Raw genomic sequence first — 115343 nt, 5'->3', positions numbered from 1 at the left:
ACCACTACAAATGTAGGTATCGTCGACATTCATCACCATATCCTGATACTTTGGCATTCCCGAGATGGTCGATATCAGAAGATTAGGATTGGAACTACTCACTGCTGTGCCGTTGCCCATTTTAAAATCCAGCCATTCGCCGTCACGAGCTTCCAGCACATTTCCTCGTACATCGTAGCCATTACGACCTTTGCCGGGCGGCATTCGTTTAAGTACTTCTGCATTAACTTTAACGCATATCACTTCACCCAAATTACGCATATCAACGCGGCTACCATCGCTGACTTGTGGCCGAAGTACTCTTTCAAGCGCATTGGGAACTAAAGGAACAAAGCGGGAGTTTCGCCCGTTGCGGGGCGGTAGTCCTTTGGCAATTTCACCTTCTACCATTTCTCCGGGTTCAGCGTCTTTCGCTTTAATTAACAGGTTTTCAATCCGCTTCAGCCCGATCCCCCGTTTGATTTTATTCTCAAGCGCCATGTTTCGGATATTAGTCGCGGAGGGTAATAGACCGCCATACGGGGCAGTTAGTATGAGCCTCACACTCAGGGCATCTTCGGCTATTTTAAATTCCACTTCAGCATTGCGACGTTCACCAATTCTTTCTTTGACAGGTGTGTTATCTTTGATTTTGAAGTGATGATTGGCTTTGTCACACGCTGATTTGAGCGAACCTTGCGAGATATACAGCTTCTCAAATTCGCCAGATAGCAACTCAGCATGAATTGCCTTAACGTCGACTTCCTTTTCAAATGCAGCAGGTTCGAGCGTTATATCAACGTAATTACGAGAATCATCAAAAGAAATGGTTACGCCTATCATCACTACTTCCATATCGGCTTATTAGTATTGGTATATACAGGTATCGGCAAGCTACCGAGGCACCTTTAACGCTTACTCTATAGTGTTTTCAATTCTAAGGTCAAAGGTTTTCAGCGTATTGATAAAGTGCTCTGAGAATCCCTTGTTTTTTTACATCGCCGTTATAGCGCTGGGCTAACTGTTCAATGGTGAGTAAATAGGTCTCCAATGTGACGCTAGCGGGTGAGGTGTTATCGGTCAATCTTGCCTTCCGATGAGCCTGCCACCGTCGCGTTTCATCGACCGTCAGCGTTTGCGGGTAGTTTCTTGCGCGATATCGAAATAGCATAGTACGCAGCTGAATGTTTTGCGTGCGTTCACCCAGCGTATCCAACATTTCGGGCGCGGATTGCAGTACGTCGTCACACCAGCGGCGGTCTTCGTTGTTTATAAACCCACCGCTATATAGCGCATGATCAGCGTCATACTGAGTATTGTCGTTTTCCTGCTGATAAACCGCTACTGCTTTATCTACAATATCAGGTACTGCTGCCAGAACTTTGAAGTTCGCCAGACACGTCTCTCTATCCATTCCCAGCCGTTGTGCGTTTTCTGGCGTCATGGCTTTGGCTGTGGTGATAAATGGGGAACGATTGATGTGAATAAGTTTTAAGCCGGGACGGCTGACATCTCCTAAATCTTCCTGGGAAGAATAAAGCCGCTCCCGGATCTCCTCAACAGGCTCATTCACAAGGACGTCAGGGGATTTGGCTAAATCAATAACGATAACTGCATTTGGGTTGTGTGGGTGCATGGCCACTGGCATCACCCAGGTACAACAACCTTGAGCTGCTGGCAAACGCGATGAAATGTGCAGCAACACCGAGGGCTTAGATAAATCGAATTTATCCAGTACGTTGTGCTTGCTGCGTAGCGAATACATATAATCATAAAGTTTGGGCTGGCAGGTTTTTATCAGTTTGGCCAAAGCAATGGTTGCATAGACATCTGATAACGCGTCGTGAGCACGGCCATGGTCAAGATTGTTAGCTTTGCTCAGTTCTTCAAGCTTAAAGGTTGGTGAACCGTCTTCCCGTAGCGGCCATTCAATCCCTTCTGGACGTAACGCGTAACACGCGCGAACCAAATCAATAATGTCCCAGCGACTATTCCCGTTGCGCCACTCGCGCCCATATGGATCATAGAAATTTCGATAAAACAGATAGCGGCTGACTTCATCGTCAAAGCGTATACTGTTGTATCCGGCTACGCAGGTGTTGGGCAAACTCATCGCCTCGTGAATCTGACGAGCGAATTCTGCTTCTATCATGCCGTCGCGCAGCGTAAGTTGAGGAGTGATGCCGGTAACCAGACAAGCTTCAGGTTGAGGAAGATAATCGTTCGCAATCTGGTTCATGATGTTGATAGGCTTGCCTACTGGATTTAAATCCGTATCGGTGCGAACGGCAGCAAACTGACAGGGCAGATCTTTTTGTGGACTGACGCCGAAGGTTTCATAATCGTGCCACAACATAGTGGGCTCAGTATTGCTCATGCCTGCTGCTAACTCCTGGATACATGAAATAAAAGGCAGTTTAACGCAATACTTGTCGTATGTAACAGGCCCTAACAACAATCGCGCGCCATACACGGTAAAAACTGCATTTTCTTGGCTTTTTCTGTAAGGTAAAGCGGTGATCTCAAACATGATTAGAAGAAGGATAAAGCAGGTGAGAAGGTATTTGATAACAAGTTTGTTGGCTATAACTATGACACTTGGCGGGGTCGCTAATGCCAAAGACAGTGCGCCCGTCGCTATTGCCATTCATGGCGGAGCTGGCACCATATTAAAAGAAAATTTCACCCCGGAATTGGAAGCGCAATATGCCGCCACCTTAAAAAAAGCGGTGGAGCACGGTTATGCGCTGCTACAAAGGGGGGAGCCTGGTGAAAAGGCGGTGGTAGAAACCATTCAGATATTGGAAAACTCACCGTTGTTTAATGCCGGAATCGGCGCCGTATACACCTATGATGAAGAACATGAGCTGGATGCTTCGATAATGCACGGCGGTACCCTCAACGCCGGGGCTGTAGCCGGTGTAAAAACGATTCGTAGCCCTATAGCGGCGGCGCTGGCAGTGATGCAAGTCTCCCCGCACGTCATGTTGGCAGGTGCGGGTGCCGAAGCGTTTGCCCAGGAGCAGGGCATGTCACCGGTTGATAATCATATATTTGATACACAAAAGCGCCTTAAATCGCTCAGGCAAGCGAAAGCACGAATGGAGAAAGCAGGCATAACCCATGGCGGGCAGCGAAGTAATGAACGGTTTGGGACAGTGGGGGCCGTGGTGCTGGATAAGCACGGAAATATAGTCGCTGGCACATCGACCGGGGGAATGACCGCTAAACGTTACGGGCGGATAGGCGATGCACCGATAATCGGAGCTGGCACTTTTGCCGATAACGCCAGTTGCGCCGTTTCTGCTACCGGTCATGGCGAGTATTTTATCCGCTACCACGTGGCCGCAGATATATGCGCTCGGGTTAAGTATCAGCACGATAGTCTGGAACAGGCTGCCGACGACGTGATTAACAATGTATTAGTAAAAGCGGGTGGAGACGGCGGCGTAATCGCCATAGACGCACAGGGCAATATTGCCATGCCATTTAATTCAAAAGGTATGTATCGAGCAAAAATAGATACAAATGGAAAATTGGCCGTAGGTATATTTCGGGAATGGCTTCCTACTTCTCTTTAAACAACCTTTTATATATCGAAAAGATAGCTGAAACACACTTCTCCTACTACGCTTTACGTATACGCCACGCGGTTTAGCTGGCGTACCGCGTAGTGGTTGTACCCCTAAATAAAAATAGCGTGTTGTGAGGTTAGTAACATTCACAAGGCCATACTGAGGGAGACAAAATGATATCGTTGGAAGTGTGTGATTATATGAACGTGCATCCAGTAAAACTTTTAGAGACAATGGCTGTGGCGGAAGCCGTAGAATGTTTGTTACGAACGAAGCAGACAGGGGGGCCGGTAGTGGATGCGAAAGGGCGGGTCGTAGGCTTTTTATCCGAGCAGGATTGTTTGCAAAGAATGATTGAGTCAAGCTACTATCGGGAGCACGTATGTCGGGTTCATGAAATTATGAATGCCCCGGCGTTAACAGTTAAGCCTTATACGTCAGTGCTGGAGCTGGCCCAAATGCTGCTAAAAGAAAGGCCGCGAGTTTATCCGGTGATTGATGATGAAGGCAGTTTGGTGGGAACCATTAACCGTGCAGCGGTATTACGCGCGATTGATGAGCAACTGCAATCAGGCTACCGCAAAATCGCCATGTAGTTTTGGAATTTAATAAGAAACATATTGCCGCGAGCAGGTGGATTGCTCGCGGCAGTATTGATATTAATCACACCTTGATGCGTGATCATATTAAGGTGAATTAGTATAAAACTTACCGTAACTGGCGAATAGCAGAAGCGAGTTTTTTTCCATCAACCAGTTTAAAGTTCTGCTTATCCGTTGGCATAATATTATGGCCATCCTGCACCACCAAAAGACCATCAGGAAAGCGATCCCCAAGTGGCAAATGCGAGGCATCTAAACCATCTGTTTCTGAAACGCCATCAATTCTCCCCTTAAGATCAGCAACAATGTTAAAGGTACCTAGCAGCGGGTACGGAGCAGTAGTTTCATATACAGCATAACGGTTGTTTCCCTGGCTCGATACAATCAGGTACTGCTTATCATCAACGGTAAATAGCGCCATACCTTCAATATCAGCGTGTACTTTTTCGTTAACGCTGGCAATCATAGTATTTGCGCTGGCTAACTTACTGATATCTCTCAACCATACCCCTTTTTCTTCCTCACCAAAGTAAAGCGTTGCGGTATTGTCATCCGCTACACATCCTTCAGGTTGACTGGCAATGGCAAATTGTTCCACGCGTTTTCCTCGCACTGCATCGCCATCTGCTTGAAGACGATAACGTTCGAAGCGTCCGTCAGTGCCATTGACAAAAATATCGATATCATTACCAAGACGAGCCATACACAAACCGTAGACATCTGCCAGATCTGTGGGAATGGCTCCAATTTTGCGCACGTTGAGTGAATCTCGATTTACTGCAAACACATCTATATTGTTAGTTGAGCGATTACTTGCAGCGGCGATATCCACGGTTTCTCCCAGCCAATTCCAGTTGTAGCGTAAATCCACGTTATTAACTCGTCCCACGGGAAGATGCTGACGTAAGGTGCCGTCGAGGTTGTAAATATTTAAACCGCTTTTTTTGTCTGTCCCCATAATTAAGCTGGCAGCGCTGTTTTGTGTGTTAACCCAAATTGCAGGGTCGTCTGCAGCATCACCAAAACGCGCTACTGGCATGGTTTCGATATCAGCAGTAAGACTAAGGTCAGGTGCTACAGCAGTTGGGGCTGCTTGGGCTGCGTAGGCGGGAGCAGCAAAATAGTACAAGCGGTCAGAGTTATCGTCATATAACCCAGCAATAAACTGATTTCCCTCCAGGGAAACGTGAATACTTTCCGGTTTTACGTCTGGCGATAGAGTCTCAGATGAGAGGTTGCCATTGTGATATAGCCAATAGCCGGACATATCGGGAGAGGTAATCAATGCCGTGCCGTCAGGTCGTGCAGATACTCCTTCGGCGCCCATGCCATCTGGCAGCGCAACTAACTGGCGGCCATCCCCTGCTTCTGGTGTCGTGTCATATAACCACACTCCCGCGTGTTCGTCAGCGAGATAAAGCGTGTTTGTGTTATCGGCTACGCTGCAGGCTTTAATGCCAGGGCCGGAATAGAAAATTCTCAAATTGTGCAGTGCTGGCTGCCCAATTTGGGTAAAAGCGTAATGGGTAATCATTCCTCGCGTATCTGCGGTAAACATACCTAAATTGTCTTGCGATTGCTGCAGACAAACCGCTTCAATATCTGATTCGTCAGCCGGCAACGCGAGTAGAGACGTAAACTGCTTGTTTTGCCACTGATAACGAATTAACCGGGTTTCGTTGCTGTTGTTATCTAACGCAACAATTAGCATCGTGTCGTCGTTTAGCACACGCATATCGCTTTGAGAATAATGTCCAGCGAGAGAAGCAACGGGGTTATGCTGATCATCCAGTATGATTAAGCCGCGCTGCTCGCTGGTGATCAGAAAGTAGCGACTACCTTCGTGTGTTATCGGCCGCAACCCTTTACCGGAAACGGGTATGGACTGGAGCGTTAATGCAGTTTCCTCAGCAGTACTGTCAACGGTTTGCTGACAGCCAGCGAGTTCTGAGCTGGTAAGTAGCGCTAGTAGAGATAGGGCGGATATTTTCTTCACGTATCATCCTTTGCTGCGGTACGGATAGGTACCGCAGTCGGTTAATCTAAATTGGCCAAAGCGTTCGGGAATTAAAGCGATTAGCGGATTTGCCAGGTAAAACCTAACTGAAACGTTCTGCCATATTCTTCATACTGCGCGTTGCGATCGCGCTGGTCGAAGTAATGGTAAAATGGCTCGTCGTTTAAGTTAATGGCGTTAAAGTAAATCTGCATATCCTCGTTGATAAAGTATTTCGCCATAAAATCAACTTGCTGGTGGTCGTCTTCGATGCGGATCATGTCACCATCCAGCTCTTCCAGATTTTCGCTTTTATATGACATGGTCAGGCGCAGACTCCAATCGTTAGCTTCATATCCCACGGTGAGGTTGCCAACGCGATCCGATTGATTCGGCAAACTCATGTCTATCTCTTCACCGTCAAACAGGGTGGTGGCATCAGACGTTGAAAACGTACTGTTAGCCGAAACTAAAAAACCGTTGTTGAAGGCTTTGACCCAGGAAAGCTCGATGCCGCTTAAGTCTGCTGAGCTACCATTAATGGCCTGAACAACCTCATCGTAGCCCACCCATTCTTCACTACCGGCAACGTCAGCATAAACAATGAAATTATCGATTTTTTTGTAGAACAGTCCTGCTGAAAGCACTCCGATATCCCCAGGATAATATTCCACCGAAAGGTCGAAATTATCCGCTTCGTAGGGATTAAGCAGCGGGTTACCCACAGTCGCTTCCCGCTCGGTAACAAATCCGCCTTCTTCTTCCTGCGTGGTGGTTTCAATAATCTGGTAGGCCGCAACATCTTCGAAGCTGGGGCGGGAAAGGGTTTGTGTAAAGGCGGCGCGAATAATAACGTCTTCGCTAATTGAATAGCGCAGATTCACACTCGGTAACAGATAATCGTAATCCCGCGCGCTTTCCCATGGCGTGTTCACAACTTGTTCTATATCAGCTTGCTCGTCTGCCACCAGTTCTACACGCATTCCACGGGTACTAAAATCCGTTATTTCGTACCGTAAGCCTGCCACAATGTGTAATTTACCGATGTCGACGCTGGTCATCGCATAGGCGGCAAAAATGTCTTCTTCATTAACGTAAGAAGCACCTTTAGATTCCAGTTCTGAATCCAATGCAACCAGTTCAAGCTCACTGCGGCTTTCGTTGAAGTTTTCGCGTAACAATTGGCGGTTCAGACCGGGCCCGAACTCGCCCAGGCCCCAGTCAGGTGCGCTGGTGCCAAAGGTGGCTGAATCGATTCCCGCAACATCGCCGTCATAAATAAAAATTTGGCTATTCCGGTCTTTCTCACGGCTGCGGTACTTGGTTCCAAACTTAATCTCACCTTTGTAACGGCCGTAGTCTACGGCACGTTTAATATCAATCTTAACGCTGGTTTCAACGTCTTTAGTGTAATTATCTTCAAAGCTGATTTCGTCTAAATCGTACGTAGACAGATCCATGGCATCGTTGTTTTGCACAACCTGCGGGATGGAAGTCGCCAGATCAGCGTCAATGCTCGCATTCTCGGTGATGAACGTGTAATACAGGGCATCGGGTTCATCCTCGTCAGATTTTGCGTACCCCAGCTGCCAGGCCAGATCCCAAACATCTAACTGATGTTCGCCCCCCGCAGTGACAGTAAAAATAGACTGGGTTTCGTATCGATCTTTGCTTTCACGAGCAATTTCCGAATCTTCTTCATCGAAGGTAAAGATGTTCCCTTGGCGGTATTCATCATCAGAAAATTCACTGTAAAGGGTGCGAATAAAATATTGGTTGTTGAAATCTGGACGATAATCCAGGTTTACTGCACCGCCAAGCCGTTCGCGATTAATTGTATAAAACCTTTGCTCCAGCTCATCATCGCCATTACTCTCAATATTATCGGAACCAAACTCGCGATCAAACCAGGAGAGCGCCGCCGCAATACCTACCTGCTGGCTGAATTTATGCGTCATACTGCCAGATAACTTTGGGCTGGTTTTATCGCGAAGCGTATTTTGGCTGCCTTGAATGGTAAGACTGGCTGTGTCTTCTTTGTGATCAAAGGCGCTGACACTTTTTACCGCGATGGTTCCCCCAATAGCATCGGCATCCATATCCGATGTAACCGACTTTGAAACTTCCAGGGTCTGGATAAGCTCGGAAGGAATTACGTCCAAGGCGACTGAGCGAACGCCGGACTCCGGTGAAGGAATGTTAAGGCCGTTTATGGTGACGTTGTTAAGGTTAGGATCAATGCCGCGAATTCCCACAAAGCGGCCTTCGCCCTGATCCCGTTCGATAGAGAGACCAGGAAGTCGCTGTAACGATTCCGCTGCATTTTGATCGGGAAACTGGCCGATGGCATCGGCAGACACCACCGAAGAAATGTTATCAGCTACCCGCTGCTGATTGATGGCGCTAGCCTGCCCACTGCGTTGCCCCCGCACCAATATATCGGCAATGGCGTTGTTGCCACTACTTAAGGTAATCGTAAGGGTGTTAATTTCTCCCTCTTCAACCGTTACAACCTGCGTGAATGGTTGGGCGCCGAGATAACTGGCTTGCAGCGTATAGTTACCAGCCGGCAGGGCGGCAAAATGAAATGAGCCATCCCGACGGGATTCTGTGGACAGGTTCAGTTCTTTGATTGTAACTCGTGCGCCCGCAAAAACCCGGCTGTTATCTGCATTGGACAGTTGGCCGACAATCATACCGTTATCGGCTGCTGATACAGGTGTAACTAACGTAAGACTACAGGCGAGTAAGGTGGCTTTCGCCAGCGGCGTTAATCGGTATTTCATTGGCATTCCTAGTTGAAGTTTGTGCGATGAGAAATAGCTGGGGCCGAAGCTAAAGCGCTTTTGTGACAATACGGTGACTAAAAAATGACATTGATAGTCATAAAGCGTTGTTTATTAAAGGTTTGTCTCGCCATTGAAGAATGCTGAGCTAATTTAACCCTTCAACAGTACCTTGAATCCAAAGAAGTTTTTGTTACGGTTTTCTACATTTACATAAAGAGGATCACGTTTCTGTCATAATCCTGAGCCAAAATGACCCTGTCAAAATTAATGGGCTCTGCGTTATAGATGGTCATAAAAGTAGAATTATGTTTTTAGCTTACCGCGTATCAAGACTTATATGGCTTAGCCTTGGTTCACTCGCTGTTGCAGTGGGGCTGAGCTTGCTTCAGGGCGAGGCAAAACCCACAGCTATTATTTCCTGGCTCGACGTGACGGGCGAGGGAAGCGTGGCGGTATTTTCTTTACTTTGGATTACAGCCTTACTCGCCAGTCGGCCGCCGGGCAGGGTGACCACGTTGATGTTGATTGGCCTTAACTGCTTTTTGTTTTCCGCGACACTGGATTTACTGGATGAGTTTTATCAATATCCAATTTCCGCAGACTGGTTAGGCATGGTCGAATCCATTCCTGCGGCGTTCGGTATGGTGGTAATGTCGGTCGCGCTGTATCTGTGGCATCAGGAGCAACTTGCGTTGGGTCGTCAGTTGCAGCGGCGGGAAATGTCGGTTCGTCAGCACGATCTTATCGATCCCATTACTCAGCTTTATCGCGCCGAATACTGGCGCGAGCAAGCCAAAAGCTGCCAGGTATCCGGTATTGATGCGTTCGTCGCGGTTGTCGATATCAACCACTTCTCGCAGTTTAATCAGCGCTACGGCCATCATGAAGGTGACAGGTTCCTGCGGGAGATCGCCCAGCTTTTAATTATGCACGTTCGAGCGGTTGATTTAGTGTGTCGTTATGCAGGCGATCGCTTTGTTCTGTTGCTTCCGCAAATATCCTTACCGGAGGCCAACGAGCTGTGCTTTCAGCTTCGGCTGTCTATTCATCACATTGCATTTCGTACCGGCAGGCAGACCACGGCAATCTTTCAAAGCGCTCGCAGCGTAACTGCACTGTTATCCGCAGACACCTGTCTGGATTCATTACTACAACGGTTGAATCGTCAACTTGATGAAGCGCAGCGGGATGTTGCGTAAAGCGATAGCTTCGCCGACGATTATTAACGCCACTGATAAGGTCGTTCCGGCTACGCCTATTGTTAAAGCGATTATTGATGTTGCGCGCGCCCGCGGTGCACATTTGGAAAAGCTGCTGCGGGGAACGGGACTGTTTTTAGAAGATATTTCAGAACATGCAGGAATAAGCCCCACCCAACTGTCCCGGTTAATGATAAATGCACAGAACATGACAACCGGCCACGATTGCGCCTTCCAGGCCGGAAGCAGTCTTGCCAGTAGCCATTACCAAGGGCTTTTTGTGGGTATCAGCACATGCAGGCATCTTATGGATGTGCTGCGATTGGCAGGTATTTATCGCTGGTCCCTAAGCCCGTTTATCTCAGCAACACGATATGAAAGCGCTACGCAGTATTATTTTGTGCTGCAAGACAGTATGGGCGCCTCAAAGCATTGGCGCTTTGCAGTGGAAATGTTCTGCGCCGCACTGGTGGCCATGAGCAAACATTGGCACGGACAGCGACTGCCTTTTCACTTTGATTTTCCCTTCTCCCGACCGCGTTACATTCAGGAATTCGAAACGCATTTAGGCTATCGATTGAGTTTTGACCAACCTATGCTGGTAGTGCGACTGGATAAAGTTGCTGCTTATAGCCCGTTTAAATCGGTGCAACCTCACATGCGCCGAACGTTACTCGCGAAGTATCGGGAACAGCGCTCAGGGGGAATGACTCTGCCAGACAGTGTCCGCTTTTTAGTCAAAAAATATCCTGCTATAAGTTTAGATGATGTCGCCCGCAGGCTTTCACTGAGTCCAGCAACGGTGAAGCGGCGACTGCGTGAATATGAAGTAACTTTTCGCCAACTGGTGGACGCCAGCAAGCGTGAGCAAGCCATTTATTTGCTGTCGGTACAAAAGCTAAGTAACGAACAAAGCGCGCTGAAAATGGCCATTTCGGACCTCACAAACTTTCGCCGTGCAGTAAAACGATGGACCGGATTTACACCCAGCGAGTTGAGGAATCCTTGACCAACCGGGAAAAGACTTAAAATTATGAATTCCTTGCAGGCTTCCGCCACAGCTAATATTTACTGCTTTTCCCAAGCCTTCACTGCGGTTACTACACTCCTTCTACCGCTAACCACAAAACGTCGCTAAACAACGCTGTAATAGTGCAGATTATCCGCTGATAATATGGGAAAATATTGGGGTCGACAGACTTGAGATGACGCCAGAAGACCTTATTTAACCCAATTCGGGATGAGACATGCCGTTTAAATACACAATATGATTTTAAATCAATTGAGTTATTGAGCGGCGCGGCTTAACCCGTAGGGAGTATTTTCCCTAATTCTGATTATTTCGCTTTCGCGGATATATCTTTTTGGTCTACTGTCGCAGGCCGCCTCTGAAAGTAAAAGGACAGTATTTTGCAGCAACCCGCTTCCTCAACATCCTCTCTTACATCGCTTTTCGCTAGCTTGGAAACCTGCATGCTGGCGGACAGATTTCGCCTAAAGCGACGGCTTCAGAACGTCAGCAACGATATTAAGAAAAACGATAAGCATGTACAAAAGAAGATCGCTGCCGTTACCGCCGATATTGAGACTTCGGCCAATCGATGCGCATTAAGGCTGCAAAACTTGCCTGCGGTTGAATATCCGCCGCTACCGGTAAGTGAGAAAAAGGAAGATATTAAAGCTGCTATCGCCAATCATCAGGTTGTCATTGTGGCTGGGGAAACGGGGTCGGGTAAAACGACCCAGTTACCTAAAATTTGTCTGGAATTAGGGCGGGGTGTCAGTGGCCTTATTGCTCATACGCAACCCCGTCGATTGGCAGCGCGAAGCGTTGCTAATCGTATTGCTGAAGAATTAAAAACGCCACTAGGGGATAAAGTCGGTTTCAAAATTCGCTTTTCTGATCAGGTTAGTGAAAACACTTACGTTAAACTGATGACTGATGGGATGTTGCTGGCGGAAATGCAACAGGACCGCTTTTTGAATCAATACGACACCATCATTATTGATGAAGCGCATGAACGTAGTTTAAATATCGACTTTCTTTTGGGCTATCTCAAGCAGTTACTGCACAAACGGCCGGAACTCAAGCTTATCATTACGTCGGCCACTATTGACCCTGAGCGTTTTTCTGCACATTTCAATAATGCGCCAATAGTTGAGGTAAGTGGCAGAACCTTTCCGGTGGAGGTACGGTACCGCGGTCCAGAAGAATCTTCAGACGATACTGACCAGACCGACGCCATTGTGGCGGCTGTGGATGAATTAAAAAGGGAAGCGCCCGGTGATATTCTGATATTTTTAAGCGGCGAAAGAGAAATTCGCGATACTCAGGATGCGCTGGAAAAGCAAAAGTACCGTCACACCGAAATTGTTCCGCTTTACGCGCGGCTTTCTGCCGCTGAGCAAAATCGTATTTTTCAGTCCCATTCCGGGCAGCGTATTGTCCTGGCCACTAACGTAGCGGAAACATCACTGACGGTGCCGGGCATTAAATATGTAATTGATCCCGGGACGGCTCGTATTTCCCGCTACAGTGCGCGCAGCAAAGTTCAACGCTTACCTATAGAAGCGATTTCCCAGGCATCGGCCAATCAACGGGCAGGGCGCTGCGGCCGGGTTTCTGAAGGGATCTGCATTCGGCTTTATAGTGAAGATGACTATTTAGGCCGTCCTGAATTCACTGACCCGGAAATTGTGCGTACCAATCTGGCCTCGGTCATTCTTCAAATGTTGGCGTTGGGCCTGGGTGATATCGGTGCTTTTCCTTTTGTACAGCCACCTGATAGCCGCAATATTAATGACGGTTTTCGTTTGCTTGAAGAAATTCAGGCTATCGAGCGAAAAAACGGTCAACCCTGGTTAACGCAGATGGGCCGTCAAATTGCCAAACTACCTATCGATCCCCGGTATGCCCGCATGGTGGTTGAGGCAGACTCTACCAATGCGTTAATGGAAGTGATGGTAATAGCAGCAGGTTTGTCTATTCAGGACCCTAGAGAACGCCCGCAGGATAAGCGTCAGCAAGCGGATGAAAAACACAACGAGTTTAAAGACAACGAGTCGGACTTCATAAGTCTGTTGAATTTATGGAAAGGGTTTAGGGAGCAACAGGCTGCACTTACCAATAACCAGTTGCGTAAATGGTGCAAATCGCAGTTCGTTAACTATCTTCGAATGCGAGAATGGCAGGATATCGTCAGTCAGCTGCGTAAATCAGTGGCAGAACTTGGGATGGGAGTCAGCAAGCAGGAAGCGGATTATCAGGCTGTTCATCAGGCAATCTGCTCTGGCTTACTTTCTCATATCGGTTTTAAAGACAAGGATCGGGAGTACCTTGGTGCCAGAAATTCTCGCTTTATGATCTTTCCCGGCTCTGGATTGGCAAAAAAGCAGCCGAAGTGGGTGATGTCGGCTGAGTTGGTGGAAACCTCCAAATTGTTTGCTCGTATGAATGCGAAGATTGATCCTGTATGGGTAGAAGCGCTGGCAAAACATGTCAGCCAGTCCAGCTACTCTGAACCTCACTGGTCGAAGAAGCGCGGCGCTGTGGTGGCCTTTGAAAAGGTCACGCTGTTCGGTCTTCCTATTGTGGCAAAGCGGGCGGTGACATATAGCAAAATTGATCCAGCGACCTGCCACGATTTATTTATCCGTGAAGCCCTGGTCAATGGCGATACGCGAATGCAATTTGATTTTCTGTTGAACAATCAGGCATTGCTGGAGCAAGCGGATGATTTGGAAAAGAAAACGCGCCGGCGAGATTTAGTGGTGGAAGAGCAGACGCTGGTTGATTTTTATGCTGAAAAAATTCCCGTTGATGTTAATAGCGAGGCGGCATTTAGAAAGTGGTTTAAGCGACAATCTGATCCGGCAACGTTGCAGTTTACAGAAGAAGATGTGTATCGGCAGCAGCCAACAGCAGTAGAAAATGCATTTCCCGACAAGTGGAAGCAAGGCAATATTACGTTGCCGCTAACCTATCATTTTTTACCGAATGCGCCTGATGATGGTGTCACCGTAAATATTCCGTTGCCATTACTCAACCAGGTTGAGGATGTCGGGTTCGATTGGCAAGTGCCGGGCCTGCGTCATGAACGTATTGTAGCGCTGATCAAAAGCCTTCCTAAGCGTCTGCGTCGCAATTTTGTGCCCGCGCCAAACTTCGCTGATGCAGTGTTGGCAGATATTGCTCCTTACGATAAAAATAATCGACCAATAAGTTTACTGGACGCGGTGAGTAATAAGCTGCGCAAAATGACTGGTGTTACCGTAGACGCCGAAGAGTGGAATTTGTCGCAACTGGATACGCATCTGATCATGCACTTCGCGGTCGTCAATGATAAAAAAGACACTATTGCCCGTGGAGATGATTTACACGCATTAAAACGTGAGTGTCAGGGGCAGGTTCAAAGCACATTTGAAGAAGCGGCCACGCCGGAACTGGAACGTAAAAATATTGAAAACTGGGATTTCGAGCAGTTGCCTGACACATTCGTGCAGAAGATGGGCGGCTTTGAAATTCAGGCTTTCCCGGCGCTGGTAAGCAAAGGGAACACGGTTGACATTGAACTGGTTGAAGATGCAGACAAAGCCGCGCGCCTGCACCGTCACGGCGTGAATATTTTGATTAAAAACGCCATGCCATCGCCGCTAAACTATTTACAGTCGAAGCTCCCGAACAAAGCGAAACTGGGATTATATTTTAATCCTTTTGGCCAAATAAAACCCTTAGTTGATGATTGCATACTGGCAGGCATTGATGCGCTGGCTGCAAAATTTAAAAGAGAGCACAACACCGACATTCGGGATGAGGCCACGTTTAAACGTTGTGTAGATGTTGTGCGCGCCGACATAAATGACACGGTTCTTAATATTGCCAGACAAGTCGAAAGCGGCTTAACGTTGGCTCATCAATGCCAGAAGCAAATGAAGGGTAACGTGCCTTTAACCATGGTGAGTGCTCTGGGTGATATCAAACAGCATTTACAGTCACTGGTCTACCCCGGCTTCGTATCAGAAATTGGTTACGATAAGCTGGATGATTGGAATCGCTATATTAAAGCGCTGGCAAAACGTTTGGAAAAATTGCCGATCGATCCCAACAAAGATCGCCTCCAACAGCTTTCTTTGGAAAAAGTTATTGCTGAATACGAGAAAACCGTGAAAAAGTACCCGGAGGGGAAAGCTCCTCAAGAGCTGTTGGATACCCGCTGGATGATTGAGGAACTGCGGGTTTCGCTTTTTGCTCAACAACTTGGGACCGCGTATCCGGTATCGGCAAAACGTATTCTGAATCACCTGGAAGCTTTTTGACGGGACACGCCCCGACAGTGACTGTCAGTGCTTAGTTACAAGCCACTGAAATAAGTTTTTTCATGTTATGAACCTTTCGTCTGTTTAGAGGGAATACATATTGACAAGCTCAACATGGCACCCTATAACCAAGGTATCGAGTTGAGATTCTTGATGATGCATTGATGAGTAGGAGAAGTAACAGATGTTGGGATACGACGATAAGCGCAACTTTTTCCGGATGATGGTAAATTCACCATGCCAGATAGAAATCAATGATGAGGAATCGAGCCGTACCTTGCATTCAGTGTGTAAAGACATTAGTGCGACGGGCATGTCTCTTGAAGTTGAAGAGCCTTCAATTGAACTGGGAACTCAGGTAAAAGTCTCAATCGATTCCAACAGTTCTCAGATCCCGTCTCTTTCCGCTCTTGCAACGGTGGTAAGGTGTGAACCAGAGTCGGACAGTAGTTGTATCATAGGCGTGGAAATCTCTGAAATGAACTGATGCACGTCTATGAAGAACGGCGATTTGGTCCCGTCGATAGTTTGATGAGTTTTATTGATGAGCTTCATCAATATAAAACGTTAGGCTATATCAAAGTTATTGATAATAATTCTCATTACTGATTTGTCTTTCTTGGATGTTCGTAATGAAAAAACAATTTCTTTCGCTGTTATGCATTTCACTGTGGCCTTTACCGTTGCCTACCTACTCACGGGTAGTTTTGTCGTGGGAGGCGCAGTAGCTCTGGTCGAACCTGCAATTAACACCGTGGTGTTTTATTTTCACGAAAGATTCTGGAGCCGGCTCAGCGATACTCCTGAAACGGCTACCGAGGCTAAAAATCCGCTTTCAGCAATTTGTTCTCACTAGTTTATTTTCACTTACGAAGTGTCTCTAACTCGATGTGATTATACAGAACGTTGCAAGTTCAGATCACTCTGAAACTTCACACACCAATCCTTTTAAATAATATCCTTCAGGATAAGTGCTAAGTACCGGATGATCCGTGGACTGTGATAATCGCTCAATAATTTTGACGGTGCGGCCCGCATCTAATGCTGCATCTGCAACAATTTTCTGAAACAGGTCAGCAGGCATAAGTCCAGAACAGCTAAAAGTAAGTAGCAAGCCGCCAGGTTTCACCGCGTGCATGCCGTACATATTAATATCTTTGTAGCCTCTAGCTGCTCGGGTAAGCGAGGCTTTGCTGTCGACAAACTTGGGCGGATCCAGAATGACCATATCAAACTGCTTTTGTTCTTGATGATAACGGCGTAATACCTCAAATACATCGCCGTTGACCATTGTACATCGTGCTGGATCCAGAGAATTTAGCGCCAGGTGTCTCGCCGCGAGATCTAAGGCGGGTTGAGAGACATCCACATTGGTTACATGACTCGCGCCACCTTGCAATGCATAGCAGGCAAAGGTGCCGGTATAACTAAAGCAGTTTAGCACCGTCGCATCTTTGGCCAGTCGGCCCGCCGCCGCACGATTATCCCGTTGATCTAGATAGAAGCCCGTCTTGTGTCCGGTCTCAATGTTTACCAGAATTTTTACATCGTTTTCGAGAATTTCGACTTCTTTTTGAGGATCGCCGTGAAGAACCTGTACTACCGGCTCCAAGCCCTCTTTTGCGCGCACATCAACATCACTTCGTTCGAAAATAGCCATAGCGGGAAGAACTTTCTTTAATCCCCAGACAATTTTATCCCGCTGACGGTCGGCACCTGCACTGAGAAGCTGTACCACGGCTACATCATTGTAAATATCTATGGTGACGCCGGGCAACCCGTCGGATTCAGAGGCAATGAGACGATAGGCATTGGTCGCTGAATTAATCACCCGGCGGCGAAGCCTCATTGCCTGTTCCAAACGACGAACAAAAAACCCGTTATCAATGTTTTCAGCTTGGTTGAAGGTCCATATTCGTACCCGAATCTGGGATTCCGGAGAATACGCGCCGCGCCCCAACCATTGGCCGGTGCTACTCAACACATCTACGGTATCGCCACTGCGGCAACGCCCTTCAACAGTGGCTACAGCGCTGGCGAATACCCAAGGATGTTGTCGAAGTAAGGATTTTTCCCGTTGTGGTTGTAAAGTAACGGTAGCGGACATAATTTCAGTTTCTGGTGAGATACGGGGGGCAAAGTATACCGGCATTCATCTACTTTCGCGACTCTCGCGTACAGAAACGCTCAAGAAGCACTTTTCAAAAACAAGCAGGTGAATATATGCGCTATATCGATTTCCAATCAGGCAAAGGACCAGAAGGGTTGCGGATTGCACAACGAGAAGAATTAGCGGTTCCCTCAGACAAAGTAAAAGTCGACGTGAAAGCGTTCGGGGTAAATAGAGCAGACACCTTGCAGCGTCAGGGCAAATATCCGGCTCCTCCAGGTGAAAGTGAAATTCTGGGGCTGGAAATTGCGGGTGAAGTCAGTGTCGTCGGCGATAACGTGACGCAATGGAAGGCGGGTGACAGAGTATGCGGTTTGGTGGCTGGGGGCGGATATGCGCAGGAAGCGGTGGTTAACCCGCACCATTTAATTAAAATACCCGATTCTATGCCCACAGAACATGCTGCTGGTATGGCAGAAGTGTTTCTTACCGCGTATCAGAGTTTATGCCAGATAGCCGATATTCAAAAAGGGCAGCGGGCGTTAATTCATGCCGGAGCAAGCGGAGTGGGTTTGGCAGCGTTGCAGCTTTGCCGTTTCCTTGGAGTGGAAACGGCTACCACAGCATCGAGCTCTAAAAAGCTGGCTGTTTGTCAAGAAATGGGGGCAGCGTTAACCATTAATTATCGTGAAGAAGACTTTGCAAAAGTGTTGACAAGGGAATGGCCTGAGGGCGTGAATATGGTATTGGACTTTGTGGGCGGTGATTATCTTAACCGTAATCTGAAGGTGCTGTGTCCCGACGGCGTTGTGGTGTATCTGGCGATGCTGGCCGGTCGCTATGCAGATAAACTGGATATGGCGTTAATGTTAGGAAAACGGGCGCGTGTTCAGGGCTCAACGCTCAGAAGCCGCAGTGATGACTACAAGTCAGCACTCATTGAGTCTTTTGTCAAGGATTGCCTGCCCGGTTTTGATGAAGGGCATTTAAAGGTAAATATCGATGCCGTGCTGCCTGCAGATGAAATTCAGCAGGCACATACGCGCATCGAGAAGAATGAGACTCAGGGAAAAATTGTAGTGAAATGGTAGCAATGCGCAAAAATGGTCAGGAAAATGTCTTTTCGCTCTTTATACTGATTGCAAATGGAAAGCTTTTGACAAGTTAGGAAAATGGAAAAGACATTTCAAGATCAGAGATTAGCGCGTGTTGCAGAATACTTGCAGGCGCACTGTGAAGAAAAACCTGATTTACATCACATTGCCAGCCTGGCTGGCGTATCGCCGTTTTATTTACACCGGCAGTTTTCAAAAAAGTTTGGGGTATCGCTTCAGGCGTTAATGAAGCAGGTTCGGCTGAAACGTGCAGCGTGGCAACTGGCGTACCGAACTCACAAGAAAATAATCGATGTTGCTATTGAAGCCGGGTTTGAAAGTACTGAAAGTTTCAGTCGAGCCTTTCGCCAACACTGCGGCCTAACACCAACAGCATTTCGCCAATCCCCGGATTTTGCTCTGTGGGAGCTGACAGAGCTTGCCATCAGAACATTTTGCACTAGCGCGGCAGAAGCCTCTTCGCAAACGTCCGGGGGGTGGGAAGAAGAAAGGTTTGCTGAAACCAAGGTTGCTTTGCTGACCCATCAAGGAGTTCATCCTCCACTTTCTCACAGCATCAGTCAATTTATTAAGTGGCGAAAACGAGAGAGTCTGCCGCCGGGGCGTAGCCGAACTTTCAATATTTTCTTTGATGACCCAACAACAACAGCAGAGACTGAAGTGCGCTTTGGCATTGCCGCCAGCGGTGTTAAATCCGTTGCCAGCAATGCAGAGGGAGTAACGTTAAGTCGAATTCCGGCGCTAACCTGTTTGGTACTGGTTGTCACCGGCGAAGATAGTATGGTTCAACAAAAAATGACTGAGGGAATCGCGGAACATGCTAAGCAACTTGATTTTGCCTGTCATCCACCTTTTCTGGAGCGCTTGACGTTCTATCCTGATGTTCCTGCCAGTCAGGCTACAAACAAGCTTTTTCTACCCATAGGGCGTTGAAGAAGCGGCTTTGCCCAACTAAGGATTGAAGCCGCTGTCTTGCTGCGTGGGACTATTAGCCGCTTCCCGAGCCAATTCGTCACAACGATCATTTTCGGGATGACCAGAATGCCCTTTGACCCAGTGCCAGGTAACACTGTGGTTTTTCACTGCCTCATCTAGACGCTTCCATAAATCCGCATTTTTCACCGGTTTTCTGTCTGATGTACGCCAGCCATTTTTGCGCCAGTTATGGATCCACTGGTTAATACCGTTTTTTACATACTGACTGTCGGTGGTGATATCCACAGTGCAGCTTTCAGTGAGGCTGTTCAGCGCTTCGATAGGTGCCAGTAATTCCATGCGATTGTTGGTCGTCAGCGTAAAGCCGCCCTTAAGCTCCTTACGATGATTGTTGTAAATTAAAATAGCACCGTAGCCTCCCGGCCCGGGATTGCCTAAACAAGAACCATCGGTAAATACCGTTATCGATTTTTTTGCCACAACGTCTCCTTTTTTACATTCTGCCATGGTCAGGGCCTGGCGGCTTGGTATACTACCAAAAAATTGGTGAGGAATTTTTTAATAATCATGCGTCAAATTGTATTGGATACTGAAACAACAGGTATTGATCCACGGGAAGGCCATAGAATTATTGAGATTGGTTGCGTTGAGGTGGTAAACCGTCGATTAACTGGTAATCATTTTCACGTTTATATCAACCCCGAAAGAGAAATTGAACAAGAAGCCATTGAAATCCACGGGATCACTAACGAGTTTTTGGTCGACAAGCCAAAATTTAAAGATGTGGCCTTGGATTTCGTTAATTTTATTAAAGGCGCGCAGCTTGTAATTCATAATGCTCCCTTTGATGTGGGCTTTATGGATCATGAGTTCGCGTTGGAGCCTGCCACCGCGAAGGTAAAAACCAAGGATATCTGTACCGTGCGGGACAGTCTCGTCATGGCCAGGCAGATGTTTCCGGGACAGAAAAATAACTTGGATGCGTTGTGTAAGCGTTTTGGCGTAGATAATAGTCACCGCGAACTTCACGGCGCATTGCTGGATGCTGAAATTCTGGCTGATGTTTATCTGATGATGACCGGTGGCCAGACTATGTTAAATCTCGCTGGCAAGAGCGCAAATGATAATGAAGGCGGCGGCGATGTTATACGGCGGGTTCAGCGCGGTGGAAATAAATTAAAGGTTATTCACGCTAGCGCCGATGAATTGAAACAACATGAAGCGCGTCTTGATATCGTGCAAAAAAGTGGTGGTCAATGTCTGTGGCGAGAATTTCAGAGCGAAGTGTAGCTGGATTGCCGTTTCGGCAGTTATTTTTTGGGGTGATTGCACTTGGATTATGGCTGTCAGTGCATAATGCCATTGCGCAGGGTAGCGCAACCCCTACCTCAACAAGTAGTGAATCTGCACAAGTTCCTTCCTCGCCGATTAAGGAGCTAGGGGACAGCTATCACAATTCTATTAAGTTGCTGCAAAATCGTTTTCGTGTCGATCATAATGTTGACGAACTGACGTTAATATTCTTCCGCAAATACGGTTCCGCTCCTGTTGTTCTTGTTCGTCCGGATGGTTCTAAAATATTTCAAAGCCAGGTAGATGGCGAGAATGTCCAGTGGTATGACGATGCCACTTACGACATGATCCGCATAAAAAATCCGGTACCCGGTCCGTGGCAGGCGGTGGGGCAAGTGTTGCCAGGCAGCCGGGCGATGGTGCTTTCTGATGTTCAGCTTCATGCTGAACCCTTACCCAAGACGTTATTTTCAGGCGAAATTCTTAAACAAACCGCTTATTTGACGAACGGCGATAAGCCAATTGAATACGAGCAGTTCCGCGATGTTGTAGATTTGTCTATTGAGTTTGTCAGCACTAATAATCCAGATTTTGATAATTTTGGGGCAGGAGACGCCTTAATTGCTACTTTTGAAGACAATGGGCGCGGCATGGATGAAGTGCCTATGGATGGAACTTTTACCGGGCAGTTTAATTTGGCTGTGACTGCCGGCGAATGGAAGCCGATTTTTCGCGTTACGACGCCAATGTTTACTCGCGAGCAGGTAGATCCCTTGCTGCGGCTTTATCCAAATCCTGTTCTATTAAGCGTAACCATGGATGACGGCGTAGAAGGGTATCATACGCTGTATATAGATGTGGAACGTGATCTGGTAGACATTAATTCATTATTAGTTGACGGAAAAGTGCGATATCCCAATGGAGACGTGGATAATTTTTCTCTTACTGAGCCTGGCGATGAACCCAGAGAGCATAAAATGGTGGCTCTTGAGGAAGGTATGTTTCGCGTAAAACTTACTGCCTACGGGACAACGACAGACGGGCGGGATTTTATTCTCGATGTGCCTGAATATACTTTTTTAGGTAAATCGGCCACACCGCCTGCTATTGAACAGAAAGAAGAAGTGACATCACCAGCAAACACCCAGGCACCAGCGTCTACCTCTACAAGTACCGATGTTGCCGCGACAGTAAAGCCAGAAGAAACTTCATCCGTTGATGGAGCAATGAGTACCCAAACGCTGATTATTTTATTAGCGGCAGTAAATGGTAGTATCTTACTTGTAGGCGGTATTGGTATCGCTATTGTGTTGTGGAAGCGGAAAAAGGTCGCTCAACCGCCGCAGGCTGATTCTCCGTCAGTTACTTTGACCGAGAAAGGTGAAAGCAATAAACGGTTGATTGCGAGGTTTACCAGTTTGTTTTCCCGAAAAAAGACAGCGCCACCAGAAGAAAAATGAGTAAGGTTTTCTCGTCCTGCGGCGTAGGCTGAGCGATAATGCAGCATAGTGGTGATTATTCACGCAAACAAACTGGTTCTGGTGAGTTTATGGAAAAAAACCATTGACTCTCATATTATGAGACCGTATTATCTGCGCCGCAGTGAGGGCAGGGCAATTTAAGAATTGTTTTTAACTCGCTGAAAGTATTGAAAATTGTGGAGCGGTAGTTCAGTTGGTTAGAATACCGGCCTGTCACGCCGGGGGTCGCGGGTTCGAGTCCCGTCCGCTCCGCCAATTTCAATACGCGACTAGAAGGTTTTGGAGCGGTAGTTCAGTTGGTTAGAATACCGGCCTGTCACGCCGGGGGTCGCGGGTTCGAGTCCCGTCCGCTCCGCCATTTAGTCTAGCAATTCCCCATTTTTCGGAGCGGTAGTTCAGTTGGTTAGAATACCGGCCTGTCACGCCGGGGGTCGCGGGTTCGAGTCCCGTCCGCTCCGCCAATTGCTAGTTTCATCTTTTAAAATAATCTCTCTTTCAGTTGGCCTTCGTAGGTTAACGCGATACCATATCGCCCCAATAATTATCCCAAAAATAAAGAATTCAGGCATGGAAGATGTGCTCGTATGTCGTGACGTCAGCAAGACATATCACGATGGCGAAACCGATACAGTTGTTCTCAATAATGTTTCTTTCACCGTTAATGCCTCAGAACATATTGCCATCTTAGGCAGCTCGGGGTCGGGCAAAAGTACCTTGTTGCATATCCTTGGTGGTTTAGATAATCCAACCGGCGGTGAGGTGCTTTTTAAAGGGCAATCTATCTTCACGCTTAAAGCGACAGAACTTGCCGCAGTGCGTAACCAGCACATTGGTTTCATCTATCAGTTTCATCACCTATTGGCTGAATTCACTGCGCTTGAAAACGTCGCTATGCCGTTACTTATCGGCGGACAGAAACCTGCACTGGCGACATCTCAGGCGAAGGATATTTTGGAAAAGGTTGGGCTGTCACATCGCATGACTCACAAGCCTGCTGCTTTATCAGGTGGCGAACGCCAACGGGTGGCCATTGCGCGAGCACTGGTGACGAAACCCTCGCTGGTATTGGCTGATGAACCTACCGGTAATCTTGACCATCGCACCGGGGTTCAGGTTTATGCTTTATTAAAATCCTTAAGTGAAGAATTGGGCACTAGTTTTATTGTGGTTACCCATGATAATGACCTGGCGGCTCAGATGAACCGAACACTTACGATACAGGATGGGGTGTTGACGCCAGATCTTCCCAAGGAAGCACACCAGTGAGCTTAGCCTGGCAGCTGGCCACACGTTTTCGTCGTGCCAAACAAAAAAACCGCTTTATTTCCTTTATTTCATTTTCGTCCACTTTAGGCATAGGGTTAGGGTGCTTTGTACTCATCACGTTGCTAAGTATTATGAACGGTTTTGAAAGAGAACTCACTCATCGTATTCTAGCTGTAATTCCTCATGGCGAACTATATTCAGTAAATAATGAAGGCATTGAAAACTGGCAGGACGTACGAAGCCAATTCCTGTTGGACCCGCGCGTAAAAGGTGTAGAGCCTTATACCAAGATCACCGGCATGTTGCAGTTTAAAGGCAATCTTAAAGCTGTAGAGCTTACAGGGATGGATGTGTCATTGGCGGCATCTGATCGTTGGCGCGATCAGGTTAGCGGCGCAGATTGGCAGCGTTTCGCTCGACAGCCCAACAGTGTGCTGATTGGCAAGGGAATAATGCAGAAACTCCATTTATCGGTAGGGGATAAAGTGCAGGTACTTGTTCCCACGCTGTCTGCTGATATGGCATTTAAAGCGCCTCATACCATGCAGTTGACGGTTGCGGGTAGCTTAAATATCGGTGGAGAACTGGATAATTACCTGGGCATTATGCATTTAGCCAAAGCGTCGGCAGAAGCGGGCATTAATTCTGGCGCTCAAGGGCTCCGCTTCACATTAAATGACCCGTTTGCGGCACACGCCACCATAGTTGATATTGGCTACAGCTTTGCGCAGGCTGTGATGATGTCAGACTGGACACGAACTCAAGGGCACCTTTATCAGGATATCCAGTTGGTTAGAATGGTTGTCTATATTGCGCTGACACTGGTAATAGCCGTAGCCTGTTTTAATATTGTGTCGACGCTGGTGATGGCGGTACGAGAAAAACAAGCTGCCATAGCAATACTTAAAACTATGGGAGCAGGCGATGCACTGATACGGCGGGTATTTGTCATTCAAGGATTAATTAATGGCGTAATTGGCATTGTAAGCGGAACCGCCATGGCACTGTTAATAGCACCGAACTTGTCGGCCATCATGAGAGCGTTAGAATCTTTGTTGGGCGTAACATTACTCTCAGGTGACATTTATTTTATCGATTTTCTGCCGTCACAATTAAAAGCTTCTGATGTGATTGTTACTGTGGTGGTGGCCTTTATTCTTTGTGTGCTGGCAACTTTATACCCGGCTCACAAAGCTGTGAAAGTGGCGCCAGCCAGCGCGTTAAACGGATGATTGACTACATTTCGCATCTAATTTGTCGACCCGCTTTGGCTCCACGTTTTCGATAAACCGCCAGTTCTGACTGGCGGATAATGAAAAAGCGGAGGATCGTGCATTCATAGCCATGTTGGGAAACGCATGTCAGCGATTTTTATCGAAGTGTTCGAAGTCCACTTCTTCTTTTGATAATCCCGCTGCTGGATCGTTAAAAGCAACTTCATCCAGCTCGCCTTCACTTTTAGCAACAATACATGCCACTGTACAGTCGCCGGTAACGTTAATTGCTGTGCGAGTCATATCCAACAAACGGTCTACACCAATAATCAGCGCAATGCCTTCAACAGGAAGATTTACCTGCTGTAACACCATTGCCAGCATGATCAGACCGACTCCCGGCACTCCAGCAGTACCTACAGAGGCCAGAGTGGCAGTTAATACCACCATCACATAGTCGCCCAGTGTAAGATCAACCGCGTATACCTGAGCAATAAACACAGTGGCGACACCTTGCATAATGGCGGTGCCGTCCATGTTGATAGTTGCGCCTAGAGGCAAGGTAAAAGACGATACAGAATTTCCTACACCCAGTTTATTTCTTGCCGTTTCCATAGTCACTGGCAAAGTCGCACTGCTACTTGACGTAGTAAATGCAAATAGGGCGGTATCGCGCATCTTTTTCATCAGGAAGATTGGGTTTAGGCCGGTCATAAGTTTGAGCAACACCGAATAAGTAACAAAGCCATGAACAGCGAGTACAGCCAGAACCAGAAAAAAGTATTTCGCTAGCCCGCCTATGGTTTCAAGGCCGATGGTAGCAAATAGCTTTGCCATCAATACGAAGACACCGTAAGGCGCCAAATTCATAATGATTGTTACCAAGCGCAAGATAACAGTATTGATATCTTCAAAAAACGCGCCTAGACGCTTACCTGTTTCACCTGTCATTGCCATGGCAACACCAAAGAGCACCGCAAATACAATAATTTGCAGCATATTGCCCTGAGCCATTGAATTAATCGGGTTGCTGGGAAACATATCTACAATAACTTGAGACAACGAAGGGGCCTGTGTGGCTTCAAAGGTCTCTGAGCTCGTCATGTTAAGACCTTCACCGGGTGAAACCAGTAATCCCATGCTAATAGCCAGTGTCACAGCAATGGCCGTCGTGAGAATATACAAACCAACTGATTTAGCGCCTAACCGGCCTAGTTTGCCAGGATCAGTAAGGCTGCTGGTGCCACAGATAAGGGATACAAATACTAATGGCACCACCAGCATCTTTAAGCTTGCAATGAATATTTGGCCAACTGTCGAAAATATACCTTCTACCAGTATGCCATACGTGGAAAGCTCGAAACCCAATACCGTAAAGCGAAAATCTCCGTTATCATCAAAAAGAGCTTGAAGTAAAGCACCGATAATAATTCCGGCAATCATGCCGATAAAAATTCTGGTTGTTAAACTGTATTTATGTGCAGATTGAGACATGAATGTTCCCTGAAACTGATGTTTTTATTCTGTAATACGCCGTTAGTGTGCCAGATTCTTTTCAGATTGAAACGACAAATCAGACCGAATTGTCATTAAAGAGGTCCAGGAAGACGACTTATGAAAGCATTTGTTAAGCCGCTGACGTTGTTCAGCATTCTTTTTTTTCTTGCTGCATGCGGCGGAGGCGGATCTCTGGAACGCGATTCAGACAGCGGTTCCAGTGGAGGCGGCACGGGTTCTGGAGGAGGAACTTCTGACCCTGAGTATTCTGTAAGTGTACAAATTGTGGATCAGAACAGCGAAAGTAATAAAAATCTCACGGAAGATAATCCGTTGAAAATTATTGCCACAGTAACAGATGAAAACGGACAGCCTGTTACCGATACACTCGTTACCTTCAGTTTATCCGATCCAGACCTTGCGGTGTTTGCTAACGGTAACGGGAAAAAAAGTACCAACAGCAGCGGCGTCGCTGAACTGGGAATCGCAGTTGGTGCTCTCGCCGGCGATGGACAAATTACCGCCACTTTGCCTTCAGGCGAATTTGGAACCACTACATTTAGTTCCACGGGGACAACGCAGGTTGTCGAACAACCGGCTAATTTATCTTTCTTTGCCAGTCAATCGCAGCTTTCTTCCAGTGGTTCTGATCAGGTAGAGCTTTGGGTAGCGGTCAAAAATCAACAGAATATTTTATTGCCAGGCGTCACCGTAAATTTTTCCGCAGATGCAGGGGCGTCAATCCAAAATACTCAACCTGTCACCGATGATGATGGCATTGCCCGGGTTATATTGAAGACAGGGGGAAATTCCGAAAACAGATTGATTACAGCTAAGGCTGCTATACCGAGCTTTCCTGAGCTAACGAAAGAACTTGTCATTCAGGTGGTAGGTACCGGAATCAATATCAATGGCGCAAATTCGGTCATAGTAGCGGCCAGCACCTCGCTTACCTTGTCGTTAGTAGATTCAGATAACACTGGTATTTCCGGAGAAAATATTGTTTTGTCCGCGTTTGATTCAGCACAAAATGATGTGACTCAAAGCGTATTATCGTTAGCTGAAGTCAGAACTGATTCTGACGGTCGGGCAGAGATCACGTTTACGCCAAATGGTTCTGGAAAGTATACGGTAGAGGCGGCTGCGCTGGGAGCTAAACAGACTTTCGATATAATGGTTCAGGAAGACGAGTTTCGTTTCATTGACCCGCCTGATGTAAATGATGTAAATGATGATATTCCATTAAACACTTCAAAGTTACTTACCGTTCAATGGTTAAAAGACGGGACTCCTTTTGAAGGTGGCAACGTAAAGTTTACCATATCGCGTGGATCAGTGAGCCCTACTGAAGCAATAACAAATAGTCGCGGTGAAATAGCTTTAAATGTCGAGGCTGCAAATGCTGGTGAAGCGACTATTGTGGCAACAGGAACTGATGCTGAAGATAAAGAAGTATCAACCAGGTTGAATATTGCTTTTATCGCTACGGATGCGGCGACAATCGTTGTCGATGCAACGCCAGATGCCATTGGCCCAGACGGACAGACCAGTACAATTACAGCAGTGGTGCGTGATGAGCAAGGTAATCGCGTCCGGAATAAATTAGTTAACTTCAGCGTGAATGATGTTTCTAACGGCTCACTTACAGATGCACAAAGTCGTACCGATAAACGCGGAATCGCTTCTACGGTCTTTGTTTCAAATGCCATTACGTCATCCGAAAGTGTTACCGTTACCGCGACAGTTGATGATACGCACTCGGTAAGTGATTTCGCTACCCTGACTGTGGGTGATAGACCTTTTGATATTACTATAGGAACAGGAAAGCTATTACAAGCGCCTTTTGAATCGTCATTTCAAAAAGAGTTTTCGGTGTTTGTTACCGATGCGGACGGGAATCCTGTGGCTGATACCGCAATTACTTTCTCTGCTTTGCCTCTAAAAGCAACCGAAGGCGACACTTTTTGGAAGGGAGTTTGGCAATGGAACGGGACAATATATTACAACGACGATACATCTTTTGGTTGCCCGAACGAAGATGAAAACTTTAACGGAATGCTTGATTTATCATCGCCAAGTGAGAATACCAATGGCGATAACGAATTAACACCAGGCAATGTTGCTGCTATCGATGAACAAGTGGTCACCGATGAAAACGGACAAGCGTTAGTTTACCTGCAATACCCTAAAAACTTTGGTGGCTGGACAGAGCTACGTATTACCGCGCGGGGTGAATCGGGAGGTACTGAATCACGAGCCAGCATGCGATACCGTTTAGAAGTACTTGCTGACGATTTAACAGATGAGGCATCACCGCCGCCCAAAAGCCCCTTTGGTGAGGAAATGGACTGTTCTACTAGTAGATAGCAACAGCTTTTAAATTTATCTAAGCCGACAATCCTGTCGGCTTGCTTATAACGCTCCGCATAGACAATGGTCTGCTCAGAAAAGCAGGACGTTTCAGCTCAAGGTAAAATATTGAAGGAATGCTCTGGCCTTAAGAATATGCCAAGCAGGAATGGGAGTTCTTACTTTCTCACGCGCGGCCGTTCCGCTACCTGAAGCTGTAGCAGTTGTACTTGATGCAAAGCCATTTAGCCAACGCGGCTTCTTTGTCAGCAAGCAGGAGGACTCACGCTAACTGAGTACTTGTGTTTGCAGCTCAATGCCGTTGAACGGCCCGTGAGAGGGCTCTCCGTAGCTCGCTATGGGCTAGCTGACAATGCTCTCGATTCCCGCTTTGCAACTCGCGCCGTGATCGAACCAGGTTCATGAAAATAATCCTGTACCCGCTGATCAGCCTCTACTGCGTGCTGGAATATTCGCGCTACTACCCAGCTTGTATCATTTGTTAATCAATTGCTTAAATATGACAGTTATATTAAGCTTTAATGACGACGCGGTATCGGTGATAAGTCCGTGCAATGAGCATGAGTGAAACGCTATTTCAGTAGTATTTTTCTTAAATGGCGGGTTGAGGAAATGTACTTACTGTTCCTAAGTCTGCTATCAAGCGATGATGTTTTCACGCTAAGTGAATAACTTCTATGTGGAGCGGCATACCTCCAGCTTCTCATAAACACGCTCACCCACATTTTCATCCGTAGAGCAAACGTACAATTTTATCACTAACGCGTTTGACTAAGTTATGGTTTTAAATCGGATCCCTATTTTTTAGTTAAGCTGTTAACTTTTTTAAAGTTAGTGCGCAACAACGGAGTAGGTATAAAAAGGAAAAATAAAAATGATCTATAAGCACTCATCGACACCCTCATTTGAAGTTACCATCTTATTATTTGTTGGTTTATTAGTTTGTGGTGATTTCGCTTTCATGGGACTGCATCTTCTCAATACTTTCGTTCTTGGGACCCAAAGTCCCTTTTTTAATATTGAGAGAGACAGGGGAGTCGCAGAGTTCTTCCAGTACATAAAATATATTTGGATTGCGTTGCTGTTGTGCGTAGTGATTTTGAGAGAAAAATCGATGGCTTACATATCATGGATTGTGGTCTTTCTCTATTTCTTATGTGATGACGCCATTAAAATTCATGAATCAGTAGGAGGATTACTCGTAGGTAATGTGGATTTTGTACCGATGTTTGGTTTGCGAAAGCAAGATTTCGGTGAACTTGCAGTCAGTGTTGGTACCGGTTTAATTTTGTTGGTGCCATTAATATTTTCTATTTGGAAAGGTTCTAATGTTTTCAGAAAGACTTCGCTAGATATTTTTTTCCTTATCGGGTTACTGGTATTCTTTGGCGTTGTTGTCGATATGTTTCATATCGCTTTACATCTAAGCTGGGGAGGGTCCTATCTGCTAGGCCTTATTGAAGATGGAGGTGAAATGATCTCGGTAAGTTTACTAGCGGGCTACGTATTTTTACGTACAGGCAACAGTCAAAACTATTTCCTTTATGATGCATTTATGCAGCGATGGCAATATCGCCGTGCCGAAGCAATATCATGATCGGCTGGACCGGTACTACAATTACCCGAACAGTTTTCTGCTCGGGTAATTGGACAACGCCGAGGGTTTAGCTGCCTTGTCGCTGGAAAGGATATACAGAACCTAGCTTTAATAATTGAGTAAGTTCGTCCAATGCGGTGCGTGATTCGATAAGTAACTGTGGGTCCCGCAGATCGTTTTCAGTAAGTACGTCTCGATAGTGCTTGTCGACCCAACGGTTAAGTTTGGCAAACTGAGTATCGTTTATCAGAGTGGCAGGATTTACTACAGCCACTTCCTGTTCAGTAAGCGCGACACGTAGTCTTAGACACGCCGGGCCCCCGCCATTTCGCATACTTTGCTTCACATCAAAATATTTTACTTCCTTAATAGGGGCGTCGCTCGCGATCAGCGCCGAAAGATAGCGATGAACATTTTCGTTTTCTTCACATTCTGAAGGAGCAATAATGGCCATTGAATTATCGGGTAACGTAATAATCTGGGTGTTAAACAAGTAAGTTTTTACTGCATCCGCCACGGGAACAGCATCAGTGCTAACTTCAATAAAATGCAGCGGGTGATCACCAAATTTTCTCCGGATTTCTTGCAATACGGCATCTTTTTGGTAAAAAGCCTGCTCATGAAAAAAGAGCACGTTTTGGTTACCTACAGCAATAACATCGTTATGAAAAACGCCTTGATCAATTACATCAGGGTTCTGCTGGATAAAAACGACACTGTCTTCATCTAAACCGTGCAGCCTGGCAATGGCCTGAGAGGCCTCTAAGGTTTGTCTGGCTGGGTAGCGTTTTGGGGCCGGTTTGGTAGTATCAAAGGCATAGCGGCCGTAAACAAACAGCTCTACACCTGAGTGGCAATAGTTACTGCATAATCGAGTATGGTTAGCTGCGCCTTCATCACCGAAATGTTCATTGTCTGGAAGATGCGCGTGATGCGCAAAATACTTTTCGTTTGCAAACGTTGCCTGTAAGATGCGCCCGGTCACCTCGGGTTCTAGTGAACGATGGAATTTATTGGTAAGGTTCGCAGGGGTAAAGTGTACACGGCCATCGGCGGTGTCGGCGCTAGGGGAAACGGTAGCGGCATTGGCCGTCCACATACTTGATGCGGAGCAACAGGCAAGGAAGACCTGGCGAGCTTGTTTGGCAGCGTTTTCCAGTACTCTTGCATCCGAACCGGTAAAACCAAGACGACGTAAAGTGGCAATATCAGGGCGTTCCTGCGGCGCGAGAACACCCTGGGTCATTCCCATATCTGCCAGGGCTTTCATTTTTGCTAAGCCTTGTTTGGCTGCTTGTTTAGGGCTGCTGATGGCATTAGCGTTACTTTGGGAAGCAACGTTGCCAAATGAAAGGCCTGCATAATTGTGGGTAGGGCCTACCAGCCCATCAAAATTGACTTCGAACTGCTTCATAATTCCCTCAATGAGTGTTTGAGACCGTACTTGCGTCATCTGGTTAGGCAGTAGAGGTCGACAAAAAGAAGTTATTCGCTATGCTTCTTACAGCGTCCACATTAGTCACTACCGCTTTTAATGAGCGGCATTATACGGGTTTTCTGTGGGTTGCCAATCGAGGTGGTGGTTTATTGTACGATTTTAGGTGGTGAAAAATACGGTTAGCAGAATAACTATGAAGAAGATCTTGTTTTCCATTCACTTTGTCGATATATGTTAAAAAAGCATGGGTGCATCACGGCCACAAATTCGCACCCTTTTCTTATGTAAGATGACAATATAAGTCACTGACTATAAACAGGTTTAATTCAATTATATGGCAAAATCACTGGTCATAGTCGAGTCGCCAGCCAAAGCGAAAACGATAAATAAATATCTCGGTAAAAATTTTATCGTTAAATCTTCCGTTGGCCATGTTCGCGATCTCCCGACCAAAGCGTTAGGGAAAGTAGAGCCCAAAAAGAGCGCCAAAGAACTAAAAGATCTTTCGGAAGCAGAGAAAAACGATTATCTGCGCCGGTATGAGTATAAAAAGCTGGTTGATAGAATGGGCGTTGATCCTGAGCAGGATTGGCAAGCGCATTATCAAGTGCTCCAAGGTAAAGAAAAAGTTGTTAATGAACTGAAGAAACTGGCAAAAGATGCTGATACTGTCTATCTCGCGACGGATTTGGATCGCGAAGGAGAGGCGATTGCCTGGCATCTACGCGAGCTGCTAGGTACAAAGAATAAAACCTATCAGCGGGTAGTATTCAATGAGATTACCAAAAATGCTATTCAGGAAGCTTTCTCACATCCCGGTGAAGTCAATGTTGACCGTGTAAATGCCCAACAAGCCCGAAGATTTCTGGACCGGGTGGTGGGCTTTATGGTGTCTCCTTTGCTGTGGAAAAAGATAGCACGAGGTTTATCTGCCGGAAGAGTACAGTCGGTAGCAATGCGTCTTGTCGTGGAGCGTGAAAGAGAAATTAAAGCGTTCGTTCCTGAAGAATTTTGGGATGTGCATGCCGATCTTTCGACTGAGCAAAAAGATGCGCTGCGGATGTTGGTGAATCGCTATCAGGATAAAACGTTCAAACCCGTAAACAAAGAACAGACAGACGCTGCTCTGGCGCGTTTGCAAAGCGCCGATTATACCGTTCAAAGCCGCGAGTCTAAGCCCACGCAAAGCCGCCCTTCTGCGCCATTTATCACCTCTACTTTACAACAGGCCGCGAGCACTCGATTGGGTTTTGGTGTAAAGAAAACCATGATGATGGCCCAGCGCTTATACGAAGCCGGTTATATTACTTACATGCGAACGGATTCTACTAATTTAAGTCAGGAAGCGCTGGAAAACTGCCGCGGCTACATTGATGACAATTTCGGTGCACGATATCTCCCCGATTCGCCTGTTCGTTACGGCAGTAAAGAGGGCGCACAGGAAGCTCACGAAGCCATCAGGCCCTCAAACGTTTCCATTAAAGCTGATTCTCTGGGTGATATGGAACGGGACGCGCAGCGATTATATGAACTTATCTGGCGCCAGTTTGTGGCGTGTCAGATGACCCCGGCGAAGTACGATGCAACCACAATTAAGGTAGCGGCAGGTGACTACGAATTAGTGGCCAAAGGTCGCGTATTAAAATTTGATGGCTGGACAAGAGTTCAGCCACAGTTACGCAAGAAAGGCGAAGAAGATTTGCTGTTGCCAGATGTGCAACAAGGCGATGTGCTAAACCTTAAAAAACTGGATCCAAAGCAGCACTTCACCAAACCGATAGCACGATTCAACGAGGCATCGCTGGTAAAAGAGTTGGAAAAGCGCGGCATTGGTCGTCCCTCTACTTATGCAAGCATTATTTCCACTATCCAGGATCGTGGTTATGTCCGGTTGGAAAACAAACGTTTTTATGCTGAGAAAATGGGTGAAATCGTTAACGACAGGTTGATGGAAAACTTTGATGACCTGATGAACTACGATTTCACTGCCAACATGGAGCAGCAACTTGACGATATTGCTGGTGGTAATAAAAACTGGAAGAAGGTATTGGACAGTTTTTATACCGATTTTTACGGCAAGCTGCTGAAAGCGGAAAAAGATGCTGAAGAAGGAGGAATGCGTTCAAATCAGGCCATTCCTGCAGGCATTACCTGTGACAAGTGCGGACGTGAAATGAATGTACGCACCGCAAGCACTGGTGTTTTCCTAGGCTGTTCCGGTTATAATTTGCCGCCAAAAGAGCGCTGTACCAACACGATGAATCTTACTCCCGGCGACGAAGTAGTTAAAGTCGATGATGAGGAAGAATTGGAAACAGAAGCGCTGAGAGCAAAACGTCGGTGCCAGGTCTGTGGAACTGCAATGGACAGCTATCTCGTGGATGAGACACGGAAATTGCACGTATGCGGAAATACCCCTACCTGCACAGGTACGTACGTGGAAAAAGGCGCTTTCAAAATTAAAGGGTATGATGGTCCGGTTATTGAGTGCGATAAGTGCGGCAGTAATATGGAGCTTAAGAACGGGCGCTTTGGTAAATATTTTGGTTGCACTAATGAAGAGTGTAAAAATACGCGTAAGCTGTTAAGGAATGGCGAAGCCGCGCCGCCAAAAGAAGACCCTGTTGATCTGCCAGAATTACCGTGTGAAAAATCTGATGCCCATTTCGTACTTCGCGACGGTGCTTCAGGTATATTTTTAGCTGCACATAACTTTCCTAAGTCGCGGGAAACGCGTGCGCCCAAAGTGTCGGAACTGGCCCGTTTTCGTGATCGCATTTCGCCCAAATTCTACTATCTCGCAGATGCGCCACAGCAAGACCCGGAGGGCAATGACGCAATCGTTAGGTTCAGCCGTAAAACGAAACAACAGTATGTTATGTCCGAGAATGAAAACGGCAAGTCCAGCGGTTGGTCGGCTTGGTATCAAAACGGCAAATGGATTACGCAGGATCCCAAGAAAAAATAATTGAGAGGTTAAGTTTTGGCATCGTTACAAGATCAGTTGCTTAAAGCGGGACTTGCAAACAAAGCTAGTGCCCGTAAAGCAACAGTAGATAAACGGAAAAAGCAGAAGATAAAAAATAAGAGCAAGCAAGTGATTGCTGATGAGGCAACGCTTGCCGCCCAACAAGCTGTGGAAGAAAAAAAAGCCAAAGACCGAGCGCTAAATCAGCAAAAGCAACAAGAGCTGGAAAAACGTTCCATCGCAGCTCAGGTTAAACAGTTAGTTGCGGTTAACGTTCAGAGTAAAGGTAAGGGCGATGTAGTGTTGAACTTTACCGATAATAATGTGGTAAAGCGGATGTATGTCAGTGAGGATGTTCATAAGCTTGTAACGCAAGCAAGACTGACCGTTGTAAGGCTAGATAACGATTATGTTTTAGTGCCAACTCCGGTGGCAGATAAAATAGCGCAGCGCGATGTAAACACGGTAGTGTATCGTGCAGATACGCGGGAAGACGTTAACACGGAAGAAGACGACTGGTACGCCGATTACCAAATCCCTGACGATCTTACCTGGTAATCACTGCCTTCAAATCATTGAGGATTTTTATTGTCAGCAGTAAATGCGCCGTTTTTACAAACGGCGTTTTTATTTCTTCCGCGCTTGTTTTTAAGTAGGCAGCTTTCCTCGCTACAGACAATATAACAGTAGGGAGCTAAAGTATTTTTAAATTACCATTCATCATTGCGCAAAGAGTCGCGTTGGTCTTACGGCGAGTGGGATTCCGCCCAAGCAGTAAAAGGTAAAAACAGCAAAAACAACTCGATACAGCAATTGTTCTCGTTTTATCAATTACTGGCGATGAGTGGATGAAATGGCACGAGTTTTTTATGGTCAATATTATGAAAGTAGTAACTAAGGCGATACGGTGATTGAGGATTAGTATAGGCAATCGGACACCAATGCCATCTTCAGCCCACCGATTCTACTACAGCTACGTTAGCTATGTCTTTGGGAAGTAAATCGTGCTGTTATACTAATTCGCTGTTTAACAAAAGTAGCGGGAGATTAAAGAAATAAAAAAGCCGTACCTTAAAAAAGGTACGGCTTTTTCTGTTTAGCGGCTACGCTTGTTCAGCGCTACCTGTTTTAGTTGCTGGTGCAGAAGCGGTTGACTTGGTGTTTGCAAGTGACGCGCTACGACCTGAAACCGTAAGGGCTGGACGCGCATCATCACGTCGTGCAACTACAGGAGCCTCACCAAATACAGCTTCAACTGAATTAGGCAGAGCCATCGGATGAGAAATGTTCAGCTTCCCTTTGCTACTTGCTGGAACAAACGCAGGCGCAAGAGTAACCGCTTTCTCGGGTTGTTTAGCCTTATTAGCCTTAGCTGGTACCGGCGTAGCGGTTACCTCATCAGCTTGCGGCGTTTTCTCGGCCACTTTTGCTTCCGCAGAAGCAATCTGCTGAGGCAGTTCATTTTCTGCAGCGTTTTCATTGTTCAGGTTAATTTCAACCTGTTGTGGTGCTTTAGCTGGCTGTGACGAGGAAGAAGTCTCTGCTAATGCGTCAGGTTTCTTATCCGCTGCATTTTGCGGACTCTCGTCTGGCAAATCAAACTGAAGTTCATCCTGACTGACATCAGAGGCTTTTTCGCTACGGGTTTCAGCTTCTGCTTTACTCGGTGCTTCAGACTGTGCAGAAGATACGCTCGGATTTGTCGCTTCTTCGCGGTTTGAAGATTGCGCAGCACTGGCTTGCGAATTACTGCTGTTTTCTTCCTGAACGTCCTGCTCATCTTCCGGCTTAGACATTTCCTTTTTACGACGCTGACCAGCGGCTCGCACATGCCGAGGTGAACGGCGGCTGCGCCCACGGCCCGTATTCGCTTCTCGCTTGGCGTTTGCTTCATCATCTGCATCGGTTTCATCAGCAGGAGCGTCCTGGCCACTGTCTTGTGGTTTAGTCGTAGTCTCACCTGTTAAATGAGGGACGGACGTCTCAGCGCCGTTCTTAACTTCTTCAGCTTCAGGTGTGGCTGGTGCCTTCGTTAACGACTGCTCATCTGACTGATTATTATCTGCAATGGTCTCGTTTTTCTGTTGACGAGGCTTTGCTGCTTTCTCTTTAACCGCGTTTTCACTATCAGCCGGTTTCCTACTTACCGGCAAATTATCCGATTGCAAGTTACCTTCGGCTTTTTCTTCTACAGCTGGTGTGGGATTCGCCTGGTCATCTTTTTTCACACGTACGCTGCGGCGAGTATCACGGCGCTTACGACGTTCTGCTACCTGCTTCTTCTTAGGTTCATTGCTTCCAGAAGTAACGTTTGTATCACTATCCTGATTAGCGTCAGCTTTCGTGGCGGTGACTACAGTTTCAGGCTTCTCATCGCGCGCTGGTTTACGCGTTCTGTTATTGCTCTTAGCACGCTTATCTTCCTGACGTGGAGACGGTCTATTCGACTCGTCCTTATCGGCAGCAGGATCTTGCTTAGGAGATCGGCGTCTCTGATTGTTATTCCGTGGTTTACGGTTTCTGTTGTCGTTGTTGCGTGAGCGAGAAGGAGGTCGATTGGTAGTCGCTTGCTCTTCTGTAGAAGATTTGTCATCCTGCGCTGTCTTTTTATCACTACCGAACAAATCACCTATCCATTTTGACACTTTCGTGAACAGTGAATCGCTGGCTTTTGTCTCAGCAGCGGCTGGTTGTGCAACAGGTTTGGGCGGCATAATAGGAGCCTGGCTAGGCGCAACTAAACCTTGTAGTGCAGGCTCTTCGCGCTTAACAGGAGCCGCGACTGGTTTGTCCGATTCTGTTTCAACGGTATCTGCAAGATCGACATTATAGCTGGCATCAGTGATAACCTCTTCTGGACGCCTGCGATTCACCTCATAATGGGGTGTTTCCAGGTTCGGATTGGGTATCAACAACAGGTTTACACCATGACGCTTTTCCAGTAACTGAATAGCTTTACGCTTTTCGTTTAGCAGATACGTCGCCACAGGCACCGGTAACTGAGCTTCAATCTGACCGGTGTTGTCCTTAATACTTTCTTCTTCGATAATACGAAGAATTGATAACGCCAAAGACTCCGTACCGCGAATGGTACCGTGACCTGAACAACGTGGACATACATGATGAGCCGACTCGCCTAAAGAAGGACGCAAACGCTGGCGCGACATTTCCAATAACCCAAAGCGGGAAATACGACCTAATTGAACCCGCGCTCTATCACTGCGTACAGCATCTTTTAAACGATTTTCAACTTCACGTTGATGGCGAACAGGAGTCATATCAATAAAATCGATAACGACTAAACCGCCTAAATCACGCAGCCGCAACTGACGAGCAATTTCATCCGCTGCTTCCAGATTGGTGTTAAATGCGGTTTCTTCGATGTCTCCGCCTTTGGTTGCCCGGGCAGAGTTAATATCAATAGATGTCAGTGCTTCTGTGGGATCAATGACAATAGACCCGCCGGACGGCAAACGTACCTCACGTTGAAAAGCTGACTCAATTTGGCTTTCGATTTGATAGTGACTAAATAGCGGCACTTCGCCACGATACTGCTTTACACGATTAGCAAAGTCTGGACGCACAAGCTGAATATGTTGTAGTGCCTGTTCGTAAATGCTGGTCTTATCAATAAGAATTTCGCCGATATCACGACGCAAATAATCGCGGATGGCGCGAACAATCACATTGCTTTCCTGATGAATAAGGAAAGGGGCAGGGCGTTCTTGTGCTACCTGAGAAACGGCTTCCCAGTGAGTAAGAAGAACCTTTAAATCCCATTCCAGTTCTTCAAAAGATTTACCGACGCCAGCGGTACGAACAATTAGACCCATGCCTTCTGGCAGAGTGAGTTTGTTCAACGCCTCTTTAAGATCAGTACGCTCATCACCTTCAATACGACGCGAAATACCGCCCGCACGAGGATTATTGGGCATGAGTACCAGATAACTTCCCGCTAGAGATAGGAAGGTTGTTAACGCAGCACCTTTCTGGCCTCGTTCTTCCTTATCAATCTGAACAATAACTTCATGGCCTTCTTTAATAACATCTTTGATGTTAGGACGACCATCGAATTTATAACCTTTTGGGAAGTAGGTACGAGCGATTTCTTTTAGAGGGAGGAATCCATGACGGTCTGCGCCATAATCGACAAAGGCAGCTTCTAAACTGGGTTCTACACGGGTTATTTTACCCTTATAGATATTGGCTTTTTTCTGTTCGTGTCCGGGACTTTCTATATCAAGATCATAAAGCCGCTGCCCGTCTACCAGGGCAACGCGCAACTCTTCTTGTTGAGTTGCATTAATAAGCATTCTTTTCATTGTATCTAACTCTGTTTTCTACAGCCGTTCAGACACAAAATTAAAGTGACATGTGCAAACCCTCACCATCCAGCCTCACGGGTGTATGGGGACTTTGTTGTAGTGTCGTATTACCCTTGATTAAAATTACCTGCACATCTTTGAAGCAGGGTTTTCTGTCTTTATCGGGTGTCGGGAACGACGGCCCCTTCACGATTACATTACTTTCTTTTATCACCCTTTTATATGCTTAAGGATGATCGTCAATTCAATTCTGTTTGGCTAAACGGCGAACTTTTTTGTTTGTTCTGGGGTAATGCGCTGTGAATATAAAGGCTTTAGTACTGCCTTTGCCACTGAGGCTAACTTTTAAGAACAGGGCCTGCATTACCATCTAAGGTGACTTATTGTTTAATAAGCAAATAAGTTCTAACCGCTTTAACAGTGCTTTCTTACAACTGTTAAAACATCTGGATTATTACAACAACCTTGGCTTTTAGCAAGCAAAGTTATTCCAAATACTTACATTAGTGACTATTTTTATAATTAAATAGTGAAGCAAAACACCGATAAGTGCTTTGGCAATCTCAAATGAATTGGATTAGATGAAGCAGAGACTTGCGGACTTACCTTTTATAAACCCAGGCGAAATCGCAAATATTTTTTTTACAAGAAGTGGAAGTTTTTTAGCCGAACTTCTGGAGGATGGATGCTCCAGAAGAGCCATCAGGGATGATTTTACGGCGTTTCGGATAAGAAACTTTTGCCTATTTTCACAGCTGATGGTTTTTCGCTCATTCATGCGGTTGCCCTGTTTATAAATCCAATAATTTTTAACTGCAGAAAAATTACCTATAGGTGCGATACTAAAATCTACAGTATACTGCGCGCTATGAAACAAGAAGCATCATTAACAGTCCAATTTATCACCATCGACGACGATCAAGCAGGTCAGAGAATCGATAATTTCCTTCGTACCCAGCTTAAAGGCGTGCCGAAAAGTATGATTTACCGCATCCTGAGAAAGGGAGAAGTGCGGGTGAATAAAGGGCGAATAAAACCTGAATATAAGCTACAGGCTGAGGATATTGTGCGGGTGCCGCCTGTCCGAGTGTCAGAAAATGCTGAGCAGTTAAATCCGAAACTTGACAGAATTGCTTCGCTGGAACAGCACATCCTGTTTGAAGACGATCGCCTCATTGTAATAAATAAACCTTCAGGAATTGCCGTACATGGCGGTAGTGGCCTCAGCTTCGGTCTGATTGAAGGCTTGCGGGCGCTGCGCTCTGAGGCGAAATTCATGGAATTGGTACATCGGCTGGACCGGGATACGTCCGGGTGCATCTTAATTGCGAAAAAGCGTTCGGCGCTACGGCATATGCATGAACAGCTTCGTGCTGGCCAAATGGATAAGCGTTATCAGGCACTTGTAGCAGGGGAGTGGCCGCAAAGCCGGTTTACGGTAAAAACGCCTCTGCTGAAGAACGTGTTGCAATCGGGCGAACGTATGGTAAATGTCACTGAAGCTGGCAAACCATCAGAAACTCGTTACCGCATTCTGGCAAGCTACGCCGAAGCGACCTTAGTCGAGGCATCACCGATTACCGGCCGTACTCATCAAATTCGGGTACATTGTCAACATGCTGGCCATGCGATTGCTGGTGATACCAAATACGGTGATGAAGCCTTTGACGCCAAGATGCGAAGCATTGGCTTAAATCGATTATTTCTTCATGCTGCCAGAATTAGTCTGCATCATCCAAAAACCAATGAACGGGTAACTTTTGAGGCCTCATTAGATAATGAGCTTACTGGCGTATTGGATAAACTCAAACAATGAAGTCTTATAAACTAATAATATTTGATTGGGATGGCACGTTGATGGATTCAGCAGCTAAAATTGTCAGTTGTATGCAATTAGCAGCAAAATCCTGCGATGTTGCTGTGCCCTCAGCGCAACAAGCCAGCGACATTATCGGGATCAGTTTACGTCCAGCCATTCAGAAACTGTTTGCCACAGATGATGAAGGTTTAACTGATCGCCTAGTTGCTGCTTATAAAAAGGCTTACCTGCAGCAGGACGTTAAGCCGTGCCCAATGTTCACTGGTGCCATAGCGATGTTACAGGCGCTTAAGGACGATAAACGTCAGTTGGCTGTTGCCACAGGTAAAGCACGGCGCGGGTTAAACCGCGTCTGGCAACATACCGGCACTGGCGATTTTTTTACAACGTCACGTACCGCAGACGAGGCTGAGTCAAAACCGTCTTCTGACATGTTGCTGCAGATATTGCAGGAAACCGGAGTCGATGTTACCGATGCATTAATGGTGGGTGATACAACCTACGATATGCAGATGGCGCAGGCTATTGGGATGGATAGAATAGGCGTTTCCTACGGAGTGCATGCTCAAGTCCATCTTGAAAACCATGCTCCGCTTGCCGTAGTGCATTCGGTCGGCGAGCTTCAGTCTATGTTGCTGCCGCATTACTAAGGTTTGCAGTCGCAAGAGCAAGCAAATCGACCTCAAAATGAATAAGCAGGTCACGTAGTAACATTACGGGCAATCCGATTAGCGCATTCGGATCTCTGGATTCAATGGCATCAAAGAGCAGCACACCTTTCCCCTCCGATTTGAAGCTGCCTGCACAATCGTAGGGGGTCTCTGCCCGTAAATAGTCCTCAATCTGACGTTGGGAAAGTGTCGTAAAATGAACAGTAGTTATGTCCGTTTCAGTAACTTGCTTTCCGCTGCTTTTACAGGCCAGACTTAAAGCTGAATAAAAAATAACGGAGCGTCCCTGGCACAACGATAGTTGTTTCACTGCCTTTGAATGACAGCCCGGCTTGCCCAATATATGCCTGCCGTCCGGGCTATTCAGACAGGCGACCTGATCGCTTCCAATCACTATTGCTTCCGGTTTCAGGGCGCTAACTTTACTCGCTTTCGCTGCGGCTAAGCGCGCAGCTAATACATCGGGCTTTTCCTCGGGAAAAGGAGATTCATCAATATCCGCTGCAATCGCCTCAGCATTAACACCAAGCGCAGCCAGTTGGGCTTGGCGATAGCGGGACGATGAAGCAAGAATAAGATTTCGCATTGAAGATATACCTTGTGATAAAAAGCAGTGTTCATTATTTACTAGTATTAGAAACGAAACGCGGATAGTTTATCAGTCCGTCTTGCATATTGTTAGAAAGGCAGCGATATTTTCAGAATCCTGTTGCTTTGCTTAGCAAATTTAACTAACTAAAATTAAATTGAAAATAGATTAATCCTTTGACAGACAAGGGCTGAGTCTATATTATGCGCGCCCTATGCAGAAAGTGAAATTGCCACATACCATTGATCCCGTCAAATCCGCGATGAAACGCTCCGATTACCGAGGCGTTATTGCGAGTAAAGATATGGAACGATTGATATCAGCAGTTGTCCATTGTGATGACTGGGTGGATGTTGAAGTACAGTTTAAAAAAGACGCGCAGGGTCTTACTGTTTTTCAAGGCCATCTGGACACACAGGTATCACTTCTCTGTCAGCGGTGTAATGGGGAGTTTGATTACCCTCTTCATGTTGATTTTTGCTACAGTCCGGTGCAGGGACAGGAGCAAGAAGATGAAGTATTACCCGAAGCTTACGATCCGGTAGAGGTTAACGACCACGGAGAAGTCGATTTACTTCAATTATTTGAAGACGAGCTTATTTTATCTTTGCCTATTGTGCCCCTTCATGCAGAGGAGGATTGTTCAGTGAGCTCAGATGATATGCAGTTCGGTGATATCGAACCGGAGCAAGAGCGACCAAACCCTTTCGCGGTTTTGAAAGAACTTAAGCGAGACCAGGAGTAAGTTATGGCAGTACAACAAAATCGTAAAACGCGGTCAAAACGCGGTATGCGTCGCTCACACGATGCATTGACAGGCCCAACTTTGTCTGTTGATTCAACGTCGGGTGAAACTCACCGTCGTCATCATGTGACCGCTGATGGTTATTACAAAGGCAAAAAAGTCATCGCAGACTAATTGCTGTCGGTGACATTATTTTGTCTGACCTAACCATAGCGTTAGATATCATGGGGGGCGATCATGGTCCCCCTGTTATCCTTACCGCCGCCCTCAAAGCAATTCAATTGCATTCTGATTTTCATTTTATTCTATGTGGACAGCGTCAAGCTATCGAACCGGCTTTAGCGATTTTAACCGCTCAGCAACGTAGCCGGCTGACGGTGATTCATTGTGATGAAGTGGTGGAAATGGGTGATGCTCCGGCACATGCACTGCGCAATAAAAAGTCGTCCTCCATGCGAAAAGCCATTGAATTGGTCGAAGAGGGTAAAGCAGATGCTTGCGTGAGCGCAGGAAATACAGGTGCATTACTTACCCTGGCGTATTATATTCTTAAAACCTTGCCTGGAATCGACAGGCCAGCGTTAATTTCGGTCATGCCCACTACCAGCCATCATAAAGTTTTCCTGTTAGACTTAGGTGCAAACGTAAACTGTACATCAGAAATACTGTTTCAGTATGGTGTGATGGGATCGGTAATGGCGAGCCAGGTTACCGGCAATGCTTCTCCTCGCGTCGCGCTGTTGAATGTAGGCGAAGAAGATATAAAAGGTAATGCACAAGTTAAATATGCTGATCAATTATTTCGCAATGCCAAAGGTCTGAATTATATTGGTTATGTTGAAGGTGATGATATATTTACCGATCACGCAGATGTTGTGGTTACCGACGGTTTTACCGGCAATATCGCACTGAAATCCAGTGAAGGCCTGGCAAAACTAGTTATCAATGAAGTTAAGCGGCAGTCTCAGATGAACTTGATGACGAGACTAATGGCGCGCATCGCCCTGCCGTTGCTAAAAACTATTTATAACAGGGTGAACCCCGACCAGTATAATGGTGCCAGTCTGTTAGGATTGCGCGGCATTGTCATAAAGAGCCATGGGAACGCATCGGCTGAGGCATTTTATTATGCTATTTGTCAGGCAATGCAAGAAGCAAAAATGCGCATCCCGGAGAAAATAAAAAGTAAAATAGAAACGGTTTTGTTGGAGCAGCTTTGAGCAATTATTCACGAATTATCGGGACGGGCAGTTATTATCCAAGCGAAGTACGTACCAATGCAGATCTTGAGGGAATGGTTGATACCACTGATGAATGGATAACGGATCGTACAGGTATCAAAGAGCGGCGTATTATCGGTAAAGATGAAACTGCAGCAACTATGGGCGCTGAAGCCAGCATAAAGGCAATTGAAGCAGCCGCTATCGATGTGAAAACCATTGATATGATTGTGTGTGCCACCACCAGTGGTCGCCATGCTTTGCCTAGTACAGCATGTGAAATTCAGCGAATTTTAGGATTAGATGGCATTCCTGCGTTTGACGTTGCCGCTGCCTGTGCGGGTTATTGTTACGCTTTGAGTGTGGCAGATCAGTATATAAAAACGGGTATGGCAAAACGGATATTGGTTATAGGAACTGATTGTCTTAGCCAACTGGTAAATCCAGCCGATCGTACCATGATCATATTGTTCGGTGATGCTGCCGGAGCCACTATCATCGAAGCCAGCGATGAACCTGGTATTCTTTCTACCCATATTCACGCCGCAGGTTCGTACGGTGATCTACTGTACGTGGGGAATCCCACTCGGGGCGATGAAAAATCGATTCATGAGAATTGGGGAGTAATGAAGGGCAACGAAGTATTTAAAGTTGCGGTAACCAAATTATCGGAAACCGTTGAGCAAACGCTTAAAGCTAACAACATGGAGAAGTCTGATTTGGACTGGTTAGTTCCTCATCAAGCCAATTTCCGCATTATTAAAGCAACTGCCAAAAAGCTGGATATGTCATTGGATCAAGTGGTGTTAACGCTTGAGAAATATGGTAATACCTCAGCAGCAACTGTACCTACAGCGTTAGATACTGCAATACGTGATGGCCGTATTCAGCGTGGCCAAAATTTGCTGCTGGAAGCCTTTGGTGGAGGCTTTGCCTGGGCATCGGCGCTGGTAAGATATTAGCGTCCATTGCCACAAAAAGATAAAAACAAGATAGAATTAAGGAAGCATTATGACACGTACAGCCTGCGTTTTTCCGGGCCAGGGCTCGCAGTCCGTTGGTATGCTTAAAGAATTAGCCGAAGAGCATCAGTCAGTCATCAGCACTTTTTCCCAAGCCTCTGACGTACTCGGTTATGATTTATGGGACCTTGTTCAGCACGACGCAGAGGGCAAGCTGGGTGAAACTCATATTACACAACCTGCTTTGCTTACCGCTAGCGTTGCAGTGTGGCGTCTACTCCAGGAAAGGGACCTGCAGGTTGATTATCTGGCCGGCCATAGCTTGGGCGAATACTCGGCGCTAGTATGTAGTGGAGCAATGGCGTTTGAAGATGCCGTACGACTGGTTGAAGCACGCGGTAAATTCATGCAGCAAGCAGTACCAGCCGGTGCCGGAGCCATGTATGCAATCATTGGTCTGGATGATGCCAAAATTGCAGATATCTGCCAGCAAACAGCCATTGCTACTGGCGATGTCGTAGCACCGGTCAATTTTAATTCGCCCGGTCAGCTCGTTATTGCCGGTGAGAAAAGCGCTGCAGAACAAGCCGCTCAGGCATGTAAAGACGCCGGCGCTAAACGTGCGTTAGCTCTGGCTGTGAGTGTGCCTTCTCACTGCGAATTAATGCGTCCTGCTGCTGATCAACTTGATGATGCGCTTGCTGATATTACGTTGCAGACGCCGTCTATCAATATTGTCAATAACGTAGATGTCAATATTGAAACAGAAGCAAAAGCTATTCGCGATGCTCTGGTCCGTCAGCTTTACTGCCCGGTTCAATGGACGCGTACTATAGAATATCTTGCTGCCGCAGGGGTTGAGCGAATCGTTGAAGTAGGGCCAGGCAAAGTACTGACAGGTCTGATCAAACGTATTGATAAAAATCTGGAATCATTTGCTGTTAATACTCCAGCTACGCTGGCGGATTTCTAAAACGGCAGACAAAGGTAATAAGTATGACCCAATTAAACGGAAAAGTAGCGTTAGTTACGGGAGCTAGTCGAGGAATTGGTAAGGCAACTGCTGAATTGCTTGCCAGCCAGGGTGCTAAAGTAATTGGTACCGCAACCAGTGATAATGGTGCTGCCGCCATCTCAGACTATCTCGCAGCCTCAGGCGGAAAAGGTCTGGCTCTCAACGTGACGGATAAAGCAGCAGTTGAAGCCGCAGTGAAGGCTGTCAATGAGGAATTTGGCAGTATTGATATACTTGTTAACAATGCAGGCATTACACGTGATAACCTACTGATGCGGATGAAAGACGAGGAGTGGCAAAATATTATCGACACAAATCTGACTTCTATTTTTACTATGTCAAAAGCGGTGTTGCGTGGCATGATGAAAAAACGCAATGGTCGTATAGTTAATGTCGGTTCTGTCGTTGGAAGTTCAGGTAACGCCGGCCAAGCGAATTATGCTGCGGCGAAGGCTGGAGTCATTGGATTTAGCAAATCTATGGCTCGTGAAGTGGCGTCCAGAGGTATTACAATCAACGTTGTTGCACCGGGTTTTATTGACACCGACATGACGAAAGCATTGACAGAAGAGCAACGAGCAGCGATCTTTAAGGACATTCCCGCAAACCGATTGGGACGGCCAGAAGAGATTGCAGCAACTATCGCATTTCTCGTGAGTGAGGGTGCCGCCTATATTAGCGGTGAAACAATTCACGTAAATGGCGGTATGTATATGAATTAACTACATTTTTAAATGTAGTTGGGCAAGCCTGAATATTATGTAGATTGGGCTTGAATGTTAAAAGTTTGTTTATTAGACTTGGTTCGTTGCTGGTTTGACCAGAGAATTAGTTTCATCTGGTGCTTGCAAGGTGATTTCTTGCAAAATAAACTAGCGGCACTTTTTATATCTAGTGACGTTAAGGGAAACCTAGAATTATGAGTAACATTGAAGAGCGCGTTAAAAAGATCATCGTTGAGCAGCTTGGCGTGAAAGAAGAAGAAGTAAAATCTGAAGCCTCATTCGTTGACGATTTAGGCGCTGACTCGCTTGACACCGTAGAGTTAGTGATGGCGTTAGAAGAAGAGTTTGATACAGAAATTCCTGACGAAGAAGCAGAAAAAATTACTACTGTTCAGTCAGCTGTCGACTACATCAACGCTAACAAAGACGCGTAAGCTACAACTTAGAAAAACGGCTCGCCATGGGCCGTTTTCTGTATACCTACCATAGTTCCAATGCGAGGGCTTTTTGTGACAAAACGTCGCGTAGTGGTTACTGGTCTTGGCATGTTATCACCTCTGGGTCAATCAGTTGATGCAACATGGCGTCGTCTGTTAGCCGGTGAAAGTGGTATTTGCGATATCACCCATTTTGACTGTAGTAACTATTCCACCCGTTTTGCCGGTCAGGTCAATGATTTTGACCCGCAAGATTATATTGACAAAAAAGAAGCAAAGAAAATGGATCGGTTTATCCAGCTGGGGATTGCAGCGGGTAAGCAGGCACTGGCCGATTCAGGTCTCACCGTTAACGATAAGAACGCTACCCGCGTAGGTGTTGCAATTGGTTCTGGGATCGGTGGTCTTGAACAAATTGAACAGAATCATATCAAGTTATTAAATAGCGGGCCGAAGCGGGTATCGCCGTTTTTTGTGCCTTCTACTATTACTAACATGATCTCGGGCTTTCTTTCAATTATGGAAGGGCTAAAAGGGCCGAATCTCACTATTGTGACTGCCTGTACCACGGGCGTACATAATATTGGAGTAGCGGCAAGAACAATTGCCTATGGCGATGCTGATGCTATGTTAGCTGGCGGCGCAGAAGCGACAATCACCCCGTTAGGCATTGCCGGTTTTGCCGCCGCCAGAGCGCTTTCTTCCAATAACGACAATCCTCAAGCAGCGAGTCGTCCGTGGGACAAAGACCGCGACGGGTTCGTGATGGGAGAAGGTGCTGGTGTAGTGATGCTGGAAGAGTATGAATCTGCACTAGCGCGCGGCGCAAAAATTTATGGCGAACTTGTCGGTTTCGGTATGAGCGGTGATGCGTATCATATGACTGCACCATCCGAAGCTGGAGAGGGAGCCGCAGCATCGATGGTTAATGCTATCAATGATGCCAACCTTAAACCGGAAGATATTGGTTACGTGAATGCTCACGGTACCTCGACACCTGCCGGTGACGTTGCTGAAGTTGCTGCGGTTAAACGTGTCTTTGGTGACCATGCATTTAAATTGTTGGTTAGTTCAACCAAGTCCATGACAGGTCATTTGCTTGGTGCTGCTGGTTCCGTAGAAGCCATTTTTACCTTGCTGGCGTTACGAGACAAAATGGCTCCGCCTACCATCAATCTGGATAACCCGGGGGAAGGATGTGATTTAGACTTTGTTGCTCATACAGCTAAGTCTTTTGAATCTCCGATAGCCTTATGTAACTCATTCGGATTTGGTGGAACAAACGGGTCGCTAATTTTTAAGCGGGTGTAGTTTCTATTTTCCGTTTGTAACAATAAGCAGATCAAATAAAAGCCTCGGCTCAGCGCCGAGGCTTTTTTGTCTTAGCAGTAGGTGCTTTAAGAGTTGCAGGAAAAGTTTTACTATTCTCGCTGAATGTGCAACATCGTTGCGGTTTAGCACAGGTATGCCTTAGCAGCGTTACTGAACGTTCGTTGCCGACTCGTCTATGGACATTAATTTCTGTGGTAAAAAATCCTTGGTGGTCTGATAGCCCACATTAAACAGCTCCTGTTTTGCAGCTTCATCCATTTTAAAATCCACCGCTGAAACACTGCCGGTATTGATGATCAGCGTCTTATGCCAATACTGATTGTGAACATATTCTCTTGAAACCGCATTCATGAATGTGCGAATCAATAATCCTACGTACTGCGGCAATCCGATCTTACGGGACCTTATAAAGGTTTTTTTCACAGCCTCACTTCTCAGCCGAAAGCAGATTGAGGGGGTCCCATCTTTCTGCCAGTCATCGAATAAGGCATCTTCTGACAGAATAGCCCCATCGGTGAGTAAATGATCTCGATATTGTTTGAAGGAAAATAGCAGAGGACGGACATGGAGTAGCGGATGGCTTCTGAGATCCGCATATCGGGCGGGGATTTTCCTTATTGAGCAAAACTGGCCCCCCGCCATTAATGTCAGTAGCTAATATGTGCAACGTGTATGGACATTGCTTAAGTGTCATACCTTTAAGCAGATTATCTACCCATTGCTCAAATTCGTTACCGGAAGGTAATCCTCTTTTTCGAAGTAAACTGGCTGAAGTCAGTTTGAAAGGCAAGTTCGCGCAATCGATCAATAGAATAGCCTTTGGCGTACAAGGCGGCAACAATGGAGCTTCCACACACGCCCATCAAGGTAGTAAAGCCTATATGTAATTCATTCAGCGCTTGGAGTATTCCGACATAAGCGGGAAGGTGAGTTCCGCCTCCTGAAAAAATAGGGACAACAGGTCTTATACAGTTACTGCTCATAATACGAGACGGCTGTGCAACACCGATTACCTACACTGTAGATCAAGAATACTCATTACTGAATTTTTTATAGCTGTTTCTACCTCCGATGAATTATCAATATTCGCTATCAGTTTTGCTCATATCGTCGTCGATAACGGTTTTGAAACATCAATTTCACTCACCTTGCTATGGAGTTAGCAAGCGTAATTGATATACTTGCGCCTGAACTTATTAGCTAAGAGGACACAAGTGGGCCAGATTATAGCAGCCAACTCCTTTGATGTAGGTGATCGCGCGGCCAATTACGGCGACGGATTGTTTACCACCATGCAAGTGGAAGACGGCAGAGTGGCGCTATTTAATCGGCATGTGTCCCGCATGATGAACGACGGCGAACGGTTAATGTTAACACTGGAACAGCAACAGCTGGAAACGGCCATTCGCGCTCACGCCCACGAGTGTGGGTCGGGGGTGCTAAAGCTGTTAATTAGTTCAGGTGTTGGTGGCAGAGGCTATGCTCGTCCTGAAACTGCCAAGCCGCATATGATTTTTTCTCACCATCCGTTGCCTGGACATTATACAAGGTGGCGCAGCGAAGGCATCCGTACCCGCGTAAGTAGCGTGAGATTGGCAATCCAGCCATTATTAGGTGGAATTAAGCACCTGAATCGGCTAGAACAAATCTTTATAAAAAAAGAATTAAATAGCTTTAAAGCGGATGATGCCATTGTGTGTGATGCCGATGGATTCGTAATCGAAGGCAGTGCGGCCAATATTTTCTGGCATAGAAATGGTCAATGGCATACCCCAGAGATAAGTACATGCGGAGTAAAAGGCGTGATGCGGTGTTTCTTATTAGATTGGTTTGAGGGTAACAGAATGCGGGTTAACGTTGGGCGTTTTGTTCTTGATGAGCTTTTTCAGGCTGATACGGTATTCTTTTGCAACGCCTTGATGGAAATAATTCCGGTTACCGCTATTGCTTCTGACTCCGCAACTTTCGATTTTCCTGCTCAACCAGTACGCGTACTGCAACAGGCTGTTGCGCAAAATTATAAGGACGAATATGATTCGGGTGCTTAAATGGTTAGCTGTTCCCATTGTATTGATGATTGGCGTTTTAGGCGCGGTAATGTGGTGGCAGGGGGAAATGCAAAAGCCATTAGCGCTTTCCGAACCAACTTTGCTGACCATTCCTCAAGGTGCATCCGGACAACAGGTGGTGCGTTTAATAGAACAGCATAATTGGCTGGAGTCGAATCCTTTTGCCGTAAAGCTGTGGTTAAAATTTGTGTTTTCACCGCAGAGTGCTAAGGCTGGAACGTACCAGATTCAGCCTGCTATGAAGTTAACCGATGCATTTTCTTTATTTGCAAACGCAGAGGAATTTCAATTTGGTGTGAGTCTGATTGAAGGGCTAACCCTCCAGCAATGGCTACTTATTCTACAGCAGCATGAATATATTACGTTCGATATCTCCGATGAAACCTTAGTGGCGCTACAGGACAAGTGGACAATGCCGCCTGCTTCAGGCACTCCGTCATTGGAAGGATTGTTGCTCGCCGATACCTATTATTTTACTGCCGGTACAGATGCATCCACCATACTTGCCAGAGCGATGGCAGCAATGAGTCGATATCTCGAAAGCGCCTGGGCAGAACGCGCAACTGGCCTACCTCTGAAAGCTCCATACGAGGCGTTAATATTAGCCTCAATCATTGAAAAAGAAACAGCAGTGCCAGCAGAAAGAGCCAGGATTGCTGGTGTTTTTATTAATCGTTTAAATGAAAATATGCGCCTGCAAACGGACCCGACAGTCATTTACGGAGTGGGTGTGGAATTCGACGGGAATCTTACGCGTCAGCATCTGCGGGAGTCCACTCCTTATAATACTTACGTGGTTAAAGGATTGCCGCCTACCCCTATTGCGATGGCTGGTAAGCCAGCTATTCAAGCCGCTTTGCATCCTTTCCCAACCGACGAACTATACTTCGTCGCCAGAGGCGATGGCTCACATCATTTTTCTTCAACGTTGAAAGAGCATAATGAAGCGGTTAACCAATACCAAATTAGAAGTGGGAACCGTAACACCAATGATGGGTAAATTTATTGTAGTAGAAGGGTTGGAAGGCGCGGGTAAAAGTTCAGTAATCAATCTTATTGTTGATACTCTTAAAAGATCAGGAATTGAATGTGAAACTACCCGCGAACCTGGCGGCACTCCTATGGCTGAAGCCATTCGGGAATGTGTAAAGCATCCATGGGAAGAAATTGTCGCCGAAGAGACAGAACTGATGCTGATGTACGCGGCAAGAAAGCAATTACTGGATAACAAAATTTTACCCGCTCTTCGTAGTGGAAAATGGGTGGTAGGGGATCGCCATGATTTATCTTCTCAAGCATACCAGGGGGGTGGCAGAGGAATTGACCCCAACATTATGAAGATGCTGAGAGACATTACCTTACAAGGGTTTACTCCTGATCTTACCATCTATCTTGACGTGGAACCGGAAGCGGGTTTAGCCAGAGCCAGGGGAAGAGGGGAGCTTGATCGTATAGAATTAGCAGGCCTTGATTTCTTTAGGCGAACCCGCAAAAAATACTGTGAATTAGCAGCAATGGACGAGAGTATCATTACCATAGATGCAATGCAGGAAATGACTACAGTACACCACGACGTAGTGGAAGCGGTTAGCAGGTTTATGCGCTGATGTTACCCTGGTTTACTGAACGTTACCTACAAATTATTGACAGGCTTCTAAAGCAGAAACTTCACCACGCGTTACTGCTCAGCGGTCCTGCAGGAATCGGAAAATACGAATTAGCCATTACGTTGGCGAAGGTGATTCTTTGCAGAAACCCTACAGCACGCGGTTGTTGCGAGACATGTCAAAGCTGTCTGCTGTTCGACGCAAGTACGCATCCGGATTTTTACGCGCTGGTAAGCGAAAAGCAATTGGGCGTCGATAAAATTCGGGAAGGGATCGGTAAGCTCAGTGGCATGTCACAACTCGGTGCTAATAAGGTACTTGTCATTCCTGCGGCTGACCTGATAACAGAATCCGCAGCCAATGCACTGCTAAAAACGCTGGAAGAACCGACGAACAAAACATTTATCATTCTGCTTACCGCCAAAGCGCAACATTTACTACCGACTATTCTGAGTCGATGCGAGAAACATTTTTTTTCAACGCCTGCGCCAGCTCAAAGCCTTAAGTGGTTAAAAGGAAATGGGGTTGACGACGTTACTCCCGCCTTATTAGAAGCCTATGGCAATGCGCCACTTCGGCTGAAACAGGCGCTAACCAATGAAAGTGGTATTAGCTATCGAGAATTTTGCGATGGCTTTGATGCCTTATTGGCAGGTAAAAAGGATGCTCTTTCACTTGCAAACGACTGGCAGGAGTACGCAGTTCAGGTTGTGAGCTGGGTACAGCAGTTTACCCACAAAAGTTTTCTCCAATCTCAGCAAGTTCAGGATTATCAGAATTTTCAGGTATGCGTTGATGCTCTTAAGTCGTTGATGCACCCGGGTATCAATAAAGCAGTAGTCCTTTGCGCTGTACTAGATACCATTGCCAATCCTGAACACCAACGTACACGTAATATTAAATAGCGATTTAAGAGGGGTAATTGTGTTTATAGATTCCCACTGTCACCTAGACAGACTAAAACAGTCAGAATCAGAATTGGCAGAGACGTTAGCTTTTGCCCGACAACGCGGGGTACAGCATTTTCTCTGCGTCGCTGTGTCTGTTAATGACTTTGATAGCATGTATGAAACTGTCAAAGAGTATGAGGATGTGTCTGTTTCCTGCGGCGTACATCCCTTACATCAGGAGGATGCCTGTACCTATGAGACGCTGTTGCAGAAGGCGTCTCATCCTGCTGTGGTAGCCATAGGCGAGACCGGGCTGGATTATTTTTACAGTGCCGACACTCAGGAAATTCAACGTACCTCTTTTATCGACCACATCAACGTGGCGAATGAACTCAAGAAACCATTGATTATCCATACCCGGGATGCTCGGGAAGACACGCTTTCTTTACTACGTGAACATAAAGCCCCCGATACGTTAGGCGTGTTGCATTGTTTCACCGAATCCCTGGAAATGGCAAAAGCAGCAATGGAATTAGGATTCTATATTTCGATTTCTGGCATTGTTACGTTTAACTCTGCAGATGAATTACGAGAAGTCGTGAAAGCCATTCCTTTGGAACGTTTGTTAATAGAAACGGATTCGCCGTGGCTTGCGCCTGTTCCACATCGGGGGAAGCAGAACCAGCCAGGATTTGTTGTCGAAGTGGCGGAATTCATTGCTGAGCTAAAGGGAATTTCATTGAATGAGCTGGCAGCAAAAACCACGGAAAATTTTTATACGTTGTTTTCCCGAGCCGCAAAACCGTCTTGAGTGCTACTAAGACCAGTTGGCAACTGCAGCTGCAAAGCGCGCTTTTCCAATAATGAAGAGCAACCTGAAAGCCGCTTTTTCCAACTGGCCACTAATGATAGATATGGATATCCCGCCGTTCGCACCGTCGTGTACAGAGGGTTTAAGCAAGATTCTACGTCGTTACTACTTACCTCTGGCACGCGAACGGATAAAATTCAGCATATCAGGAAAAAAGCGACTACATCCGTGTGCTGGTATTTTGCTCAAACGCGAGCGCAATTCAGGTTCCAAACTCAAGCCTCTTTCTTCAATAGCGCAAATCACTGAGCATTTGTAAAAGATTTTTGGAACGATCTTTCTGATACAGCCAAGCTACAGTTCCTATGGGGTCGCCCAAATCTCTCCGAGCCGCAAATCAAGCTGTGCAAAGAAATAAGCAGCGAATAACGCCGCAACACTTGTGTGGTGAAGCTTCAAGTTGAGAACGTTGACTATCTTTCGCTAAAGGCGAAGTCGCAGTATCGTGAAATTCATTATTTTAACGGGCGGGCCGAATGGCGCTGCGATTCTGTTATACCGTAAAATAACGTTCAAAACCTTATTTCAGTTCTTTAAGCGTACTAATATTTGCCACCTTTTTAACAAGCTTCAATGTTTCCTGATGATCGTCTTCGCTACCCGCGGCGCAACAATCCTCAACAATGGTGCAATGAAAATCACGGTCGTGCCCATCACGAGCGGTTGACTGAACAGCTAAATCGGTGGCACACCCTGCTATAAGTAATTTTTTTACACCGTTAGTTCGTAGAATAAGTTCCAGCGTCGTTGAGTAAAAGGCACTGACCCGGTGTTTTACCAACACGACTTCTTCATCAAGCGGCGCAACTTTTTCGTGAAAGCGGGTGCCCCAATGGCCAAGCTTAAGAATGCCATTTTCTTTGGCAGCGCCAAATAACGGTGATGTTTCAGGTTGCTCGGCATAATGCTCAGAAAAGCCTAACCCGACGTGAATTATTAAATCACCTCGCTTTCTCCCGAGGGTGAGTAAAGAAGCAACATTGTCTAAGGTATTATGGTGCTGCGCGAACTTCGAATAGCCTTGCGCCGCCATCTTACCGTCTGGATGAATAATTTCGTTAATAAAATCTACAGCGATAATTGCTGTGTCGGTGCAGTTAATAGTCATAATTTGTCCGGGAGTTATACCAATCCGTTTTGATTAACTGTTACTGCAGATTGGTTTTTTATGAAAACAAGGATAGCTACCATTGCGACACTGCCAGAAGCAGTGGCTATGTTTTGTATGGGAAACCTGCAAAATTGTTCAACTGAAAGCAGAAGTTTTTGCTACCGCGGGAATATATACTGATCCCATTTCACGTTATGATGTTTTTATTAAGGATTTACGCCACACTAATTACAGTGCAAACCTACACTAGACGAGGGAAAAGTGGCTAAAGCATCAACAGTTCTTTATTTATCTCATGGCGGTGGCCCCTTACCTTTGCTGGAAGAGCCCGGCGATCAGCAAGTGGTAAGTAGTCTTAAATCGTTACGCGCGTCGTTAAATACACCGTCTGCCATCATTTTAGTAAGTGCTCACTGGGAAGCGCCGGTTTTTACCATAACAGGTAGTAGCAATCCTGCATTAATTTATGATTACGTAGGTTTTCCTGAGCGGGCCTATCAACTTGAATATCCTGCTGCGGGGGCGCCAGATATTGCAGAAAGCATAGCCGCGTCATTAGCTTCGGCAGGAATAAAAGCATCAATTGATCAACGGCGCGGATACGATCATGGTATGTTCGTGCCGCTTTCTATTTTGTTTCCTGATGCCAACATACCCTGCGTCCAAATCTCGCTTATGCAGTCCTTGGATCCATTAACTCATATTCAAATGGGAGAAGCGCTAAATACGCTGGAGATCGAGAATCTGCTTTTCGTGGGCTCCGGCTTCTCTTTTCACAACATGACAGCCTTTTTTGACAAGGGTAATGTTGCTAACAACGGAAAAAACCTGCTTTTCCAGCAGTGGTTGGAAGAAACGATAATGTCTGACATTATTAGGGAGGCAGAGCGAAAGCAGCGGCTTTTAGATTGGACAAATGCGCCGTACGCACGCTTTTGCCACCCTAGAGAGGAACACTTACTGCCGCTTCATGTTTGCTATGGCATTACGGGAAGACCTGCTGAGCGAGCTATAAAAATGGAAATCTTAGAAAAAACTTCATGTACTTTTTTATGGCAATGATGTTTCCGCCAACGGCGATAGAATTTTCTGATAACTCAAGGGTGTGTTGACCTTCGATGTCCTGATTTTGTTCAAAATAAACCTGTTTCGATTGATGTGCGAGCTATGAAGCCCCTTCTTGATAAAAAATTCACCTAAGTAAATATTGAGCAACAAAGAGCAAGACAGGCTTATGAAGAACCCTGCAAAAATGAACAGAAAAAGTTAACACGCCCTAAGTGATGAGGAGTTAAAACGTTGGCTGGTAACTTAGAGATTCCTCCGTTAAAACGGCTAGAGCGGATGGCATGATAACTTTGCGGAACAATGCCGCGCACATTGCTTTTGTTATGGCGACCATTAACAGGAATAGAAGAGAAAGCTGCTGAATACTGACGCGACTATGGCTGCAAAAGCAGGATGTCTATAAAATTTACAGTGCCTTTTTCATACAGCACTGCTTAAATTTCTTCTCGCTGCCACATATACAGTTATCGTTTCTGCCCAACGACAGCTTTCCACAATCGTTGTGTAAATGCCCATCTACATAACGCCACTGTTCATTTTCTATAATGAAACGCGAGGTTTCGTGCAAAACGCAAACAGTTTTTGAAACCAGGTAGTATGCACTAAATTCCACCGTATCTTTCTGATGATAGATATCATTATGTATGGTGAGTGCGAGCCAGCGGGTACCTTGCGCGCTTTCTGCCAAAGCGTCAACTGACAAAGATGAACGTTTTTCCGCACTATAGGTGTCTAAGATGTAAGGAAAAGCGCTAATACAATAGGCAGAATAACGAGACCGCATTAGTGCTTCAGCAGTTTGTGCTGGCTGTTTTCCTGTGATTATCGGCTCACAACAAGCTGAAAATAACTTTGTCTGCCCGCAATAACACAACATTCTAAATACTATTCCAACGAGAAAAGCACCATTCTACCTGCCCAAAGCCACCTTACCAAATCCATGTTTCACCAGGGGCCGCTGATTACATTCTGCATTGCAGTACCATGGTTACGGTCATTAACTTCCAAATTAACCAGTGAGACGGAATAGGTACAGCACAGATCTTCAATCAATATTTTTTCACTTTGGGGAAGTGCAAGGTTTTCAACATAAATTGTTTTGCACTGACCGCTCATAATCAATTTTCGAATCCACTGAGGAACCTTTTCTTCAGAAGGCTTTTGAATACGGATAGCGTGATGTACATTTTTTTTGAAAGCCAATGACTCAGCTAATAAATACGACCATCCGCGATCCGGTTTCGCCTGAGCCGGAAAAAGGTCGAAAGGAAGGGGAAGTTGCACTACGTTATGTGCCTTTGCAGTTATTGAGCTCATATTCTTCTCGTGGATATTTATACAGTACCTGCTTACAGTAATACTGTATAAATATACAGGCAAGAGCTTTTTTAAATAATTAGTTCAGATATACAAGCCGAAGTGCAGTGGCATCTTGTTCCTTAATCGCTGGATGCGTTGGCAATGAGGAAAAGCTACCTCTATGGGCATCTCGGCGGAGCGGGGTGAGCTTAACGGGATTTTTTACGTTGTAAGAACCGCCATTTATCTTTTCGTAAATAGAGGAGAAACGCCGCCAGGATCCAATAAAAAATAGGATCTCCCCAGGCGGTTTTTAAAGACCAGGTAAAATGTAGCAGCGCCAGAACAGCGCACAAATAGATAGTGTTATGCAGCCGTTGCCAGTTTCTCCCCAACCGCCGTTGTAGCCCTTTGGTGGATGTTGCAGCCATCATCAGAAGTAGAAGGAACGCTGTGAAGCCAACGGTGATATACGGTCTTTTAGCAATTTCGCTACCAAGTAAGGAGAAATTCAGTTGCAACTCAAACAGTATGTAAGCAACAAAATGGCTTAGTGCATAGACAAATGTGTAGAGACCGAGCATCCGACGCATACGCATAAGGTCCGCGCAGGGCAGCCGCTTAGCAAGGGGCGATACTACAAGCGTAATCATCAGCAAGTTGATTGCCCCGGTGCCGGTAAAATGAATTAATGTCTTTACAGGATCGGCCCCCAATTCATCCTGAAAGCCCAGATAAAACATGATGCCTAAATAGCCTAAGGCAACAATATGCACCAGAGATTTGAAGATGAACAGTTGTCTTGAACTTAGTCGAAGCGGCTTTTTCAATAAACGCTGCATTAATAGAACCGGCTCAAATCCATGCCCCGATAGAGTGAAGCAACCTCTTCGTACCCGTTGAACATTTTAGTAGGAATTCGATTTCGCGACAGCAAACCTCCTGTGGTAATACGCCTTTCACTCGCCTGACTCCAGCGGGGATGATCCACTCGGGGGTTTACGTTCGCGTAAAACCCATATTCCTGCGCCGCGAGATTTTTCCAGGTGGTTGGGGGTTGTTTATCGGTTAGGCGAATTTTGACGATGGACTTGATGCTTTTAAACCCATACTTCCAAGGCACCACTAAGCGGATTGGCGCACCATTTTGTGGAGGTAATGTTTTGCCATATAGTCCTACAGCCATAAAAGAGAGTGGATGCATTGCTTCATCCAGACGTAAACCTTCGACATACGGATAATCAATGCCGCCGCCGACAAAACGGTTAGTTTGGCCAGGCATTTGTTTAGGATCGTATAAGGTTTCAAAGGCAACATATTTGGCGCTGGAAAGCGGAGCAGCTTGTTTTATTAAATCGTTTAATGAAAAGCCAATCCAGGGGATAACCATTGACCAGGCTTCCACACATCGCAGGCGATAAATTCGCTCCTCCAACGCAAAACGCTTGCTCAACTGGTCGTGACTTAAGGTGAAAGGTTTCTCCACCAAGCCTTCTACTTTTAATGACCAGGGGTCGACATCAAAATCCTGCGCGTTGTCAGCGGGATCATCTTTGCCTGTGCCAAATTCATAAAAATTATTATAAGCAGAAACCTTTTCGTAAGGCGTCAGCGTCTCTTTTGTGCTGAATTTTTCTGCTTTTGAAAATTCCAGAGCCTTGCGCTGGAAGGTTTTCTTTTCCTCGTCGTCACCAAACCAGCCTAAGGCATTAGCATTTCCTGCCGCAAGCAGGCTGCTGGCGCCCAGAAAACCCATTGATTTTAACAACGTCCGACGTTGCTTATATACCGCTTCATCTGTCACGTCGTTGTCTGTAAGTTTAACGGAGGGAATAAATTTGCGTGGCATAGCACCGCTCTTTCTGCCATATTCAAATTGCTTACGATACAGACCGGAAAAAGTGCATCATGATTTCATACGTGAAAAATTTTTAATGTTTTTATTGAAGTTGTTCGTGGGCTCCGCCGTGCTTAGGAATAAATAACGTAGTATAAAGCCTGGCGGCGAATTCATCGGTCATGCCCGAAATATAATCTGCGATAACTCTTTGACCGTTATTGTCTTTTTCTGCTTCCGCCCAGCGTTTGCGGGTATTCACAGGTAACAACCGCTCCGGATCCGAGCTAAAGGCTTCAAATAGCTCCATTACCATTTGCTGACCGCGATACTCCAGTAACTGGACTTCTGATTTACGAATAACCTTATGATAAACAAACTGCTTAAATAAGCTGAGTGCCGCGGCGTGGGCAGCGGGAAGCGTAGCTGAAAAACGCAGTAGTGGATGCTCAAACCCGGGAACCTCTGTGATGATGATAGCGGTAATAAAGGTATTTACCAGCGCACCAATTGCATTTTTACGTTCGTGGTGAAATTCGCTGAAAAGGCGTTCGCTAAGCAATTCAATATTATTGGAAAGCCAGGGAATATCTTTTTCTAAAATCGGCAAAACTACGTCGCGTTGGAAGCTGTCTACATTCACCATGTTCATAACGATAGCATCCTCCAGATCGTGAATGCCGTAGGCAATATCATCTGCCAGTTCCATTATGGAACAGTCAAAGGATTTGTAGCAGGTCTTGCTATGCGCGCCAATTATGGTTTGGTATGACATCAGGCGAGTGCGATCAGCGCTGGACAACGGCGCCAGCAGCCAGTCAAGCAAAGCTTCATCGCAACGATACAAACCTTTCGGAGGATGCCATTGCTGGGCCTTAACCTGTCGTAACGACACAGGGCTTTTAGGTAAACATTCTAGGTTAGTCAAGGTGTCCAGAAAATTGGGGTACTTAATCAGACCTAATACGCTGCGGCGGCTAAGGTTCATGCCATGTTCAGCCGTATATGGCTCAAGCTGCGTGACAATGCGAAAGGTTTGCCCATTTCCTTCAAAACCCCCGTCCTTGTGCATCATATAATTCAGCGCAATTTCTCCTCCGTGACCGAAGGGGGGGAGGCCGATATCGTGGGCAAGACACAGCGTTTCAATTAAATACGGGTCAAGTTCCAGTAAGGTAGTTTGCTGTGGAAACTTGCTCTGCAACTGCGCGGCAATGCCGGTGCCAATTTGTGCTGCTTCCAGTGAATGCGTCAATCGGGTGCGATAGAAATCGCTGAGCCCTACGCCAAGCACCTGCGTTTTCGCCTGTAAACGCCGAAAGGCGGCGGAATGTAACACTCGTGCTTTGTCTCGCTGGAACGGTGAACGGTGGTCTCCGTCCCTGGACTGCGTTCGCGGCAAACGTCTCTCGTCCCATACTTGAAACAAAGAATTTCTACGTTGTTTATTCACAGTATCTTTCTGTCGCTTTTTTGCTCATGAGAAAAATGGTTTATACCAGTTCACATCATTGCGGATTAAGGTTAGTTCCACCTATACGTTAACGCAGATGATAAGACGCATGTAATCGGTTTGCGTTTGGGTATTGCGGACTGTCATAATCTTCCTGCGTTATTTCGTCTAAACTCAGCGAAAAACTTGGCATGTAACGAGTGACAAAGTAATCAACTTCCGGCGAATGATATTCTTTTAGTATCTTATCGAGCCGTTTTTTAGCCAATTTAAACTCCTGATTGCCGGCAACGAGCTCTTCCTGTGTCTTCAGGTATGCGCAAAGCACATCCGCTGCTTTAACAATGAAGGCTTCGTCTTTTGAGTGATACTGGCCATCAATTAATTTGGCGTAGTCCTCGCGAAAAGCTTCTGGCGCCATATCAATCAGCTTGTTTTCTGCAATCTTTTCTATCTTCTTGTATTCGTCTCTGATGGCCGGATTATAATACTTTACCGGTGTAGGTAAATCGCCAGTTAACACTTCCGATACGTCATGAAACAGGGCTATAGTGGCAATACGCTCAGGGTTTACGTTTCCTTCGAAAAACTTGTTGCGTATCAGCGCCAGCGCGTGCGCTACCATGGCAACTTGCAGGCTGTGTTCTTGCACATTTTCTGTTCGCACATTTCGCATAAGCGGCCAGCGCTGGATCAGCTTCATTCTGGCCAGGTGCGCAAAAAAATGGCTTTTATCACTCATTATTTTATGCTCCGCCAACCTGACGATAATGATTAAAAAAGTTACCGATGCGAGTAAGCGCTGGTTTTAGCACATCGCTATGGGGTAAAAATACCAGTCTGAAATAAACACCTTCAAAAAGATTAAACGCGCTACCGTGAACCAGCAGAATTTTTTCACTGTTCAACAAGTCGAAAATCATTTGCTCGTCATTATGGATATTGAACTTCTTTTCATCCACCTTGGCGAAACAGTACATGGCGCCTTTGGGTTTAACGCAGTGAATACCGTCAATTTCATTGAGCATATCCGCAGCCAGATCTCGCTGGATCTTTAATCGACCGCCATCATTGACCAGATCTTTTATGCTCTGATATCCGCCCAATGCGGTTTGAATCGCGCTTTGGCACGGCACGTTGGCGCACATTCGCATTGACGCCAGAATATTTAAACCTTCGATATAATCACTGGCGATACGCTTGTTGCCACTAACGACTAACCATCCCGCTCTGAATCCGGCCACGCGATAGTTTTTTGACAGGCCGCTTAAGGTAACGCAGAAAACGTCATCGGCCAGAGATGCGATGCAGGTGTGAGTGGCGTCGTCGTAAAGAATTTTGTCATAAATTTCATCAGAAAATATCACCAAACCGTTTTCACGAGCGACTTCAACAATTTCCTGCAAGATAGCGTTATCGTAAACCGCGCCAGTTGGGTTGTTGGGATTAATGATCACAATCGCCCGGGTGCGGCTGGTAATCTTGCTTTTTATGTCTTCGATATCAGGAAACCAATCCGCCTGTTCGTCGCAACGATAATGTACCGGCGTACCCGACGATAAACTTACTGCTGCCGTCCATAACGGGTAGTCTGGCGTGGGCAATAGCACCTCATCGCCATTGTTCAGGAGCGCCTGCATCGACATCATGATCATTTCACTGACGCCGTTGCCAATATACACATCGTCTACGCGAATATGTTTAATGTTCATTTGCTGGTAATACTGCATCACCGCAACCCGCGCTGCATAAATACCTACCGAATCGGAATAACCTTGCGAGGTGGGTAAATTGTGAATTACGTCTTTAAGGATATCGTCGGGAGCTTCAAAACCAAAAGGAGCAGGGTTGCCGATATTCAGCTTGAGGATACGATGGCCTTCGTCTTCCATTTTTCTTGCTTGTGCGGCAATCGGCCCGCGAATGTCATAACAGACGTTGTCCAATTTGTGGGAGCGTGCTACAGATTTCATGATGTTCTTGGTTGAGAAACGGGGTGTTCAGAGTATCGCAACGTTTAAGGTGTTGTTAAGTACTATTTGCACGCTAACGCAATGTTTTTACAGAATATCCGGAAGAATGGCAGGAATTCTTTTGTTTCTTTGTATCTTCCTGCTAAACGTAGAATACTTATCACTAATACAGACACCAAAAAAATGCGGCAGCATTCCTTTTGCACCCGCGCGCCACTAATTTTTTGTTAAGATATTGTGAAATTCTTTAATTCGTCCTATCTTTTAATGAAAGACAATTTCAGGGTCAGGTGCCGCTAGCGCTGCGTGTTAAGACCTGGCCCATGCTTGCCACACATTTGTCTACTATCAGACGAGAGAAAAATATGTCTCAACATTTCAAAGAACCCCCTCAAAATGCAATTGCGGACAGGGGAATTGGACGTGTAATTCCCTGTAAACAACTGGACGCAAGCGATCCATTTAAGTGGCTGGCTCAGGGAGGCCGCGACATCATGAAAACTCCAGGCTTAACGGCTTTTTATGGTGTTATATTTGCATTGATTCCCTGGTTGATTGTATACCTGGTGCAAATGACAGGTTGGCATCTGGTGATAATGCCAGCGATGGTGTGCTTTATGTTAATCGGTCCCTTTCTTGCTGCTGGTCTTTACGATGTAAGTCGGGAATTAGGGAAGGGGCATAAACCCACGTTGGGTCATTCACTCAAAGCCATTAAGAGAAATGCTGTGCATGAATGGGGCTTTGGTATTCTACTCACCGTACTGATGATTTTTTGGCTGCGGGTGGCATCCCTCATTCACGCTCTATATCCTCCTTATCTGGATGAGACGCTTGAAGCGTTACTGCCTTTTCTATTGTTAGGCGTTGCGGTGGGGGCGCTTTTTACACTTATACTGCTATTTATCAGTGCCTTTACTCAGCCGATCCTGATGGAAAGAAAAGTGGATTTGGCAACAGCGGTAATGTCTAGCGTAAATGCAGTGTGGGTAAATAAACTTCCCCTGCTTATTTGGGGAGCGATTATTTTTACCGCTGTACTTATCGGTTTTCTTACTGGCTTCATCGGCTTTCTCGTACTCATGCCTCTGATAGGATATGCATCCTGGCACGGTTATATCGATACTATAGCGACAAAAAGAGAAAGAAAAATGCCTTGAAATGTAATTTTATTACGGAATTGTGACTGCTTTCGCTAAGTTTGCTCCTTAAAACTTAGCATTTTCTGTAACAATAGCGACGTTTCGGTAATTTAATAACATTTTTCCGCCTCGCTTTTTATAATATTTTAGAATAAAAATTTTAGTTATGCTTGCAATTATGAATAATGCGCTTCGAAATGTAGTTATATTTCAGCGGGTTAAGATATTAATAACTCTCTAACATCTTCTTTTACCTCTCTTTTACCCCCTTACAACAATATTCCAACAGCAAATGTTTTTTATCTGGTGCATAAATATAGGGCGCCAACGAGATAACTCCGGTGCACATTAACTACGAGTTTGCCAAAACATTTGAGGATTTGAAGATGAAAGCATTAGTAAAGAAATCATTAGCTGTTGCTGTTAGCGTAGCTGCATTGTCATCACCAGCATTTGCTGCCACTCCTGCTAAAGACGTTCGCTTTGTGGGCGATACCCAATTTTCAGGTTTTTGTAAAGCTATCGTGATGGATGACGTAAGAGTACTGCGTTCAAGTTTGGCTCGCAATGTAGGTCGTCTTGCTGCGAGTCAACGTGAAGTGCTGCGTATGGTGACGTCTGAGGAAGGTCTGACGTGTAACGGTGCTAGCCTGATTGAATTTTCAGTTGAGCGCGATGCGAACGCTGTACACGAATTCCTGACCGCACGCAGCTAAAATGAGCTGGCTAAAGAGCCGGGTGGGGGCCTTTTTCAAAGGAAAGGAACGCACCCGGATCAATGGCTACTGTTGGCGAGTACTTATAGGATCATATCCTTACCCATCGGGATACCCTAGCTCGACTGTTAGCCATCATACGTTGGGTATGAAAGCGCATCTTGAGGAGCAGGACGTAAGCCAGCGGCACCAGAAATAGGCTGGTAAGCGTAGAGAAGAGCAATCCTCCGATTATGGCGATGGCCATGGGGGAATACGGAGGGCCATCGCCACCTATCTTGGTCGTTCCCGCAGCCAGCGGAATCAGCCCAAGCACGGTTGTAGCAACAGTCATAAGGATCGGTCTGATTCTCGACTGGCAACCTTCCAACACCGCTTGGAACAGCGGCAGGTCAGCGGCTATAAGCTGATTGATTCTGTCTACAAGTACAATGCCATTGTTTACCACAATGCCCATCAATATCAGCATGCCGATCATTCCCATTACTGACATAGACGTTCCCGTAATCATAAACGCCCAAAAAACGCCGGTGAATGAGAACAGCAGCGATGTGATTACAGCAGTAGGTAAAAGTAGAGATTCAAACAGCGCTGCCATCACGATATAAATCATGCATACTGCCAGCAACATGTTCATCTGCATTACGCCGTTAGCCTCGTCCTGACGAGTAAAACTGCCATCGAGTGTCCATTGATAGCCAGTAGGCAAAGAAACAAAAGCCATAGCATTTTCTATACGTTCCCGTGCTTGCTCCACCGTTGTATTGTTCGCAAGATTGGCGCCAATAGACAGAGCTGTCTGGCGGTAGTGGCGTTTTATTTCCGACAGCTGAGGTTTTACAGTGATATCCGAAATCATATCCAGAGTAATATTTTTTCCTTCCTGGTATGACACATTAATATTGCGCAAAGCCGTAAGAGATGACTGCACGTCAGTGCCATACATCAGGCGCACATCGACTTCTCCGGCATCTGCGTAGCGAAATGTCCGCAGATTCGAACCACGCAAGGCGGTAGCAATTAAACCTGCGACGTCACTGGTGTTCAGCCCCAGCCGCCAAACTTTTTCTCGATTAATTCGAATTTGTAGTTCCTGACGCTCACCTCCGGTATCCGCTTTCACATCAAGAAGACCTTCGACGTTGCCCAGTACAGGTACAATCTGATCAGCGATTTCCCGCAATTGTTCAGACGAATCGCCCAATAAGGTTACACTGACACCGCCGCCATTTCCCTCTTCCCACTGAAAAGAAGGGCGAGCTCGCACGAATAGCGGCATTGCTTCACGAATTTTTTCTTTTAGTTCGGAAACATCAATGGGAAGGTCCTCTTCCAGGGTAAGTCCGGAGACGGCATGGCCAGCAGTGAAATAGGTATAAACCTGCTTGATATGGAATTCTTGCTGATGCGCGTAGAGAAAGGCTTCCATCTTGTTTACCGTTTTCTCAACTTCCTCCAGGCTGTAATTCTGCACCATATGATAGTTAAGCCAGATTCGATCATTATCATCATTCCCTTCTTCGTCGCCAGTTACAAATTGCATAGGAATTGCTGTACTCAAAAGAATTGCCACGGCAATAATTAAGGTTTTGTTCTGATTCTTCAGCGTCCAATTTAGTAGCCTTGCATACCGGCGAATGTACGCAGGGGAGCGCTGTGACTTGCGGGCGGGCACGTTTATCTTTGATGCCAGCAAAGGTATGAGAGTCTGTGCAATCAGCAGCGAGGCAAATAAAGAAATACAAATCGCAATGGCGACATGTTCAAGGAAAATTGTAACGTCAATTTTTACTCCCACGATATTTGGCAAAAATACGATTGCGGTAGTTGCAGTGCCCGCTATTATCGCCAAACTGACATTGCTTACCCCTTGTTGTGTAGCTTGTATAGGATTAGAGTTATGCGCTCTTTCCTGAAAGATACTTTCCGTTACCACCACCGCATTATCAACCAGCATTCCCACTGCGAGCATAAGTCCCATCAATGACAGTATATTCAGGGAATACCCCATTAAATACATCAGCCCCAAGGTGATGCAGATAGAGAAAGGGACGGATAATACAACAATTAATGTAGTGGTTAGCTGGCGTAAAAACAGATAAAGAATGGCAACGGAAAAAACTGCTCCCAACATTCCTGCATAGAGAAGATCAGCCAAAGATGAGCTTACGCTTTTGGCGGTATCTTCCATGACAAATAAATTAATTCCATTAAAGGCCGGATCCTGTTTCGCTTCGTTTATCACTTTCATTACGCGCTCTGAAGTTTCAACCAGATTACTTCCAGACTCACGAAAAATGTTGAAGCCTACAGCGAAGGTGCGATCCAGATGCCGTCCCTCGTTACGCCGCGGCGTTTCATAGGCAATATCGGCGATATCTTTTAAATGCACATCTCGGCGAATTAAAAGATTTTCAAAATCTTCGACTTGGGTGAACTCTCCCACCGGATTTACCAGAATCTTTTGATCTGCGGCTTCAATACTACCCGCTGTCAGAGAAAAGTTAGCGCCTTGTAATGTTTTGGAAAGGGCAGTGGTATCGACTTGCATAGCGGCCATTCGAGCAGGAGAAAGGCGAATGGCGATCTGCTTTTTCATTACGCCGTATAACTCAACTTTGGAAACTCCCGGAACGCGCTCCAACGGGCGCTTTAAGTTTCTGTCGAGCAAATCATAGGCGTTGGAAAGGTCGCGATCGCTTGATACGCGCAACTGAAATATCGGCATATCATTGGTATTGAACTTATACACCATTACCCTTTCAACATCAGCGGGAAGCAGATGTCGTATAGCATCAATTTTCTCCCGCGCTTCTATGCTTTTCGCCTTAATATTTTCGTCCCATGCAAACTCAATAAAAATTTCTGCACGATCTTCATAAGACGTTGCTTCCAGACGCTTGATCCCAGACATCGTCGCGACGGCCTCTTCAATGGGGCGGGTGATCATTCTTTCAATTTCAGAAGGTGTGGCATCGTTGTAAGGAATTTCTACTACCATTTGAGGAATATCGATACCGGGGAATTTCTCCAGTGGCAGCCATCGGCGGGCCATAATGCCGAACAGCAGCATTGAGAAGAAAAACATAGATATCGTTACCGGCTTCTTCATAGCAAAACGCGCCAGCGCTCCGCCTGCATCAGCAAACTTATCCATAAATATGCTCCTTTTCATCCGCAACCGTTGTGACAGCTTCATAAGTTTTTCTATCAAACAGGCTGTACAGAACGGGAAGCAGTACTAAGGTAAGCAATGTGGAAAAGAGTAAACCGGATATCACAGTAACGGCCATCGGAGTGCGTACTTCCGCGCCATCGCCAAAGCCAATCGCCATGGGTAGCAACCCCAAAATGGTGGTAAGCGTCGTCATAACAATCGGCCGCAAACGGCTTTTTGCCGCTGCAGTAATTGCACTTTGCTTGTTCATGCCCTGTTGACGCAACTGGTTGATACGGTCAATCAACACGATGGCATTGTTCACTACAATGCCGCATAACATTATCAAACCGATAAAGACCACTACGCTAATATAGGTATTCGTAACCCACAGCCCGTAAATGGAACCCGCACCCGCTAAGGGAACGGCAAACAGAATGAGTAGTGGGTGCAACAGTGACTCAAATTGTGACGCCATCACCAGATAAACCATAAAAACAGCGAGCGCTAATGCAAATTGTAGTGATACAAAGCTTTGCTGCATATCTTCACTCTGACCAGCAATGGTTGCCTTTAAGCTGACTGGCAAGATGATGCTATCAAGTACTGCCTGCGCGTCGATAACGCCCTGAGAAAGATCGCCATAAGCAATATTGGCTTCGATTAATACCACGCGTTGCTGTCCTACTCGCGTAATTTCACTGGGGCCCGTGCTCATGTAAACGTCGGCAACAGCAGCTAGAGGGACAGGTTGTTCGCCTTCAGGATTAATAATAATCGCTTTTACGTCGTTTACGTGGTCCCGTTGCTTATCTTGCGTACGTACTAAAACGTCGACCTTTCTGTCATTCATGCTGTACTGGGTAGCCACTTTTCCACCCACTTGCGCAGCAACGACTTGCGACACTGTGGGTGCGTCCAGGCCAAGGCGGGTGAGCTTTGCTTGATTAAATACAATTTTCAGCTCGGGATTACCGCTTCTGAGCGTACTGGTAACGTCCGCAAAGCGGGAATTGGCCTCAAGCCCGGCAACGATTTTGTGACTGTTAGTTTGTAACTGATTTAAATCGTATCCCTGTAGCTCAATTTGCAGAGGGGCGGCAAAACTGAACAATTCCGGCTCCCCAAAGCGGCTTTGCACACCAGCACGAGACGCCAGGTATTGTCGCAGCGCCTCGCGTACAGCTTCGGCATCCGCTTCTGTTGTGCCGGGTTGCATTACCACGTTGAACTTACCCCAATGATCGCCCCCTTGACTGGGGCTGGCGCTTATCAAGCTGCCTGTACCTGCAAGAGAGTAGGTCCGCGCGACGGAGGTTTGCCTGCTGGCGAGGCTGGCAAGATCACTTAGCAACTCGTCAGTTTGTTCAACCTTAGCGCCCGCTGGAAGATTAACTTCAACAAAAAATTCTCCCTGAGACATTTTCGGCACTAATTCCATTCCCAGCCGTGGTAGCAGCAGTAAAGACATTGCAGTAATAACTAGAGTAATACCAAGCACCGTGCTCTGATGTTGCAATGCCCCCTTTAAAATCCGGTCGTATACAGTTTCCAATACTGTAAAACCCGCATTAAATACTGTGGCAAGTGGACGAAAAATCCAGTAAAGCATTTTTGCTGCTATTCGCCATAACCCGATAATGGAAGTCATGATCGCTGCTGGCAGAAAAACGAAGACAAGCCGTAGAAGTAATTTGAAGGGCAACAGTGCCCAATACGCAATCCGTCCAGTCAACGTAGAGGGGGCAGGTGAAGAGGGGCGGTCAAATGTCTGTTGATGCGCCAGACTTTTTTGTTTGGTGCGACTTGCAAGGGTAGGGATAAGCGTCAATGCCACTACTAGTGAGGCCGCCAATGCAAACGAGACAGTTAGCGCCTGATCGCTGAATAGCTGCCCTGCAATGCCTTCAACAAACACCAGTGGAACAAATACTGCCATGGTAGTCAGCGTAGAAGCAATAATAGCACCAGAAACTTCCCGCGTTCCCGTTGATGCAGCCGTTCTAAGGTCCTCTTTATCCAGTTGATTGCGGCGTTTGCGGTCAATGTTTTCGAGCACCACGATGCTATTGTCTACCAAAAGCCCGACAGCCAACGCAATACCTCCCAAGCTCATAATGTTCAGGCTGATGTCGTTGGCGTACATCAAATTGAAGGTGGCGATAACGGAAACGGGAATGGAAACTGAGATTATCAGGGTGGGCCAAAAGTTTCTTAAAAACAGATACAGCACTACTATCGCCAGAATTCCGCCAATAACGGCGGCAGATTTTACGTCATCGATAGCTTGTTTGATAAACACGCTTTGATCGTAAACCTGCTTCAGTTCATAACTGGCGGGTAGCACTTGTTCAATGCGGGAAATTTGCTGTCTTACACTGTTTGCCACATCCACAGCATTGGCATCGCCTTCTTTGTAAATGGCTATTTCGGCGCCTTCGATACCGTCGAAACGGGTTACGGCCGAGCGTTCTTTGAAAGTATTGGTAACGGTGGCAATGTCCTGCAACTGGATGTTGCGGCCTTCGAAACGGCCAACGTACATCTGCTCAACCTGGGTCAAATTATCAAATTGATTAAGGGTTCTTACCAGATACGCCTGCGATCCATCTTCCACACGACCACCTGCAACATTGACATTTTCTTTTTCCAACCGCTCAATGACGGAGGTAAGGGAAATGTGGAGCTGGCTTGCTTTGCGTTGGTCGATTAACACATGAATTTCGTTTTCAAGGCCACCGCCAATGCGTACCGAGGCTACTCCTTCTATAGATTCTAAGCTGCGCTTAATCTGCTCTTCAGCATAGGTACGCAACGTTTTCATCTGTACTACAGCGTGTTGGGGATCAGCGTCAGCAGTATCCGGTTTCAGGTTCAGTCCCATTCGCATTATCGGATCAAGGCTCGGATTAAAACGAAGCAGGCGGGGTTTGGAAACATCCAGAGGGAGCTGCAGAATGTCGAGTTTTTCTCGTACTTCCAGGCTGGCAAAATCCATATCTGTGCCCCAGATGAACTCTAATACCACGTCTGACTGGTCGGGGCGAGAAGTTGAAGTCACAGAGCGCACTCCTTTTACCACACCCACGGCTTCCTCAATGGGTTTGGACACCAGTTGTTCAATTTCAGCCGGTGCTGCGCCTGCATAATCTGTGCGAATTGTAAGAGTAGGATAGGATAGTTCTGGTAACAAATTAATTGACAGGCGGTTAAGCGATACCATTCCAAAGAGTAGAACGGCGAAAGTAAACATAGCCACCGCAACTGGTCTTTTTACAGCAATATCAACAATTTTCATGTGAGTCTCCTGAATGAGTAAAGAGAAAATAGAAGCGTGAGGCTTAGCTATTTACTACTTCAACGGGAGACTGATCTTTAAGATTCTGATGGCCGACTGTTACCACGGTTTCCTTTCCAGTCAAGCCATTTAAAACTTCAACGTGATCACCTTCCTGGAAACCCAGAATCACATCAACTTTTTGTGCTACACCATCTTTTACTACAAAAACGCTGGTCTTGTTGTCTATGCTCACCAGTGCTTGCCGAGGCAGCAATGTGGCGTTTTTTCGAATGGCATAGGTTAGCGCAACTTCACTAAACATGCCGGATTTTAAAATTTCCTGTTGGTTGGGTATGCGCAATGTCACTTTAAACGTACCAGTCTGGGCATCAACTACGGGGCTGATACGTTCTACATATCCAATCACTTCTTGATCTGCCAGAGCAGGAATAGTCAGAATGGCGGCCTGGTCTTTGTGAATGTTCGTTAACTCGCTTTCCGGCAGATAAACAATTCCCTGCAGCGCTTTTTGCTGAACGATATGGAACATTTTTTCTCGTTGAAAGGATTCTGTAAGATTTCCTACTTTGGCATTACGTTCTGCAATATAACCGCTGATCGGCGCAATAATGGTGGTTTCGGTTAAATCTAGCTCAGCCAGTTTTTCTGTCGCTTTGGCTGATTCATATTGCGCAGAAAGTTTGTCGAAAGTGTCATCGCTAACCAATTTTTGGGAATAAACTTTGTTGATCTTATCCAGCTCTTTTTCCAGGCCTACGAGATCGGCTTTTGCTTTAGATAAATTCAGTTCGTAGCGCTTTTTATCCAATTGCGCCAGAACCTCACCTTTTTCAACATAGTCACCTTCTTCCACGTAAATTTCTTCGATAATGCCAGAAGCGCGCGCAACGACAAAGGCTTCTTCACGGGCTTCTAATATCGCTGTTGTTGCATAATTCGAGGCAATGGCACCGGTCGTGACAGCCGTTGTTTCTACCGGAATGGTGATAACACTGGCTTCATGCGGTAATGTCGAATCGATAGCGTCGGCGTTACCACAACCGTATAACATAACGCTAGCACCAATAAAGGCAGTAAAATAAGCGGCTTGGGTAAAATGGGAGAAAGTTCGTTCCATGGCAAATACCTGTATAAAGGAAGATATGTTGAGTAGTGCCGTAGAATGAGCATTGACTATGCCATCAGAGGAGGGAATAAAAAACCTTTTTAAATCAAAAAGATGAGAATCGGTTGAGCGAGAAAATAAAAAAGCCACGATTCTATCGTGGCTTTTTTCACTATTTTATGGCGAAAATCACAAATCAGTTTTCTGCAATAATTTCAAAGCTTGTGGAGATCGCTACATTGCCTTTCAGCATCAGCATAACTGAGCAGTACTTTTCTGCTGAAAGCGATACTGCGCGAGCGACGGCTTTTTCAGATAAACCATCACCTTTCACTTTATAGTGGGCGTGAATTTTTTCAAAAACCTTAGGCGGATTCTCTGCACGCTTTGCCTCTAATGCACACTCACAGTGAGCAACGTTCAAACGGCCCTTTTTGAGGATATCTACAACATCAATACTTGAGCATGCACCGACTGCCAGCAGCACGGATTCCATTGGAGATATAGCGTTACCGTTACCATCCATTACCGTTTTATAACCGCTTTCGGTATTTCCGGTAAAAGTCAGCCCCTCATCCCACACGACATTCGCTTTCATAACCAATAATCCTTATTTACTAACCAATCGAACGGCTTGTTTATCGATAACAATACGTTTTTGCTTGTACAGCGCCCCCAGCGCCTTTTTGTATGCCGCTTTACTTACATCAAAGCGGGCGTAAATTTCGTCGGGTGGGCTTTTATCCGTTAATGTCGAAAGACCGCCGTGGGCTTTTAGATCCTCAATGATCGCTTCCTCTAAGTTTTTTCTGCCTTTGCTGTCAACCCGCTGAAGCACAACGTCTATTTTGCCATCATCACGAACATGCTTTATTACGCCCGCAGTTTGGGAGCCAACGTTAAGAGATTTATAAGCATCGCTATGAAAGATAACCCCTAGGTAACGCTGATTTATTACCACCTTAAACCCAAGATCGGTACGTGAGTAAACCAGACAATCAACATCATCACCTTCATTTAGTTCATGGGCGGCTTCATTAAGAAAATAATGTAGACGTGTGGCGCCTAACACCCGGCCGCTTTCCTCATCATAGAACGCGTGAACTACATAATGCATACCGGGGTTTATCGGTTTTTCCTGAAAGTTCACAGGCACTAACAGATCCTTTTCCAGACCCCAGTCGAAAAATGCACCAAAATGCGTTGCGCCGGTGGCTTTTAGTACCGCCGTTTCACCCGCCTCAAGCTTGGGCTTGCCCAAATAGGCCACTAATTGCCTGTCTTCATCCGTGGCGACAAAGGCTTCTATTTCGTCACCCACTTTCATGCCCTTAGGTGCGCGAGTGGCGGGTAAGGTAATTAATCTTTCATCATCATCCTGCGTAGAAAGATGGAATCCAAAAGGAAATTCGGCTTTTACTATGAGCCGGTTAAGCTTACCAACGTTTATCATTAGGCCTGACTGTTTATGAAATTGCGGGTAACATGATAACTAAATGTACGGGAGAGCTAAATAACTATGATGCTTAATTGTGATCTGGGCGAAAGTTACGGCGCCTGGAAAATGCCAGTTGATGAACGAATCATGGCTTATATTGACCAAGCAAACATTGCTTGCGGCTTTCATGCAGGAGATCCGTTGGCGATACAGCAGGCGATTGCATCGGCAAAAAGACACGGCGTGGCGATTGGTGCTCATCCTGCTTACCCGGACTTACAAGGATTCGGGCGTCGAAGTATGAAAATGGAACGGGAAGAAATTATTGCTTGTCTGCATTATCAGGTGGCGGCACTGGCCGGAATGGCAAAATGTCAGGGTGTGGCTGTGCGCTACATTAAACCTCATGGCGCACTGTATAATGACTTGATGAAAGATACGGCGCTTCGCCAAGCGGTGATGCAAGCCGTTGCACATTTTGAAAAGGGCGCGTTGCCACTTATGATCCAGGCCCATCCAGCTGCAGGTGAATTTATCCATGAAGCAGAGCAGTTGGGTATAACGTTATTGTTTGAAGCGTTTGCCGATCGTCTCTATTCCGACGAAGGTTTTTTAGTGTCCAGGCATCAAGAAGGCGCGGTGTTGGATGCAGAAGCGTCCTTTGAGCAAGTTAATGAACTACTGGATTCGGGAAAAATTACCACTGAGTCCGGCCGCAGGCTAACTATTAAGGTAGATTCCATTTGTGTTCACGGCGACTCACCTGATGCCATAGCAATGGCGCAACAAGTACGCGAAGAGTTGGACAAGCGTGGGCTTAGTGCTAATCAAGCGGTTCCAAGTTAACATGCAGCCTTTTGGCGTTATAACGTCAACGGCCTACGCGGGCATTGATGGTGTAATCATTTATTTTGAACAAACGTCGCTTTTAAAAGCAAATGAAGAGGTTCAGGCCTATTTTCAAGCACTGAAAAGCCAACAATACCCTTGGCTAAAGGAGCTCCTGCCTGCTTATGATTCGTTGTTAATTATCTTTGATATCGAACAGGTGGATTCTCATTATGTTTACCAAATTTTGCGGCAAACCGAGGCTGAAAATTCGGGCGTTAGCCAAAACCAAAATGGGGTACACCATCGGTTGCCGGTTTGGTATGAAGCTCCCGAAGCAAATGACTTTGCGAAGATCTCCAGCTTAACAGGACTGACGCACTCACAAATTATTCGGCTTCACAGTGAGCAGCAGTATCGGGTGTATACGGTAGGATTTGCCCCCGGCTTTGCATACATGGGAGACACCGACGTAGCGCTAACGTGTCCGCGGCTGGAAACGCCAAGAAAGCGGGTGCCTAAGGGCGCGGTTGCAATAGCAGACAGACAAACCGCAGTATATCCGCAAGCTTCCCCCGGTGGATGGAATCTGTTAGGGCTATGTCCAGTGAGCTTGTTTGATGTGGCTGTGACGCCGCCGGGTAAACTCAACGCTGGAGATACAGTGACATTCTATCCTGTTTCCGAAGAAAAATATCGGGAATTGCTCAATGACAATGGGTAAAGGTATAAAGATTCTGCAGTCAGGACCACTGGCGTTGGTGGTGGATAGCGGCAGACGAGGTTCACAGCATCAGGGGTTTTGTGAATCCGGGCCGATGGACGAGAGCGCCTACTTTTGGGCCAACTGGCTTTGCGCCAACGCTGCAGATAATCCCGTTATTGAAGCTATAGGCGCTTTAGCTATTGAAGCGCAGAAAAATTTAGCTGTGGCGATAACAGGGCCTGAGGTATCAGTCATCGTAAACGGACGTAGCATGAGTGCATGGCAAACCTTGCGGTTAAAAGCGGGCGATACGCTTTCAATCGATACGAAGCGTTTCGGCACGAAAAGTTACGTGGCGATAGCGGGGCAGTGGCAGATTGCTAAAATAGTAGGTAGCGTCAGCACTGTCCGCAGGGAAGGGTTGGGTGGACTGTCGGGCAACGGTCAGCCGCTGCAAAACAACGATTGCATCGCAGTGACAACTTTACCAAATAATGCAGATCGGCAGATCCCTGATATTTTGCGCCCTGACTACACTTTAACATCGGCTCTGGAAGTCATTAACGGGTATCAGTACGATAGCTTTCCTACAACTTCCATTCGGCGTTTTTTTAATGAAGAATATTCCTTAACGACAGAGATTGATAGAATGGGGTATCGGTTGTCGGGGCATCCGGTAGCTGGCGCACCACCGTCTATGCGATCAGAGGGAATTAACGCCGGTTCCATACAGATCCCTCCGGACGGCCAGCCTATCGTTATGATGCGGGATCGTCAGACATTGGGGGGCTACCCAAAAATAGGTTGCGTAGCGAGTTACGATTTAGCTCGGCTAGCGCAGGCGGTACCCGGCGACACCGTTGCTTTTCGAGCAGTTGATCCCAATAATGCACGCGCTAACTGGCTGCTGCGCGAACAAAAACTAAAACGATTTCTACAGAGTGTCTAAACGATGACTATTGCATTTCTCAACGGCGACTATCTACCACTAGCCGAGGCGCGAATTTCTCCCATGGACAGAGGTTTTCTGTTTGGGGACGGTATTTATGAAGTGATACCAACCCTGCAAGGCAAACCGATAGGGTTTAACGCCCATATGGCACGAATGCGACAGGGCTTGGAGATGCTGGAAATTTCCTCCCCGTTTCCTGCTGATTACTGGCGTGCAGTGGTAAATTCGCTGCTTACAAAGAATAACGAATTGCTTCAATCAGAAAGTGTGGGTATTTATATTCAGATAAGCCGGGGTGCTGATGCTACCCGTAGTCATGCTTATCCAGATGATCTTACTCCCACACTCTTTGCCTTTGCCTTTGCAACCCCGCCTCCGCCGGTGCCTGATGCGTCTAAAGTTAAAGGTCTTCATGTCGCGTTAGGAGAAGATAAACGCTGGCAACGCTGTAATATAAAATCTACGTCGTTGCTGGGAAATGTTATGCACTTTGAGCAAGGAAAGCGGGAAGGGAAGCAGGAAATTATTTTGTTTAATCGGCATAAAGAGATTTCTGAAGCTAGCTCCAGCAATGTTTTTATCGTTAGTAACGGCGTGATAAAAACTCCGCCGCTGGATCATCAAATCTTACCGGGTATTACGCGTAAGTTAGTAATAGAGTGTCTGGTAAAGGAAGGCATTCTTGTGGAGGAAACGGTGCTCCCATTAGCAGAGCTACTCGCCGCTGAAGAAGTATGGTTAACCAGTTCCAGCAAAGAAATTGCACCGGTAATTGAAATTGAAGGAAAGCCGGTGGGGAACGGCAAGGTAGGAAAAATTTGGCAGCAAGCCATAGAAGCGTTTAATCAGCACAAATTTAATTTTTAAACGACATCTTATACTAATCCATCTACCCTGCGTTACATTGGTTTGAAAGGCCTGGGAATTCCCTTCACCAATGTGCCTTGATTAGATGAATTCTATCTCTGAGCTGATCACACATCAAGATGGATTAGTATTAATAAAAAGCCTGCATTGCAGGCTTTCAGGTGGTGAATTAGTTATTCATCGTCAAGCTGGTCGCAGGTGCCGTCAGTGCATTCTCCGTAAAGATACAAGCTGTGATGGGTCAGCTTCATGTTGTTTTCGTTGGCAATTTCAATTTGTCGGCGTTCAATCATATCATCTTCAAATTCGATAACCTTTCCGCACTTTAAACATACCAGATGATCATGATGATCTTTGTGACTTATTTCAAAGACCGATTTTCCGCCTTCGAAGTGATGTCGATTAAGAATGCCTGCGTCATCGAACTGGTTGAGCACCCGATATACGGTTGCCAGCCCTATTTCCTCGTCGTGGTCGATTAAGATTTTATAGACGTCTTCAGCACTGATGTGCTGGTTCATTGGATTCTGCAGTATTTGCAGGATTTTCAACCGAGGCAGGGTTACCTTTAAACCGGCCTTTTTAAGTTCTTTGTTTTGATCCATGGAATACCAAATTCAGGGAATGTTCGCAGTTAGCAGTTATTATAAGTAAGTTGTGCTGATTTGGAAGTAAAAGCCGAGCTTTCTAAGGTAAATGCCCGATTTTCGGGCAAAAGAATTATTTACTCAAACCTTAAACTTACTTAGCTTTAGAGGCGGTCCGTTTCTTTAACATCCGGAAAACGACGCTGCAGTCGATTAAAAACCTTACAACCGCAAAAAAATCGTCGCTGGCGCTACCTCTCGCCATCACAGCGAAAAACCGCCAGCCGTGGAAATATGTAAAATTTTCTTATCCGAAACGCCGTAAAATCATCCCTAGTGGCTCTGCTGGAGCATCCATGCCCCAGAAGTTCGCCTAATAAACTTTCACTTATTGTTTAAAAGACATTCGCGCTCTCGCCCTGCACAGACAACTCGCTACAAGCCCTCGAAAATAGAGGACGCTATAAGAAGGTTCTTCAACAGGTAAGACGGCCAATTTCCGGAACCAGCGAATTATGAAAAGCGTTAACCAACGTGAAATAAAGAAACAAAAAAAGCGAGTGGAAAACTCGCTTTCTGTTAATACTTAAGGTCACGCTAATTCAGCAAGACAAAGCTCTTCATATAACTGCTTACACCAGGCTTTAACGCGTCCATCAGTAAGTTCAGGCTGACGATCTTCATCAATACCTAACCCGACAAAATGCTTATCGTCAGCCATGCCTTTTGAAGCTTCAAAATGGTAACTTTCCGCTGGCCACTGGCCAACCAGAATCGCTCCTCGTGGTTCTACGATATCGCGGATCATTCCCATGGCGTCGAGAAAATATTCTGCATAATCTTCCTGATCACCGCAGCCAAAAATAGCCACTAACTTGTCATTGAAGTCGATATCTTCCAAATCGGGAAAGAAGTCATCCCAATCACATTGTGCTTCACCGTAATACCAGGTGGGGATACCAAAAATCAGTAAATCGAATCCGGCGATGTCTTCTTTACTACTTTTCGCAATATCGTGAACATCAATAAGGTGCTTACCTAGTTCTTTTTGAATCATTTTTGCGACATGTTCTGTATTGCCTGTGTCGCTTCCAAAAAATAGGCCAACACTTGCCATAACTAACCTCACCTTTTACTTAATATATTATATACCAGAGCTTAGCCAGAAAATTTCAATGATTCCTTTGGCAATAAAACCTAATGAGCCAAGACCCAACACCCCATACGCGACAACTCGGCCAATAAGAGGGACATTGTTTTTCTTAAGCACATCATGCACGGCAAAGCCCATCAGTACAAACAGGCAGAATAAGCCGAGATAAAGTACGATGGATTCAATGAGTTCGTAATTTTCTGCGAGCATACTATCTCTTGATGAAAAATCGGCGAAAACTATACCACATTCTACGGGTCTGGCGCAGAGGAAAAACGTTTAAATTTACTTAAAAATCATTGCTGCAAAAGCAATCAACAGCGCGTTAATTCCGCTTCAACAAGCTTATTAAATTCAGCAGGTTTTTCTGCATGCAGCCAATGACCAGCATCTTCGATAACTCTTGCTTTCGCTGCTGGAAATATCCTGGCAACGTCTTCTCGATATCGCGAGTCCAGATAACTGGAATTGCCACCCTTAATGAATAAGGTGGGCTTAACAAAGGTTTTTTCAAGGCTTGGCCACTGACGAATTTCGTCATAGTTATTGATAAGCCCCTCTACATTGAATCGCCAGTGCCAAATCTTATTATCATCCTGATAAAGACTTTTAAGCAGAAACTGCCGGACGCCTGGCTCTGAAATATATTCTGCCATTTCGGCATCAGCTTCTTGGCGACGAGTGAGGTTTGCCAGATCCACATTGCGCAGCCCTCTGAAAATATTCTGATGTTTGGGGGCGTAAGTTACCGGTGCGATATCAGCAACAATAAGCTGCTTTACCCGCTCCGGATGGATAAGAGCAGAAAGCATGGCCACTTTACCTCCCAAAGAATGCCCTAGCAGAGAGGCTTCACCAACAGAAAGCAGATCTAACGTTTCGATTAAACTTTCAACGCAACTTTGCAGCGTAAAATGAGAAAGATGAAAGGATTGCCCATGGTCAGGTAAATCTACGCTTAAAATATTGAAACGATCTTCAAAATGGCGCCTCACGACCGCGAGATTATCAAGATTCCCGAAAAGACCATGTAACAACACCAACCAAGGCCTGTCAGTGCCTGCCTTGTGAGTTTGATAAAACAGCGGTTTCGTCATATGAAAAAAACTGTAGTTGTTACATCAGAAGAAAAAAGATAATGGTGGCAACTGCCACCATTTTATCTAAATAGAAAAGTCTTTAAGATCTTTGCCGTTATCTATCGCTTCTTTAAAAATTTTAGGCGTGCGGCCGATTCCGGTCCAGGAATGAGTCTCGCCTTGCGCATCTTTAATCTGATATTTAACAGGACGTTTTTTACCCGACGCCCGCTTTTTCTTTTCAGAAGGTAGCGCTTTCAGATCATTTAAATCCACGCCAGCCACTTCCATTTGCTTCTGAATATCAGCAATTTTAGCGAGCTTTTCTTGATCTGCTTTTTGCTTTTCTTCTTCTTTTTCTTTCCGTTTTTCGACAATATTTGCCAGTTTTTCCTGAACTGCTAACAGTTCTTCAACGCTAAGGTCCTTAACCGCGCCCTGCAAACGCCGTCCATGGGTTAAAATATCCAAAAATTCGTTCATTTATTAACCTTACGTTTATTTTCCAAGAATTATCAGAATAATAGTTAAATTTTAAACAAAAAAAAAGCGGCTATTTGCCGCTTTTAACTTAATTTTTGAAAAATTGATTTACATATTTGGATAATTTGGCCCACCGCCGCCTTCAGGTGTTACCCACCGGATATTCTGGGAGGGATCTTTAATATCGCAAGTTTTACAATGGACACAGTTCTGCGCATTAATCTGAAATGTTGGTTTACCGTTTTCTTCAACTACTTCATATACAGCCGCAGGACAGTAACGCTGCGCAGGTTCAGCATATTCAGGTAAATTAACGTCAATAGGAATGGCTTTATTTTTTAACTGTAAATGACAAGGTTGATCTTCTTCATGGTTTGTACTAGAAAGGAAAACTGAAGATAATATATCGAAGCTTAATACATCGTCCGGTTTACGATACGCGATAGGGTGGTGATTTTCTGCCTTGTCTAACTTTGCGTAATCAGCTTTGTTATCTTTCAGCGTAACAAACATATTGCCGGCAAAAACGTTTTGTTCAAGAGTGTTAAACGCTCCTCCCCATAAATTTCCCAGTTTATAAATGGCTGAGCCAAAGTTTCTGGATTTAAATAATTCATCATAGACCCAGGATTTTTTAAAACGATTGGAATAATCCATGAGTTCTGAAGTCGCGCTGTTACCGTTTGATGTCAATGCATCGAAAAGGGTTTCTGCTGCGATCATTCCCGATTTCATTGCGGTATGATTGCCTTTTATCTTCGCGAAATTCAGTGTGCCCGCATCACAACCTACCAGCAGTCCGCCTGGAAAAGTCATTTTGGGAAGAGAATTAAAACCGCCTTTAGTGATAGCTCGCGCACCATAAGAGACACGTTTTCCGCCCTTTAGATACTGACTAAATACCGGGTGATGCTTCAGCCGCTGAAATTCCTTAAATGGATTTAAGTAAGGATTTTTATAACTTAAATCGACAATAAGGCCCACCAGAACCTGATTGTTGTCCGCGTGGTAAAGATAGCTGCCGCCACTGGCGTGAGACAACGGCCAGCCTGCTGCGTGAACTACCAGCCCTGGCTGATGAAGAGAAGGATCGACATCCCATATTTCCTTAAATCCGAGGGCATAATGTTGAGCTGTAGCGTCGTTATCCAGCGCAAACTTCTCTATTAGTTGTTTACCTAAGTGACCGCGAGAACCTTCAGCAAAAACGGTATATTTTGCACGCAGTTTCATGCCGGGCATAAACCCATCTTTCGGCTGTCCGTCAGCTCCCACTCCCATGTCGCCTGTAATCACGCCACCTACGCTGCCATCGGTATTAAAAATTATTTCTGCAGCAGGGAATCCCGGAAATATTTCTGCACCCAGCGCTTCCGCTTGCTCAGCCAGCCAGCGACATATATTTCCCATCGACACAATGTAATTACCTTCATTGTGCATGGTTTTCGGGGTCATCCAATTCGGCAGCTTTCTGGCGGAGGCGTCATCGTTGAGCAGATAAATATGATCTTCAGTGACCGGAATGGTAAGGGGCGCACCTTTTTCCTTCCAGTCTGGAAATAACTCATCCAACGCCTTTGGTTCAAAAACGGCACCAGAAAGAATATGAGCGCCTACTTCGGAGCCTTTTTCAACCACACATACCGTCAGCTCCTGACTGTTCGCTTGAGCTAGCTGCATTAATTTGCAAGCAGTGGACAAGCCGGCTGGACCAGCACCAACGATGACAACATCGAACTCCATTGATTCGCGTTCCATGAGCGGCTCCTGTTTGATTATTTGCCAGAATGCATAATGACAGATACATGTCGGGCGTTTAAAGGTAGTAGAGGAATTGTTGTAATGAAAGGTAAACGAGGTTGACGTTTACGTCAACAGTAAGTAAATTTGTTGGCAGGTTTACGTTAACGTAAATACCCGAATACAGGAATTTTGGGTTCCTCGTTTACTACTAAGTGAATAAACCGCGGGCATGCTTTCTATTGTCAACTCACCTGAAGAGCGACATAAGAACAATACCCTATTGATCTTTTAGGTAAGTCTTGCTGTTTACGAATTAGTGTGGAAACACCGAAAACTCAACGATTGAGGTATCTATGAAAGTACTTGTACCAGTCAAGCGTGCCATTGACTACAACGTGAAAGTGAGAGTTAAGGCAGATCATTCTGGCGTAGACTTGACTAACGCAAAAATGGCCATTAATCCTTTCTGCGAAATTGCCGTCGAAGAAGCGGTAAGGTTAAAAGAAAAAGGTGTGGTGACAGAAATCGTGGTGGTTTCTATCGGGTCGAAGGCTTGTCAGGAGCAAATACGCACCGCACTGGCACTGGGAGCGGATCGCGGTCTTCAAATTGACACCGAAGAACAGGTAGATTCTCTTCAAGTAGCAAAATTACTGGCAAAAGTTGTTGAAGAAGAACAGCCACATCTTGTGATTCTGGGTAAGCAAAGCATAGATTCCGATAACAACCAGACCGGCCAGATGCTTGCAGCATTAACTGGCATGCCGCAAGGAACCTTTGCTTCAGAAGTGGTAGTAGAGGGAGATTCGGTAACTGTTAAACGGGAAGTTGATGGCGGCTCACAAACCGTAAAATTGTCTTTGCCTGCGGTAATTACCACCGACTTGCGCCTCAACGACCCACGTTATGCATCGTTGCCGAATATAATGAAAGCCAAACGGAAGCCTTTGGAGGTAAAAAGCGCCTCTGACTTTGGTGTATCGTTGACGTCAAACGTGAAGGTAGTAAAGGTGACGTCTCCGGTAAAACGTGGCGGCGGAACAAAGGTTGCCGATGTTGCAGAGTTGGTTGATAAATTAAAAAATGAAGCAAAGGTGATCTCATGACAATATTGGTCTATGCAGAACATGACAATTCACAACTTAAACCCGAAACCGCAAAGTTGGTAGATGCCGCCACTAAAATGGGCGGGGATATCCACATTCTTGTTGCTGGTCAGGACGCCCAAAACATCGCTGATGACGCCGCTAAAATTGATGGGGTGAAAAAGGTTATTCTTGCGGATAATGAAGCTTATGCCCATCAGCTAGCCCAAAATGTAGCGGATCTGATTGTTGCTCTTGCTGACAGCTACAGCCATATCATTGCAGCAGCAACGACAACCGGTAAAAACTTTATGCCTCGCGTGGCAGCTTTATTAGATGTTGCCCAACTATCAGACGTAATTGGCGTGGAAAGCGCTGACACCTTCACTCGTCCGATTTACGCAGGTAATGCCATCGCCACTGTGCAATCTTCAGACAAAATTAAAGTGGTGACAATACGAACTTCGGCTTTTGATGAAAAAGGAAGCAACGGTTCTGCACCAATTGAAAAATCTGACATCGTTAAATCTGCAGGCAAGAGTCAGTTTGTTTCAGAACAGCTAACAGAGTCTGCACGTCCTGAGTTAACGGCAGCGAGTGTGATTATTTCTGGTGGCCGCGGTATGCAAAATGGCGAAAACTTCCGTTTGTTGGAAGGCATCGCTGATAAGTTGGGGGCTGCAATCGGCGCATCACGTGCAGCCGTTGACGCCGGTTTTGTCCCTAATGATATGCAGGTGGGACAAACGGGAAAAATTGTTGCACCTCAGCTCTATATAGCTGTAGGTATCTCTGGTGCTATCCAGCACTTGGCGGGTATGAAAGACTCTAAAGTTATTGTTGCTATTAACAAAGACGAAGATGCACCAATATTCCAGGTGGCTGATTATGGCCTGGTTGGTGATTTGTTTGAACTGTTACCGGAACTTGAAAAGGCGTTATAAAAATTTACTAAGCATATAAGAAAACAAAGGCTGCATTTTCGCAGCCTTCGTTAATAACTAAACTCTCACCACAGAATTTTCTGCCGTCCCAATCGGCGAGGGCGCATAAGCATCAGCTTCCCAGTCGTTTTCCCATTCATTTTCATTCAGTAAATAACGAAATTGATATTCGTTTTCTGCTTCTAATGTCACAGTCTGAGTAAAATCGCCATTTTTCAGCTTTTTCATTGGTTCAACTGTCGTATCCCAAGCGTTAAAATCACCGACCAGCTTCGCGGTATCGGCTTTACCTGCCTCAGTAGCGCTTAACCTGAAGGTCACTTTGCATACCGACTTCGACTTCAAATATTGTTTTTTCAGACTCATGGCTTCTCTCTTTGTGCTGCGCAGCATAGTTGGACTACAAAAAATACAGCTATAAATTATCTTTAGGATCATCACGAGCACGAAAATGCTGAATTAAATTTTCGAGCGTCGTTACAACAGTAGCCATCGCAACAGCAGGTAAGACAGCCATTTATTATCCCCAGCTAGAGACAAAGAATAATTAATGCTAGATTTGCCGCCTCTCGTGAACATATAAACAGCCTGAAGTACACGTAAGAGCGAGCTTAGCAATTAATATTTTCTAACAAACTAGTACGAGCAGTGAACAAATAAAGTCGCTACACTAGCGATGCATAATAACAATAGTCAGTTTTTTCAACAGCGTAAAGAAGCTTCGTCGACAGCATTTACCATGGCAACTGACATGAGGTGATACAACTAAGGGACTTGAATGAAAAATTCGATATGGATGAAAGGTGGGCTGCCACTGATCATTATTTTACTTGCGATAGTTATAGCGGCTGTAATGATTACCAGTAGAAAGCCGCCTGAACAACAACCGGTAGAGACGAAGGACTTCCTGGTTGACGCTTCACCCGTGAATCGGGAGCCAGTGCAGTTTACTGTTGCATCGCAGGGGAATGTTTTACCCAAACATCAAACCAATATCAGTGCTCAGGTAAGTGGTCGCGTGGCGTCTCTTGCTGATGTTTTTGTCGTGGGCGGCATGTTTAAAGAAGGAGATGTGCTGGTCATCCTGGAACAGGATGATTATCACACTGAATTAAAACTTGCCGAAGCCGAACTTGCTCAGGCAACCGCCGCTTTGGAAGAAGAAAAAGCCCGGGGCAAAGTGGCGGCGGCCGAGTGGCAGTCGGTGAACTCTGTAGTTCCGCCAGAACTGGGATTGCGTAAACCGCAATTACTTAAGGAACAGGCGAATGTAAAAGCGGCTGAAGCTAAACTTGAAAGAGCGAAGCGCAATTTGGCCAGAACGGAAATTCGCGCGCCCTATAACGGTATTGTGGTAGAACGTAATATCGACCTTGGCCAGTTTGTTTCAACAGGGGCAGTAGTGGGGGAAATTTATGCCACCGATGTGGCTGAAGTTCGCTTACCTATTACTGATAGCGATCTTGCGTTTATTGATTTGTCCGCAAGCGTAAAGTCGGCAGGAAATGTTGCATTAAAAGCGAAGGTGGCCGGAAAGCTCCGCCACTGGACTGCAGATTTAGTGCGAACAGAAGGCGTGCTGGATAGGGGAAACCGGGTTATTTATGCTATCGCGCAGGTGGAGGATCCTTATCGCAACTCGTCAACGTCAGAAGATGGTGCTCCGCTGCGCTTTGGGCAGTTCGTCGAAGCAAGCATAGCAGGTAATGAGAATCGAAATTTATTCGTTCTGCCGCGCAATGTTCTGCGGCTGGATAACACGGTGTTAACGGTAAATGATAAACGGAAACTGGTTATTAAACCAGTGGAAGTGGTGCGCTCTAACGCTCAGAACGTTTATATTTCGGGCGGGCTGGAAGCAGGGGAGCTGGTCATTATGAGCGCGGTACCTAACCCTTATGAAGGCATGAAAGTGCGGCTTCCCGGCGATGAAGTGCCCACAGCTCAGGCTAGCAATGATAAGGCCAAAGATGGCGAGGCGATTCATACAGACGAGGCCAATCCATGAGCAGAGTAGATACGCAAAGTGGCTTTATCGCGTGGTTTGCCCGTAACAGCGTAGCGGCAAATCTGCTGATGTGGGTTCTGATTATAGGGGGGATTTTTGGCGCGTTCACTATTCAAAAACAAATTTTTCCCGCGTTCGAAATCAATATCATTAACGTCAGGGTTCCCTATCTTGGTGCGGCACCGCAGGAAGTTGAAGAGGGGGTAATCCTCAAGATTGAGGAAGCGGTTAAAGATCTTGAAGGAATCAAACGTATTACTTCAACCGCCGTAGAGGGAATGGGCACCGTCAGCATTGAAGTTGAAGAAGACTATGACGTGCAGGAAGTGCTGGATGAAGTAAAGGTGCAGGTTGATGCCATTCCCAGCTTTCCCGGTAACACAGAAAAGCCGGTTATTTACCGACAAAAAGTCCAGCAGGATGTACTGTGGTTGTCGGTTTACGGCGAGGCTTCTGAGCGAGAATTAAAAGAATTTGCTAAGGGCATGCGGGATGACATCGCTAATCTTCCCGGTATTTCCAGTGTATCTGTGGTGGGAGCGAGAGATTATCAAATATCCATTGAGCTTTCTGAAGAAGACTTGCAAAAATATAATCTGACGTTTTCGGAAGTGGTGGATGTTGTACGTCAATCGAGTGTCGATTTGCCCGGCGGCTCCATTCGTACTGAAAATGGCGATATCCTGCTGCGAACGAAAGGGCAAGCCTACACAGGCTGGGATTTTGCTCAAATTGTGTTGCTCAACGACGCCAACGGAACGCGGGTAACGCTGGGCGATATTGCTGCAATCAATGATGGTTTTGTTGAAGATAATCAGTACGCACAGTTCGACGGTAAGCCCTCAGTCAGTTTGCGCGTAAGGGCCGTAGGCGATCAGAATGCGCTGGAAATCTCTAAGTTAGTGAACGAATATCTGGATCAAAACAAAGCCGGTTTTCCAGGCAACATCCAAGCGGACACCTGGGGAGACAGCTCATTTTATCTGGCTGACAGATTAAATATGATGCTCTCGAATATGTTTTGGGGCGCGTTGCTGGTCTTTGTCGTATTGTCGCTCTTTTTAAAGGTGAAATTGGCGTTTTGGGTAATTTGGGGATTACCCGTGTGTTTTCTCGGCACGCTTTTGGTGTTGCCTATGGATATGATTGGTGTTTCCATCAATTTACTTAGCCTGTTTGCGTTTATTCTGGTGCTGGGAATATTGGTTGATGATGCCATTATTATGGGAGAGTCTGCGTACACGGAAATAGATAAGAAAGGCCATAGCACAGACAACGTTATTGCCGGCGTGAAAAAAGTAGCTATGCCTGCCACCTTTGGGGTATTGACTACCATTGCTGCATTTACGCCAATGTTAATGGTATCTGGCCCTTTTGGTGTAATTTGGAAAACCATTGGCTGGGTAGTCATTGTATGCCTGATATTTTCTCTTATTGAATCCAAACTTATTTTACCGGCGCACTTGGTTCACATGAACTTAAAGCCTTACGATCCCAGTAAAGCAAATCGATTTCAGAAGTTCAGAGATATCTTCAGCGAGGGCATAAAACGTTTTATTGATAATATTTATGCACCGTTTTTAGCCAAGGCCATACGTCATCGCTATATCACTTTGTCATCTTTTTTAGCCATGTTAATTGTGACCGTGGGGTTGTTTGGCGGCGGGATCGTGAGATTCGTCTTTTTCCCGGATATTCCTAGCGACTTTATGATGGCTAGTGTAGAGCTGGAGCCAGGATCGTCGCTTAAACAGCGGGATCAGGCTATTACTACCATGCTTGATTCCATGCGTAAAATGGATAAATCATTTCAGGACGAAACCAGCCAACCGGTGGTGAAGCACGCAATTGCATTTGACTCTGGAAACCTCGGTGGCGAAATATTTGTAGAGTTAACGAAAGGCGAAACCCGTGACTTTACCGATTTCGATATCCATCAACGCTGGCGCGAAATGATGCCGGAAATTCCTGGTGTAAAAACATTAAATATTGGTGCACCTGGCGGCCCAGGCGGTGGCGCCGACCTGAATTTCGAATTTATGTCAAATGACATTAATGCGTTACGTAGTGTGAGTGAGGACTTGAAGAAGAAGCTAGCGGCTTATAATGGGGTAACAGACATTAATGATACCTTTGCCGGCGGCAGTGATGAAATACAGTTGTCTCTTACACCGCAGGCACAGGCTTTGGGAATTACATTACAGCAACTTGGGCAACAGGTGCGTTACGGCTTCTATGGTGCTGAGGTTCAACGTATTCAGCGAGACGAAGAAGAAATTAAAGTGATGGTAAGGTATCCGAAAGAGGCGCGAAGTTCGATTGAGCATTTGGAAACCATGCGCGTCAGAGCACCCAATGGTGATGATATTCCGTTTGAGGAAGTGGGTGAAATAGCCTTGGGTCAAGGTTTTGATTCCATTGTCAGAGTAGATGGTAACCGCTCGGTCACGGTAACGGCAAAAGTTGATAAAGCCATGCTTGATCCGGGTGAAGTGACACAAGATGTTGTCAGAACTATCATGCCCGATCTTCTAGAGCGGTATCCTGACGTCGAGTTCCAGTTGCAGGGTAATTCGAGAGAGCAAGGCGAAGCGATGCTTGGTTTGCTAAAGGGCTTGCTCTTCGCGTTGTTTGCTATATACGCATTGTTGGCTATACCGCTTCGCTCATACTCGCAGCCTTTAATTATCATGTCAGTTATTCCGTTTGGAATTGTTGGCGCTATCTTTGGTCATTTGGTGCTGGATATGGCAGTAAGCGTGTTATCGCTGTGCGGCATTATTGCTTTATCAGGTGTGGTGGTAAACGACAGCTTGATAATGGTCGACTTTGTAAATCGTGCGAGGGAAGAGGGGCATAGATTAATAGATGCCGCGATCAGCGCAGGGACGCAACGTTTCCGCGCCATAGTTTTAACCTCGCTAACTACTTTTATGGGGCTTATGCCAATTGTTTTTGAACGAAGCTTACAAGCACAAATTGTAATACCCATGGCTATTTCGCTGGCTTTCGGTATTTTGTTTGCCACCGTGATCACACTGCTATTGGTACCCGCAATGTATCTTGTTTTAGATGACATTAAGAATATCTTCCGGCGTAAACCAAAAACAGGGCCTGAAGCAGCGTCAGAAACTGTGGTATCTGATAGCCACTATTAATCGTCAGCTTAATTCTACTTGCAAAGGCAGCTCTGGCTGCCTTTTTTGTTTGATTTATCACCAACACTGATATACTGTTTAAATATACAGTGCATTGCGGAGGTGATATGGCGACAGGAATCAAAGCATTGGATAAGCTGGTATCCCGACACGGAATTCGTACAGAAGAAGGTTCAGATGGCTTCCAGACGTTGCTACGTCTTAACGGCGGCGACAAGCGGTTGTCTACACTGAACTTGCCTTATTGTTTTTATCAACGTGTAGTCAATTTGCCGAGGTCCCGATCGGTAGTATTGCATCAGATATTTTTACCTTACCGGTAGACCAGGCTGGCAAGCTTTCTGATTGACGAGAAAGGACATGTGCTGGATCAGGTTTATTATCAGCGAGATGCAAAAAATATCCAGGCAAGTAAAAGGATCCAAACCCTGATAGCGCAGATGCATGAGCAGCGTTTAGCGAGCGTGGCTTAAAACAACAGTAACGCAGTGAGCAAAAAGGCGCTTTCGGAAGAATAATTCAAAAGCCGTCAGCGCATGCTCTCTCTTCAACACCATCAGTTGGTTAATGGAGTGGAATCAATTTAGTAGAAGGAGAATTTTGTTTCAATACCCCAAATACGCGGTTCATTCATGATGCCCGTCAGGTTATTAAAATCAATGGCACCTCTTACCTTGTGCAAAAACGGCGGCTGGCGCAAGGGTAGTAGCAACAGCAATTGCCACGAAAGCAAGCTTAGGTGCTGTTATATGTTTTTCCTAATCGAGAATGTGTGGATTGTTGAATTGTAGATCACGCAAAGGAATGTGCCGGTTGTTACTCCAAATGTGGTTTATAAAATTAAACGCCACGCGCCAATATTTCTATACCTGTCTGGAATGGAAAAAAGTGCTGTTAACTACCGCTAGTTTTGGCGCGAAGTCCCGGTATATGCCGAGCAGAAACAGCTGTCAAGGAGCATTTGCCATTAGTTCACTTGCGACACCTGAACACAGATTGCATATAATCAATCAGCTCTCAACTCTCGTATCTCGACAGTCTTCTTCAAGTAGTTCTATTTCAATAGTCGTATGCATAAACCCAAACTGGTCCATCGTTTCGGCGATTCTTTGTTTCAAGTGCCTATACTCATCGATTGATTCAAAACGAGCGACAACGTGTGCGGTTGCGACATGATGCTCACCGTCGAGCGACCAGATATGTAAATGATGAAGGCTTTTTACAAAATCGAGTTTCTGTAAGACGTGAGTAACCTTGCTTGGTAATCGGTTATCAGGTACAGCCTGAAAAAACAGTTTTAGGGTGCTCAACAAATTCCGTCCAACATTAAACAGAATAAAAAGTGTAAAGCCAATGGATAGCAGAGGGTCAAGAACCGGCCAAGCGACAAACTGCATGACAATGGCAACAATGAGCACAGCCACCCAGCCGAGCACATCTTCCAAAAGATGCCAGTTGAGCACCTTCTCATTTAGCGTTTTTCCTCCTTGAAGCTTAAAAGCGGCAAAGCCGTTTACTGCCACACCCAGGATAGCCAACAGGATCATTCCCTCGGTTTCTGGCATGACTGGATCTGCCAAACGCGGAATCGCTTCAAAGAGGATCCAAGCGGAACCTGCCAATAACACAACACCATTAATAAGCGCTCCAAGTAAACTTAAGCGTCGATAGCCGTAGGTAAATTGCTTGTCTGCCCCTTTATCACCCAGTTTGTTGAGCACCCAGCCGCTCCCGATGGAAAGCGTATCGCCCAGATCGTGCACAGCATCTGCCATGATAGCGGTACTGTTGGTTAACCAGCCACCAACAAATTCGATAATGGTAAAGCTAAAGTTTGAGAAAAATGCCCAGCCAATTTTTTCCGAGCTATGAGAATGATTATGAGCCATACTTTCTCCAGTCGCCCTGGCCTTGGCAGGGCATTAATGTAATTAATTGGAATCGCGTCTGTGTAACAGCTGATATAACGCGGGCAGTACAAAAAGCGTCAGAAGTGTAGAAGATATAATTCCGCCTATCACTACAGTTGCCAGGGGGCGCTGTACTTCAGCGCCTGTACCGGTGTTAAGTGCCATCGGTACAAAGCCAAGACTGGCAACTAGCGCAGTCATCAGGACAGGGCGTAACCGGATAAAAGCGCCTTCGACAACAGCGAAATATAAGTCTCCCTTTTCTTGCCACAACTGCCGGATAAAGGCGACCATGACAAGGCCGTTTAACACAGCGACCCCTGATAGTGCGATAAAGCCGACTCCCGCTGAAATAGAAAGAGGCATATCACGAAGCCAAAGGGCTAACACACCTCCAGTTAACGCCAGCGGTACGCCGGTAAAGATGATGAGCGCATCCTTAATAGAACCAAAGGCTAAGATCAAAATTCCTATTATTAGCGCAAGGGTAATAGGAACTACCAATGAAAGCCGCTCGCTTGCTGACTCTAACTGCTCAAAGGTACCACCAAATTCCAGCCAGTAGCCGTCCTCAAGCTGAAGCTCAGCATTCAGCGTGGATTGAAGTTCTGCCACAAATCCGCCTAAATCTCGCCCGCGCACGTTCGTCGTCACCACTACTCGACGTTTACCATTTTCACGGCTTATTTGTGCTGGTGCAGGTTTTACGGCCAACTCAGCAATTTCCTGTAAAGGCACGTAGCCGTCCGCTGTAGCAACTGGCAGCACTTTCAGTTTGTCGATATCTCTACGCAGGTTCTCAGGTAAACGTACAACAAGTTTAAAGCGCCGATCGCCTTCATAAATTAATCCGACTTGCTCTCCGCCGATACTCGCAGAAACTAACGATTGAATATCATTGATATTTAGCCCATACCTGGCCATGAGCTCACGTTTTGGAATGACTGACAGTACAGGTAACCCTGCCACTTGCTCCACACGCGTGTCCGCTGCCCCTGCTACTGATTCGGTCAGCGCCGCAACCGCGTTAGCCGATGACAAAAGCTGCTCCAGATCATCACCGAATACTTTAACCGCGACATCTGCCCTGACACCTGAAATCAGCTCGTTAAATCGCATTTGAATGGGCTGCGTAAACTCGTAATTATTACCAGGAAGCTTGCTCACTGCAGTTTCTATTTCCTGCACAAGCTGAGATTTGGATTTGTCAGGATCTGGCCATTCGGACTTAGGTTTCAAGATCACGAAATTGTCTGCCACATTGGGCGGCATGGGATCGGTTGCCACTTCCGGTGTACCAACTTTTGCGTAAACCTTATCCACTTCAGGAAAATCAATGATTGTTTCTTCTAACAGTTGCTGCATTTGCAGCGATTGCTCTAACCCGGTACCGGTAACTCGCAACGCATGTAAAGCAATATCGCCTTCGTCCAACTGAGGAATGAACTCAGAACCCAGAGTGGTGGCAAGCCATGTACAAAAAATTACCAACGCTATTGCACCCGTGAGGACAATTACTTTTAGCTTTAACACTGCCTTAAGCGCTGGCTGATAGGCCGCTTTGGACCACCGTATCAGGAAGCTTTCGTTTTCATTAATTTTGCCACGCATGAATACCGCGATGGCGGCGGGAACCACTGTCAACGACAATAGCATCGCTGACAGTAGCGCGATCACGACCGTTGATGCCATTGGATGAAACATTTTTCCTTCAACGCCTGAGAGAGTGAATATCGGAAGATAGACGGCGGTGATTATGCCCACTCCAAACAGGCTAGGTTTGATGACCTCCATAGTCGCGCTCTTCACCTCCTGCAAACGTGCATTCAGAGGTAGCACATTTCCCTGCTGTCGCTGCGCTTGAGAAAGTCGACGAATACAGTTTTCAACAATGATCACCGCACCATCGACAATCAAGCCAAAGTCGAGCGCGCCCAAACTCATCAGGTTTGCAGAAACGCCTCGCTGAACCATACCGGTAATCGTCATCATCATAGCGATAGGAATGACCGCTGCTGTTATCAGAGCTGCACGAATGTTTCCCAGCAATAGAAATAAAATAACAACGACTAACAACGCACCTTCCAGCAAGTTTTTCTGAACTGTCCAAATTGCCTTATCGACCAGGATAGTTCGATCATAGACGGCTTCAGCCTTTACCCAGGCTGGCAATGAAGCCTGAATTTCTAGCACTTTCTTCGCTGTCGCTGCAGCGACTTCTCGCGAATTTTCGCCAACTAGCATCATCACGGTACCCATTACCGTTTCCTGTCCGTTCCGGGTTGCGGCTCCCGTACGAAGCTCCTTTCCAAGCCCAACTTCCGCCACATCTTTGATAGTAATTGGTACCGTTCCCTTACGCCCGACCACGACATTTTCGATATCGTCCAGATTTTTTAGCTGACCTGGCGAGCGAACGAGGAGCTGCTGCCCATTATTTTCTATATAGCCTGCGCCTGCATTGTCATTGTTGCTTCTTAGCGCATGGGTGATGTCAGACATGGTGACTCCCATCTCCAGCATTCTCTCCGGACTCGGCGACACGTGGTATTGTTTATCGAAACCGCCGATAGTATTAACTTCCACCACACCGGGTACTTGTGCCAACTGGGGTTTGATGATCCAGTCCTGAACTTCCCGCAAGGCCATTGCATCTATAGGTAAGCCGTTCGGCAGCGTAGCGCCTTCCTTGCCTTCTACGGTATAGACAAATATTTCACCCAAGCCAGTGGCGATGGGACCCATCTTGGGCTCGATTCCCGTCGGCAAAATACTTTTTAAATTCGCAAGTCGTTCATCAATGAGATTACGTGCGAAGTAAATATCTGTCCCTTCTTCAAAGACTACCGTTATTTGCGATAGCCCGTAGCGTGAAATGGAACGGGTATAAGAAAGGTTAGGGAGGCCATACATGGCTGTTTCTACCGGAAATGTTATTCGTTGCTCAGCTTCCAGTGGTGAATAACCCGGTACTTCGGTATTTATTTGAACTTGAACATTGGTGATATCTGGTACGGCATCAATAGGTAAGCGTTGATAGCTCCATACACCCATACCCACAAATATTAAAGCGAGCACTAAACAAAGATAACGCCGCTCAACGGAGAGGCGGACAATATAATCAATCATCATTCTCTCCGATCAGTGAGCGTGAGACGCGCCGGACTTTTCAATGTCGGCTTTGATTAGATAACTGTTTTCGAGAACATATTTCTGTGCGACATCAAGGCCTTTTTCAATTTGAATAAAACGGTCATCACTGATCCCTAACTCAACCGGGCTTGCCTGATATACTTCACCTTCATTGATAAAAACCACAGGTTTGCCGTCCAGCTTTTGGACAGCCTGCTTTTCTACTCTCACAGGCACCAAAACGCGCTGCACATCAAGCACACCAGTAATTAAATCTCCTGGCGTGAGATGACCGTCTTTGTTACTGATTTCAACGAGTGCAATCTGGTAAGGCTGATCGTTAACGGATGGGACAATACTTAGAATGGAACTATTCTGACGCATCCCTTCTTTAAGAATATGCACTGGCATTCCCACTGCCACCTCCTTTCTTTGAGAAGGGAATATCTTTAGCTCTGCCCAAAGTGTCGAGGTGTCAATTATTGTATAGATAGGCGCTGAACCTGTTAGCTGACCGATGTTGACATTGCGCGATACAATCTTGCCACTGATAGGTGCGCTGACCGTGTAAGACTGCAAGCTATCGTTCGACTGGATACGAGCCAGTTTGTCGCCCTTTGCAACGGCCTGACCAACATCAGCAAGAAGGGCTTCGACAATGCCAGGGAAACGGGCGTTAACACTGGCTTGTTTTTGTGGTGGAATGGTGAGAAGCCCATACACCTCGACATGCCGTTCAATTTCACCGCCTTGTGCAGTAGCGACTGTGACTCCAGCCTTTTCGCTGTAAGTGGTATCGATTTTTGTTCGTCCTTCGTGCTTCTCCCACTGCCAGTTATATTTCTTATTATCAATGTCTAATACTACTTGCGCCGTAAAGGAGTGAGGTTTGGAAATCGTCTGCTGCGACCTTAGCCCGTTTTCAAAAGGCGCAAATGTTATCGTTTCGTACCTGTTACCAATGCGGCGAAGTGTAACCTTTAGGTCTTCTGGCGCTATCTGTTGATGCTTATTTTGAAAATCAGCTAATAGATAAGTGTCGCCTGATATTTTAGCAATACGCAGGGATAGCGTTGTGTTTCCTTTTTGAAAAGTCTGCGCTTTAGCATCATGTGTACCAGCGGTTTCTTCCGCTGCAAGCGGAATAACGAAAGCAAAAAGAAGGAGAAAAAGGATAGGAAGTGACTTCGTCATAATTATTCCGGAACTCTGTGTGAAGAAAGCGCGTGGCTGGGCAAACCCGTCCACTGTTCAATCAGCGCTTGATGAATAAGTGCGGTTTCGCTTAGGTCAATGACCCTGGCTTGGGTGCGGATAAGCGCTTCTCTTGATGTTAACCATTCCTGATAGTTGTAAATACCCTGTTCATAGCCTTCCAGTGTAAGCTTCATAGCCTGCTGTAGGTCTGGGATAATACTTTTATTCAGGTGAGAAACCGCTTGTACAGTGAAATTCAAGTAGTGGGATGCCTCAAACAATAGTCTTTTTACTTCCAATAGTTTTGAATCACGATCCAACGTGGTCGCCATTTTCCTCGCTGTTGCAGCTTTCTCTGCCCCGCGATTTCTTTTCCCAGCAAATAGCGGTAACGAAACGCCAGCTACGATTGAGGTATCCTGCACATCCTGCAGACGTTTAATGCCTACACTCCATGAAATGTCAGCACTGGTATTACTGTGAGCAAGGGCTAATTCTGCGTCTTTGGCATCTATCGCGTTGCTCAGGCGCTCCATGTTTGGTGAAGCCAGGAACCGCTGATAGAGCAGGCGAAACTGCTGCGATGAAGGTAAACTGGAAAGCGAACCTGATATCATATCCAAATTCGCGCCTTCTTCACGCCAAAACAAAGCCAGCGACTGTTTCGCAATGACCAATAACATTTCTGCTGAAGCACTATCCAGCTTTGCTTGGTTAAATGTGGCGTTAGCGCGTAGCAGTTCGGCTTCGTTGGTCGCGCCTGCTTCCACGCGATCTTTTACTATCTCAAGTGCATCCTGAGCCAGTGATAAAGACAATTTTGCCAGCTTTACTCGCTCTTGATGAGCCAGCGTTCGGACGTATTGTTCAGTGAGATCGCCCAACAGTGAAAGGGACTGGACGTATTGCTCAGACTGTAGAAGCGACAGCTTTGCATCAGCTAATGCCACCCGGGCATCTAATTTATCACCCAGTTCATACACAGATGACAGAGATACTGTGAGCTCTGATTCGCTAAAACCAGCAGTGTTTCCAGATCCCATCAGATTTTCTGCTTGAATACCTATCTCATAAACAGGCGAAAGGGAAGCTTGTTCTTTTTCGCCCTCAAGCGCCCTAACTAGCGGGATAAATTTCTGTAGTTGGGGGTGCTGTTGCAACGTTAATTGCGTTGCCTGCTTTAATGTAAGGGGTTCGCTTAACGATTGCGTCGAGCAAAGCACTAGCGAGCATATTACTACAACCTGACGCGAACAGACGCGTGGGTGCCTTCGAGTATTGTTCATGTTGTACATCCTGGTCAGTTAAAAAGTAAAAGCGACGAGGATTAGGTTCTTGGAGGGCGATCAATACCTGGTTGAAGATGGGAGGAAAAGTGTTGCAAATAAGCGGCTAGGGAAGATTCGCTACGCGATTCATAATTAAGATCGCTTTTCGGTAGAAGAACGATATGTGTGAAATGTCCGTGACAAGAACAGCAATGGTCACAGTTAGAGTCTTGTCCGTCATCCGCAGCATTAGTCTGGCAGGTAACGGAGTCAGAAATACATAGCTCATGGTGAGACGCGGAGGAGTTTATTGCTATATCCCCAAAGGCAAACGCGTCTGTCGCAAGAAGGAACAGTTGCGCAAACAGCATCATGGCGATAATCATCACCCGTTTGCTTTTATCAAATCTCAACTGTTTGGTTGTCTCTGTATTCATTTGCCTAAACTAACTATCATACTAAGGTTTGTCAATGTGTTCCCGGTAAAGCAGATGATAACGCTGCGCCAAATCAACTGCGCTGATGAACCTCATAAACTGGCAGCCGCTGGGATTGCGTGTAGTGAATCTTGTTTAAAAATGTACAGCTTTCCTTTGATATTGCTATGGGCCCGAAGGAGTGGCGCTAGGGTCAATCAACATTTTCACTCGTTAATGAAAGCTTCGGCAATTTAAGTCTTTTTATCGGCGTAGCCGTAGAGGAGATATAACGCCTAATTGAACTGCCACTGAAGCAACATATTTACAATGGCCGCATGTCGGAACGGTTGACGCTGAAAAGATTAAGGAAAAAGTGATGAAAAATAAGCAATGGCGATTAGCATCCAGACCCGTCGGGGAGCCTACGGCCGAGAACTGGGAGCTAAAAGTTGATGATGTACCTGATATTGAAGAGGGTCAAATTAAAGTAAAGATTAATTATATTTCCCTGGACCCTGCCATGCGTGGATGGATGAACGACAGTAAATCCTACGTTAAACCGGTAGGTATTGGTGACGTGATGCGCGCTGGGGCAGTGGGGGAAGTCATGGAATCTAAATCTGACCATTTTACTGCAGGAGACCATGTGTATGGCAGCTTTGGCGTGCAGCAGTATGCAGTTGTGGGCGCTGAAGGAGTTCATAAGGTCGATCCCAACCTCGCGCCTTTGCCGCGATACTTAGGCGTGTTAGGTATGCCTGGTATGACCGCCTATTTTGGATTACTAAAGACTGGCGTGCCACAAAAAGGCGAAACCGTAGTGGTTTCAGGTGCAGCCGGGGCTGTAGGCTCGGTGGTAGGGCAAATTGCGCGGATAAAAGGCTGTCGGGTGATAGGCATCGCGGGAGGTAAAGAAAAATGTGATTATCTTATTCAAGAACTAGGTTTTGATGCAGCAATTGATTATAAAAACCAGGATATAAAAGCTGCGTTACGTGACGCCTGTCCTCAAGGTATAGATGTGTATTTTGATAATGTCGGGGGAGAGATCCTTAACACCGTTTTGACTCACATCAACTTCAAGGCGCGGATCGTGCTGTGTGGTGCAATCAGTCAGTATAATAATACCGATGGAGTAAAAGGCCCGTCTAACTACCTGTCGTTGTTGGTCAATCGTGCTCGTATGGAAGGAATTTTGGTAACCGACAACACAAAACATTATGGCGAGGCCGCCAAGGACATGGCTGGATGGCTTAATGGGGGACAATTGAAAGCCAAAGAACATGTGGAATCCGGTATTGAAAACTTTCCTGATACATTCATGATGCTATTTAAAGGAGAAAACTTTGGCAAACTGGTGTTAAAAGTAGAGCACGATACTTAGCGACTGCTATCAGAAGAAATTTGCCTGCTAAAAATTGACTTTCTATGCCGCTTGGGTGTTTATGTAAAGCAGTTGGCCGCCGCTCTTTTTGCTTTGAGCGTACTTTGCGTGACAGCCGTTGTTTAAAAACAGTGGAAGAAAAAATGCAGAAAGGCAGCATTAACGCTGCCTTTTAGGAATACTAACTACAGTACAGAAACTAACGCTTTTGCTAACGTATCGACGTTCTGCTGATTGATGCCGGCAATATTTACGCGACTGGATTCTACAAAATAAACACTGTGTTTCTCGCGGACTTCTAACACTTGCTCTGGCGTGATACACAGAAACGAGAACATGCCTTTTTGCGTATTCAGAAAGCTGAAATCTCGCTGAGCGCCGTTTTCTTCCAGTTTATCCACCAACATGGCCCGCAAGGTTTGCATGCGATTACGCATAGCATTAACTTCGCTTACCCATTCGTGCTTGAGACCTTCATCGGCCAGAATAATGTCTACCAAAGCGCCGCCGTAACTCGGGGGCATTGAATAAATACCGCGAGCAACAGATTGAATTTGACCTTGGGCAATTTGACGGGTTTGACTGTTTTCGGTAATTATGGCCGCTAAACCCACGCGTTCCCGATACAATCCAAAGTTCTTACTGCAAGAGGCGGCAATAATAACTTCGGGCAAGTTTTCAGCCATTAAGCGAACACCGTAAGCATCTTCTTCCAAGCCATCGCCAAAACCCAGGTAGGCCACATCCAGAAACGGCAGAAATCCGCGCTCTTGTGCGACTTCAAGCACAGCATCCCATTGCGCATTGGTTAAATCCGCGCCCGTAGGGTTATGGCAGCAACCGTGAAGTAACACGACATCGCCTTTCTCTGTTTTCTTAAGAGTCTCAAGCATGGCATCAAAGTTGATACCAGTCGCGGCTTTGTTGAAGTAAGGATACGTTTCCAGTTGAAGGCCGGATGAGCCAATCAAAGGGATGTGGTTTGCCCAAGTGGGGTCGCTAACCCATACTTTGGTCTTAGCACTGCAGCGTACCAGTAGTTCAGACAGAATACGTAACGCACCACATCCACCAGGTGCTTGCACAGCCGCTACGCGATTGGCCATGAGAACACGGCTTTGCTCACCCAGCAATAAACTTAGCATACCATCAATGTAACCCTGGTTCCCCTGCGGAGTAATATAGGTTTTTGATGTCTCTCTATCCAGTAGGATGCGTTGCGCTTTAGCAACAGAATTTAAAATTGGCGTGTTGCCTTTTTCATCCTTATAAACACCGACACCCAGGTCAATTTTATCAGGATTGCTGTCTTCACGATAAGCGACTGATAAGCCTAAAATGGGATCTGGAGCGAGTTGCGGTAAGACTTCAAACACGGTATGTCCTCACGTTGCGTGATAATTAAGCGAGGACGGCATTATGCCACTGATGAGATAAAATACGAGCCTTTATACTGAAATTGTTAGACATTTCTGCGCTTTCATAGCAGCTTTAGGAAGCAAACTGAAAATGCGCGGTAATGTCGTGGGTTTGCTCGCCCTGACTATTAAAGGTTCTTTCTTTCCAGGATGCGTGGCCGTTGGCTTGTATCAGCAGTAAAGTGGAAGAACGTGTGCCGTATTGAGGAGTGTTGATGTAAATAGAGGACAATATCTTTTCCCATTCATATCCAACGCCAGTATCTGGAAGAACCTCGTCCTGTGCCTGCTCTTTATTGCGCAGTAATTCAAACAACATCTCTTCATCAAAAAAATCTGTTTTCTGACAGTATTGCTTCAGCGCACTCATTCCCCGGGTAACTTTCGGCCATGGTGAATTCAAATCATCATTCGATAAGCCATATATTCCGCTATCCAATTTCTGCACGCGGCCTTGACGATTGCTGAATACTTGTAGCTCGCGCCAGTCGCCGTACAGTAAGTTGAAGCCATTATACTGCCGGGCACTGCTTTTTAGTTCCTGTGTATAACTATCGGCATCACATTGACTGGCTAAAAAATTTTTTACCAGACGGCCTCGCGTCGTCTTTTCAGCAGCGTTTTTACCCGACTCCCGAATGTTTGTCAGTGCGGCAATTCTGCCACTGCGAGTGACACCCATCCAGGTGCCTCCCGCCTGCAAATCCCGACCGGCAAATATTTGCGGAACATCATGCCAAATATGAGAATGCTGAGTAGGTCTGGCGTGAAATTCGTCCCGGTTTGCAGCTATGATAAGGGGGTAATCCTCACGCTGCTGATAGGCTATAAACAAAATACACATGAGATGCTTTCGCGATGCTGTTCCTTGTTTGGCGTTGGGAGTTATAAGTTAAGCAAAAACTTATGGATCAATTTATGACCATGTGGTCTGAAATCATTGGCTTTATTAAATGCAGCCGCCGTCACAATTTCGATGAACAAATGCAAACTATTGCTGGATTTTATGCTAACGTTGCCGGAAATAGTTTGAAACTTTAGTAGTGGAGCGACACCCGTGAGCAAGCAGGGATTTACTACCCGACAGGTCCATGCCGACAGACAATTGAACAAGCCCGAACACGGAGCCGTTCATACCAGCACGACCAATTCTGTACTCTTTGAATTTGAAGATGCCCAAGGCATTATTGATGTTTTCCAGGGGAAAAAAGCCGGGCACGTTTATTCCCGCTCTTCTTCTGGTGCTGTCGCGGCGTTGCAAAATATGGTCAATCAGCTTGAAGATGGCGTGGGGGCCTTATGTTTTGCTACCGGAATGGCTGCCATCAGCAGTTCGTTGTTCTCTTTGCTTAAAAGCGGCGATCACATTATTGTCAGCCAATATCTGTTTGGCAATACCCGCAGTTTCATGAATACCCTGGCAGATTTAGGCATCCAGATCAGCTTTGTTGACGTGACCTCGCTACAAAATGTCATTGATGCTTATCAACCCAATACTCGCGCTGTATATACTGAAACTGTCGCCAATCCGGTAACTCAGGTTGCAGACGTGCAGGGAATTGGCCGCTATTGTGAAGAGCGGAAAATTCTGTTTATTGTTGATAACACCATGACACCGCCGCCACTGTTTGACGCCAAAGCAATGAAAGCCTCACTGGTGGTTACTTCGTTAACCAAATACATTTCAGGTCATGGCAATGTACTTGGAGGCGCTGTTATAGATACCGGTCTATACGACTGGCGTCAGTACCCTAATATTAAACCTGCTTATCAGGTGGCTGATGTCGCTCAGTGGGGACTCACCCAAATCAAGAAGAAGGGACTGCGCGATATAGGCGCTACTCTGGCGCCGAGTGCAGCTCACGGGATTGCAGTGGGAATGGAAACATTGGCCTTGCGATTGGAAAAGAGCTGTCACAATGCTCAACAACTAGCTACCTTTTTGGAAAATCATCCGAAAATTGCCAATGTCTATTATCCCGGTCTTGCCGATCATCCTCAGCATTTTATTGCGCGTGAGCAAATGCAACACGGCTACGGGGCTATTCTTAGCCTGGATCTTGTTGAAGATATCAATCCCATTGCGTTTTTAAATGCGCTGGAACTGGTCATTTGCGCTACCCACTTAGGCGACAACCGGACACTGGCGCTGCCAGTGGCGGCGACCATATTTTTTGAAAATGGTGAGGCTGAAAGAGAAAAAATGGGAATTTCTGAAACTATGGTTCGTATTTCTGTCGGCATTGAGGATATCGATGATCTGGTGGACGATTTTGCTAATGCACTGGCACAATTTGATGAGTAAGTAGCAGGTTACTTCACGCCATATCTATGGGAATGGGCGCGGTATTATTTGCGGGTGATGCGTAAATAACAATAAGTCATCCGCTGCGCCTATGTTGCTGATAAGAAAAATTTGTAAATTCGTCGTTATCCCGCGAGCTTCTGCAAATTATCGGTGCTATGATGCGGATTGCAAGAAGAGTCGTGGTCCTTTTTATCGTCATGTCTCGTAATTATGTTTTGGCGAACTCGGTTAGGCGCATAGCGGTGAAGGGTCACCCTTCTTGCAGCACAATACTTTCCATTCTTTACGCATTCTCATCTTTCTATTATTCTAGTAAATCGAATCATCAGTACGATTTAAGTCAATATACGTTCTAATTTCTTTTGCTTAGACTCTACCCATTCCTACGCAATGGAGTTCAACATGAGCAACGTATTAGCAATTTACGCCAGCCTTAGCCAACAAGGCGGCAATTCCACCAAATTGGTTCGCAGCTATTTAGATACTTTTTCCAACAAGTCTGATGTGACAGTAGTAGAAAGAGATTTGGTTGCAGATAATCTTGATCATTTATCTGCCGCTGAAATGGGCGCCTGGATGACTTCAGCTGATGAGCGCACGCAAGAGCAACAAGCTCTGGTAAGGGTTTCTGATGATCTGATTGCCGAACTTAAAAATGCTGATGAAATTGTACTTGGTGTGCCCATGTACAATTTTGGTATACCTTCTGTTTTAAAAGCATGGATTGATCGTATCGCGCGAGCGGGAGTAACTTTCCGTTATACAGCAAGCGGGCCTGAAGGATTGATTACCGGCAAACGTGTCACCATTTTTGCTGCTAGGGGTGGTCAGTATCTGGGCACAGAGCTGGATACCCAATCGAAGTATTTGGTCCACTTTTTCAACTTTATCGGCATAACTGACGTTCGTTTCGTATATGCGGAAGGTTTAAATATGGGCGCAGATTCCGCTACCGAAGCATTTGCAAAAGCAAATGAAAAAATTATTGAACTAACTGAACAGAACGTTGACTAAATCTATGCAGTTAGCAAAAACGTTATTTTCGCCTTAAGCGTGGTGTAACGTTCGAGCTAAAGTGTGTTCCAAGTTGAGTGTGCTTGATTGCCCCGCAGGATTCGCGGGGCTTTTTTATATCTGGAGTAATTCAGCTCCAAGTTTTGATTTTTTAAAGCCGCACCCCGTGAGAACGCTGTTTTTGCGTCTATTACCTGGCGTTCTTTATGATAATTATCAGTTTAACTTCAAATTACTGTTTAATAGCAGCTTCAACATCCTCTCGTAGTCCTTCATCAGAAGGCGTAACCTTACTGCCGTAGTGTTTGAGGATTTGCCCCTCTTTGCTGACCAGGTATTTGTTAAAGTTCCAGCTCGGTGCTTCCCCCGTGGCTTTTGCCAACATTTTGTATAGAGGATCGACGTCATCACCTTTTACCGAAATCGGTTCGAACATAGGAAATTTTACGCCGTACGTCAGTTCACATAGCTCGGCTGTTTTGCCTTCGTCATCCGCTTCCTGATTAAAATCGTGAGATGGAAACCCAAGTATGGCAAAATCTTTCGCTTTATATTCTTCATACATTGCTTCCAGTCCTTCAAACTGCGGGGTGAAGCCGCAATAGCTGGCAGTATTAACAATCAGCAGAGCTTTTCCCTGATATTCATCACACAGATTCACCGTTTCCTGTGAATTGAGTTTACGTTTCATAAATTTCAAGATGTCGGGACAGGTGTTGGCGGAAGCCGAAGCAGAAACTATCGTAATTACCAGTGCCAGCAAATGCTTTTTCATTGGGTATCCTTAAATTTGAAAGGTGACGCTGCAGCCATGAATTGTGCGCTGTTTATGTGACTATAGCAAGACGACTGGGGCAGAAGAAAAGATGAAGCTTGACCCGGGTAATCAGGCGTTGAGTATAATGGTTGATGACAACCCATAAAAAACCAGACAGACTTATAATGAATAAAATAACTACACTCTTGTTGGCGGCAGGGCTTACCGGCTCTTTGGCAGCGTGCACGGCAACCAACAGTGCTTCAAACACTGCTGCACCTGCACAAAGCCAAACGTCATACAAAAACACGGCACCCGCTGTTGTTACTCCTGAAGTTGCGCAGTCCGGAAACGCCGCAAACGCTATTACCTTAGAAAAAATTATGTCTGATCCGCAATGGTTAGGCCAAGCGCCGGAAAATGCGGGCTTCTCCATTGACGGCAAACATATCGTCTTTGAAAGGGAGCGTATAAACAGCGACATTTCTGACCTTTATCAGGCGGACATTAACACTCCTGCTCAGGCGACTAAGGTAGCGCTTGAAGACCGGCATCTCTATCAATATGACGAGTACGTCACCAGTCAGGACGGCAAGGTTACCGCCTTTCGGGCAGAAGACAGTGTATTTGCGCAGTTCTCCAATGGTGATGTTGTTCAACTGACAAGAGGCGGAGCGCCGTTAAGTAACCTGCAATTTATGGTAGATGGCAGACTGATGGCACAGTCGGGCGATAAGATTGTGGCTATTAATCTGACAACGGGCCAACGTCAGGAATTAGTTAGCTGGAAATTTGCCGAAAAGCCTGAAGCCGTTAAAGCGTCAAAAGATTACATTGCTGAGCAGCAGGTTAGTCTTATCCAGTATATTGCCAAACAACGCCAGCACCGTCAGGCCGTTGCCGATGAACATGCTGCGCTTGCCGCGGTAAACCCTGCAGTTGCGCCAAAACCCATTTATTTTAATAAAGATGACCGCCTGGTCGCGGCGTCGGTGTCTCCTAAAGGCGATACTGCCATTATTGTAACTACCGCGCAAAAGCCTTCCCGCGACGATTCCGATATCATGCCGCATTATATTCAGGAAGATGCCCGAATTGCCGCTAAGGAAGTTCGCCAGCGGGTTGCAGACGCAGAACCAGTAAATCACGATATCTGGCTAGTGAATTTAGAAACCGGTGAGAAGCATGAATTATCTTATGTAAATTTACCTGGCTACAATGAAGATGTATTAGCGGAAGTAAAAGCAGAAAATGCTAAAGCAAAAGGCGAAAGCTATGAAGTAAACCGTTTGCCACGAGCCATCACATTATTGGAAAGCTGGTATTGGCAACAGCCATCTATTCGCTGGCAGCAAGCGGGTAATCAGGTTGCCTTCATGCTTGAAGCCTGGGATAACAAAGACCGTTGGATAGTGACCGTTGATTTTGACAATCATAGACTGGTGAATCAGCACCGCTTACATGACGATGCATGGGTAAACTATCGGTTTAATCAGTTCGGATGGCTGCACAATAGTGAAAAGCTGTTTTTCCAGTCTGAACAAACAGGATACGCACATCTTTATCTGCAAACTCCCGGACAAGCACCCGAAGCACTGACTAAAGGCCAGTATATCGTTGATGAGCCGACTGTAACCCGCGACGACAAATACGTGTATTTCAAAGCCAATAAGAAACATCCTGGAATCTATGAAATTTACCGGGTGAATCTGGCCTCCGGTGAAATGGAAGCCATGACCAATCTTAACGGCATGACCGACTATAAGTTAAGTCCTGACGGCGATACACTGTTGCTTACTCATAGCAAAGTGACGCGACCTCCTGAGCTTTATATTAAGCCCACCGATCCTGCGCTACAGGCAAAGCAAATTACGCATAGCGTTAGCGAGGAATTTCTCGCTATGCCGTGGGCAAAACCGCAAGTGGTAGCAATTCCTTCATCGAATACTGCTCAGCCTATCTATGCTCGCGTATATTTACCGGAAAATTATCAAAGTGGCGAGCCCCGCCGAGCCGTTGTTTTTAATCACGGTGCAGGGTATCTGCAGAACGCTCACTTAGGCTGGTCTGGTTACTTCCGCGAATTCATGTTCCACAGCATGCTGGTACAACAAGGTTATGTGGTGTTGGATATGGATTACCGCGCATCGGCAGGTTACGGGCGCGACTGGCGCACCGCGATTTACCGGCAGATGGGTAAGCCGGAAGTAGAAGATTTGCGTGATGGTGTCGACTGGCTGGTTGCAAATGCCAATGTGGATCGTGAGCGAATCGGTACTTACGGTGGTTCGTACGGTGGCTTTCTGACGTTTATGTCGCTGTTTACCGCGCCGGATTTATTTGAAGCCGGTGCAGCGCTACGTCCTGTTTCCGACTGGGCGCACTACAACACACCTTATACGGCTAATATACTTAACACTCCTGAAGTGGACCCCATTGCTTATGAGAGAAGCTCGCCTATCTATTTTGCGGAAGGGCTTGAGAAACCGCTGCTGATCAATTCCCCCATGGTTGATGATAACGTGTTTTTTGAAGATTCGGTGCGGCTGGTGCAGCGTCTTATCGAGCTTAAGAAGCAGAACTTTGAGATTGCAATTTATCCCGTAGAGCGCCATGGATTTGTGCAGCCCACGTCCTGGCTGGACGAATACCGCCGGATTTATAAGCTGTTCGAAACAAACCTATAGCCTAACGTTCCTATTGATAAAATCGCCTCTCCAGAGGCGATTTTTGTTTTCAGCCCTAAACCACCTACTTCAGTAGGTGGTTATCATTAATGTCAGGGCTTTGCCCGTATACCTACCCATGTTAAATCTCCCTTTGATTTTTAGCGAAGTCAAAAAGGAAAATAACATGAGTAGATACGAGCAAGCATCGCACGTGTTTTGGCGATGTCAATATCACATAGTCTGGACTCCGAAATACCGGTTCAGGATATTATCGAATAAATTAGGCAAAGATGTTTACAGGTGTATTCACGTCTACTGTCAGCAACTCGACTGCATAGTGATGGAGTTGAACGTGCAGATAGACCATGTTCACCTAGTAGTAAAAATTCCTCCAAAGCTGTCGATATCAAACCTGATGGGTGCTTTAAAAGGCAAGATAGCTTTGAAACTATTCAATAAGTACCCACATTTGAGAAAGAACAAAATGTGGGGAAACCACTTCTGGCAACGAGGTTACTTTGTTGATTCAGTGGGAGTGAACGAAGAGATCATTAGACGTTATGTACGTCACCAGGAGAAGGTTGAAAGACAAGAGCAAGCTCAGCTCGCCCTAGAATAGAAGGCCCCCTTTTAGGGGGTTCACACAAAGCCACCTTCTTTAGAAGGTGAATTCTTTACACCTGAAATAGCTGTTGTCGATAAACCTGAACGTTATCTGGCGTTACTACGGCGCTAGTGCCGAGGCCGGCTTAACATCACCATTGCCGTAAATAACAGCAAACCGGATACTGCGCCGTAAAGGTGAGCATCAATAGCAACATTGGCATCGATAAGGGCTGCAACCTCCGTGCTACCTCCTGTTAATTGCTCGTAGAGAACTTTGCCACTGACCCCAATTAGCAGTAGCCATCCAGATTTCATTCCCTGTCGAATATCCATACAAGCACCCCAAATAAAAATACCGTGGAGTGCACCGGAAAGTCCTACGTACCAGATAAGATTGGCCGAAAACCAATAAATACCGATGCTGGTTCCCAGGCAACACCAGAAAAATAGTTTAATGTATCTGACTGGCCGATAATGTTCACCGTGCAGCGCCCAAAGTAAAAGCAGTCCTGCTATGTTCATTACTAAATGGTAGCCATTAGTGTGAACCAGGTTACCGGTGATCAAACGCCAGGTCTCAAAACCTTCTATAGCATAGCGATCATACGCCAGATAGTCGCTGGACCGGGGTTCACAGAAGAAGGCAAGTATAGAAAGTACTGCAACAATTAATGGTCCAATTGAATAGCGAGGAGCCAGTGGCAGAGCGATCATCATTGATAGTGATTTCTCTAAAAGTGGAATGAAGGCTATGATACAGAAAAACATAGCGAAGTTGTTGGTTTCCCGTGGAAGAAAGGAAAAGTATATGAGCAAGGTAAGTTGTAAAATAGACGCAGGCATAATGACACTGGCACTCGACCGTGCAGATAAGAAAAATGCGCTAACCAGAGACATGTATCAAACGCTTGCTGATGGCATTAGTAATGCCAGTGAAAATCAAGAGATAAAAGTGGTGTTGATCCGCGGGAATGGCGACTGTTTTACCGCGGGGAATGATATCAGCGACTTTGCCCGCGGTGATGATGGTGAGCATGTCGCAGAAACGGTAGCCTTCATGAATGCGCTGACTGACTGCAGAGTACCTGTTGTTGCGCAGGTGCATGGTCTTGCCGTGGGTATAGGTACCACAATGCTGTTACATTGTGATTTAGTGTATTGTGCGCCTGAAACAAAATTTGTTTTACCATTCATCAATCTGGGATTGGTGCCTGAGTACGCCTCCAGTTATTTGCTTCCTCGTCTTGCCGGCCACCGTAAAGCCAGTGAATGGTTAATGTTAGGCGAACCTTTTGGCGCAGCCGAAGCGGCTCAGTTTGGCCTGGTAAGCCAAATTGTAGACTTACCGGCATTGGAAAATAAAGTTAATTCGGTATGTCAGACACTTGCCACTAAACCTGTGTTTGCACTCACGCAAACAAAGTCGCTAATGAAAAATGAATCGCAGATGATTCATCAACAAATCAATGTAGAATTAGATGTATTTCTAGAAGCGATGGGCACAGAAGCTGCGCAAGAAGCGTTCGATGCCTTTTTACATAAGCGTCCGGTCGATCGCGCTAAATTTAAATAAGAGGAAATTCCGATTTTGTTCAGACATTCCATTCGAAAAGTCGTTGGCGCTGTTGTTAGCTGGTGTGTGCTTACCGGCTTTTTCGGGCCATATGCCGCAATAGCGCAAACCATTGAAACCCGAGAGCCAGAAGCTTCAACCGGTTATGTTGAAAAGCAGGCATTTACCAGCAATGAGTATATGGTGGTTGCTGCCAATCCTTATGCGGCGTTGGCGGGACGAAATGTTATCGACAAAGGCGGCAGCGCTATTGATGCTGCCATCGCTGTTCAAGCTATGTTGACTTTGGTTGAACCCCAGTCGTCAGGTATTGGCGGGGGCGCATTCATTTTATATTGGGATAATAAAAAGAAAGTGCTTCACACCTTTGATGGCCGCGAAACCGCGCCGTCGAAGGTCAACGCCGACTGGTTTATGAAAGACAATAAACCTGTAGATTGGCTTAATGCCGTGGTTGGTGGCAAATCAGTCGGCGTCCCAGGTGCACTTAAGGCGTTGGAAATGGCGCATAAGCAGTTTGGTAAGCTTCCTTGGGAGCCACTTTTTGATGATGCAATTCAAACTGCTACTAAAGGATTTAAAGTGTCGCCCCGTTTAGCCAGTCTAGTGGCCCTTGACTATCACCCTGGACTGAGAACGTTTCCCTCAAGCTCTACGTATTTTTTTCCTAATGGAATGCCATTAGAAGCCGGGATAATAAAGAAAAATAAGCCTCTGGCAAATACGCTGGAACACATTGCGAAAGACGGTAGCGGGTATCTTTACAATGGCCCACTTGCGGAAAAAATTGTGAAAGCAGTAAATTCCGCTCAAGTAAATCCTGGCGCGATGGAGTTAGCAGATTTAGCTGAATATAAGGCCATTGAGCGCAAGCCAGTGTGCGGCAAATATCATGACCGCACAGTTTGTGGGATGGCTCCGCCAAGTTCTGGTGGTATTAATGTTTATCAAATTCTAAAGCTACTGGAGGATAAAAATCTTTCTGCCTTAAAACCTGACAGCGCTGAGTTTGTCAATTTATTCGCTCAGGCAAGCGCTCTCACTTTTGCTGACAGGGACATGTATATTGCCGACAGCGACTTCACCGAATTACCCTTTGCTGCACTCATTAACGCCTCATATCTGCACCAGAGAGCAGCATTGATAGATAAAACGAAAAAGTGGAGTAGGGCACGTCCTGGTAACCCGTATTCAGACGCTAACATATCAAGCGGCGCCTCCTTTGAACAACCTAACACCAGTCATGTTTCTATTGTAGATAAAGAAGGCAACGCCGTGTCCATGACTACCAGTATTGAATTTATGTTCGGTTCAGGATTAATGGTAGAAGGGTTTTTATTGAACAATCAGTTGACAGACTTTTCTTTTAACCCTTTAAAAAATAACCGTCCTGTTGTTAACCGTGTGGAGCCAAAAAAGCGTCCCCGCAGCGCCATGAGTCCGACTATGGTATTTGATAGTGAAGGCGAGCTTGAAATCGTGGTGGGCTCACCAGGAGGTAGCAGAATTATCGATTATGTGGCGCAGACTTTAATTGGTGTAATAGATTTTGATCTTGACATCCAACAGGCGATTAACTTACCAAAAGTTACCAACCGGAATGATTATACTGCGCTGGAGAAGGGCACGCCGATTACTAATTTGCGCGGTCCCTTGGAAGCCATGGGGCATCCGGTGAATGTCATCGACTTAAATAGCGGGTTGCATGGAATTCAAATTGTTGATGGAAAGCTGGTGGGGGGCGCAGATCCTCGTCGCGAAGGAAGGGCAGTCGGCAATTGACGTAAAGAAGCAGTCTTCCAGAGAATGTCATATAAAAGCCGTGTTCGGAAGACACGGCCTTTTGTTTTCAGCCCTAAACCACCTACTTCAGTAGGTGGTTATCATTCATGTTAGGGCTTTGCCCGTATACCTACCCATGTTAAATCTCCCTTTGATTTTTAGCGAAGTCAAAAAGGAAATTAACATGAGTAGATACGAGCAAGCATCGCACGTGTTTTGGCGATGTCAATATCACATAGTCTGGACTCCGAAATACCGTCTCAGGATATTATCGAATAAATTAGGCAAAGATGTTTACAGGTGTATTCACGTCTACTGTCAGCAACTCGACTGTATAGTGATGGAGTTGAACGTGCAGATAGACCATGTTCACCTAGTAGTAAAAATTCCTCCAAAGCTGTCGATATCGAACCTGATGGGTGCTTTAAAAGGCAAGATAGCTTTGAAACTATTCAATAAGTACCCATATTTGAGAAAGAACAAAATGTGGGGAAACCACTTCTGGCAACGAGGTTACTTTGTTGATTCAGTGGGAGTGAACGAAGAAATCATTAGACGTTATGTACGTCACCAGGAGAAGGTTGAAAGACAAGAGCAAGCTCAGCTCGCCCTAGAATAGAAGGCCCCCTTTTAGGGGGTTCACACAAAGCCACCTTCTTTAGAAGGTGGATTCTTTACTCTCTCTGTTTTATGGCGAGAGCGAACGTCGGGTTCGCTTCGTGGCGGCACCTTGTCCATCAACCGTAGGGTGCGTTCTGAGCGGATCATCTTTGATGTAGGTTGATATTACATAAAATGATCAGGATGAATACGACTAACTTTCCATGTACCATTTTCTTTTATTAGCTCTACCCGGCGCAGATCTTCACGACGCTCATCATTCACTTCTCCGCTAAAAAACAAGGTAACTGTAGCCTTATCGGAAAACTGAGAACGACCTACCTTACCGCCACCCTCCGGGGTAATCACTACGCTATCAAATTTCAGGTTCATCACATGCCGCTGTACATTGCTGTTCGTATGATAACTTCTTAAAATGCGAGCCAGCCGGTTCGTACTTAAGGCAACAGCCTGACTGATATCCGGTTCTAGATATATGCTCTGCATAAACTTAACAGAGGTATATTCAGGCGTATTTTCATGCAACATGCCATAGCGGCCAAGCCCTTCTTCTTTCTCACCACAGGCGCTGAGCATCATCATACTCAAGATAACAAACACTGTACGTTTGAAAGAGAGACTAAACATCGTCTATGTAATCCATAATAAAACCTGCTTGATTGTGTCGTACTATCCTCGACAACATGAAATTAGCTGGCCGCCAGATGCAGATAGTTTGAAACTATCTGATGCGAATTTCTTTACCACAAACTAGCAAAACAGGTATTAAAAAGCGAGGTATAAACCTCGCTTCAATATGAATTACATTAAATGATTATTGTTGTTCTTCCTGTTCGCCGAAAGCGCCAGCAAATAACGGGCTGCTTAAGTAGCGTTCGGTGGCACTCGCTAACAGTACAACTACAATTTTATCTTTGTTTTCCGGACGTTCTGCAAAGCGTTTGGCTGCGACTACCGCGGCACCAGATGATATGCCTGCCAGTATGCCTTCTTCCACCATTAGACGATGCGTCATTTCCATACATTCTTCGTTAGTGACTTGCGCCACTTCGTCAACAATGTCTAAATCCAGATTACCTGGAATGAAACCCGCGCCGATACCTTGTATTTTATGCGGGCCAGGCGTTAGTTCTTCGCCTTTTTTTGCTTGAGTAATGACCGGTGAATCGGTGGGCTCGACAGCGATAGAGACAATAGCTTTGCCTTTAGTATTTTTGATATACCGACTTACCCCGGTAATGGTGCCGCCGGTACCTACGCCTGCGACAAAAGCATCAACTTTACCATCGGTGTCATCCCAGATTTCAGGCCCGGTTGTTTTTTCGTGTATAGCGGGATTGGCAGGGTTATCAAACTGTTGGAGTAATACGTATTTGTCAGGATCAGAAGCGACGATTTCCTGGGCCGCGGCTACTGCGCCTTTCATTCCCTTAGGGGCTTCTGTCAATATTAAATTTGCACCCAGTGCTTTAAGCAGCTTTCTGCGCTCCAAACTCATGCTACTTGGCATGGTTAGCGTTAGCTTGTAACCTCGTGATGCGGCAACGAAAGCCAGCGCTATTCCGGTATTTCCGCTGGTAGGTTCAACAAGCTCTTTACCAGGCTTTAGTACACCGCGCTTTTCTGCATCCCATATCATGTTTGCGCCGATACGGCACTTTACGCTGAAACTCGGGTTCCGCGATTCCATTTTGGCATACACGTTACCGCCTGTGACCCGATTAAGTTTAACTAACGGCGTACGGCCGATAGAAAGTGAATTGTCGTCAAATACTTGCATTGTCGTTCCTTACCTGGTTTGGAATACCTATATTTTAGTGAAAGTTTTCGTCGTTATGGAGTCATTACACCATAACTATAATTGTGGTATCCATCTTTACCCCTATATCATTGGTGGCATTTGCAAAAATGCAAAGTGCTTTTTCGCTATATGATATGGTTATTTTAAAAATACCTGGTTTTATATAATAATGGCATCAGGACGAGCATCGACATGAGCTTGTCCTGCTGCTTTGTGACCTTTACCCGTTCTGAATCGTATAACGACCATGAATGTTGAACGCTTGACGTCATCCTGAACGGTGCAAGCGCTAGGGCGATCATATTTATAGCTAGCTTAAAAGGCATGAGATCATGAAGCACCATCTTTACCACATTTTGCGCGATTGGATTTCGCAAAAGGACGACTACAAGTGGATTCTTGTTACAGTAATCGGAACCCGGGGGTCGTCCTACCGCAAAGCGGGAGCCATGATGTTGTTTAATGACACTGGTAAGCAAATGGGGATGGTTAGCGGTGGTTGTTTAGAAAGCGATATTTTTCACCACGCCAGAAAGTGTTGGTTAAAAGGGCACAGTAAGCAAGTTACTTACGATATGCAGGAAGAAGGCGATATTGCCTGGCGTTTAGGCATAGGTTGCGGCGGAGAGGTGACGTTGCTACTGCAACCGGTGAATGCCGAAAATAACTATTTGCATCTACCTGAAGTATTAGAGCGGATGCAGGCTAATCAACCGGTGGACTATGCCCAAAGCTTACGTCCGGGCCCGGCAGCTTCTTTAATTACCCGACCCGAGCAAAAAGAAGACTGGTTTGTACATCGGCTGACGCCACCCAGTACGCTGCTGATATTAGGAGGTGGTATTGATGCCATACCTCTGTGTGATATAGCGGCCAGAATTGGCTGGCGGGTGGCGGTAAACGATCCGAGAGCAAGGTACGCGCGCTCGCAGGATTTCCTATCAGCCACTTATACCGGCGAGAGTGAAATTGAAGACTTGGCTTGTAATCAATGGTATCAACAGGCAAATGCTATAGTGCTGATGCATCATCAAGTTGACTTAGATGCCAAAGCTGTAGCGTTAATTGCACGTCATCCGAATGCGGCATTACAATATTTGGCGTTGCTTGGACCAGTTCATCGATATAAAAGGGTACTGAAATCAGCTAAGTTACAAGCCTCTGCTTTACCTGTTCCAATTTGTGCGCCAGCGGGATTTCCAATAGGTGGAGAATTGCCGGAATCCATTGCACTTTCCATTCTGTCGCAGGCTCACGCGACCCTCTATGAGCAACAGACGCATTCGCAAAATTCATGTCGATTCGCTTAAGGATAATTTTACTCGCCGGTGGAAGTAGCCGACGATATAACGGTAACAAATTGTTCTCCAACCATCCTGGGGGCGAACCATTACTGCAATATACGGTAAAGCAATATGCTCCTCTATGTGAGACGCCTATTGTGCTGGTATCAGGCGCTTATCATCAACAGATCAGTGCAGATTTTTCGCACTATGACATCTGCCACCTTGTTTATAATCCTGGCTGGCAAGAAGGCATTGCCAGTAGCATTCGTAATGGTATTCAGTATCTGCAACGTGAGGGTAGCCATTTCTCTCATGTGCTAATAGGTTTAAGTGATTTACCAAAGGTGACCACCGCATCGTTACAGCACTTGACAATAGCCGCGCAAGAGCATCCACAGCGTATTATTGCCAGTCGGTGGGGAGGCAGGTTGTCGGCGCCGGCAATTTTTCCTGTAGAGTATTTGCCGCAACTTATGATGTTATCGGGAGATAAAGGCGCAGGTAAGCTGCTTAATAATCCGGAAAACGCTAGTTTCTGTAAGGGTGTTGAACATCCTGAAGCTGCCTGTGATATCGACCGTACAAGAGATTGGGATTCGATCAATTTTCATCACTAAATTGTTTTTTTTACGTTCGCCCACACGTACAGTAAATGAAAACAAAGAATCTTCATTATTCCCTCTATAGCGCCATAATGGCCAGTGTGAGCGCTGTTGCAGCGCTTTGGGTTATCCAGTCGGCGGGTATCTTGTTCCACTTACCGTTAGGCATGCTGGGCATAGTGCCGCTTGAATGGTCGCGGCTGCCGGGCATACTTACGGCGCCTTTAGTACATAGCTCTTATGAACATTTGTTCAATAATACCTTGCCGCTTTTAATTTTGGGTACCGCGCTGTTATACGGATACCCGCAGACTCGTTTCAAAGCACTAGGATTTTCCTGGTTGATTTCTGGAATTGGCGTGTGGTTGTTTGGTCGCGATGCCAC

General features: G+C 46.0%; 98 protein-coding genes, 3 tRNA genes and 1 pseudogene (2 of these 102 running past the window's edge). 60 read left to right on the top strand and 42 right to left on the bottom strand.

Annotated features, from left to right (window positions below; genetic code table 11):
* Positions 1-822 carry the 5' portion of a DUF342 domain-containing protein gene (locus CA267_RS01060; RefSeq protein ID WP_075609191.1) on the bottom strand. Its footprint begins 834 nt before the window's first position, so the window shows 822 of its 1656 coding nt (coding positions 1-822); the start codon lies at positions 820-822; the stop codon falls past the left edge of the window.
* Positions 823-922: 100 nt separating this feature from the next.
* The gene (gene sbcB / locus CA267_RS01055) at positions 923-2356 is read right to left on the bottom strand and encodes an exodeoxyribonuclease I (protein ID WP_075610044.1); all 1434 of its coding nucleotides are present in this window, start codon (positions 2354-2356) and stop codon (positions 923-925) included.
* Positions 2357-2570: 214 nt separating this feature from the next.
* Here sbcB and CA267_RS01050 point away from each other — a divergent pair, with 214 nt between their 5' ends.
* A complete protein-coding gene (locus CA267_RS01050; RefSeq protein WP_232367580.1) occupies positions 2571-3560 on the top strand; it encodes an isoaspartyl peptidase/L-asparaginase family protein in 990 nt (329 codons plus the stop codon).
* Between the two features lie 167 nt (positions 3561-3727).
* The gene (locus CA267_RS01045) at positions 3728-4150 is read left to right on the top strand and encodes a CBS domain-containing protein (protein WP_075609193.1); all 423 of its coding nucleotides are present in this window, start codon (positions 3728-3730) and stop codon (positions 4148-4150) included.
* Between the two features lie 112 nt (positions 4151-4262).
* Here CA267_RS01045 and CA267_RS01040 read toward each other — a convergent pair whose 3' ends face one another.
* Positions 4263-6152, bottom strand: a complete 1890-nt coding sequence (locus tag CA267_RS01040; RefSeq protein ID WP_083638419.1) for a phytase — start codon at positions 6150-6152, stop codon at positions 4263-4265.
* Positions 6153-6232: 80 nt separating this feature from the next.
* Positions 6233-8944 carry a TonB-dependent receptor gene (locus CA267_RS01035; RefSeq protein ID WP_170668996.1) on the bottom strand — a complete coding sequence of 904 codons (2712 nt, stop codon included), beginning with the start codon at positions 8942-8944 and terminating at the stop codon, positions 6233-6235.
* Between the two features lie 302 nt (positions 8945-9246).
* Here CA267_RS01035 and CA267_RS01030 point away from each other — a divergent pair, with 302 nt between their 5' ends.
* The 5 genes from CA267_RS01030 (at position 9247) to CA267_RS01010 (ending at position 16312) form a co-directional block, all read left to right on the top strand.
* Positions 9247-10140, top strand: coding sequence for a GGDEF domain-containing protein (locus tag CA267_RS01030; protein WP_083638421.1), 894 nt, complete (start codon positions 9247-9249; stop codon positions 10138-10140).
* Positions 10115-11149 carry a helix-turn-helix domain-containing protein gene (locus CA267_RS01025; protein ID WP_083638423.1) on the top strand — a complete coding sequence of 345 codons (1035 nt, stop codon included), beginning with the start codon at positions 10115-10117 and terminating at the stop codon, positions 11147-11149. Before CA267_RS01030 ends, CA267_RS01025 begins: the two co-directional genes overlap by 26 nt.
* 401 nt (positions 11150-11550) lie before the next feature.
* Complete coding sequence (gene hrpA, locus CA267_RS01020; protein ID WP_321174016.1) at positions 11551-15456, top strand: ATP-dependent RNA helicase HrpA; 3906 nt, start codon at positions 11551-11553, stop codon at positions 15454-15456.
* A 184-nt stretch (positions 15457-15640) separates the two neighbouring features.
* Positions 15641-15943: a PilZ domain-containing protein gene (locus CA267_RS01015; protein WP_075609198.1), complete on the top strand. Its 303-nt coding sequence runs from the start codon at positions 15641-15643 to the stop codon at positions 15941-15943.
* Positions 15944-16075: 132 nt separating this feature from the next.
* Positions 16076-16312 carry a DUF2061 domain-containing protein gene (locus CA267_RS01010; RefSeq protein ID WP_408609427.1) on the top strand — a complete coding sequence of 79 codons (237 nt, stop codon included), beginning with the start codon at positions 16076-16078 and terminating at the stop codon, positions 16310-16312.
* A 63-nt stretch (positions 16313-16375) separates the two neighbouring features.
* On the opposite strand, the gene CA267_RS01005 is transcribed toward CA267_RS01010, so the two are convergent.
* Positions 16376-17563, bottom strand: coding sequence for a class I SAM-dependent rRNA methyltransferase (locus CA267_RS01005; RefSeq protein ID WP_075610046.1), 1188 nt, complete (start codon positions 17561-17563; stop codon positions 16376-16378).
* 116 nt (positions 17564-17679) lie between these two features.
* On the opposite strand from CA267_RS01005, the gene CA267_RS01000 reads away from it, so the two are divergent.
* Together CA267_RS01000 and CA267_RS00995 are read left to right on the top strand one after the other, a co-directional pair.
* The gene (locus CA267_RS01000; protein ID WP_075609199.1) at positions 17680-18657 is read left to right on the top strand and encodes an NAD(P)H-quinone oxidoreductase; all 978 of its coding nucleotides are present in this window, start codon (positions 17680-17682) and stop codon (positions 18655-18657) included.
* Positions 18658-18738: 81 nt separating this feature from the next.
* Complete coding sequence (locus CA267_RS00995; RefSeq protein ID WP_075609200.1) at positions 18739-19614, top strand: AraC family transcriptional regulator; 876 nt, start codon at positions 18739-18741, stop codon at positions 19612-19614.
* 18 nt (positions 19615-19632) lie between these two features.
* Here CA267_RS00995 and rnhA read toward each other — a convergent pair whose 3' ends face one another.
* On the bottom strand, positions 19633-20124 hold the full coding sequence (gene rnhA, locus CA267_RS00990; RefSeq protein ID WP_075609201.1) for a ribonuclease HI: 492 nt from the start codon (positions 20122-20124) through the stop codon (positions 19633-19635).
* 60 nt (positions 20125-20184) lie between these two features.
* Between rnhA and dnaQ the strand changes: the two genes are divergently transcribed.
* The 7 genes from dnaQ to CA267_RS00955 all read left to right on the top strand — a co-directional run bounded on the left by dnaQ (position 20185) and on the right by CA267_RS00955 (position 24889).
* Complete coding sequence (gene dnaQ, locus CA267_RS00985; RefSeq protein WP_075609202.1) at positions 20185-20907, top strand: DNA polymerase III subunit epsilon; 723 nt, start codon at positions 20185-20187, stop codon at positions 20905-20907.
* Complete coding sequence (locus CA267_RS00980; protein WP_075609203.1) at positions 20874-22370, top strand: TIGR03503 family protein; 1497 nt, start codon at positions 20874-20876, stop codon at positions 22368-22370. Before dnaQ ends, CA267_RS00980 begins: the two co-directional genes overlap by 34 nt.
* Before the next feature lie 199 nt (positions 22371-22569).
* Positions 22570-22646, top strand: a tRNA-Asp gene (locus tag CA267_RS00975).
* Between the two features lie 26 nt (positions 22647-22672).
* Positions 22673-22749: transfer RNA gene (locus CA267_RS00970), tRNA-Asp, on the top strand.
* Between the two features lie 26 nt (positions 22750-22775).
* Positions 22776-22852: transfer RNA gene (locus CA267_RS00965), tRNA-Asp, on the top strand.
* Positions 22853-22958: 106 nt separating this feature from the next.
* On the top strand, positions 22959-23657 hold the full coding sequence (gene lolD / locus CA267_RS00960) for a lipoprotein-releasing ABC transporter ATP-binding protein LolD (RefSeq protein ID WP_075609204.1): 699 nt from the start codon (positions 22959-22961) through the stop codon (positions 23655-23657).
* Positions 23654-24889: a lipoprotein-releasing ABC transporter permease subunit gene (locus tag CA267_RS00955; protein WP_075609205.1), complete on the top strand. Its 1236-nt coding sequence runs from the start codon at positions 23654-23656 to the stop codon at positions 24887-24889. The genes lolD and CA267_RS00955 overlap by 4 nt, the downstream gene beginning before the upstream one ends.
* Before the next feature lie 129 nt (positions 24890-25018).
* Here the strand turns inward: CA267_RS00955 and CA267_RS00950 are convergent, their stop codons facing one another.
* On the bottom strand, positions 25019-26365 hold the full coding sequence (locus tag CA267_RS00950; protein ID WP_075609206.1) for a dicarboxylate/amino acid:cation symporter: 1347 nt from the start codon (positions 26363-26365) through the stop codon (positions 25019-25021).
* 120 nt (positions 26366-26485) lie between these two features.
* Here CA267_RS00950 and CA267_RS00945 point away from each other — a divergent pair, with 120 nt between their 5' ends.
* Positions 26486-28735: an Ig-like domain-containing protein gene (locus CA267_RS00945; RefSeq protein WP_075609207.1), complete on the top strand. Its 2250-nt coding sequence runs from the start codon at positions 26486-26488 to the stop codon at positions 28733-28735.
* Positions 28736-29612: 877 nt separating this feature from the next.
* Positions 29613-30335, top strand: a complete 723-nt coding sequence (locus tag CA267_RS00940; RefSeq protein ID WP_075609208.1) for a hypothetical protein — start codon at positions 29613-29615, stop codon at positions 30333-30335.
* Between the two features lie 67 nt (positions 30336-30402).
* Here CA267_RS00940 and astB read toward each other — a convergent pair whose 3' ends face one another.
* Positions 30403-31749, bottom strand: a complete 1347-nt coding sequence (gene astB / locus CA267_RS00935) for an N-succinylarginine dihydrolase (protein WP_075609209.1) — start codon at positions 31747-31749, stop codon at positions 30403-30405.
* Positions 31750-32107: 358 nt separating this feature from the next.
* Between astB and topA the strand changes: the two genes are divergently transcribed.
* Both topA and CA267_RS00925 read left to right on the top strand, forming a co-directional pair.
* Complete coding sequence (gene topA, locus CA267_RS00930) at positions 32108-34741, top strand: type I DNA topoisomerase (RefSeq protein ID WP_075609210.1); 2634 nt, start codon at positions 32108-32110, stop codon at positions 34739-34741.
* A gap of 15 nt (positions 34742-34756) precedes the next feature.
* On the top strand, positions 34757-35299 hold the full coding sequence (locus CA267_RS00925) for a DUF2058 domain-containing protein (protein ID WP_075609211.1): 543 nt from the start codon (positions 34757-34759) through the stop codon (positions 35297-35299).
* A 545-nt stretch (positions 35300-35844) separates the two neighbouring features.
* On the opposite strand, the gene rne is transcribed toward CA267_RS00925, so the two are convergent.
* A complete protein-coding gene (gene rne / locus CA267_RS00920; RefSeq protein WP_075609212.1) occupies positions 35845-39063 on the bottom strand; it encodes a ribonuclease E in 3219 nt (1072 codons plus the stop codon).
* Positions 39064-39934: 871 nt separating this feature from the next.
* Between rne and rluC the strand changes: the two genes are divergently transcribed.
* Both rluC and CA267_RS00910 read left to right on the top strand, forming a co-directional pair.
* Positions 39935-40882, top strand: a complete 948-nt coding sequence (gene rluC, locus CA267_RS00915; RefSeq protein ID WP_075610047.1) for a 23S rRNA pseudouridine(955/2504/2580) synthase RluC — start codon at positions 39935-39937, stop codon at positions 40880-40882.
* Entirely contained in the window at positions 40879-41535 is a 657-nt protein-coding gene (locus CA267_RS00910) for an HAD family hydrolase (RefSeq protein ID WP_075609213.1), read from the top strand. Before rluC ends, CA267_RS00910 begins: the two co-directional genes overlap by 4 nt.
* Here the strand turns inward: CA267_RS00910 and CA267_RS00905 are convergent.
* Entirely contained in the window at positions 41513-42142 is a 630-nt protein-coding gene (locus CA267_RS00905) for a Maf family protein (protein WP_075609214.1), read from the bottom strand. The two genes, CA267_RS00910 and CA267_RS00905, sit on opposite strands and share 23 nt — an antisense overlap.
* Before the next feature lie 217 nt (positions 42143-42359).
* On the opposite strand from CA267_RS00905, the gene yceD reads away from it, so the two are divergent.
* The 8 genes from yceD to fabF all read left to right on the top strand — a co-directional run bounded on the left by yceD (position 42360) and on the right by fabF (position 48560).
* Positions 42360-42890, top strand: a complete 531-nt coding sequence (gene yceD, locus CA267_RS00900) for a 23S rRNA accumulation protein YceD (RefSeq protein WP_075609215.1) — start codon at positions 42360-42362, stop codon at positions 42888-42890.
* Positions 42891-42893: 3 nt separating this feature from the next.
* The gene (gene rpmF / locus CA267_RS00895) at positions 42894-43064 is read left to right on the top strand and encodes a 50S ribosomal protein L32 (RefSeq protein ID WP_075609216.1); all 171 of its coding nucleotides are present in this window, start codon (positions 42894-42896) and stop codon (positions 43062-43064) included.
* Between the two features lie 20 nt (positions 43065-43084).
* Positions 43085-44110 (top strand): phosphate acyltransferase PlsX, encoded by a 1026-nt coding sequence (plsX, locus tag CA267_RS00890; protein ID WP_075609217.1) that lies wholly within the window; start codon positions 43085-43087, stop codon positions 44108-44110.
* Positions 44107-45072, top strand: a complete 966-nt coding sequence (locus CA267_RS00885; protein ID WP_075609218.1) for a beta-ketoacyl-ACP synthase III — start codon at positions 44107-44109, stop codon at positions 45070-45072. The genes plsX and CA267_RS00885 overlap by 4 nt, the downstream gene beginning before the upstream one ends.
* A 49-nt stretch (positions 45073-45121) precedes the next feature.
* Positions 45122-46045 carry an ACP S-malonyltransferase gene (fabD, locus tag CA267_RS00880; protein ID WP_075609219.1) on the top strand — a complete coding sequence of 308 codons (924 nt, stop codon included), beginning with the start codon at positions 45122-45124 and terminating at the stop codon, positions 46043-46045.
* A 23-nt stretch (positions 46046-46068) separates the two neighbouring features.
* Positions 46069-46809 carry a 3-oxoacyl-ACP reductase FabG gene (gene fabG / locus CA267_RS00875; protein WP_075609220.1) on the top strand — a complete coding sequence of 247 codons (741 nt, stop codon included), beginning with the start codon at positions 46069-46071 and terminating at the stop codon, positions 46807-46809.
* A gap of 197 nt (positions 46810-47006) precedes the next feature.
* The gene (gene acpP / locus CA267_RS00870; protein WP_075609221.1) at positions 47007-47246 is read left to right on the top strand and encodes an acyl carrier protein; all 240 of its coding nucleotides are present in this window, start codon (positions 47007-47009) and stop codon (positions 47244-47246) included.
* 75 nt (positions 47247-47321) lie between these two features.
* Positions 47322-48560 carry a beta-ketoacyl-ACP synthase II gene (fabF, locus tag CA267_RS00865; RefSeq protein WP_075609222.1) on the top strand — a complete coding sequence of 413 codons (1239 nt, stop codon included), beginning with the start codon at positions 47322-47324 and terminating at the stop codon, positions 48558-48560.
* A 168-nt stretch (positions 48561-48728) separates the two neighbouring features.
* Here the strand turns inward: fabF and CA267_RS00860 are convergent.
* Positions 48729-49564, bottom strand: a pseudogene (locus tag CA267_RS00860) (patatin-like phospholipase family protein).
* A 231-nt stretch (positions 49565-49795) separates the two neighbouring features.
* On the opposite strand from CA267_RS00860, the gene pabC reads away from it, so the two are divergent.
* The 6 genes from pabC to CA267_RS19200 are packed head-to-tail and all read left to right on the top strand — an operon-like array spanning position 49796 to position 54267.
* Positions 49796-50629, top strand: coding sequence for an aminodeoxychorismate lyase (gene pabC / locus CA267_RS00855; RefSeq protein WP_075609223.1), 834 nt, complete (start codon positions 49796-49798; stop codon positions 50627-50629).
* Positions 50613-51650 (top strand): endolytic transglycosylase MltG, encoded by a 1038-nt coding sequence (gene mltG, locus CA267_RS00850; protein WP_075609224.1) that lies wholly within the window; start codon positions 50613-50615, stop codon positions 51648-51650. Before pabC ends, mltG begins: the two co-directional genes overlap by 17 nt.
* Entirely contained in the window at positions 51640-52257 is a 618-nt protein-coding gene (gene tmk, locus CA267_RS00845) for a dTMP kinase (RefSeq protein WP_075609225.1), read from the top strand. Before mltG ends, tmk begins: the two co-directional genes overlap by 11 nt.
* Positions 52257-53162, top strand: coding sequence for a DNA polymerase III subunit (locus CA267_RS00840; protein ID WP_075609226.1), 906 nt, complete (start codon positions 52257-52259; stop codon positions 53160-53162). The genes tmk and CA267_RS00840 overlap by 1 nt, the downstream gene beginning before the upstream one ends.
* A 19-nt stretch (positions 53163-53181) precedes the next feature.
* Complete coding sequence (locus CA267_RS00835) at positions 53182-53958, top strand: TatD family hydrolase (protein WP_075609227.1); 777 nt, start codon at positions 53182-53184, stop codon at positions 53956-53958.
* The gene (locus CA267_RS19200) at positions 53959-54267 is read left to right on the top strand and encodes a pyridoxamine 5'-phosphate oxidase family protein (RefSeq protein WP_075609228.1); all 309 of its coding nucleotides are present in this window, start codon (positions 53959-53961) and stop codon (positions 54265-54267) included.
* A gap of 271 nt (positions 54268-54538) precedes the next feature.
* Here CA267_RS19200 and CA267_RS00825 read toward each other — a convergent pair whose 3' ends face one another.
* Positions 54539-55126 (bottom strand): cysteine hydrolase family protein, encoded by a 588-nt coding sequence (locus CA267_RS00825; RefSeq protein WP_075609229.1) that lies wholly within the window; start codon positions 55124-55126, stop codon positions 54539-54541.
* Positions 55127-55390: 264 nt separating this feature from the next.
* Between CA267_RS00825 and CA267_RS00820 the strand changes: the two genes are divergently transcribed.
* The gene (locus tag CA267_RS00820; RefSeq protein ID WP_075609230.1) at positions 55391-56191 is read left to right on the top strand and encodes a DODA-type extradiol aromatic ring-opening family dioxygenase; all 801 of its coding nucleotides are present in this window, start codon (positions 55391-55393) and stop codon (positions 56189-56191) included.
* 412 nt (positions 56192-56603) lie between these two features.
* Here the strand turns inward: CA267_RS00820 and CA267_RS00815 are convergent, their stop codons facing one another.
* From CA267_RS00815 to CA267_RS00785, 7 genes are all read right to left on the bottom strand, one after another.
* Positions 56604-57074, bottom strand: coding sequence for a YchJ family protein (locus tag CA267_RS00815; RefSeq protein WP_075609231.1), 471 nt, complete (start codon positions 57072-57074; stop codon positions 56604-56606).
* A 68-nt stretch (positions 57075-57142) separates the two neighbouring features.
* On the bottom strand, positions 57143-57514 hold the full coding sequence (locus CA267_RS00810) for a hypothetical protein (protein ID WP_075609232.1): 372 nt from the start codon (positions 57512-57514) through the stop codon (positions 57143-57145).
* A gap of 191 nt (positions 57515-57705) precedes the next feature.
* On the bottom strand, positions 57706-58338 hold the full coding sequence (locus tag CA267_RS00805; protein ID WP_075609233.1) for a protein-methionine-sulfoxide reductase heme-binding subunit MsrQ: 633 nt from the start codon (positions 58336-58338) through the stop codon (positions 57706-57708).
* Positions 58338-59345 carry a protein-methionine-sulfoxide reductase catalytic subunit MsrP gene (msrP, locus tag CA267_RS00800; RefSeq protein WP_075609234.1) on the bottom strand — a complete coding sequence of 336 codons (1008 nt, stop codon included), beginning with the start codon at positions 59343-59345 and terminating at the stop codon, positions 58338-58340. The genes CA267_RS00805 and msrP overlap by 1 nt, the downstream gene beginning before the upstream one ends.
* Before the next feature lie 91 nt (positions 59346-59436).
* Positions 59437-60786, bottom strand: a complete 1350-nt coding sequence (locus CA267_RS00795; protein ID WP_408609403.1) for an anti-phage deoxyguanosine triphosphatase — start codon at positions 60784-60786, stop codon at positions 59437-59439.
* Between the two features lie 88 nt (positions 60787-60874).
* The gene (gene yfbR / locus CA267_RS00790; protein ID WP_075609235.1) at positions 60875-61528 is read right to left on the bottom strand and encodes a 5'-deoxynucleotidase; all 654 of its coding nucleotides are present in this window, start codon (positions 61526-61528) and stop codon (positions 60875-60877) included.
* 4 nt (positions 61529-61532) lie between these two features.
* Positions 61533-62759 (bottom strand): pyridoxal phosphate-dependent aminotransferase, encoded by a 1227-nt coding sequence (locus tag CA267_RS00785; protein WP_075609236.1) that lies wholly within the window; start codon positions 62757-62759, stop codon positions 61533-61535.
* Between the two features lie 365 nt (positions 62760-63124).
* On the opposite strand from CA267_RS00785, the gene CA267_RS00780 reads away from it, so the two are divergent.
* Positions 63125-63919, top strand: a complete 795-nt coding sequence (locus CA267_RS00780; protein WP_075610049.1) for a DUF2189 domain-containing protein — start codon at positions 63125-63127, stop codon at positions 63917-63919.
* 368 nt (positions 63920-64287) lie between these two features.
* Positions 64288-64617, top strand: a complete 330-nt coding sequence (locus tag CA267_RS00775; protein ID WP_075609237.1) for a DUF3718 domain-containing protein — start codon at positions 64288-64290, stop codon at positions 64615-64617.
* A gap of 91 nt (positions 64618-64708) precedes the next feature.
* Here the strand turns inward: CA267_RS00775 and CA267_RS00770 are convergent, their stop codons facing one another.
* The 5 genes from CA267_RS00770 to CA267_RS00750 form a co-directional block, all read right to left on the bottom strand.
* Positions 64709-67774 carry an efflux RND transporter permease subunit gene (locus tag CA267_RS00770; RefSeq protein WP_075609238.1) on the bottom strand — a complete coding sequence of 1022 codons (3066 nt, stop codon included), beginning with the start codon at positions 67772-67774 and terminating at the stop codon, positions 64709-64711.
* The gene (locus CA267_RS00765) at positions 67767-71072 is read right to left on the bottom strand and encodes an efflux RND transporter permease subunit (RefSeq protein ID WP_075609239.1); all 3306 of its coding nucleotides are present in this window, start codon (positions 71070-71072) and stop codon (positions 67767-67769) included. The genes CA267_RS00770 and CA267_RS00765 overlap by 8 nt, the downstream gene beginning before the upstream one ends.
* Positions 71073-71115: 43 nt before the next feature.
* Positions 71116-72192: an efflux RND transporter periplasmic adaptor subunit gene (locus CA267_RS00760; protein ID WP_083638429.1), complete on the bottom strand. Its 1077-nt coding sequence runs from the start codon at positions 72190-72192 to the stop codon at positions 71116-71118.
* Between the two features lie 184 nt (positions 72193-72376).
* On the bottom strand, positions 72377-72778 hold the full coding sequence (locus CA267_RS00755; protein ID WP_075609240.1) for an OsmC family protein: 402 nt from the start codon (positions 72776-72778) through the stop codon (positions 72377-72379).
* A gap of 12 nt (positions 72779-72790) precedes the next feature.
* Positions 72791-73633, bottom strand: a complete 843-nt coding sequence (locus CA267_RS00750; RefSeq protein WP_075609241.1) for a CvfB family protein — start codon at positions 73631-73633, stop codon at positions 72791-72793.
* Positions 73634-73699: 66 nt separating this feature from the next.
* Here CA267_RS00750 and CA267_RS00745 point away from each other — a divergent pair, with 66 nt between their 5' ends.
* Genes CA267_RS00745 through CA267_RS00730 form a run of 4 tightly spaced genes read left to right on the top strand, consistent with a single transcriptional unit; the run spans position 73700 to position 76971 of the window.
* Complete coding sequence (locus CA267_RS00745; protein WP_075609242.1) at positions 73700-74464, top strand: 5-oxoprolinase subunit PxpA; 765 nt, start codon at positions 73700-73702, stop codon at positions 74462-74464.
* 1 nt (position 74465) lies between these two features.
* On the top strand, positions 74466-75170 hold the full coding sequence (locus CA267_RS00740; protein ID WP_075609243.1) for a 5-oxoprolinase subunit B family protein: 705 nt from the start codon (positions 74466-74468) through the stop codon (positions 75168-75170).
* Entirely contained in the window at positions 75157-76101 is a 945-nt protein-coding gene (locus CA267_RS00735; protein WP_083638431.1) for a 5-oxoprolinase subunit C family protein, read from the top strand. The genes CA267_RS00740 and CA267_RS00735 overlap by 14 nt, the downstream gene beginning before the upstream one ends.
* A gap of 3 nt (positions 76102-76104) precedes the next feature.
* Positions 76105-76971: a D-amino acid aminotransferase gene (locus tag CA267_RS00730; RefSeq protein WP_075609245.1), complete on the top strand. Its 867-nt coding sequence runs from the start codon at positions 76105-76107 to the stop codon at positions 76969-76971.
* A 173-nt stretch (positions 76972-77144) separates the two neighbouring features.
* Here the strand turns inward: CA267_RS00730 and fur are convergent, their stop codons facing one another.
* The 6 genes from fur to CA267_RS00700 form a co-directional block, all read right to left on the bottom strand.
* On the bottom strand, positions 77145-77576 hold the full coding sequence (fur, locus tag CA267_RS00725; protein WP_075609246.1) for a ferric iron uptake transcriptional regulator: 432 nt from the start codon (positions 77574-77576) through the stop codon (positions 77145-77147).
* 574 nt (positions 77577-78150) lie between these two features.
* The gene (fldA, locus tag CA267_RS00720) at positions 78151-78675 is read right to left on the bottom strand and encodes a flavodoxin FldA (protein WP_075609247.1); all 525 of its coding nucleotides are present in this window, start codon (positions 78673-78675) and stop codon (positions 78151-78153) included.
* Between the two features lie 27 nt (positions 78676-78702).
* On the bottom strand, positions 78703-78921 hold the full coding sequence (locus CA267_RS00715) for a DUF2788 domain-containing protein (RefSeq protein WP_075609248.1): 219 nt from the start codon (positions 78919-78921) through the stop codon (positions 78703-78705).
* Positions 78922-79025: 104 nt separating this feature from the next.
* Positions 79026-79808, bottom strand: coding sequence for an alpha/beta fold hydrolase (locus CA267_RS00710; protein WP_075609249.1), 783 nt, complete (start codon positions 79806-79808; stop codon positions 79026-79028).
* 66 nt (positions 79809-79874) lie between these two features.
* Positions 79875-80273: an H-NS histone family protein gene (locus CA267_RS00705; protein ID WP_075609250.1), complete on the bottom strand. Its 399-nt coding sequence runs from the start codon at positions 80271-80273 to the stop codon at positions 79875-79877.
* 108 nt (positions 80274-80381) lie between these two features.
* A complete protein-coding gene (locus CA267_RS00700; protein ID WP_075609251.1) occupies positions 80382-82031 on the bottom strand; it encodes an electron transfer flavoprotein-ubiquinone oxidoreductase in 1650 nt (549 codons plus the stop codon).
* Positions 82032-82369: 338 nt separating this feature from the next.
* Here CA267_RS00700 and CA267_RS00695 point away from each other — a divergent pair, with 338 nt between their 5' ends.
* Both CA267_RS00695 and CA267_RS00690 read left to right on the top strand, forming a co-directional pair.
* Positions 82370-83122, top strand: a complete 753-nt coding sequence (locus tag CA267_RS00695; protein ID WP_075609252.1) for an electron transfer flavoprotein subunit beta/FixA family protein — start codon at positions 82370-82372, stop codon at positions 83120-83122.
* Positions 83119-84045 carry an electron transfer flavoprotein subunit alpha/FixB family protein gene (locus tag CA267_RS00690; protein ID WP_075609253.1) on the top strand — a complete coding sequence of 309 codons (927 nt, stop codon included), beginning with the start codon at positions 83119-83121 and terminating at the stop codon, positions 84043-84045. The genes CA267_RS00695 and CA267_RS00690 overlap by 4 nt, the downstream gene beginning before the upstream one ends.
* 57 nt (positions 84046-84102) lie before the next feature.
* Here CA267_RS00690 and CA267_RS00685 read toward each other — a convergent pair whose 3' ends face one another.
* Positions 84103-84411 (bottom strand): isoamylase early set domain-containing protein, encoded by a 309-nt coding sequence (locus tag CA267_RS00685; protein ID WP_075609254.1) that lies wholly within the window; start codon positions 84409-84411, stop codon positions 84103-84105.
* A 412-nt stretch (positions 84412-84823) separates the two neighbouring features.
* On the opposite strand from CA267_RS00685, the gene CA267_RS00680 reads away from it, so the two are divergent.
* From CA267_RS00680 to CA267_RS00670, 3 genes are all read left to right on the top strand, one after another.
* A complete protein-coding gene (locus CA267_RS00680; RefSeq protein ID WP_075609255.1) occupies positions 84824-86053 on the top strand; it encodes an efflux RND transporter periplasmic adaptor subunit in 1230 nt (409 codons plus the stop codon).
* Positions 86050-89211, top strand: a complete 3162-nt coding sequence (locus tag CA267_RS00675; RefSeq protein ID WP_075609256.1) for an efflux RND transporter permease subunit — start codon at positions 86050-86052, stop codon at positions 89209-89211. The genes CA267_RS00680 and CA267_RS00675 overlap by 4 nt, the downstream gene beginning before the upstream one ends.
* A gap of 107 nt (positions 89212-89318) precedes the next feature.
* The gene (locus CA267_RS00670; protein ID WP_139316238.1) at positions 89319-89534 is read left to right on the top strand and encodes a hypothetical protein; all 216 of its coding nucleotides are present in this window, start codon (positions 89319-89321) and stop codon (positions 89532-89534) included.
* Positions 89535-90221: 687 nt separating this feature from the next.
* Here CA267_RS00670 and CA267_RS00665 read toward each other — a convergent pair.
* The 5 genes from CA267_RS00665 to CA267_RS00645 are packed head-to-tail and all read right to left on the bottom strand — an operon-like array spanning position 90222 to position 97155.
* Positions 90222-91100 carry a cation diffusion facilitator family transporter gene (locus CA267_RS00665; protein ID WP_075609257.1) on the bottom strand — a complete coding sequence of 293 codons (879 nt, stop codon included), beginning with the start codon at positions 91098-91100 and terminating at the stop codon, positions 90222-90224.
* A gap of 42 nt (positions 91101-91142) precedes the next feature.
* Positions 91143-94250: an efflux RND transporter permease subunit gene (locus CA267_RS00660; protein WP_075609258.1), complete on the bottom strand. Its 3108-nt coding sequence runs from the start codon at positions 94248-94250 to the stop codon at positions 91143-91145.
* 12 nt (positions 94251-94262) lie between these two features.
* Positions 94263-95447 carry an efflux RND transporter periplasmic adaptor subunit gene (locus tag CA267_RS00655; RefSeq protein WP_075609259.1) on the bottom strand — a complete coding sequence of 395 codons (1185 nt, stop codon included), beginning with the start codon at positions 95445-95447 and terminating at the stop codon, positions 94263-94265.
* Positions 95448-95449: 2 nt separating this feature from the next.
* Positions 95450-96736: a TolC family protein gene (locus tag CA267_RS00650; RefSeq protein WP_075609260.1), complete on the bottom strand. Its 1287-nt coding sequence runs from the start codon at positions 96734-96736 to the stop codon at positions 95450-95452.
* Positions 96737-96777: 41 nt separating this feature from the next.
* A complete protein-coding gene (locus CA267_RS00645; protein WP_139316239.1) occupies positions 96778-97155 on the bottom strand; it encodes a hypothetical protein in 378 nt (125 codons plus the stop codon).
* A 358-nt stretch (positions 97156-97513) separates the two neighbouring features.
* Here CA267_RS00645 and CA267_RS00640 point away from each other — a divergent pair, with 358 nt between their 5' ends.
* Positions 97514-98521 (top strand): NADP-dependent oxidoreductase, encoded by a 1008-nt coding sequence (locus tag CA267_RS00640; protein ID WP_075609262.1) that lies wholly within the window; start codon positions 97514-97516, stop codon positions 98519-98521.
* A 185-nt stretch (positions 98522-98706) separates the two neighbouring features.
* Here CA267_RS00640 and CA267_RS00635 read toward each other — a convergent pair whose 3' ends face one another.
* Both CA267_RS00635 and CA267_RS00630 read right to left on the bottom strand, forming a co-directional pair.
* Positions 98707-99897, bottom strand: a complete 1191-nt coding sequence (locus CA267_RS00635) for an amino acid aminotransferase (RefSeq protein WP_075609263.1) — start codon at positions 99895-99897, stop codon at positions 98707-98709.
* A gap of 115 nt (positions 99898-100012) precedes the next feature.
* The gene (locus CA267_RS00630; protein WP_075609264.1) at positions 100013-100783 is read right to left on the bottom strand and encodes an NRDE family protein; all 771 of its coding nucleotides are present in this window, start codon (positions 100781-100783) and stop codon (positions 100013-100015) included.
* Between the two features lie 74 nt (positions 100784-100857).
* Between CA267_RS00630 and CA267_RS19095 the strand changes: the two genes are divergently transcribed.
* The 3 genes from CA267_RS19095 (at position 100858) to CA267_RS00620 (ending at position 103261) form a co-directional block, all read left to right on the top strand.
* Positions 100858-100980, top strand: coding sequence for a hypothetical protein (locus tag CA267_RS19095; RefSeq protein WP_269748475.1), 123 nt, complete (start codon positions 100858-100860; stop codon positions 100978-100980).
* A 16-nt stretch (positions 100981-100996) separates the two neighbouring features.
* Positions 100997-102244 (top strand): cystathionine gamma-synthase family protein, encoded by a 1248-nt coding sequence (locus tag CA267_RS00625; protein ID WP_075609265.1) that lies wholly within the window; start codon positions 100997-100999, stop codon positions 102242-102244.
* 405 nt (positions 102245-102649) lie between these two features.
* Positions 102650-103261 carry an FMN-dependent NADH-azoreductase gene (locus tag CA267_RS00620; protein ID WP_075609266.1) on the top strand — a complete coding sequence of 204 codons (612 nt, stop codon included), beginning with the start codon at positions 102650-102652 and terminating at the stop codon, positions 103259-103261.
* A 232-nt stretch (positions 103262-103493) separates the two neighbouring features.
* On the opposite strand, the gene CA267_RS00615 is transcribed toward CA267_RS00620, so the two are convergent.
* A complete protein-coding gene (locus tag CA267_RS00615) occupies positions 103494-104036 on the bottom strand; it encodes a glutathione peroxidase (RefSeq protein WP_075609267.1) in 543 nt (180 codons plus the stop codon).
* Positions 104037-104203: 167 nt separating this feature from the next.
* Between CA267_RS00615 and CA267_RS00610 the strand changes: the two genes are divergently transcribed.
* Together CA267_RS00610 and tnpA (CA267_RS00605) are read left to right on the top strand one after the other, a co-directional pair.
* Positions 104204-106705 (top strand): S9 family peptidase, encoded by a 2502-nt coding sequence (locus CA267_RS00610; protein ID WP_075610051.1) that lies wholly within the window; start codon positions 104204-104206, stop codon positions 106703-106705.
* Positions 106706-106871: 166 nt separating this feature from the next.
* Positions 106872-107306, top strand: a complete 435-nt coding sequence (gene tnpA, locus CA267_RS00605; RefSeq protein WP_075609268.1) for an IS200/IS605 family transposase — start codon at positions 106872-106874, stop codon at positions 107304-107306.
* 113 nt (positions 107307-107419) lie between these two features.
* Here tnpA (CA267_RS00605) and rrtA read toward each other — a convergent pair whose 3' ends face one another.
* Positions 107420-108007 carry a rhombosortase gene (gene rrtA / locus CA267_RS00600; protein WP_075610052.1) on the bottom strand — a complete coding sequence of 196 codons (588 nt, stop codon included), beginning with the start codon at positions 108005-108007 and terminating at the stop codon, positions 107420-107422.
* Positions 108008-108101: 94 nt separating this feature from the next.
* Between rrtA and CA267_RS00595 the strand changes: the two genes are divergently transcribed.
* The 3 genes from CA267_RS00595 (at position 108102) to tnpA (CA267_RS00585) (ending at position 111267) form a co-directional block, all read left to right on the top strand.
* Positions 108102-108866 carry an enoyl-CoA hydratase gene (locus tag CA267_RS00595; protein ID WP_083638434.1) on the top strand — a complete coding sequence of 255 codons (765 nt, stop codon included), beginning with the start codon at positions 108102-108104 and terminating at the stop codon, positions 108864-108866.
* Between the two features lie 15 nt (positions 108867-108881).
* A complete protein-coding gene (gene ggt, locus CA267_RS00590) occupies positions 108882-110648 on the top strand; it encodes a gamma-glutamyltransferase (protein ID WP_408609402.1) in 1767 nt (588 codons plus the stop codon).
* Between the two features lie 184 nt (positions 110649-110832).
* The gene (gene tnpA, locus CA267_RS00585) at positions 110833-111267 is read left to right on the top strand and encodes an IS200/IS605 family transposase (protein ID WP_097349204.1); all 435 of its coding nucleotides are present in this window, start codon (positions 110833-110835) and stop codon (positions 111265-111267) included.
* A gap of 167 nt (positions 111268-111434) precedes the next feature.
* Here the strand turns inward: tnpA (CA267_RS00585) and CA267_RS00580 are convergent, their stop codons facing one another.
* Together CA267_RS00580 and cysK are read right to left on the bottom strand one after the other, a co-directional pair.
* Positions 111435-111896 carry a nuclear transport factor 2 family protein gene (locus tag CA267_RS00580; protein ID WP_075609270.1) on the bottom strand — a complete coding sequence of 154 codons (462 nt, stop codon included), beginning with the start codon at positions 111894-111896 and terminating at the stop codon, positions 111435-111437.
* A gap of 187 nt (positions 111897-112083) precedes the next feature.
* The gene (cysK, locus tag CA267_RS00575) at positions 112084-113049 is read right to left on the bottom strand and encodes a cysteine synthase A (RefSeq protein ID WP_075609271.1); all 966 of its coding nucleotides are present in this window, start codon (positions 113047-113049) and stop codon (positions 112084-112086) included.
* 353 nt (positions 113050-113402) lie between these two features.
* Here cysK and CA267_RS00570 point away from each other — a divergent pair, with 353 nt between their 5' ends.
* The 3 genes in view from CA267_RS00570 to CA267_RS00560 are tightly spaced (at most 35 nt apart) and all read left to right on the top strand, a layout consistent with a single transcriptional unit that may run on beyond the window.
* A complete protein-coding gene (locus CA267_RS00570; RefSeq protein WP_075609273.1) occupies positions 113403-114380 on the top strand; it encodes an XdhC family protein in 978 nt (325 codons plus the stop codon).
* The gene (locus CA267_RS00565) at positions 114365-114973 is read left to right on the top strand and encodes a nucleotidyltransferase family protein (RefSeq protein ID WP_075609274.1); all 609 of its coding nucleotides are present in this window, start codon (positions 114365-114367) and stop codon (positions 114971-114973) included. The genes CA267_RS00570 and CA267_RS00565 overlap by 16 nt, the downstream gene beginning before the upstream one ends.
* A gap of 35 nt (positions 114974-115008) precedes the next feature.
* Positions 115009-115343 carry the 5' portion of a rhomboid family intramembrane serine protease gene (locus CA267_RS00560; protein ID WP_075609275.1) on the top strand. Its footprint extends 352 nt past the window's final position, so only the first 335 of its 687 coding nucleotides appear in the window; it begins with the start codon at positions 115009-115011; its stop codon lies beyond the right edge, outside the window.

It is taken from the genome of Alteromonas pelagimontana (assembly GCF_002499975.2).
Taxonomy (GTDB): Bacteria; Pseudomonadota; Gammaproteobacteria; order Enterobacterales; family Alteromonadaceae; genus Alteromonas; species Alteromonas pelagimontana.
Note: the sequence above shows the minus strand (reverse complement) of the source record. Positions and strands in the feature narration are given on the sequence as shown.

Bases quoted from the DNA above. Each gene is read 5' to 3' on its own strand.
- sbcB (WP_075610044.1), bottom strand. From the start codon at position 2,356: ATGAGCAATACTGAGCCCACTATGTTGTGGCACGATTATGAAACCTTC.
- CA267_RS01050 (WP_232367580.1), top strand. From the start codon at position 2,571: ATGACACTTGGCGGGGTCGCTAATGCCAAAGACAGTGCGCCCGTCGCT.
- CA267_RS01045 (WP_075609193.1), top strand. From the start codon at position 3,728: ATGATATCGTTGGAAGTGTGTGATTATATGAACGTGCATCCAGTAAAA.
- CA267_RS01035 (WP_170668996.1), bottom strand. From the start codon at position 8,944: ATGCCAATGAAATACCGATTAACGCCGCTGGCGAAAGCCACCTTACTC.
- CA267_RS01030 (WP_083638421.1), top strand. From the start codon at position 9,247: ATGTTTTTAGCTTACCGCGTATCAAGACTTATATGGCTTAGCCTTGGT.
- CA267_RS01025 (WP_083638423.1), top strand. From the start codon at position 10,115: ATGAAGCGCAGCGGGATGTTGCGTAAAGCGATAGCTTCGCCGACGATT.
- CA267_RS01015 (WP_075609198.1), top strand. From the start codon at position 15,641: ATGTTGGGATACGACGATAAGCGCAACTTTTTCCGGATGATGGTAAAT.
- CA267_RS01005 (WP_075610046.1), bottom strand. From the start codon at position 17,563: ATGTCCGCTACCGTTACTTTACAACCACAACGGGAAAAATCCTTACTT.
- CA267_RS01000 (WP_075609199.1), top strand. From the start codon at position 17,680: ATGCGCTATATCGATTTCCAATCAGGCAAAGGACCAGAAGGGTTGCGG.
- CA267_RS00995 (WP_075609200.1), top strand. From the start codon at position 18,739: ATGGAAAAGACATTTCAAGATCAGAGATTAGCGCGTGTTGCAGAATAC.
- rnhA (WP_075609201.1), bottom strand. From the start codon at position 20,124: ATGGCAGAATGTAAAAAAGGAGACGTTGTGGCAAAAAAATCGATAACG.
- dnaQ (WP_075609202.1), top strand. From the start codon at position 20,185: ATGCGTCAAATTGTATTGGATACTGAAACAACAGGTATTGATCCACGG.
- CA267_RS00980 (WP_075609203.1), top strand. From the start codon at position 20,874: ATGTCTGTGGCGAGAATTTCAGAGCGAAGTGTAGCTGGATTGCCGTTT.
- lolD (WP_075609204.1), top strand. From the start codon at position 22,959: ATGGAAGATGTGCTCGTATGTCGTGACGTCAGCAAGACATATCACGAT.
- CA267_RS00950 (WP_075609206.1), bottom strand. From the start codon at position 26,365: ATGTCTCAATCTGCACATAAATACAGTTTAACAACCAGAATTTTTATC.
- CA267_RS00945 (WP_075609207.1), top strand. From the start codon at position 26,486: ATGAAAGCATTTGTTAAGCCGCTGACGTTGTTCAGCATTCTTTTTTTT.
- CA267_RS00940 (WP_075609208.1), top strand. From the start codon at position 29,613: ATGATCTATAAGCACTCATCGACACCCTCATTTGAAGTTACCATCTTA.
- astB (WP_075609209.1), bottom strand. From the start codon at position 31,749: ATGAAGCAGTTCGAAGTCAATTTTGATGGGCTGGTAGGCCCTACCCAC.
- topA (WP_075609210.1), top strand. From the start codon at position 32,108: ATGGCAAAATCACTGGTCATAGTCGAGTCGCCAGCCAAAGCGAAAACG.
- rne (WP_075609212.1), bottom strand. From the start codon at position 39,063: ATGAAAAGAATGCTTATTAATGCAACTCAACAAGAAGAGTTGCGCGTT.
- rluC (WP_075610047.1), top strand. From the start codon at position 39,935: ATGAAACAAGAAGCATCATTAACAGTCCAATTTATCACCATCGACGAC.
- CA267_RS00910 (WP_075609213.1), top strand. From the start codon at position 40,879: ATGAAGTCTTATAAACTAATAATATTTGATTGGGATGGCACGTTGATG.
- CA267_RS00905 (WP_075609214.1), bottom strand. From the start codon at position 42,142: ATGCGAAATCTTATTCTTGCTTCATCGTCCCGCTATCGCCAAGCCCAA.
- yceD (WP_075609215.1), top strand. From the start codon at position 42,360: ATGCAGAAAGTGAAATTGCCACATACCATTGATCCCGTCAAATCCGCG.
- rpmF (WP_075609216.1), top strand. From the start codon at position 42,894: ATGGCAGTACAACAAAATCGTAAAACGCGGTCAAAACGCGGTATGCGT.
- fabD (WP_075609219.1), top strand. From the start codon at position 45,122: ATGACACGTACAGCCTGCGTTTTTCCGGGCCAGGGCTCGCAGTCCGTT.
- fabG (WP_075609220.1), top strand. From the start codon at position 46,069: ATGACCCAATTAAACGGAAAAGTAGCGTTAGTTACGGGAGCTAGTCGA.
- acpP (WP_075609221.1), top strand. From the start codon at position 47,007: ATGAGTAACATTGAAGAGCGCGTTAAAAAGATCATCGTTGAGCAGCTT.
- mltG (WP_075609224.1), top strand. From the start codon at position 50,613: ATGATTCGGGTGCTTAAATGGTTAGCTGTTCCCATTGTATTGATGATT.
- tmk (WP_075609225.1), top strand. From the start codon at position 51,640: ATGATGGGTAAATTTATTGTAGTAGAAGGGTTGGAAGGCGCGGGTAAA.
- CA267_RS00840 (WP_075609226.1), top strand. From the start codon at position 52,257: ATGTTACCCTGGTTTACTGAACGTTACCTACAAATTATTGACAGGCTT.
- CA267_RS00825 (WP_075609229.1), bottom strand. From the start codon at position 55,126: ATGACTATTAACTGCACCGACACAGCAATTATCGCTGTAGATTTTATT.
- CA267_RS00815 (WP_075609231.1), bottom strand. From the start codon at position 57,074: ATGTTGTGTTATTGCGGGCAGACAAAGTTATTTTCAGCTTGTTGTGAG.
- CA267_RS00810 (WP_075609232.1), bottom strand. From the start codon at position 57,514: ATGAGCTCAATAACTGCAAAGGCACATAACGTAGTGCAACTTCCCCTT.
- CA267_RS00805 (WP_075609233.1), bottom strand. From the start codon at position 58,338: ATGCAGCGTTTATTGAAAAAGCCGCTTCGACTAAGTTCAAGACAACTG.
- msrP (WP_075609234.1), bottom strand. From the start codon at position 59,345: ATGCCACGCAAATTTATTCCCTCCGTTAAACTTACAGACAACGACGTG.
- yfbR (WP_075609235.1), bottom strand. From the start codon at position 61,528: ATGAGTGATAAAAGCCATTTTTTTGCGCACCTGGCCAGAATGAAGCTG.
- CA267_RS00785 (WP_075609236.1), bottom strand. From the start codon at position 62,759: ATGAAATCTGTAGCACGCTCCCACAAATTGGACAACGTCTGTTATGAC.
- CA267_RS00780 (WP_075610049.1), top strand. From the start codon at position 63,125: ATGTCTCAACATTTCAAAGAACCCCCTCAAAATGCAATTGCGGACAGG.
- CA267_RS00775 (WP_075609237.1), top strand. From the start codon at position 64,288: ATGAAAGCATTAGTAAAGAAATCATTAGCTGTTGCTGTTAGCGTAGCT.
- CA267_RS00770 (WP_075609238.1), bottom strand. From the start codon at position 67,774: ATGGATAAGTTTGCTGATGCAGGCGGAGCGCTGGCGCGTTTTGCTATG.
- CA267_RS00765 (WP_075609239.1), bottom strand. From the start codon at position 71,072: ATGAAAATTGTTGATATTGCTGTAAAAAGACCAGTTGCGGTGGCTATG.
- CA267_RS00760 (WP_083638429.1), bottom strand. From the start codon at position 72,192: ATGGAACGAACTTTCTCCCATTTTACCCAAGCCGCTTATTTTACTGCC.
- CA267_RS00755 (WP_075609240.1), bottom strand. From the start codon at position 72,778: ATGAAAGCGAATGTCGTGTGGGATGAGGGGCTGACTTTTACCGGAAAT.
- CA267_RS00750 (WP_075609241.1), bottom strand. From the start codon at position 73,633: ATGATAAACGTTGGTAAGCTTAACCGGCTCATAGTAAAAGCCGAATTT.
- CA267_RS00745 (WP_075609242.1), top strand. From the start codon at position 73,700: ATGATGCTTAATTGTGATCTGGGCGAAAGTTACGGCGCCTGGAAAATG.
- CA267_RS00740 (WP_075609243.1), top strand. From the start codon at position 74,466: ATGCAGCCTTTTGGCGTTATAACGTCAACGGCCTACGCGGGCATTGAT.
- CA267_RS00735 (WP_083638431.1), top strand. From the start codon at position 75,157: ATGACAATGGGTAAAGGTATAAAGATTCTGCAGTCAGGACCACTGGCG.
- CA267_RS00730 (WP_075609245.1), top strand. From the start codon at position 76,105: ATGACTATTGCATTTCTCAACGGCGACTATCTACCACTAGCCGAGGCG.
- fur (WP_075609246.1), bottom strand. From the start codon at position 77,576: ATGGATCAAAACAAAGAACTTAAAAAGGCCGGTTTAAAGGTAACCCTG.
- fldA (WP_075609247.1), bottom strand. From the start codon at position 78,675: ATGGCAAGTGTTGGCCTATTTTTTGGAAGCGACACAGGCAATACAGAA.
- CA267_RS00715 (WP_075609248.1), bottom strand. From the start codon at position 78,921: ATGCTCGCAGAAAATTACGAACTCATTGAATCCATCGTACTTTATCTC.
- CA267_RS00710 (WP_075609249.1), bottom strand. From the start codon at position 79,808: ATGACGAAACCGCTGTTTTATCAAACTCACAAGGCAGGCACTGACAGG.
- CA267_RS00705 (WP_075609250.1), bottom strand. From the start codon at position 80,273: ATGAACGAATTTTTGGATATTTTAACCCATGGACGGCGTTTGCAGGGC.
- CA267_RS00700 (WP_075609251.1), bottom strand. From the start codon at position 82,031: ATGGAACGCGAATCAATGGAGTTCGATGTTGTCATCGTTGGTGCTGGT.
- CA267_RS00695 (WP_075609252.1), top strand. From the start codon at position 82,370: ATGAAAGTACTTGTACCAGTCAAGCGTGCCATTGACTACAACGTGAAA.
- CA267_RS00690 (WP_075609253.1), top strand. From the start codon at position 83,119: ATGACAATATTGGTCTATGCAGAACATGACAATTCACAACTTAAACCC.
- CA267_RS00685 (WP_075609254.1), bottom strand. From the start codon at position 84,411: ATGAGTCTGAAAAAACAATATTTGAAGTCGAAGTCGGTATGCAAAGTG.
- CA267_RS00680 (WP_075609255.1), top strand. From the start codon at position 84,824: ATGAAAAATTCGATATGGATGAAAGGTGGGCTGCCACTGATCATTATT.
- CA267_RS00675 (WP_075609256.1), top strand. From the start codon at position 86,050: ATGAGCAGAGTAGATACGCAAAGTGGCTTTATCGCGTGGTTTGCCCGT.
- CA267_RS00670 (WP_139316238.1), top strand. From the start codon at position 89,319: ATGGCGACAGGAATCAAAGCATTGGATAAGCTGGTATCCCGACACGGA.
- CA267_RS00665 (WP_075609257.1), bottom strand. From the start codon at position 91,100: ATGGCTCATAATCATTCTCATAGCTCGGAAAAAATTGGCTGGGCATTT.
- CA267_RS00660 (WP_075609258.1), bottom strand. From the start codon at position 94,250: ATGATTGATTATATTGTCCGCCTCTCCGTTGAGCGGCGTTATCTTTGT.
- CA267_RS00655 (WP_075609259.1), bottom strand. From the start codon at position 95,447: ATGACGAAGTCACTTCCTATCCTTTTTCTCCTTCTTTTTGCTTTCGTT.
- CA267_RS00650 (WP_075609260.1), bottom strand. From the start codon at position 96,736: ATGAACAATACTCGAAGGCACCCACGCGTCTGTTCGCGTCAGGTTGTA.
- CA267_RS00645 (WP_139316239.1), bottom strand. From the start codon at position 97,155: ATGAATACAGAGACAACCAAACAGTTGAGATTTGATAAAAGCAAACGG.
- CA267_RS00640 (WP_075609262.1), top strand. From the start codon at position 97,514: ATGAAAAATAAGCAATGGCGATTAGCATCCAGACCCGTCGGGGAGCCT.
- CA267_RS00630 (WP_075609264.1), bottom strand. From the start codon at position 100,783: ATGTGTATTTTGTTTATAGCCTATCAGCAGCGTGAGGATTACCCCCTT.
- CA267_RS19095 (WP_269748475.1), top strand. From the start codon at position 100,858: ATGACCATGTGGTCTGAAATCATTGGCTTTATTAAATGCAGCCGCCGT.
- CA267_RS00620 (WP_075609266.1), top strand. From the start codon at position 102,650: ATGAGCAACGTATTAGCAATTTACGCCAGCCTTAGCCAACAAGGCGGC.
- CA267_RS00615 (WP_075609267.1), bottom strand. From the start codon at position 104,036: ATGAAAAAGCATTTGCTGGCACTGGTAATTACGATAGTTTCTGCTTCG.
- CA267_RS00610 (WP_075610051.1), top strand. From the start codon at position 104,204: ATGAATAAAATAACTACACTCTTGTTGGCGGCAGGGCTTACCGGCTCT.
- tnpA (WP_075609268.1), top strand. From the start codon at position 106,872: ATGAGTAGATACGAGCAAGCATCGCACGTGTTTTGGCGATGTCAATAT.
- rrtA (WP_075610052.1), bottom strand. From the start codon at position 108,007: ATGATCGCTCTGCCACTGGCTCCTCGCTATTCAATTGGACCATTAATT.
- CA267_RS00595 (WP_083638434.1), top strand. From the start codon at position 108,102: ATGAGCAAGGTAAGTTGTAAAATAGACGCAGGCATAATGACACTGGCA.
- tnpA (WP_097349204.1), top strand. From the start codon at position 110,833: ATGAGTAGATACGAGCAAGCATCGCACGTGTTTTGGCGATGTCAATAT.
- CA267_RS00580 (WP_075609270.1), bottom strand. From the start codon at position 111,896: ATGTTTAGTCTCTCTTTCAAACGTACAGTGTTTGTTATCTTGAGTATG.
- cysK (WP_075609271.1), bottom strand. From the start codon at position 113,049: ATGCAAGTATTTGACGACAATTCACTTTCTATCGGCCGTACGCCGTTA.
- CA267_RS00570 (WP_075609273.1), top strand. From the start codon at position 113,403: ATGAAGCACCATCTTTACCACATTTTGCGCGATTGGATTTCGCAAAAG.
- CA267_RS00565 (WP_075609274.1), top strand. From the start codon at position 114,365: ATGTCGATTCGCTTAAGGATAATTTTACTCGCCGGTGGAAGTAGCCGA.